Here is a 115,343-nt window from a genome sequence, read left to right on the forward strand (position 1 = left end):
TGAAGAAGGGAAACAAAAAATAACGCTGGGGGGAAAACCTTATTTACTGGAGCGCCCACTGAGGGCCGATCTGGCCCTCATCCAAGCCTACCAGGCCGATACGCTGGGCAACTTATGTTACCAACTGAGCGCGCGCAACTTTAATCCACTGATCGCCTTAGCTGCCGATATCACCCTTGCAGAACCCGACCATATAGTAACCGCTGGAGAATTAGATCCCGACCTTATCGTCACGCCCGGTGCCGTGATTGATTATATCCTGTCGCCAGAGGAGAAATAGAGATGAATGCAAAACAGCGCATTGCCTATCGCATCGCACAGGAGTTTAACGATGGCGATATTGTTAATCTGGGGATAGGCATTCCCATCCTCGTCGCCGACTATTTACCTCCGGGCGTAGATATTATTTTGCAATCCGAGAACGGCTTTCTTGGCCTTGGCCCACTGAACCAGGTTCAACGTAACCTGGTCAATGCCGGAGGACAACCCTGCGGCATGATACCCGGTGCCGCCATGTTTGACAGTGCGTTATCTTTTGCCCTCATCCGCGGGGGCCATTTGGACGTCTGTGTCTTGGGCGGGCTACAGGTCGATCAACTGGCCAATCTGGCCAATTGGGTTATTCCGGGGGAAATGGTGCCCGGCATGGGCGGCGCAATGGATCTGGTGACCGGCGCACGCAAAGTCATTATCGGAATGGAACACTGCACCAAAACGGGGGCGGCCAAAATTCTCCCCCGCTGTACCCTGCCGCTGACCGCGGTCAATGCCGTGCATATGCTGGTCACTGAACTGGCCGTGTTTCATTTTGAACACCGGCAAATGGTGCTCACTGAGCTGGCGCCGGGCATCGATCTCAACACTCTGCAGCGGAAAACAACGGCGCACTTCACGGTATCCCCTCGCCTCTCAACCATGCCCCAACCACAGGATGCCTGCGAATGAAAAACATTGTGATTGGCAGCGCCGTTCGCAGCGCTATTGGCAGCTTCGGCGGTGCGTTTGCTCACCTCGGCGCCGTCGCGCTGGGGGCCACCGTCATTGCAGAGGCGCTCAAGCGAGCCGCGCTGGAGCAGACGATGATCGACGAAGTCATTATGGGAAACGTGCTACAGGCCGGCCTCGGACAAAACCCGGCGCGGCAAGCGGCGTTAAAAAGCGGCCTGCCGGATAGCGTCACGGCGTATACGGTCAATAAAGTGTGCGGCTCCGGCCTGAAAAGTATTGCGCTGGCCGCACAGGCAATCCAGGCGGGCGATGCCTCGGTCATTGTCGCCGGGGGGATGGAAAACATGAGCCAGGCGCCCTATTTGCTGGCGCACACTGCGCGCTGGGGGTACCGGATGGGCCATAATTCACTGCTGGACGTCATCTTGCAAGATGGCCTGACCTGTGCCATTGAAGGCTACGCCATGGGGATCACGGCTGAGAATATCGCCAAACAGTATGGCATAGGCCGTGAAGCCCAAGACGCACTGGCTCTACACTCCCAGCAAAAAGCCAGCCAAGCCATTGCGCGCGGCGCATTTGCGGACGAAATCGTGTCGATCCCAGTCACCTCGCGTCGGGTCACACGGCAGATAGCGCAAGATGAGTTCCCCCGCGCCGATACCACGCAGGAAACGCTGGCCAAGCTCTCACCGGCCTTTGATAAACTCGGGACCGTCACGGCGGGCAATGCCTCGGGCATTAATGATGGCGCCGCCGCGCTGGTCATTATGGAGGAGCAGCGCGCCAGGGCGCTGGGCGTTCGCCCTTTAGCACGGATACGCAGCTATGCCAGCGGCGGCGTCGCACCGGCCCTGATGGGGATGGGGCCGGTACCAGCCTGCTGGCGTGCGCTGAAAAAAGCCGGACTGACGCTTACCGACATTGACCTGATTGAAGCAAACGAAGCCTTTGCCGCCCAGTTCCTGGCCGTGAGCAATCAAATGGCGTGGGATGGGGATAAAGTCAACGTTAACGGCGGCGCGATTGCCCTTGGCCACCCAATAGGCGCCAGCGGCGCTCGCATTATGGTCACGCTGTTACATGCGCTACGCGCCCGCGATAAATCGCTGGGGCTGGCTACGCTCTGTATCGGCGGCGGTCAGGGAATGGCCATGATTGTGGAAAGGCTCAGCTGAGCCTCGGTAAGCCTCCCCGTCATAGAGCCAGAATCGGCCCCGTGACGGAGACGATGTACAGCCCTGCACGGGCCGTTACGGGACTCGTCAAGACGGTTACTCGCCGCGCTCCGCCAGCAGCCAGCGGTACAGCAGGCCGCCCAGTACGCCGCCGACCAGCGGCATCACCCAGAAGAACCACAGCTGCTGCAGCGCCCAGGTGCCCTGGAACAGCGCCACCGCGGTGCTGCGCGCCGGGTTAACGGAGGTATTGGTCACCGGAATGCTGACCAGATGGATTAAGGTCAGCGCCAGACCGATCGCCAGCGGGGCAAATCCGGCCGGGGCTCGCTTATCCGTGCTGCCCTGGATCACCAGCAGGAAAAAGGCGCTAAGAATAATTTCGACCACCATCCCCGCCTGCATCGAGAAGCCGTCCGGCGAATGGGCACCGTATCCGTTGCTGGCGAACCCGCTGGCCGTGGCATCGAACCCGGCCTTACCGCTGGCGATAACATACAGCGCGGCGGCGGCGGCGATCCCACCGATCACCTGACTCAGCATGTAGGGCAGTACCGTGCGGCCAGAGAAACGACCGCCGGCCCACAGCCCCAGCGTTACCGCCGGGTTAAAGTGACCGCCGGAGATAGGGCCGACGGCGTAAGCCATGGTCAGCACGCTCAGGCCAAAGGCCAGGGCGACCCCCAGAAAGCCGATGCCCAGCTGGGGAAATGCCGCCGCCAGCACGGCGCTGCCGCAGCCGCCGAAGACCAGCCAGAAAGTACCCAAAAACTCTGCCGCCAATTTATTAAACATCAACCACCTCAACATAAATAATGAATTGTTCGCGCCATCGGGATACCCAGCGCACCGCGCGATGTGCTGGGCAGCATGCGGGTTACCACAAAAAAAAGAATGAGGCGCCTTGCCCGGAACAATGCAGGCAAAAACAAGTAAAACCGCTTGAAATAAACGCACCATCCAACGCTCATCACATGACGTAAGATGTCATCACTGCGTTTAATTGCGGGATATTATTCTGTATAAGTCGGGATAGGCACAAGAAAAAATATATGGGATTTTTCTAGCAAGGCGAAATGACTGCCTTAATAAAAATAGAATTAAGACATGTCCGATTACTTATTAGAAATAAAATATTTATTTAGGTATATGTGGAGGGGAAATATCAACCCGGCGGCAAAAGTCAGAAAACAGCGCCTGATGCTCACACACTTTATCTGCGCTGTACAGCACCGCATAGGCAAACAGCGCCCCGCCCAACAGGCTAGCCAGTAACATCCATCGTTTGATTTTCATTCGGTCCATTCCGTGTCACCTATCACTGATGGCATCAGTGTATGCTCACCAGGCTAAACTATGGCTCTACGGCTACCGATTACGCACCCGACGCACGCGGGAAAAGAGACAAAATGCCAACAGATGAAACGCCCCCGACACAGAAAAGACACGCGCTACATGGAGGTGCCGAACGCGTTTCTCTGTTAACACTCACACCTCAAGCCTAGCCAGCCTTAGGTAAAGATGCAAGCCACCGACGGCGACAACCCGCTGTTAATTAAGAGGGATCATCAATACGGCGCCGCTATGCGAACGGCGCTTTCTGCGCGGGAAAGGTAGGGAGTCGCCCTTGGAAAGCAGGCTGAAGAGGTGCGGGATGGCGCCTCACGCGACGCTGAGACGCGCGCAATACCGCCCACGGCGCAGAGAGGGGTCAGCCCTGCCGATAAGGCAGAGTGATACCCCACGTCGGTGAATAAGGCGCAGTCCCTTGCCGATAGGGCAGAGTGACACCCCGTACAGCGGCGGTCGGTCTAGATTTCAAACTCGGGTGCCATTATCTCCTCCAGATATTGGGCCAGGAACTGACGAGTACGCGGATGACGGGGCCGGCTGAACAGGATCTCGGCCGGGCCCTGCTCGACGATACGACCGCCGTCCATAAAGATCACCCGCTGCGCCACGTCGCGGGCAAAGCGCATTTCATGAGTGACGATCACCATGGTACGCTGCTCCTGCGCCAGGCCGCGCAGGGTGGCGAGCACCTCGCCCACCAGCTCCGGATCCAGCGCCGAGGTAGGCTCATCAAACAGCAGAACCTGCGGCTGCATGGCCAGCGCCCGGGCGATGGCCACCCGCTGCTGCTGACCGCCGGAGAGCCGTTTGGGATAGGCATCGGCCTTATCGGCCAGTCCGACCCGCGCCAGCAGCGCCCTCCCCTGACGTTCGGCCTCGGCGGGCGCAACCCCATTAACCACCCGCGGCCCTTCGGTCACGTTCTCCAGCGCCGTCAGGTGTGGAAACAGATTGAAGTTCTGAAAGACAAAGCCGACCTGGCGGCGTAGACGACGGATCTGCGCCTTCTGACGCGCCAGCGAGCGGTTGGCGTCCACGCGAATATCGCCGACACGCAGGCTCCCCGCGTCCGGCGTCTCCAGCAGGTTAATGCAGCGCAGCAGGGTACTCTTGCCCGAGCCGCTCGGCCCGATGATCGCGACCACCTCGCCCGGCTGAACGCACAGATCGACGCCGTGCAGTACCCGCTGATGGTGAAAGGACTTCACCAGCTGTGTCAGTTCGATGGCGCTCACGCTCTTCTCTCCCCCTCCGCGCCGCACGCCGACGCTCCGAGCCGTCACTGTAGCAAGGCGTGACGGCATGGAAAGGAATAAAAAGTAATATGCTAATAATTGCGGGAAATAACCGCCGACAGGCGTCAGGCCGCCTGCGCGAACTGAAGATACTGCTGATACTTGCGCAGCGCGATACGATAATTGTTTTGGCTGCACTGGGGCAGCGCCGCCAGCCAGCGATCGGACAGATCGCTCAGCGCCGTCGAGGGCGGCACATGGTGCGTCAGCAGCTCGTCCAAACGCCGCAGACGCACCACATACTCACGAATGCTGCTGTGCCGCATGTCGGTCTGCTCGCACAGATACTGTTTAAACCCCATGATGTCAAAACGACTGCACTGCGCATGGCAGTAGACATCGCTACAGAAGCGGCACAGCGCCAGCAGCCCCTGCTGCAGGGCCGCCCAGCCGGCGTCGTCGATCAGCCGCTCCATCTGCGCCTGGCGCGCACGATTCAGCAGAGTGCCGTCCAGCACCAGCGAGATGCGATCCAGCGGACGACCGCAGTGTGAGCAGTAGCACTGCGCATGTTTAAAGTCTTTCAGATAGCGGCTCAGCGGCCTGCGCCCGGCGGGGGATGAGGGAAAAGAGGTCAATGGCATCTCTGCACTCCATAGCTATGGCAGAAAGGCGACTTACCGCTGGCTGAGCAGACGGGTACGCAGGCGTTTTATCGCCTGGCTGTGCAGCTGACTGACGCGCGATTCGCCGACCTCGAGCACCGCGCCGATCTCCTTGAGGTTGAGCTCCTCCTGGTAGTACAGCGTCAGCACCAGCTTTTCACGCTCCGGCAACGCCTCGATGGCGGCGATCACCCGACCGCGCAGATCGCTCTCCAGCAGCTGACGCAGCGGGTTGGCCTCTTCGCTCTGCTCCAGAACCGGCTCAGCGCTATCGCCGTGATCCTCACGCCATTCGTCGTAGGAAAACAGCTGGCTGGTGTTGGTGTCCAGCAGGATTTGCTGGTACTCCTCCAGCGGGATCCCCATCTCCTGGGCTATCTCGCTGTCGCCCGGCGTTCGGCCCAGACGCTGCTCGGCGCGCTGCATGGCGGCAGATACCCCGCGAGCATTCCGCCGTACGCTGCGCGGCACCCAGTCTCGGCTGCGCAGTTCGTCCAGCATCGCGCCGCGGATACGCTGAATGGCATAGGTGGTAAACGCGGTCCCCTGCATGGCGTCATAGCGCTCGACCGCATGCAGTAGCCCGATGCCGCCCGCCTGCAGCAAATCATCCAGCTCTACGCTGGCCGGAAGGCGAACCTGCAGGCGCAGCGCCTCATGACGAACCAGTGGCGCATAGCGCTGCCATAACGTATTTTTGTCAATCACGCCTTCGGCGGTATACAAATCAGTCACGTCGACAGAACTCGGGTTGATGAATGCCCGCTTATTATCCCGTGTCTATGCCAATCCAATGCCGCGATAAGTCGGTAAAAAAGTGGCCTTTTAGCCGCTTTGTTCTGCGTAACGCGCAGGCATTGCGCGCAGTAAAGGTAAAAAAAACCCCGCCGCAGCGGGGTTTGGCCTGACTCTGGATGCGATTAACGCAGCAGGGACAGGACGTTCTGGGTAGACTGGTTAGCCTGAGCCAGTACGGAGGTACCGGCCTGCTGCAGGATCTGCGCACGGCTCATGTTGGACACTTCGGTCGCGTAGTCAGCGTCCTGAATACGTGAACGGGAAGCGGACAGGTTGTTCACGGTACTGTTCAGGTTGTTGATTACGGAATCGAAACGGTTCTGTACCGCACCCAGGCCGCTGCGCAGGTCATCAACCTGAGACAGGGCTTTATCCAGGGTTGCCAGCGGATCGGCAGTCTTGGCCGTGGTAGACAGGGCAGAGCCTTTAGTCACGGTGCCGTCTTCGGCAACGCTAGCCTTAAAGTATTTAGCGTCAGCGCCAGTGCCTTCTTTGATGACATAGGCAGAAGCGCCCTTTTCGGTACCGGTGTAAGCATAGACGTTAGCCGCGTCAGCCCCTTTCGGTGCAACTTTAGAGGTCACCTGGCTAACCGCGTTAGTCGTACCTGACGGCGTAGCTGATGCTGTATCGAATGCAGTAACCTTGCCATCATCGCCAATGGTGGCTTTAGCATACTTAGTTGTACCAGCATCATCATAAGCGCCGTATACGTCGCCCTTATCATCCTTAACATAACCAGTAATTGCCTTACCACCGGCATCTTTACCGTTCGTGTCAATATTCACCATCGGGCCATTGACTTTAGTCGCAGCGGCAGCGGCAACCTTAGTCGTGTCAACGCTGTCAGCCACGTTAAACTTATCCAGGCCCAGGCTCTGTGCGTTGATGTTTTTCAGATCGATATCGATGGTTTCACCGTCGTTGGCGCCAACCTGGATGGTCAGCTTCTGATCTTTGCTCAGCACCTTCACGCCGTTGAAGTCGGTCTGCTGGGAGATACGGTCGATCTCGGACAGACGCTGGGTGATTTCGTCCTGGATGGACTGCAGGTCGCTGGAGGAGTTAGAGCCGTTCTGTGCCTGTACGGTCAGACGACGGATGTTCTGCAGGTTGTCGTTGACTTCGTTCAGCGCGCCTTCGGTGGTCTGCGCCAGGGAGATACCGTCGTTGGCGTTGCGAGAGGCCTGGGTCAGGCCGTTGATATTGGCGGTGAAGCGGTTGGAGATCGCCTGACCGGCGGCGTCATCCTTGGCGCTGTTGATACGCAGACCGGAAGACAGACGCTCGATGGCGGTGCCCAGGGCAGACTGGGATTTGTTCAGGTTGTTCTGTGCCATCAGCGACAGGCTGTTGGTGTTGATTACTTGTGCCATGATAAATTTCCTTACTACATGATTGGTTATACAAATCTATTTATCGACCCCCTTCGGCAAAGCTTTAGCAGAGTTTTTATTTTTTTGTATAATTTGCCGGCAGTTAATCCTAATCGGCGACAATATGGCCACCGAGCTCAATCGCGCCCCTGCTTGCCCACCCTCCCCCCGCAGGGGTGATGCGCCAGTCCGCGTTTACGGACATAAAAAAACCCGCCGATGGGCGGGTTTTTACGCGCGGCAACGCGGGCCACGCACGCGGTAATGCGCGATTAACGCAGCAGAGACAGGACGTTCTGGGTAGACTGGTTAGCCTGGGCCAGTACAGAGGTACCGGCCTGCTGCAGGATCTGCGCACGGCTCATGTTGGACACTTCGGTCGCGTAGTCAGCGTCCTGAATACGTGAACGGGAGGCGGACAGGTTGTTCACGGTGCTGTTCAGGTTGTTGATAACGGAATCGAAACGGTTCTGTACCGCACCCAGGCCGCTGCGCAGGTCATCAACCTGAGACAGGGCTTTATCCAGGGTTGCCAGCGGATCGGCGGTCTTAACGGTGGTAGACAGGGCAGAGCCTTTGGTCACGGTGCCATCATCGGCAACGCTAGCCTTAAAGTATTTAGCGTCAGCACCGGTACCTTCCTGAATAACATAGGCGGAAGCGCCTTTTTCAATACCGCTATATGCACGAAGATTAGCTGCATCCGGACCGGTCGGGGCAACTTCTTTCTTGATAGAGGTTACGGCTGTAGTACCGCCACCGGTATATTCGGTAGTATCAACGCCAGTAACTTTACCTGTAGTGTTATCGATAGTAGTTACTTTAAACAGCTTACCATCGGTGTTTTTCGCATACAGGTCAGCACCCTTCTGCTCGTAACCAGTAATGTCTTTAGAGTCAGCTTTTAATGTCGCATCATTGTTAATAGCAACATCGATATTGGTTTTCACTTTAGCCGGAGCGGCAGCGGCAACCTTAGTCGTGTCAACGCTGTCAGCCACGTTAAACTTATCCAGGCCCAGGCTCTGTGCGTTGATGTTTTTCAGATCGATATCGATGGTTTCACCGTCGTTGGCGCCAACCTGGATGGTCAGCTTCTGATCTTTGCTCAGCACCTTCACGCCGTTGAAGTCGGTCTGCTGGGAGATACGGTCGATCTCGGACAGACGCTGGGTGATTTCGTCCTGGATGGACTGCAGGTCGCTGGAGGAGTTAGAGCCGTTCTGTGCCTGTACGGTCAGACGACGGATGTTCTGCAGGTTGTCGTTGACTTCGTTCAGCGCGCCTTCGGTGGTCTGCGCCAGGGAGATACCGTCGTTGGCGTTGCGAGAGGCCTGGGTCAGGCCGTTGATATTGGCGGTGAAGCGGTTGGAGATCGCCTGACCGGCGGCGTCATCCTTGGCGCTGTTGATGCGCAGACCGGAAGACAGACGCTCGATGGCGGTGCCCAGCGCTGACTGGGATTTGTTCAGGTTGTTCTGTGCCATCAGCGACAGGCTGTTGGTATTAATTACTTGTGCCATAGTGTGCTTTCCTTCGAATGTTGCGCCACTGCGCATCACGGTTAATCGTTCGGGCCTGATTGCCCTACGGCGTCATCAGCCACCGTCCCCTCAGGTATCGGCGCTCCCCTTGGCAACCTTTAGTAAATTTTTTAATTTTTTTTACCCTCGCGCCAATCGGTGAAAAAGCCCCCATTTTCCTGCTTCTATTGACCCATCGTTTTTTATTATTTTTCTGTAAACTTTTGCCCAACAGAGCCGATAACGCGTATAGCGCACTCGTCATTAAGAAAGGAAATATTCATGGCAACCATTTCATCACTGGGGATCGGCTCTGGGCTCGACCTCAACTCCCTGCTGACCAAGCTGACCGGGGTCGAGAAGCAACGTTTGACTCCCTACACCACCCAACAGAGCAGCTACAAGGCCAAGCTGACCGCCTATGGCACCCTGAAAGGGGCGCTGGAAAAGTTTGATGATGTGAGTAAGGATCTGGCCAAAACCGATGCCTTTACCATCACCAAGGCCAGCAGCCACGATCAGTTTAGCGTCACCACCAGCGCCAGCGCGGTACCGGGTAACTATGCCATCAATGTGACCCAGCTGGCTCAGGCGCAGAGCCTGACGGCCAAAACCCACGCCACCAGCCAGACCGACCAGCTGGGCAGCGCGGGCGCCAGCGGACGTGAGCTGACCATTACCGTCGGTGAACCGCCCAAAGAGACCAAGATCTCCCTCAGCGACGAGCAGACCTCGCTGACCGGACTGCGCGACGCCATCAACAAATCCAACGCCGGCGTCAAGGCCAGCGTGATCCAGATCTCCGACAAGGAGTACACCCTGTCGGTGACCGCCGCCGATACCGGCGCGAAGAGCAATATAAAGATGAACGTCAGCGGCGACAGCAAGCTGGCGGGGATGCTGAACTACGATGGTCATAAAGACAGCGCCGCCAACGGCATGGCGCAGACCGTAGAAGGGAGAGATGCCAAAATGACACTCAACGGCATCGATATCACCCGCAGCAGCAATAAGATCACCGATGCGCCGCAGGGCGTGACCCTGGAGCTGAAAGCGGTCACCAAAGATACCCAAAACCTGGTGATCAGCAGCGATAGCGAAGGCGTCAGCAAAAAGATCCACGACTGGGTCGACAGCTACAACTCGCTGATCGATACCTTTGCCTCCCTGACCAAATTTACCCCGGTCAAGAAGGGAGAAGCCGAAAACTTCACCAATGGCCCGCTGCTCGGCGACAATACCCTGCGCGCCATTCAGTCCGGCGTCAAAGGGGTCATGAGCTCGGCGCAGGACAACCCCAACCTCAAAGGACTGGGCAACCTGGGCATCAGCACCGACCCGCAGACCGGCAAGCTGAACATCGACGACAGCAAGCTGAAGAAAGCCATTGATGAGTACCCGGGGCAGGTGCAGAACTTCTTTGTCGGCAACGGCAAGGACACCGGCATGGCCAACATGGTGCACAGCGAAATCCAGAGCTATATCAAAAACGACGGCGTCATCGACTCCACCACCAAGAGCATCAATAACAGCCTGCAGCACCTGAGCGACCGCATCGATAGCGTCAACCAGAGCATCGATGAAACCATCAACCGCTACAAGGCGCAGTTTGTCCAGCTCGACAAGATGATGGCCAAGTTAAACGGCACCAGCTCTTACCTGACCCAACAGTTTAACGCCATGAGTAATAGTAAGTAAGGGTAACCGCCACTATGTATAACGCAATGGGCACGCAGGCCTATGCCAAAGTCGGACTGGAGAGCGGCGCGATGAGTGCCAGTCCGCATCAACTGATTGTCATGCTGTTTGACGGGGCGCATAGCGCCCTGGTTCGCGCGGCGCTGCATATCGATGCGGGACAAATCCCGCTGAAGGGGCAGGCTCTCAGCAAGGCCATCAACATTATCGACAACGGCCTCAAGGCCGGACTGGATCTGGACAAAGGCGGCGAGGTAGCGCAAAACCTTAGTGCGCTGTATGACTATATGGTGCAACGCCTGCTGCAGGCTAACCTGCATAACGACGCCGACGCCGTACGTCACGTCACGGAATTACTCGACAATATTGCAGATGCCTGGCGCCAGATAGGTCCACATTCTGCAACCACCCAGCAGGGGTAACAATATGTATGGACTACCGCCGCTACTCCAGGCCTACCACCAGGTTCTGGCCATAAGCGAGCGCATGCGCGATTTGGCACAGCGCGACGAGTGGGAGGCGCTGGTGGCGCTGGAAATGGAGTACCTGACGGCGGTGTCAAGCACAGCCAAACTGATGTCCCAGGCCAATCCTACGCCAACGCAGCAGGAGGATCTGCGCCAGGTGCTTAAGCAGATCCTGCTCAACGAAACCCACGTCAAACAGCGGCTCCAAGCACGAATGGATGAGCTACGCCAGCTGATCGGCAACGGCAGCCGTCAGCAGGCGTTAAGCCATGCCTATGGGCAGTTCACCGGCGAGATCCTGCTGCCCGGCGAGCACCTATAATCATACGCCGAACATCACTGCCTCTGGCTGACCCTCTTTATCTTTGCCCGCTGGCGTCCCACATTGTCATGGTATTCGACCACGACAATAGGTGGTGCGCCGGGCGTCACTCCCCTTTCCGCACCTTTTCTACCGGCCATAAAAAAACCCGCGCCCAAAAGCGCGGGGAGTGAAAGCAAAAATAAAGCAGACTGTTAAAAACAATGTGAGCGAGTGGCCGTGAGCAATCGGGATCAGCCATCGCTATATATATAACTATACAACGTTTAGCCGCAGATCACCAGCGTCAGCGCATACAGAGCATCTGATTACTTTTGCGTCGTCGCCTGCGCCCGCACCGGCTGATAAACACACAGGTAGGCCACCCGCGTTAGCCCCGTCGCGCTCGGTTTCAGCGTGCCGACCTCATCGGCACGATCAAAGCCGTGGCTGCGGCAGTAGGCCAATGCATCGGCCTGCATCGCGGCCCGATCGACCACCTCAGGATCGAAACGGTATACCAGCGAATGCGATACCGGATCCTCTTCACTGCGGACAAAATGCCCCGGCGCGCTGCTGCAGGCGCTCAATACGAACAGCGGCGCGAATAGGCCGAGCCAACGCATAATACTCTCCTTAAGGGATATCTCGGATCGCGCGGCGGCGTAGCGCCCCGCGCTCGGATGACGGAATAGTGCGACAGCGGCGCCGCGCGCGCCAGTCACCGCGTATAACGGCGCACTGCACCGTCTTACCGACATCAGTGTAACGCAGGGATTATCGAAAAGTGAACCACCGCCGTGACGCCAAGCGTACCGCGCCCGCGCTCGTGGCGGCGCGCCTGGCAAGCCCAAGGCACGGCAACGCCACGGTATTGGCGGCCTATTTCCACGAGCGACCTAGAGATAAAGAGCAAACGTGGGGGGAGCGCGCCAAGCATCAGCCCATCCGGACGGCTAAAATAAAACTTGTACTTACTGACCCACTATGCGTTAATAGCCACACGGTTTGCAGAACAGACCTTAATAAAGCAGTTTTAGTAAAGTAGCCTCAGTTCCAGTGTTATCTTCTGATTTCCCTTTATCGTGAGTCTCCTCCTTCAATGCCTTAGTAAGTTATTCTGTCAGAGCAGGCCTCTTTCGTCACGCTGAGTGACTCACAAAATTGAGAAGGTAATATTATGTCTAATAAAATGACTGGTTCTGTAAAATGGTTCAACGCCGATAAAGGCTTCGGCTTTATCTCCCCGGCTGATGGCAGCAAGGACGTTTTCGTTCATTTCTCTGCCATTCAAAGCAACGAATTCCGCACTCTGGATGAAGGCCAACAGGTTGAGTTCTCTGTAGAGAATGGTCCTAAAGGTCCTTCAGCTGTAAACGTAGTTGCTATCAACTAAGTTTTATAGGCTCGCTCTCCTGCGACAACGAAGATGGCTAAAGCCGGAGTAGACAGAATAGAGAGCCTATATGAGAAAACCGGAGCTAACGCAGCTCCGGTTTTTATATCCCTCTAGAATGCCCCAAAATAGACCCTTCTTATTATATTCACTCTCTCCGCATTACGAATTCTAATGATTACCGGGTAACACCATCAATGACGGTACTGCGCTCCGCGCATAAGCGCCCTGCCATATAACGGCCTAAGGTTAATAACGTTAACGTCGGCGGTATGCCCCAAGGTTCTGGAATGGCGGAGGCATCGCAAACATATAGCCCTGATAGGCGGGTCTGTAAATCGGTATCTAAATGGGTCCCCAAGGCGACCGTCCCACCGGGATGCGCGGCGAAAGGCCGAGTGCGGAACAGTTTATGCGCCCCGGCCGCTCGGAGAATTGATTCGGCTTGTTGGCATCCACTATTGAGCCTGACGAAATCATCATCGGTCATAACCTTCTCAGGGAGTCCTTTCGCATTGATGCACCCCGCCATATTATCTCTTGCTTTCACCATGATAGATAACGTTTTCGCGGGGTTCGCTATCTTGCCGACCAGCGAGGAGAAAAGATGCTGCAGCGCTGACGGCAATGCTAAATCAGACAGAGTATAGCCAGCGTCGTGGTTATAGTGGCCATAAACCATGGCGATTTCTTTTTTGCTGACTACCGGGGTATTAACAACGCCCATCACCGCAATCACCGGATCGATAAACAACCTATCACCGACCTCGTCTAATCCCGACTTACGTAAAATAACAGGCGTGCCAATACCACCGGCGGCGACGATTATTTTGGGTGCATAGGCGAAGGATTCAACACCCCGCTGCCGAAAGGCCACACCATACGCCTGATTATTTTTATGAAGAATATGCGACACAAACGCATCGGCTTTTAATTGTGCACCCTGCTCACATGCCAACGCCACCCATAATCCAGGGTGCCATTTAGCCTGATATGGGCATCCATATGTACAGAGATCACATCCACGTCGGCATGATGACTGAAAGATCATCTTATCTAATGGCTCAAAGGGAATGCCCAGCGAGGCGGCTGCATCATAAATTAAACCAGCCCTTGGTCCGATTAAGTCAGAGGAGAGCTTAGCGATAGGCAACTCACGCTGAACCGACGAGAAGGCGGAGGTAAGATCAATGCGATGACGCTGGAAAAGATCGAACGGCGGCGCCTTCGCCGTAGCGTAATTGATAAAACCGCTGCCCCCCAACGTCAGAGCACGCAGAATAACCAACCAATCATGAGTCAAAAACACATGTTTTCTCGGGATCGCGGCCTTAGCCATGAAGCTGAGTAACGAGCCGCTGGATTGATTGACTCCGCCACGCTCTAACACCAGTACCTTCATTCCCCTCCGGCTCAGCTCAAGAGACGCCGCGGCACCGCCAGGTCCCGTACCAATGACAATCGCATCAAAATATTCTTTTTTCATTCAGCTGAACCAGACAAAATACCCTCACTTGGTCAATAAAGTAACCTACCTGGCATTACCCGCGCCAGCGATATCAGCCCCTCGTGGCGTGGATGCCTGGCGAGGGTAATCTATCGCGTTTAGAGAATTGACAAGTTCGCGCTTTCTCGCTGTTTTAACGATTTTTTCGACAACGCCTTGCAGGAGCCGGTTTCCAGACTGAGATCGGCCCCCACTGTTTACGTCGTCAATTGTCGTCCTCAAGGTCTTTCACGCTTTGGAGAGCAGAGTCCTTCATCCCTCCGAATTTTGCTTTTCAATTGTAGTACGAGACTTCAGATATTCCGGCTGCGCGGAAGACTTACAGGTTAAAAGAGAGGTACTGAGGAATCAGGCTGAAATGCCCCGGTGAGGATCACCGTATCTCGTTGAGGTCAAACGGAGGGCGTTCGGGCGGAGGACACAGCATCCATGCACGTTCGTGTTCAATCCACGGATCGTTACGCCTCGTGGTCTGCGGCGCATCATGACGCCGTCGCGTCGATTCACCCGCCTTGGGAAACTTGCGATGCGGCGAACCGAGACACGCTACCGCAACGGCGCCCCATCGCTCCTACGCGCGGGTCTTTACGTGCGGGCGCCCCCCAACGTTACCGCCCCTCGGCTCGGTCATGCCGATGCGCAGAGGATGTATAAGGCTGAGGGGAAATGGATGTCAGATAAAAATGCGGCTCAGTTGGCCATCCTCAATCAGTGCCTGATCACGGAGGCCCACTGATGTCCCATGCATCGTTAACACACGGGAAATTTAATTATTTATCAAATAATTAAACTATCTATACCTGCATGTTCATAATATCTTGGTAGGCGGCGACCAGGCGGTTGCGCACCTGAATCCCCATCTGCAGCGACACGCTGGATTTCTGCATATCCAGCATCACGTCGTTCAGCGCCACACCGGGAACCCCCATCTCAAACTGCTGGGCCTGCAGGCGGGCATGGTTCTGATTGTCGCTGATACGGTCGATCGCCGACTTCAGCTCGGAAGAAAACGTCCCCTGTGCCACCCCATCCTGCGGGGTGCGGTTGGCGGCGGAAAGCGCGGTGGCCTGAAGCTGCTGTAAAACGTTCTCGATGCCGGTGACTGCCACGAAAGGCTCCTTAATGATTGAACACTACCGATTGCATGACAACCTACCATAAGGCGTGAAACCCAAAGCGGGTAAATAACGCTAAAAATGACCCTTTCTCCCGCCATCGATTTTGCCGCATGCGCCAATAATAAAGTGCCTGCTTTTGCAGGTTTTCCGCGATTCGCATTGCCGCGTCAGGGAGTCTGATTTGTTACACATCCATTCATACCGGCCTCAAGTCCGGACGCAACTGAACAATAAGGTAAGCCCATGAACGCTTCAGCCACCGGTACCGCTGGCACCGCAGCAAAAAGCGCTGAGAATAGTATTAAAGCCATACTGGAGCGCGTGCGAGCCAATCCCAAAATTCCCTTACTGTTGGCCAGCGCCGTCGCCATCGCCATCGTGGTTGTTTTGGCGCTTTGGGCGCGCGCGCCCGATTATCGGGTACTGTACAGCAACATTAGCGATCGCGACGGCGGCGCCATTGTCACACAGCTGACCCAGATGAATATCCCCTATCGCTTTGCCAATAACGGCGCCACGCTCATGGTGCCGGCGGACAAGGTGTATGACACGCGTCTGAAGCTGGCCCAGCAGGGGCTCCCCAAGGGGGGCGCCGTCGGTTTTGAGCTGCTCGATCAGGAGAAGTTCGGCATCAGCCAGTTCAGCGAGCAGATCAACTACCAGCGTGCGCTGGAGGGTGAGCTGGCGCGCACCATCGAGACCCTTGGCCCGGTGGTCAGCGCCCGCGTGCATCTGGCGATGCCTAAGCCGTCGCTGTTCGTCCGCGAGCAGAAGCAGCCTTCCGCCTCCGTCACGCTGACGCTGGAGCCGGGACGCGCGCTGGACGATGGCCAGATCAACGCCATCGTCTATATGGTCTCCAGCAGCGTCGCAGGCCTACCGCCGGGCAACGTCACCGTCGTCGATCAGTTCGGTCACCTGCTGACTCAGCCGGACGGCACCGGACGGGATCTGAACGCCGCCCAGCTGAAGTTCACCTCGGAGGTCGAAGGCCGCCTGCAGCGCCGGATCGAAACGATCCTGCAGCCGATGCTCGGCAGCGGTAACGTGCACGCCCAGGTCACGGCCCAGCTGGACTTTGCCAGCCGGGAGCAGACCGACGAGGAGTACAAGCCCAACCAGCTGCCTAACCAGGCCGCGATCCGCAGCCAGCAGATAAGCCAGAGCGATCAGTCCGGCGGACAGCTGAACGGCGGCGTGCCCGGCGCCCTCTCCAATGAACCCGCGCCGCCGGCCACCGGCAACATCGACAAGCCGCGCAGCGCGCAGGGGACCGCGGGCCGCAATACGCCGACCCCGAGCCGCAGCAGCGCCATCAGCAATAACGGTCGTCTGACCAGCCGCAATGAGAATATCCGGCGCGACGAAACCACCAACTACGAGGTGGACAGGACGATTCGCCATACCCAGGCCCGCGCCGGCAATATCGAGCGTCTGTCGGTCGCCGTGGTGGTTAACTACGCCACCGACACCAAGGGTAAAGAGATCGCCCTCAGCCAAGAGAAGATGGATCAGATCAACAATCTGGTGCGTGAAGCCATGGGCTTCTCCCAGAGCCGCGGCGATACCCTGAGCGTCGTCAACACGCCGTTTAACAGCGTGGAAGACAACGGCGGTGAACTGCCCTTCTGGCAGAAGCAGTCCTTTATCGATCTGCTGACCACGCTGGGACGCTATCTGCTGGTCGCCCTGGTCGCCTGGCTGCTGTGGCGCAAGCTGGTTAAACCGATGCTGACCAAACAGCAGCGGGCCGCCGCCGCCGCGCAGCAGCGCGTCGACGCCCCGCCGCTATCGGTGCAGCCGGCCAAACAGCCGAGCAATGAGGAGCTGCAGCAGCGTCGTAAGCTGCAGCAGCGCAGCACCGCCGAAGCGCAGACCGAGCGCGTACGCGAAATGGCCGAACAGGATCCGCGCGTCGTGGCGCTGGTGATCCGCCAATGGATGAGCACAGAACAACAATGAGCCTGACTGCAACCGAAAAAAGCGCGGTACTTTTGATGACCATCGGCGAAGACCGCGCCGCCGAAGTGTTTAAACACCTCTCTACCCGGGAGGTACAACAGCTCAGTACCACCATGGCCGGCATGCGTCAGGTCTCCCATCAGCAGCTGACCGAGGTATTGGGCGAGTTTCAGGATGAGGCGGAGCAGTTCGCCGCCCTGAGCGTCAACGCCAGCGACTACCTGCGTACGGTGCTGGTCAAGGCCCTGGGCGAGGAGCGCGCCGCCAGCCTGCTGGAGGATATTCTGGAGTCGCGCGATACCGCCAACGGTATCGAAACCCTCAACTTTATGGAGCCGCAGGCGGCCGCGGATATTATCCGCGAAGAGCACCCGCAGATCATCGCCACTATCCTGGTGCACCTGAAGCGTGCCCAGGCGGCCGATATTCTGGCGCAGTTCGACGAACGCCAGCGTAACGACGTCATGCTGCGTATCGCCACCTTCGGCGGCGTGCAGCCGACCGCCCTGCAGGAGCTGACCGAAGTGCTCAACAACCTGCTCGACGGTCAGAATCTCAAGCGCAGCAAGCTGGGCGGTATTCGCACCGCGGCCGAGATTATCAACCTGATGAAGAGCCAGCAGGAAGAGTCGGTCATCGATGCCATGCGCACCCACGACGGCGAGCTGGCGCAGAAGATCATCGACGAGATGTTCCTGTTCGAAAACCTGGTGGACGTCGACGATCGCAGTATCCAGCGGATTCTGCAGGAGGTCGAGAACGAGTCGCTGCTGATCGCCCTGAAGGGCGCGGACGAAGCGCTGCGCGAGAAGTTCATGCGCAATATGTCCCAGCGTGCGGCCGATATCCTGCGCGACGACCTGGCGACCCGCGGTCCGATACGTCTGTCGCTGGTCGAGGCGGAGCAGAAGTCTATCCTGCTCATCGTCCGCCGTCTGGCGGAGACCGGCGAGATCGTGATTGGCGGCGGCGAGGATACCTATGTCTAACTCTCCGTTCCGTAAACAGGTGCTGCCCAAGGGCAGCCCCGAAGCCAGCGATCCGCGCTGGAAGCGCTGGGAAATGCATGACTTTGCCGCGCCGCGCCGACCGCTGCGTCCGCGCATTGAGGCGGACGAGCAGAGCGACGGCGCCGCCAGCAGTGCCGCAGCCCAGGCTGCCGCCCAGGCCGAAGCGGAGCGTCTGCGTCACGACGCACAGCAGCAGGGGCTGCAGATCGGCCTACAGCAGGGTGAAAAACAGGGTTATGACGCGGGTTTTCAACAGGGACTGGCGGAGGGGCGCACCCAGGGCATGCAGCAGGCGATGGCCGAACAGCAGCCGATGCTGGACTCCTGGCGTACCCTGTCAGCCGAGTTTCAGCGCTCCCTCAACTCCCTTGATAGCGTCATTGCCGCCCGCCTGATGCAGCTGGCGCTGACCGCAGCGAAGCAGATCATCGGCCAGACCCCGCTGTGCGACGCCAGCGGGGTGCTGCAGCAAATCCAGCAGCTGATCCACCAGGAGCCGCTGTTCAGCGGCAGCCTGCAGCTGCGCGTCAACCCGCAGGATCTGCCGCTGGTACAGCAGCATCTGGGGGTGCAGCTTGAGCAGCAAGGCTGGAAGCTGCTGGCGGACACCCAGCTGCACCGCGGCGGCTGCAAGATCAGCGCCGAGGGCGGCGAGCTGGATGCCAGCATCGCGACCCGCTGGCAGGAGCTGTGTAAGCTGGCCGCGCCGGAGCTGCCGCTATGAGCAGTCGGCTTGACACCTGGCTCGGCGCGCTGGCCAACCTTGAGCGCCGTATCCCTACCCTACCGGAAGCGCGCCGCTACGGTAAGCTGACCCGCGCGACCGGCCTGGTGCTGGAAGCGACCGGCCTGCAGCTGCCGATCGGCGCCACCTGCCGCGTCGAACGCCACGACGGTCACCAGGTGCTGGACGTCGAGGCCGAAGTGGTCGGCTTTAACGGCCGACAGTTATTCCTGATGCCGCTGGAAGAGGTCGAGGGCATTGTGCCCGGCGCCCGCGTCTGGGCACCGGCCGCCGCCTTAAACAGCGGCAAGCAGCTTCCCCTGGGCCCCGCCCTGCTGGGCCGCGTACTCGACGGCAGCGCCCGCCCCCTCGACGGCCTGCAGCCGCCGGATGAAAGCGACCACGGCGGACTGAGCAGCCAACCCTTCAACCCGCTGCAGCGAACGCCGATCACCCAGGTGCTGGACGTCGGCGTACGCGCCATTAACGCTCTGCTGACGGTGGGGCGCGGCCAGCGCATGGGGCTGTTTGCCGGCTCCGGGGTCGGTAAGAGCGTGCTGCTCGGCATGATGGCGCGCTACACCCAGGCCGACGTGATCGTCGTCGGGCTGATCGGTGAGCGCGGCCGCGAGGTCAAAGACTTTATTGAGAATATCCTCGGCGAGGAGGGACGCCAGCGCTCGGTGGTGATCGCCGCCCCGGCGGATGTCTCGCCGCTGCTGCGTATGCAGGGCGCCGCCTACGCCACCCGTATCGCCGAAGACTTTCGCGATCGGGGCCAGCACGTGCTGCTGATCATGGACTCCCTGACCCGCTACGCCATGGCCCAGCGTGAAATCGCGCTGGCTATCGGCGAACCGCCGGCCACCAAAGGCTACCCACCGTCGGTCTTCGCCAAGCTGCCCGCGCTGGTGGAGCGCGCCGGCAACGGGATCAGCGGCGGTGGCTCCATCACCGCATTTTATACCGTCCTCACCGAGGGTGACGATCAGCAGGATCCCATCGCCGACTCGGCGCGCGCCATCCTTGATGGTCACGTGGTGCTGTCGCGTCGTCTGGCGGAGGCCGGCCACTACCCGGCTATCGATATCGAAGCCTCCATCAGCCGCGCCATGACCTCGCTGATCGATGAGGCGCACTATGCGCGGGTGCGCAGCTTCAAACAGCTGCTCTCCAGCTATCAGCGCAACCGGGATCTGATCAGCGTCGGCGCCTATGCGCGCGGCAGCGATCCGCTGCTGGATCAGGCCATCGCGCTCTATCCGCAGCTTGAGGCGTTTCTGCAGCAGGGCATTTTTGAGCGCAGCGACTATCAACAGGCCTGTACGGCGCTGCAGGCGCTGTTCAGCGCATAGCCATCGACGATGGCCTAAGGGGAGGTTGGCATGTCATCAGCATTAAACACCCTACGCGAACTGGCGCAGCAGGATGTCGATCAGGCGACCCGGGCGCTGGGGCATGCCCGTCAGGCCTGTCAACAGGCTCAGCAGCAGCTGGAGATGCTACTCAACTATCAAGATGAGTATCGCAAACGCCTGAATCAGGGGATGAGCGGCGGGATCGCCGCGGCCAGCTGGTACAACTACCAGCAGTTTATCCTGACGCTGGAGCAGGCCATCGAGCAGCACCGGGCGCATCTGACCCAGTGCCACTCCCGTCTGGAGCACGCGACCCACAGCTGGCAGCAGAAGCAGCAGCGCCTGAGCGCCTTCAGCGCCCTGCACGAGCGCGCCGAGGTGCAGCGCCAGATAGTACTGAATAAACAGGATCAAAAACGGATGGATGAGTACGCACAGCGTGCCAGCCAAAGGAGAGAAAAATCATGACAACGCCCGTTGCCATCACGCTTAACACCGCCTCCGCGTCGACGGACAGCCCGGCGGCGGATGCCGGCGATGGCTTCCCGTTTGCCGATATTCTGGCGCTGATCAGCCAGCCGGGCAGCAAGCAGGCGCTGATCCAGGCGCTGCAGCAGCCGGAAGGCCAGACGCCGACCGGGCCGCACAGCGCCCTGCTCAGCCGCCTGTCCCAAATGAGCGCCACGCAGCGTCAGGCGCTGTTGGCCAGCCTAGAGAATCAGCACGGCCAGCGGCTTGACCCGGCGGAGATCGCCGCGGCGGCGCGCCAGACCCCGGCGCTGACGACGTCGGATCACCCGCAGAAAATCGCGCCGGAAACCGCCGACGCAACGACCCAGCAGGCGATCGCTGCCCTGCTGGCGATGCTGCCGCCGCGCGCCGATGCCCCGTCCCAGACCTTTACGCCGGGCAGCGCACGCACCGGCGACGGCGACGACCTGATGCGTCTGCTCTCCCCGCGCCGAGGGGCGCAGGAGAGCCCGCTGGCCTCGCTGCTGGGCAACGCCAACGCGCGCCCTGACGCCCTGACGCAGCGCGCCGACATCGCCCCGCTGCTCAGCGCCAAGGCGTCCCCCACGACGCCGGGGATCAATACGCTGGATACCGCCAGTTCACTGGTCAGCCTGAATACCCCGGATCGCCGCAGTCTACCGCACGACCTCCAGCCGAGCCACAGCGCACAGGCCATTACGCCGACCGCCCTGCACGCCGCGCCGCTGCCGGCGACGCCTCAGCTCAGCGCGACGCCGCTGGCCTCTGCCGCCACCGCCAGCGCTCCGCTGCTCAACGCGCCCCTCGGCAGCGGTGAGTGGCAGCAGGCGCTGGGACAGCAGGTGCTGATGTTTGCCCGCAACGGCCAGCATCAGGCCGAGCTGCGCCTGCACCCGCAGGATCTCGGCGCCGTCCAGATCACTCTGCGCCTGGACGATAATCAGGCGCAGCTGCATATGGCCGCCGCGCACGGTCAGGTCCGCGCCGCGCTAGAGGCCGCCCTGCCGCATCTGCGCACGGCGCTGGCGGAGAGCGGTATTCAGCTGGGACAGAGCAGCATCGGCAGCGAGGCCCAATCGCAGTGGGGCAATGGCCAACAGCAGGGGCAGGCCCCGCAGCCGGACGCCACGCCGTTTATCGTGGCCGACAATGCGGTCTCGACGCCGCTGGACGCCGTTGCGCCAACCACGGTGCGTCGCCATCTGGGCGCAGTCGATATCAGCGTTTAGCGCGCCTGACAGAAACCGAACGGGGCAATCGCCCGATTAGCCCCGTTTTTTGACGTTATTCCCGCCATTGTTCCGGCCTGACGGCAGGGATAATAGCTTTAGCGAATTTCCATGCGCGTTGCGCACACAGCTACAGGAATCATCCCCCTTATGTCTGATATGTCACTCCCAAACCGCTCCGCTAAACGGCGCAAATGGGTATTGATCCTGTTGGTGCTCTTTGCCGCGCTGGCCGCCGGCGGCGGCTACTTCGGCTGGCACTATTATCAACAGACACAGCAGCACACCGTCAAGCAGGCGCCGATTCCTCTGCCGGTCTTTATGGCGCTGGATCCGTTTACGGTTAACCTGCTGAGTAACGGCGACGACAGCGACCGCGTCCTGTACGTCGGCATTACCCTGCGTCTGCCTGATGAGGGTACTCGTAAGCGTCTAAACGACTATCTGCCTGAGGTACGTAGCCGTCTGTTAATGCTGCTCTCTCGCCAGCAGGCTGCAACGCTGGCCTCCGAGCAGGGTAAAAAAGCGTTGATGGACGAAATTAAATCCACCCTGCGCGCGCCGGTCGTCAGCGGCCAGCCCGCACAGATGGTCAATGACGTTATGTTCACAGCGTTCATCCTGCGGTAACCGTTATGTCCGATAGCATTCTGTCTCAAGCCGAAATAGACGCGCTGCTCAATGGCGACAGCGATGCCGCGCCCAGCGAGCAGCATGCGTCACTGGAAAATCACGACGGCGACGTCCGTCCCTACGATCCCACCACCCAACGACGCGTCGTGCGCGAACGTCTGCAGGCCCTGGAGATCGTCAACGAGCGTTTCGCCCGTCAGTTCCGTATGGGACTGTTTAACCTGCTGCGTCGCAGTCCGGATATCACGGTAGGCGCGGTGCGTATTCAACCCTACCATGAGTTTGCCCGTAACCTGCCGGTGCCGACCAACCTTAACCTGGTGCACCTGAAGCCCCTGCGCGGTACCGCGCTGATGGTCTTCGAACCCAGCCTGGTGTTTATGGCGGTCGATAACCTGTTCGGCGGCGATGGCCGCTTCCCCACCAAGGTGGACGGCCGTGAGTTTACCCACACCGAACAGCGGGTGATCCAGCGCATGCTGCGACTGGCGCTGGACGCCTATCGCGATGCCTGGGGCGCCATCTTCAAGCTGGACGTCGAATATGTCCGCTCAGAGATCCAGGTAAAATTTACCAATATCACCACCTCCCCTAACGATATCGTGGTCACGACGCCCTTTACCGTTGAGGTCGGAGCCCTGAGCGGGGAGTTCAATATCTGTATCCCCTTCTCAATGATCGAACCGCTGCGCGAGCTGCTGGTCAACCCGCCGCTGGAGAACTCCAAACAGGAGGATCAGCACTGGCGCGATACCCTTAGCAAGCAGGTACAGCACTCCGAGCTGGAGCTGGTGGCCAATTTTGTCGACGTTCCGCTGCGTCTGTCTGACGTTCTTAAGCTGCAGATCGGCGATGTATTGCCCATCGACCGGCCCGACCGCCTGGTGGCCAACGTCGACGGTGTGCCGGTGTTAACCTGCCAGTATGGCTGCTATCACGGCCAGTATGCACTGCGCGTAGAAAAAATGATTAACCCTATTTTAGATGCGACTTCGCGAGGAAATTCCGATGAGTGACGCCAACAAGCCGTCAGCTGACGCTCAGGATGACGCCGCCGACCTGTGGGCGGAAGCAATGGGAGAACAACAGACCGCCGGTCAGAATAACGGCGATATTTTTCAGAATCTGGATGAGACGCCGACGCTCGGCGCCGGCAGCGGTCAGGATATCGATCTGATCCTGGACATCCCGGTCAAGCTGACCGTGGAGCTGGGCCGCACCAAGATGACCATCAAAGAGCTGCTGCGCCTGTCGCAGGGATCCGTGGTGGCGCTGGATGGCCTGGCCGGGGAGCCGCTGGATGTGCTGATCAACGGCTATCTGATAGCCCAGGGCGAGGTGGTGGTGGTCAACGATAAATTCGGCGTCCGCATTACCGATATCATCACCCCGTCAGAACGCATGCGTCGCCTGAGCCGCTGATATGTCCAGCGTCGTCGCGGCGATCCCCGCCGCCCCCGCACTGCCGACGGAAAGCGTACTGACCCAGGTGGGCGGTACGCTGGGCGGCATTCTACTGCTGATCCTGGCGCTGGCCTGGCTGGTCAAGCGTCTGGGATTCGCCGCCCGTCCACGCGGTGAGCGTCTGCTCAACGTCCGCGCCAGCTGTAGCCTAGGGCAGCGTGAGCGTCTGGTGGTGGTCGAGGTGGATAACCAATGTCTGGTGCTCGGCGTCACGGCTCAGAGCATCACCCATCTACATACCTTTGATGTGCCGGCGACGACGGAGCACGATGCGGCCGGACGACCGACCTCATTCCAGCACCTGCTGCGCCAGGCTGCACGTCACCGATTTGGCCGAAGTAAAGAGAACTCCTGATGCGGCGTATTCTGCGTTACACCCTGCTGTCGGGGCTGCTGCTGTGCGCGCCCGCGGCACTGGCCCAGCTACCCGGCATTATCAGTCAACCGCTGGCACACGGCGGGCAGAGCTGGTCCCTGCCGGTCCAAACGCTGGTCTTCCTGACCTCGCTCAGCTTCCTGCCGGCCGCGCTGCTGCTGATGACCAGCTTTACCCGGATCATCATCGTTCTCGGCCTGCTGCGCAACGCGCTGGGCACCCCCTCTGCGCCGCCGAATCAGGTGCTACTGGGGCTCGCGCTGTTTTTAACCTTTTTTATCATGTCGCCGGTGCTCGATAAGATCTACCAGGACGCCTATCAACCGTTCAGCGAGCAGAAAATCAGCATGGAGACCGCCCTAGATCGCGGCGCCAAACCGCTGCGGGCCTTTATGCTGCGTCAGACCCGTGAAACCGATCTGGCGCTGTTCTCCCGCCTGGCCAAACAGCCAGAGATGCAGGGACCTGAGGATGTGCCGATGCGGATTCTGCTGCCGGCCTACGTCACCAGCGAACTGAAAACGGCGTTCCAGATCGGCTTTACCGTCTTTATTCCGTTTTTGATCATCGACCTGGTCGTCGCCAGCGTATTGATGGCGCTGGGGATGATGATGGTGCCCCCGGCCACCATCTCGCTGCCGTTTAAGCTGATGCTGTTTGTCCTGGTGGACGGCTGGCAGCTGCTGCTCGGCTCGCTGGCGCAAAGCTTCTACACCTAACGCCCACCGCGTTAGGCTATTTATCCGCCGCCCTGCCCCGGCGAGCATACCGCGTACGCCGCATCGGCGGCGGTATCGCCGTCCGCGTCGGGGCCGCGCGGCTTTCACAATCACGCCTACTGGGATAGGCGATACGAGGAGGACGCCATGACGCCGGAATCGGTAATGGCCCTGGGATATCAGGCAATGAAAGTGGGGCTGGCGCTGGCCACTCCGCTGCTGCTGGCCGCGCTGATCAGCGGTCTGCTGATCAGCCTGCTGCAGGCGGCGACCCAAATCAACGAAATGACCCTGTCGTTTATTCCCAAAATTCTGGCCGTCTTCGCCACCCTGGTGGTCGCCGGCCCCTGGATGCTCAGCCTGCTGCTGGACTATATGCGCACCCTCTTCAGCAGTCTGCCAACCCTGATCGGCTAGCCATGATCACCTTCGACCCCGCCCAGCTCACGCTCTGGCTAGGGCAGTTTTTCTGGCCCTTTATCCGCCTGCTGGCCCTGTACAGCACCGCGCCGATGCTGGGCGAGAAAGCGGTACCGCGCAAGATCCGCATCGCCCTGGCCGCGCTGACGGCCTTTCTGCTGGCCCCCCAGCTGCCGCCGACGGATATTACGCTGGCCAGCGGCGGCGCCCTGTGGCTGGCTATCCAACAGATCCTGATCGGCTGCGCCATCGGCTTGACCATGCAGCTCGCCTTCGCCGCCGTGCGTCTGGCCGGTGAGGTGATCGGCATGCAGATGGGGCTGTCGTTTGCCACCTTCTTTGACCCCTCCGGCGGCCCCAATATGCCGGTCCTGGCGCGCCTGCTTAACCTGCTGGCCCTGCTGCTGTTCCTCAGCGTCAACGGCCACCTGTGGACCATCTCCCTGCTGGCCGACAGCTTCCGCACGCTGCCCCTGTCAACACACCCGCTGAACGGCAACGGGTTCTTGGCCCTGGCCCAGAGCGGCAATCTGATCTTCCTCAACGGCATGATGCTGGCCCTGCCGCTGATCGCCCTGCTGCTGACCCTCAACATGGCGCTGGGGCTGCTCAACCGCATGACGCCCCAGCTATCCATCTTCGTCGTCGGCTTTCCGCTGACCCTCACCATCGGCATGATGACCCTCAGCATGCTGATGCCGATGCTGGCGCCCTTTGTCGAACACCTGATGCAGACCCTGTTTGACCGTCTTACGATCATTCTGGGCGGTATGCAGATGATCTCGTGAGCCCGCGCGACCAAAGATCAAAAAAGACGCGCTAAGGCGTCTTTCCGTCGAGAGGGTAAAGCGGCGCCAAACGGCGCCGCTACCAGTTTTCCGGCTCATCGCGCACGTAAGGGTTGCTGCGTCGCTCTTCACCGATGGTCGACATGGGACCGTGACCGGGAATAAACGCCACGTCATCGCCCAGAGTAAACAGACGGGTCCAGATGCTGTTGAGCAGATCGCGGTGGTTGCCGCCGGCAAAATCGCTGCGCCCGATGCTGCCGCGAAACAGCACATCGCCCACCTGCGCCAGACGCGCCTTCTCGCAGAAGTAAACGACGTGGCCCGGCGTATGACCCGGACAGTGCAGCACCGTCAGCTGCTCCTCGCCCACCGCCAGGGTGTCGCCCTGCTGCAGCCAGCGGGTCGGCATAAACGGCTGACAGTCGGTAAAGCCAAACATATCGGCCTGCTGCGACAGCTGATCCAGCCAATACTGGTCCTCCTGCTGCGGGCCATAGATGGGCACCGACAGGGTCTGCGCCAGACGCGCCGCCGCGCCGACGTGGTCGATGTGGCCGTGGGTCAGCAGAATTTGCGTCACCTTCAGATCCCGGGCGCCGATCTCCCGCAGGATCTTGGCACTCTCGCCGCCGGGATCGACGATCGCCGCCTCCCGGGTCGCCTCACACCACAGCAGGGTGCAGTTTTGCTGAAAAGCGGTAACCGGAATGATGTGGTATTTCATGGTACTCTCCGCGCATAAAAACGCCGGCTCACGGCCGGCAGTCGCCCTTACCAGACTCCATCATACGCATCCGCGCGAGGATCACCAACTTCTCACCGGCCCGGTATCGATATGGACAAAATTACTGCGCGGATAATAGCCTACGCCACCGGCGCGCATACGCATCGCCGCCTTGCGCACGTTAGCCAGCGTCACGCCGTCGATGTGAAAATCCATCGCCTGCCCTTTGGTATGGAAGCTCTGCTTGGCGACGCCGCGGCTACGCTCGCGCAGCTCGCTGTTGGTATGGGGCGAGCGATAGCCGGACACCAGCTGAATCGGCTTCTTGCTGCCCAGCATCACCTGAAGCCGGAAGATCTGATCGAACAGACGCGGATCGATCCGCTTCACCTGATTGGCGCGATAGTCGCGGAAAAAGTGGTTTAGACGCGCCAGCTCCTCAGGAATATAGGCACGACCATCAAAAAACTCGGCGCGCAGGCGCTCGCCGGTATTTAAGTTATTGAGCACCAGCACCCGCGGGCGCGGTGTAGAAAGGGTCGCCTGGGCGACGCCCGGCAGCAGGGCAAATCCAAGTGCCGCACCACCGAGCGCCAGCCATTTACGGCGCTGAAAATCTATCGGTTCCATGAGCAAATATGACCCGGCCAAAAAGTGTCTGAATAACACGCCCAAAGCGTACAGATTGGGGCCTTTGCGGCCCCTGTTATCTCGCGTCCCGCCCAGCCGAACCGATCGTGGCTATCAACAGCACGAAAAGCGCTTGCGCGACGCCTCACTCAGCGCACCTTAACCGCCCCATCCGGCGGCGTCAACCCGCCCCGCGCGCCCCGGCGTGGGCCATCACAAAAATCACCCCGCCGCCGCGGCGGGATAACCGTCTGCTACAGATGGAAAAGCTGGCGCGCCTGCGCCACGCTGCGGCTACCGCTGCGGGCCAGCTGATCATAATTGTAAATATCTGTGCGGAACTGAGGCTCCCCGCCGTCGCTGACCCAGGCGGTCTGATAGTAGAGCCGCACCGGAATGCGCTGTCGGATAGGAACATACTGCGTATTGCCCGCCTGCAGCGCGGAGGCCACCCGCTCAGGGCTCCACCCGGCGTCGGCCAGCAGCATATCCGCCAGCGTCGAGGCCTTATTGATGCGAACGCAGCCGGAGCTGAGCGCACGGATATCCTGATTGAACAGCGCATGGTTCGGCGTATCGTGCAGGTAGATAGCGTCCTGGCTCGGCATGTTAAATTTAAAGCGGCCCAGCGAGTTGCTCGCCCCCGGCGCCTGGCGTACCCGGTAAGGGAAGTTGCGCGCCGACACGCTGTTCCAGTCGATCATGTAGGGGTTTATCACCTGAACATCGCCGCTCCAGCCGGAGAGCAGCGTATAGCCGTGGCGCTCAAAGTAGCCGGGATCGCGCATGGCCTTGGGGACGATATCCTCACGCACTAGCTTCGTCGGCACATTCCACGGCGGATTGACCACCACGTTGTTCAGCTCACTGTTCATCAGCGGCGTCTTACGCGCCGGGCGCCCGACGATCACCCGAGACGAGAGCACATCCTTACCATCGCGGTAGTAGGTCATGGAATAGTTGGGGATGTTGACCATGATCCCGGTATGCACCGAGGCGGGCAGCAGACGCAGACGCTGAATATTCAACGCCAGCAGCGCGGCTCGCATCGACGGCGTGACGTTCAGCCAGGCATAGGTGCGCGGACCGATCACCCCATCCGGCGTCAGCCCCTGACCGCTCTGGAAACGCTTCACCGCCGCCACCAGCGCCGGCGTATAGACATCGCCGTCGCCCGCCTCCGCCGTCGACAGTGCGCCGCTGCGCAGCAGGATCGCGCGCAGCGTGGCGATGGCCGGGCTGCTGTCGCCTGAACGCAGCGTCGGCCCGCTGGGCATCTGCGGCCAGGGCTGGGTATCGGCCAGCAGCGTCTCCAGCGCCGTGCGCATCGCCGGGTACTGCGGGTTCGAAGGCGCCAGCGAACGAATAAAGACCGTCAGCGTCCCCTGGCGCAGCGCCCGCTGCCAGTTATCGACCAGTCCGGCGGGCGGGGCCGCGAGCGTATAGCTCTTATTGCCGTACAGCCAGGCGTCACCGTTGGCCGCCACGCCGGCCACATACTGCAGGTAGCCCATCATGGCGTCAGACAGCAGGATATCCCGCGCCATACCGTGGATGCGGGGATCCGTCAGCGCATCGGCCCAGTGAGCAAACTGCGGCTGTACGCCGGACAGCGCCAGCTCCGCCAGCTGCTGCTGAAAGTCCCGCACCGCCTCGCTATCCTGCCACATCGGCTGCTCACGGTGGGCCGCGTACAGCGCCGCCAGCGCATCGCCATAGCGTAGCGTGACCCCCGACGGTAGCTGCGCCTGCAGCGCCGACGCGGCAGAGGCCGCCTCCGCGTGTGCGGGCGCCGTTTGTGCCAGCGCCGGTGTACCCCAAGGTGCCAGCGTTACCGCCAGCAGCGTGCCGGCCATACGCCGGCGAAAACCGAATTTAGCGCTCAGCATGACTTCCTTGCTCCCTCTTCGCCCACAGCGATACTGTCGGGCACCTAATGCAAATTATACAGAATAAACCGCCGTTTGGCGGTCTCGCTACGGCAGCAGGCTGCGCTGCCGCCCTGTGCGCCATCATCGATTCGATCCGGTCACGCCCACGCCACAGGCATAGGTAACATGACTATGTTGCTATTTTGCCAAAAAAAAGACGAGGGGAAAAAGCATCGCAGGCACAGATTTATGTCACTTTATGACATCATGCGCGCCGCCGATAGTCGAATACAAGCGCGCGGCCGCGCTTTCAGATATCCCTCATCCCGCGCGCATTCTGTGGTTAAAAAGACAACGGCCCGCGCAGGGCGGGCCGTCGAGGCGCCGTCAGACGACGACGCGGTGCGTCAACGCGCGCCCTCAGGCCGGGGTATCCTCCAGCGGCTGCGCCGAGCGCTCGCCCGCCTCCTCCGCCGCGGCGCTAAAGCCGCGCAGCCCCACCACGTGCACGTGTTCGGTATGGTTGAATACCTTACGCACCAGTTTGTAGGTGGTGCCTTTTTCCGGGCTGATATTCTCGGGGGCGGCGATGATCAGCTGCATCTCCAGCCGCTCACACAGCTCGAACAGCGTCGCGATGGACTTGGCGTCAAGACGCGCCGCCTCATCCAGGAACAGCAGCCGGCAGGGGGAGATATCCTTGCCGCGCAGGCGACGTGACTCCTCCTCCCAGCTCTGCACCACCATCACCAGGATCGACATCCCGGTACCGATCGCCTCGCCGGTCGACAGCGCGCCGCTTTCCGCGCGCAGCCAGCCGTCCGATCCACGGTTCACCTCCACCTCCATCTCCAGGTAGCTGCGGTAGTCCAGCAGCTCCTCACCGATGGTCTGCGGGGTACGCTGCCCCATATCGATCTGCGGGTTCAGGCGCTGATACAGCTTGGCCAGCGCCTCCGAGAAGGTCAGGCGGTTGCTGTTGAACAGATCCTGATGCTGCTCCTGCTGCTCGGAGAGCACGTTCAGCAGCATGGCGTGGCTGTCGCGCACGTTCACGTTCAGGCGCACGCTGTTGACCTGGCCAAAGGCCACCGACTGCAGCCCCTGGTTCAGCAGGCGGATACGGTTCTGCTCGCGCTGAATGGTCTTGCGAATGATGTTCGCCACGCTGCGGGCGCTGATGGCCAGCTTCTGCTCGCGCGCCGTCAGCTCCTCCGTCAGGCGGGCCAGCTCGATCTCCATCTGCTCAATGGCATCGATGGGATCGTCGCTGCGGATAATATCCTGACGGATACGCTCGCGCAGATGCTGATAGACCGCCACATAGAACTGGACCTTGCGCTCGGGACGCTTCGGATCCTCCGACAGACGCAGAACGTCGCGCAGATGCTCGTTATCCGCCACCGCCAGACGCAGGGCGCCCAGCGCCTTATCCGACATGGAGCGCAGCTCGTCTGCATCCATATAGGCCAGCTCACGCCGGTGCAGACGACGCTCGACGCCGTTATCTTTCACCAAACGCATCACCGCGCACCAGCCCGCCTTGGCCTGCGTCACCTGAGTTCGCATCAGATGATACTCACGCTCGGCCTTACGCAGCCGCTTGATCAGCGACTCCATCTCCGCCTCGCAGATGGTGATCTGCTTCTCCAACTGGTTGCGTCGGCTGCGGTTTTCGCTCAGGGCGGCGTGCAGCTCATCGCGGCGCGTACGGGCCCGCGCCTCGGCGCTCGCGTCCGCCGTTACGCCGATATCCTGCATCTCCTGCTGCAGCTCCTGCAGCATGTCGCGCTTGGCATCGAAGGCGCTCTTCAGCGACGCCAGCACCTGATTGTACTGGGCCAGCTGGGCCTGATGCTGACGCAGCTGCTCACGGCTGCGGCTGCGCTCGGTCTCTGCATGCTCCAAACGCTGACGCAGACGCTCGTTGAGGTCGGCGTTTTCGCTCAGCATCCCCACCGCATCGCTATAGCTGAAATGGGCGCGACGCTGCGCCACCTCGGTCAGGGCAAAGGCCTGCTGTTTGGTCAGGCGCTGACGCTGCAGCGCCTGCTGATAATCCTGCTGCAGCTGCTCATGCTGCTGCGGATCGCTCTGCAGCACGCCGATCACCGGCTCCAGCGCCGCCAGCGTGGCGCCGTGCTGCTGCAGATAGCGCGCCGCATCGCGCGCCTGCTCCAGTTCGTCACGCAGTTCGTCGACCCGATCGGGCAGCGTCTCGTCCGCCAGCAGCGCCGCCTGGGGTGCCAGGCGATTCAGCAGCCCGGCCAGCTCGCGCGCCTGCTGCAGCTGCTGACGCTGCTGCTGGGTCTGGGCATCCTGACCGGCAAACTCGCGCTCAATCTCCCCCCGACGCTGCTGCAGCTGACGCAGCGCCTGCTCCGGATCGTCGTCAAAGACCACCGCCAGATGGCTGCCGATAAAGCGGCTGAAGGCGTGGTGCAGACGCTGGATCTTCTGCACGTCGAACGACAGCGTGGCATAACGCTCCGCCAGCGCCTCGCGCTCGGCGTACAGCGTCTCCAGACGGCTCTCGCGCGCCGCGCGGCCAAACAGCGGCAGCGACGGGAAACGGGAGTAGCGCCACTGGCGATCGGCGATCTTCACCACCACCGCCTTCTCCAGCTCCTCAACGGCAAAAACGCTGTCGTCGAAGGACTGCGGATCCCCCTCGATCAGGTAGAGATCCTCCGGACACTCCTCCAGCCCCGCCAGCTGAGCGCGCACCGCGGCCAGATCTGGCACCACGATGGCGTGGCGCGACGGCCCATACAGCGCCGAGAAGTAGGGGGCATCGTCCAGCGTAACGTCGTCGTAGATCTCCGACAGCAGCACGCCGCCAAAGCGCTCTGCCAGCGCGATCAGCCGGGCATCCTCGGCGCCGCCGGGCTGGCTCAGGCGCTCGATCTCCCGCTCCAGTGCCCCCTTGCGGGCGGCGACCTCGTCGCGTTCGACGGTGTATTCGCGCTCGCGCTCCAGCAGCTGCTGCATCTGGTCAGTCACCGCGCGACTGTCCTCCAGCGTTTCGCCGCACTGCGACTCCAGGGCATTCAGCGCCTCTTGGGCGGCGAGCCACGCCGGCGCCCGCGCGCTCAGCGCACCGACCCGCTCGGTGATCTGCTCCAGCTCCTGACGCAGCGCCATGCTGCGTTCACCGGCGTCGGCCGCCTGCTGCGCCAGGGTTTCGATCTGCGCCTCCAGCTCGGCCTGCAGGGTATCCAGCTGCTGCACGTCACAGTCACGCCCGCTGCGCTTAATGCACTCCTGCAGCAGCCGCTCGGCATCCTGCTGGGCATTCAGCCGCTGCTCCAGCTCGGCCAGGCGAGCGCCGATGGGCGCAACGCGCTGGGCCTGATGCTGTAGCGCCGGCCACTCGCGCAGCAGCGCGCGCCCGGCCTGCCAGGCGTCGCTGCGGCTGACCTCGCCCACCACGCGGTTCACCAGGCGGTAGGCCTCTTCAAACTGGCTGTGCGCCGCGTTGGCTACGCTCAGCTTCTGCTCCAGCTGCAGCAGCAGCTCGGTCGCCTCCTCTTCACGAGCGCGAAAGTCCTCCAGCCAGGTTTCCACGTCGTCGGCGCTCAGCGTCGGCAGCGCGCACAGCGTCTGCGCCCGCGCCAGCGCCTGCAGCGCCTGCTGATACTGGATAGCCCGCGTCTGCTGTACGTCCAACGCCTGCTGGTAATCGGCCAGCTGGCTCTTCAGCTCATCGACCTCGGCCTCCGCCGCCTCGCTGCGCTCCTGCCAAGATTCATACTGCTCCTGCGCTTCGGCCGCGACCTCGCTCTGTTCGTCCAGACGGTAGCTCAGCTCCTCCAGATCGCCCTGATAGCGTTCGATCTTCTCTCGCTGTCGCAGCGCGGTCTGCACCAGATTCAGGTGGTCACTGGCCGCCTGATAATCGGTCTCCAGATCCGCTTCGGCGCCGTTCTGCTCCTCCAGCTCGCGCGCCATCTCCACGTGACGATACTGTTCACTCAGCAGCTGTCGCCGCCCGCCGAGCAGCTCGCGACGCAGCTGCAGCGCCTGATCCAGGTGGCTACGCCGCTCGTTGGCATGCCGCATATAGTCCGCCGACACGTAGGCGGTGGCCTCGCTGATCAGGTGCTTAAACAGATCGCGGTCGGATTGGGTTACCCGGATGGCCTCCAGCGTCATGCGGTTCTCACGCAGCGCCGCCTCCATGTCCTGGAACGCCTTACGCACCCCGCCGTTCTCCGGCAGCAGGTAGTCGCGCAGCGAGCGGGTGATCGCGCTGGAGATCCCGCCGTACAGCGAGGCCTCAATCAGCCGGTAGAATTTGCTGCGATCCGCCGCAGAGCGCAGGCGGCGCGGTACCACGCCCAGATCGAACATCAGCGCATGGTAGTCGGTAATCGAGTTGAACTGCTTGAACTGCACCCCTTCGATCGCCTCTACGCGCTCCTTCAGCTCCGGCAGCGCCAGCACTCGCGCCTGACGGCCTTCGACCGTCTCGGTCAGCAGCTGGGTCGGCTGGTATGCCGTCGGCAGCCCCTGAATGGCGAAGGGCTTGATATCCACCTTGCGATCGCGGCCGGCCACCTGCTGCAGGCGCACGCCAACCAGCACCCGCTGGTGACGGGAGTTCACCACGTCCAGCGCGGCATAGCACACCCCGGGGCGCAGCTTGCCGTGCAGGCCCTTATCGCGCGATCCGCTGGTGGCGCCAGCCTCGGTGGTGTTGCGGAAATGCAGCAGGGTCAGATCCGGGATCAGGGCGGTAACAAAGGCCGCCATGGTGGTGGACTTTCCCGCCCCGTTACCGCCGGAGAGGGTGGTCACCAGCTCGTCTAAATCGAAGGTTCGGGCAAAGAAGCCGTTCCAGTTAACCAGGGTCAGCGAGCGAAACTTACCGCGTTCAATCATTCCTGTTCATCCTCTGCATCCTCGGATTCTTGCTCCGCCTGTGCGTCATCCGCCACGCCGTCATTGAGCGCCAGCGATGGCTCCAGCGTAACCGCCTCGCCGTCGCGGATCAGGCGCATCTGGGCATCGCGCGCATCGTCGCCGGCGCGTACGTCGGCGCCGAAGCGGAATACCGCCTCGGTAATGCGGAACTTAGCGCTGTCGCTCCCGATAAAGAACACCATTCCCAGCCGGCGCAGGCGATTCAGCGAGGTACGCAGCTTCTCCTGCAGCTTTTGGCGATCCAGATCGGAGCCGGTCGAGCGCTGGTTAACCAGCCTGAGCAGCTTGCTCTCATCGGTCAGGGTCAGCAGCTCGTCATACAGCTCCTGCTGGCTGAAGATCCCCTCATGGGCCAGCCGCTCCGGGCTGAGGTAGAGATAACAGAGGATCTTGCCCACCAGCATGTCCAGCTCAGACAGCACCGAGCGGGGGATTAGGGTCGTGGAGCGGGGACGCAGATAGAAGAAGCCCTCCGGCGCGCGGATCAGCTCTACGTTATAGCGCCCGTAAAACAGCTCCAACTCCTCCTGGAAATCCATCAGGAAGGCGTGATTGTCCAGATCGTCAATGCCGATATGGCGCCCGGCGCGCAGCTGGCTGTCCAGCGCGGGAAACAGCGGATTAAACACCGCCTGCGCCAGCTTGGCCGGCATAGTATTTTCAGTATTTGTCGATGACATGGGCCTGCACCTTGGCTCCGTACTCATTGATCGCCTGCCACTGGGCCTGCAATCCGTTAAAATCTGCTTCGGCTACACCCAGGCGCACCGCCTGGTCAACCAAAATTCTTGCCACGTCGAAATGGCGCTGGCGCGGATAGCGCGCCAGGTATTCGCGCAGTACCCGCCCCAGATCCAGCGGCCGCTGCTCCTGGCGGTAGACCTGCAGCTCCTGCTCGATCAGCGCCGCCAGCCGCTCACGCAGCTCGGAATACTCCTCAAACTCCAAATCGGGCGGCAGTTCGCCGGTCACCTCGGCATTGAGCAGCATCAGCTCTTCGTCGCGCATATCCAGCAGCCGATCGGCGTTGGCGTAGGTCAGCGCCCAGGGCGCCTCCAGATACCCCTGCACCGACTGGCGCAGACGCTGGGCGAAGACCCGGTTCTTATCCATATCGATAGCGGTACGGATAAATTTATGTACGTGGCGGTCATAGCCGATCCACAGATCGATCGCCTGCTGCCCCCAGCTGATAATACGATCCAGCTTGGCCTGCAGGTCGAACACCAGCTTATCGACAAAGCCCAGCGCCGCCTGCCCCAGGGTCGCATCCTGGATGCGCAGCAGGTTGGCCTGCAGCTTATCTCCCGCCGCCTCCAGGGTGTCCTGCAGCTCGCGCAGGGTACCGGAGGTTTCCGACAGCAGCAGCTCACAGCTGGAGATCGCCGCCCGCCAGTCCTGAGTGAGCAGCCCGGCGATATCGCGCTTAACCCCCTGCTGCTGCTCATCCATCAGTCGCTGGGTCAGATCGATGCTGTCAAAGATCTCCGCCACCGAATATTTCAGCGGCGCAAACACGTTGCGGTGCCAGTGAAACTCATCGCCGCCCTCTTCTGCCGCGTCGCCTGCCGCCCGCAGCTCCTGAGCCACGATAGAGAGCTGCATCGACAGACGCAGGGTCGAGAACTCGCGCTGACGGATATAGTAATCGGAAATACTGATCCCCAGCGGGGTCAGACGGTAGATAGCGTTCCCCTCCGCCAACTCGCTGGTAAAGCGGTTAAGCAGACGCTGCTTAACCAGATCGTTAATCGCATTGTTGGCGCGCTGGGCGACGGTTTCGTGCGTCTGTTCAAATGTCTTGCTGACATGACGGAATACGTCGACCAGATCCCCCTCGCTCATTTCACCGTCCAAACGCTCGCCGTTAAGGGTAGCGATAGCCAGCAAAAAGGCCAGCCGCTCGGTCGGGAGCGTTAAGGCGAAATCATTTTTGCGCGCCCAGGCAACCAGCTCCGGTACCGTCTGGGAAAAATCGCTCATAATGGATCCTTCATGTCACCTTTTTTGTGCGCCATCACGTGAATATAGCGCCCCAAACTTACAAAGGGCTCCTGACGACAATAGCGCTGCTCCAGCGCCAGCAGATCGTCAAAGGCCCCGATTTGTTGTGTCTTATCCCGCAGGTAATCATGGAATACCCGCACCCCGGTCTTCCCGCTGATGGTCAGCCCCAGCTGCTCCAGCCAGCCATAGACCTGCACGGGATCCAGCGGATGGTCGGGCGAGAGCGAACGCCGCTTGCGCTTTGGCATGCCGAGCTTCACATATTCCATATTCCCCACCAGGGTATTCAGCATCAGCAACCCGTTGTAGTTATAGAACATCAGCGACAGCGCGCCGCCCGCCGCCAGGCATTTCTCCAGCGCCGCCAGCACCGCCTGCGGCTGTGCCACCCATTCCAAGACGGCATGAAACAATACCAGATCCACCGGCTCCGCCAAATGGCGATGCATCTCCTGCGCCGGACTTTGTACCAATTCCATGCGCGCGCTAACACCCTGCTCCTCGGCGTGCTGTGCCGCACGCTGCAGCATCTGCGCCGAAATATCGCACAGGATCACCCGGTGACCGCGCGCCGCCAGCTGGCAGGCGATCTGCCCCTGTCCGCCGCCGGCGTCCAGAATGCGCAGCGGACGCTGCGGTAAACCGGCCAGCAGGGTTTCCAAATCCTGCCACAGAACCGCCTGACGGATACGCCCCTTGGTGGTGCCATAAATATTACGCGCAAACTTCTCCGCGATATCGTCAAAATTACGATCCTGCATACTCCCCACTCCGCACGCCGGGTGACTTAGGCTGGCCAGCCCCCTTCGGGCCGCGCGGTGTTAGCCGCCGCGCGAGTTCCAAAGGAACAAAGGTACATTTTGACACAGGCTATCGTAGAATGAATATTATCAGCCTGATATTCGACGCGAATGACGTTTTTTCATCCAAAAGAGACGGTTGCCATGCTATTTGAGCTCAAAAAATTTGTCGGCATGCTGCTATTACCGCTGCCGCTGCTCCTGTCGCTCTGCGCGCTCGGCCTGGTGCTGCTCTGGTTCACTCGCCGTCAGCGAACAGGAAAAGTCCTCGTTTCGTTCGCTTGGCTGGGTATTCTCCTGCTGAGCATGCAACCGCTGGCCGATCGCCTGCTCGCTCCGCTGGAGGATCGCTACCCGACCCTGAACGGCCCGCACCAGGCCCGCTATGTGGTGGTGCTCGGCGGCGGCTATACCTATAACCCGCAGTGGGCGCCCAGCTCCAACCTGATCGGCAACAGCCTGCCGCGGGTGACCGAGGGCATTCGCCAGCTCGCCCTGAACCCGCAGGCGCGGCTTATCGTTACCGGCGCAGCGGCGCAGGGGAACCCGGTCAGCAGCGCCGAGGTCGCAGCGCGGGTGGCGCGTTCGCTGGGCGTCGATGAGCAGCGTATTATCGTTTTAGACAGTCCCCGGGATACCGGCCAAGAGGCGCAGGCCGTCGCCGACGTTGTCGGGAACGCGCCGCTGATTCTGGTGACCTCGGCCAACCATATGCCGCGGGCGCTGGGCTTTTTCCATCACCAGGGGCTCGATCCGATCCCGGCGCCGGCCAACCAACTGGCGATCGCCAGCCCGCTCAATCCCTGGGAGCGCTGGCTTCCCTCTCCGCTCTATCTGGGACACAGCGAACGCGCTTGGTATGAAACGCTGGGGCGTCTCTGGCAGGGACTCACGGGACAGGCTCAGGATCGGCGCCCGGCGGCGCCAACGGAGGAGAAATGACCCTACGGACCTTAACGCGGCGACGCGCTCGCCTCTACAGCCTGGCCGTCGCGCTGCTGATCTTTGAAGGGCAGGTGCTGCTATTCGACGCGCTCGCCAAGCCGCAGAACGCCGCGCTGAACGGCAATCCGCTGGAAACCGTCAGCATGCTGGGGTTCTTTTTTGCCTGGACCACCGGTCTGGGCTCCACGGCGGCGCTGCTGACCGGCGCCGCCTGCCTGCTGCTGCTGCCGGCGACGGCCTACCTGCTGTGCCGTCGCTGGCTGTGGCGCACCCGCTAGGCTACAGCGGCTCGGCGTGCAGCAGCAGCGTGCTCAGGCGGTTATGCTTCGCGATCACCTGCGGCAGATCGATCGTCTGCAGCTGACCGTCGCGGATCACCACCCGACCATTGATCACGCTGAGGGCCACGTTGCCCGGGTTGCAGAACACCAGCGCCGCCAGCGGATCGTGACGGGCGCCGGCGGTGCCCAGGCCGCGCAGATCAAAGGCGACAAAGTCCGCCGCCATATCCGGCGCCAGCGCGCCGATGTCATCGCGGTTCAGGATCTGCGCCCCACCCCGCGTCGCCAGCCACAGCGCCTCGCGCGCGCTCATGGCCTGTGGCCCGCTGGCGACGCGCTGTAGCAGCATCGCCTGACGCGCCTCGGCCAGCAGTGAGCTGCCGTCATTAGAGGCCGAGCCATCCACGCCGATACCGACCGGCACCCCGGCGTCCACCATCTGGCGGATCGGCGCGATCCCCGACGCCAGACGCATATTGGAGCATGGGCAGTGGGCGACCCCGGTCTGGGTGCGGGCAAACAGATCGATCCCCTGCGCATCCAGCTTCACGCAGTGCGCATGCCAAACGTCCGGGCCGGTCCAGCCCAGATCGTGCGCATACTCCGCCGGCGTCATGCCAAAGTGGCGCTGGCTGTAGCTGACGTCGTTATCATTCTCCGCCAGATGGGTATGCAGCGAAACACCGTGCTGACGCGCCAGCTGCGCACTCTTTTTCATCAGCTCTCGACTGACGGAAAAGGGCGAGCAAGGCGCCAACGCGATGCGCAGCATGCTGAAGCGCGCCGCATCATGGTAGGCCTGGATCAGCCGCAGCGAATCCTCCAGAATCGCCCCCTCACGCTCTACCAGCGCATCGGGCGGCAGGCCGCCGCGGCTGCGTCCCAGGCTCATGCTGCCGCGACAGGCGTGAAAACGCATGCCGATTTCGCGCGCCGCGTCGATGCTGTCATCCAGGCGACAGCCGTTGGGAAACAGGTACAGGTGGTCGCTGGAGGTCGTGCAGCCGGAGAGCATCAGCTCCGCCATCGCCGTCTGGGCCGAGATATAAATCATCTCCGGCGTCAGGCGCCCCCACACCGGGTACAGCGTCTCCAGCCAGGAGAACAGCTCGGCATCCTGAGCACCGGGCAGCGCTCGGGTCAGGGTTTGGAACATATGGTGATGGGTGTTCACCATTCCCGGGATCACTACGTGCCCGCGCAGATCCAACTCCTCGTCGGCGCCGGCGGCCAATAGCTCGCTGCCGCCGACCGCCACAATGCGGCATCCCTCCACCAGCATGCAGCCACCGCGGATCTCCCGGCGCCGATCGTCCATCGTGACCAGCAGATCGGCATTCTTAATCACCAGCGTCTTCTTCGTGTGCATCGCTTTCCCCTCTGCGGGCGAGCGCATCCGCTGCGCGCCGCTCCGCGGCTGATTTAACGGTGCCATAGCCCCAGCGGCGGCCTACGGCATCTGAGCGCCTACGGCGCCTAAGAGGCCTGTGATGAGTCGGCCTGGCGGGCCGCCCGCCGCTCGGCGCGCATTTTGACGACGCGCTCATCGCGCTGATAGCCGTTAAAGAACAGATTCAGAGCGACGGCGCTAACGCTGGCCAGCAGGATTCCGCTGTGCAGCAGCGGCTGCAGGACGGGTGGCAACTGGCTAAAGAAGTGACTCGATACCGTCGGGATCATCCCGACCCCCAGGCTAATGGCGACGATATACAGATTAAACCGGTTATGGCTGAAGTCCGTACGCGCCAGAATACGGATCCCGGTGGCCAGGACCATGCCAAACATCACGATCCCGGCGCCACCCAGCACAAACTGCGGCACCGAGGCCACGATCACCGACATCTTGGGGATCAGCCCGAACAGCAGCAGGATGACGCCGGACATCACGCAGACCCAGCGGCTGGCGACCCCGGTCACGCTCACCAGACCGACGTTCTGCGAAAAGGAGGTGTGCGGAAAGCTGTTAAACATGCCGCCGATAATGGTGCCGATGCCATCCACCCGCAGGCCGCGCACGATATCGTGCTGCTTGGCCGGGCGGCCAACGATGTCGCCCAGCGCCAGAAACATCCCCATCGATTCGATAAAGGTAATCAACATCACCACCGTCAGCGTCACGATGGAGACCGGCTCGAAGGTGGGCCAGCCAAAGGCAAAGGGGTGGATCGGCGCGAACCAGGCGGCGTCGCTCAGCCCGTCAAAGCTGACCTCCCCCAGCCACAGCGCCACCAGGAAACCGAAGACGATGCCCAGCAGCACCGAAATATTGCCGAGAAAGCCCTTGGCATAGCGGGTCACCAGCAGGATAAACACCAGCACCAGCAGCGAGGTCCCCAGATACAGCGGGCTGCCGTAGTCCGGATTCCCCTTGCCCCCCGCCGCCCAGTCGATCCCCACCTGCATAATGCTGATGCCGATGGAGGTGATCACGACCCCGGTCACCACGTTGGGAAACAGCGGCATCAGGCGCCCGACCAGCGGGACCATCAGGGTCGCCAGAATCCCCGAGGCGATGGTCGCGCCAAAGATCCCGGTCAGGCCGATGGTGGGATCCGCGCCAATCGCCAGCAGCGGCGTGACGGCGGCGAAGGTAACCGACATGATCACCGGCAGGCGGATACCGGCAAAGCGACCGATCCCCAGGCACTGCAGCAGGGTCACTACGCCGCAGCAGAACAGATCGGAGCTGATCAGAAAGGCGATTTGATCTTTGGGCAGGCCGAGGCTGCCGCCGATCACCAACGGCACCGCCACGGCGCCGGCATACATCACCAGCACATGCTGCAATCCTAGGGTAAACAGCTGCACGATAGGCAGCTTACGCTCAACTTCATCGACAGGCTGCGCAGCACTTTCCGCTGGCGGATTCTTCATGACGCTCATGGACTCATCACTCCTTACGGCGCGGCGGCGTCCGCCGTCGGCTACGATTCGAGAGGCATTCGCTTCCCCTAGCTCAGGCGCGCTCCATCACTGCGCACGGCGCCGCGCGCAGTGATGGAAGACACCTATATCATGGCATCTGCCGCATCCCGCTCTCGCCGGACGCTGGCGTTATCACCATGCACAGAGCATGCGCATTTGCCGTCTAAAACGGTATTCAGAGTAAAATGAAATGAGAATTGAGGAAGGCGTCACACTTATCGCCGACGGCGGCGACGCGGCATGACGAGATGGCGGTTAAACGTTTGCGTCGCACTATCAAAGTGGTAGGCGACGTATCATTTTCGATGCGAAAGAGCCTCAAAGTGATTGACGGCGTGGCGACCCTGCGCCGAGGAACCCAGAGAGCGCTATCCCAGCCACGGCAGCAGTTGCTGCGCCGCCCGGGCGAGCACCGCCTGCTCTTGAACCCCCGTGTGCAGATAGCGGTTGGCCGCCTCCCACAGCATATACAGCCAGCGGCGCGCCATAAACGCCTCGCTGACCGGCGCCTTGCGCAGGTAGCTGCCCAGCAGATCGGCCGACATATCGTCCTCGCACAGGCGAAACAGATCGTACTCCCGCGGAGCCCACAGGATCATGCCGGGATTCAGCATCGCCAGCAGCTGATCGCTACGGCTCTCTTTCAGCACGCTGCGCAGCGTCAGGTTGCCGTGCACCAGCACCGCGCCGTCATCAAAATCCGCGAACAGCGTCGTTAGCTGCGCCTGGCTGCGCACCAGCGCCCGTCGCACGGGCATCGCTAGCGGCCCCATATGCGCCGCGTCCAGCAGCGATCCGATCACCGTCACCCGCTGCTGATACCACTCGGCCCAGCCATTCTCCTGCACGCTATCGACGTTACCCACGCAGCCGTGGCTATCGATACGGTGCCAGCCCAGCAGCCCCTCAACGATCTGCTCTTTCAGGCTCTCCCAGCGCGCCGGGGTGCGGGCGGGCGCCTCGGCGGCCACCCCGGAGAGGCGCTCCATCAGCAGCACCTCCTGAAACGGGCTCTGCTGCGTCATCAGTACGCCGAATACGGCGGGCAGGCGGACGGTCCCCTGACGGGCCAGCATCGAGAGCTTATAGGCCTCCTGCTGCGCCACGCCGCCGCACAGATAGCTTTTCGCCACCAGCGGGATCGCCGTACCCTGGCGCGTATAGAGCGCATACAGGCGAGCATAGGGTTGCTCGCTGATTTGCACCATCCGCCCCACGGGTTCCCCCAGCGCGGCGCTTAACTCCGCTTTCAGTTGCTCCATCCGTCATACCCTTTTCGTCACCGGATACTTTATCATGGGCGAGAATGCGCGCCGCCACACGCGCTAAGATCAAAAAAGCGTGCAATCGCACGCTTTTACGTTAACTCGCATCACCGCCGGCGCAGTCACTCCTGCCCCTGCGATGCCAGGATCGCCCGAACGCAGGCCAGATCCTCAGGGGTGTCTACCCCGGTGCCCGGCGCCTGCAGCGCGACGTCTACGTGGATCTTCTCGCCGTACCACAGCACCCGCAGCTGCTCCAGCATCTCAATCTGCTCAAGCTGACTGGGCGCCCACGTCACATAGCGGCGAATAAAACCGGCGCGATAGGCATAAATGCCGATGTGGCGCAGAAACGTCTGCCCGATCTGACTCTGCGAGACGGCAAAGCGATCGCGATCCCAGGGAATCGTGGCGCGCGAGAAATAGAGCGCATAGCCTTGGCTGTCGCGCACCACCTTCACCGCGTTGGGGTTAAAGGCTTCAGCGGCGTCGTGGATCGGCACCGCCAGCGTCGCCATACCGGCGTCACAGCGCGCCAGATTCTCCGCCACCTGACGGATAATCTGCGGCGGGATCAGCGGCTCATCGCCCTGTACGTTGACGATGATGTCGTCATCGGCAAAGCCACAGCGTTCAACCACCTCGGCCAGGCGCTCGGTCCCCGAATGGTGGTCGGCGCGCGTCATACACACCTCGCCCCCCGCCTGCAGCACGGCGCGCTGCACATCCGGGTGATCGGTCGCCACAATGACCCGCTCAGCGCCAGAGGCCTGAGCCTGGGCCATCACATGTACCACCATAGGTTTACCGGCGATATCCGCCAGCGGCTTCCCCGGCAGGCGGGTCGATGCATATCGGGATGGGATAATAGCAATAAAACTCATCAATTCTCTTCCAGCGGCAGGGGTCGGGCCTCATTTTCCAGCATCACGGGGATGCCGTCGCGCAGCGGAAAGGCCAAACGGTCAATTTTACAGACGAGCTCCTGATGCTCTTGGTTAAAAGAGAGCTTTCCGTTACATACCGGGCAGGCAACTATCTCGAGTAAACGGTGATCCATGCGTAAAGGGTCCTACTGATTTTGCTATCCAAAAGTAGCGCTAGCATACCCCCTTCGGGGGAATTAATCATCCGCTGGCGCAGCCCAGGGGGCGCAGAATGCAGCCCTGTGAACGTCAGCGCGCTACGGCGTGATTCACTATGATGCAAATCAGGATGCTGCGCTATCGCAAAATCTGAAAACATGAAGTTGTTGACGAAAATCAGGTGAATCAATACGCGGGGGAGCGAGGGGGAAAGGCGCTATCAGCAGCCAGCGTGGAGACGTGTAGGGAAAACGCTGGCTGCACGGTACATCAGTAGGCGATCACATCTTCCGCCATCTGACTGCGGCGACCGCGCGGCGTCGAAAACTCGACCCGCTGCCCTTCGCGCAGCAGCTTATTACGCGCGCTGGCGATACCGGTCCGGTTGACGTACAGATCGTCACCGCCGTCCAGAGGAGAGATTACGCCCAGACCCGCACTCGGGTCATACCACTTCACGAAACCCATTTTTAATGTCATTTTACTTATCCTTCTTATCAGTACACCCGCGCGGACATACGCCCTTGGGGTGGTCATGCTCTGTCAAGTTATCGTTATCAACCTCATGAGCCTTGGTGAATTACAGATACAAAAAGCCCGCCGTAAGAGGCGGGCTTTCTCGAGAGACAATGCACGTCACGGGCGAACGCATCGCCGCGCTAACGATAAGTGCATTGTCACACGTTATGCGATGTAATTACAGCGCAACAACGTTGGCGGCAGCCGGCCCGCGCGGGCTGTCCTGAATGGTGTACTCTACACGCTGGCCTTCAGCCAACGTTTTGAAACCGTCACCGGTGATGGCAGAGAAATGTACGAATACATCTTTACCGCCGTCATGCTGCTCGATAAAGCCGAAGCCTTTGCTTTCGTTGAACCACTTTACCTGACCAGTCTTCTTAGACATTTGAATTACCTTAAATTTTAACTGAAATTGCCCCATCGGGGGGTTAGGCCGAATGCAGAAACTAACTTATGGGTGGCACTAAGAAGAGGGTTCTCGAACAAGCGGAATCACCAAGGATAACGTCTTAAAAGAGTAACAGCTTTATTCTCATGTCGTACATAAATCGGGTCTGTTTTACAGGCCGAGACCATTTACGCATAAACGCCGCGATTGAGCAAGTCGTTTTTTGCCTAAAAATTTCCCTTTTAAAATATTTACCGCCTAAATGACCGGCGCGACGGCGCCCTGCCGCCGCCGCGGACGGCCCTAACCGCGCGGCCGCGCCGCAATCAGCGCGGTGATACGCGCCAGCAGACGCTCGCCGGCCTCCGCGGGCAGCGTCGCGCTGACCGGCAGATACCACCAGTTGTCTTGGGCAAAGGCGCGACATTTCACCGCGTCTTTTTCGGTCATCAGCAGCGGCTGCGCCTGCGGCGTCAGCGCCGTCAGCGCCTGCGCCTGATACGCCTGGTGATCGGCAAAGGCATGGCTCGCCTGCAGCGGGATCCCCAGCTGTGTCAGGGTATGAAAAAAGCGCGGCGGATGGCCGATCCCGGCCATGGCGATAACCGGCGTCACAAACTGCGCCGCCGCACGCCGCTCCCCGCTGCGCAGATTGACCAGCGTATGGCCAGCCAACGACATCGGGATCTCGCCGGATCGGGGCGTGCCGCCGTTGACGATCACCGCATCGACGCTGCGCAGCCGAGCGGCCCGCTCGCGCATCGGCCCGGCCGGCAGCCACCAGCCGTTGCCAAAGCGGCGCTCCCCGTCGACCACCACCAGCTCCATATCGCGCGCCAGCGCGTAGTGCTGCAGGCCATCGTCGGTGATCACCACGTCCAGCGGCCCCTGGGCCAGCAGCGCCTGCACCGCCGCGCTGCGCTGCGGCGCCACCGCCACCCGGGCACCGGTGCGCTGGGCTATCAGCAGCGGCTCATCGCCGCACTCCGCACTGCGGGTATCCGGCCCCAGCACCAGCGGATAGTGCGCGGCCCGGCCACCGTAGCCGCGCGAGACCACCCCGACCCGGTAGCCACGCTGCTGCAGCTGCTCAACTAGCCAGATCACCAGCGGCGTCTTGCCATTGCCCCCGGCGGTTAGGTTCCCCACCACCACCAGCGGCAGCGGCGCCCGCCAGACCCGCAGCCAACCGCGGCGGTAGGCCTCACGGCGCAGCAGCGCCACCAGGCCATACAGCCAGGAGAGCGGCAGCAGCAGCAGATACAGCGGCGAACGCCCAGACCAGATCCGCGCGATCATTGGCCGAACTGCATCCGGTAGAGCTGGGCATAAACGCCGTCGCTGTCCAGCAGCGTGCGATGGTTGCCGCGCTCCACAATACAGCCGTCCTCCACCACCAGGATCTCGTCGGCGCTCTCGATGGTCGAGAGGCGATGGGCGATCACCAGCGAGGTCCGGTTTTTCTGCAGCTCATCCAGCGCCGCCTGAATCGCGCGCTCGGACTCAGTATCCAGCGCCGAGGTCGCCTCATCGAGGATCAGGATCGGGCAGTCGCGCAGCAGCGCTCGGGCAATCGCGATACGCTGGCGCTGACCGCCGGAGAGCATCACGCCGTTCTCCCCGATGATGGTATCCAACCCCTGCGGCATTTTATCGATAAAGTCCATCGCATAGGCCAAACGCGCCGCGTGCTCGATCTCCTCACGGGTGTAGGTATTATCACGCGCATAGGCGATGTTGTTGGCGATGGTATCGTTAAACAGGTGCACGCTCTGTGAAACCAGCGCCACCTGATCGCGCAGCGAGCTCAGGGTATATTCACGCAGATCGTGTCCATCGATCAGGATCGTCCCCTGCTGAATGTCATAGAAGCGCGTCAGCAAATGCGCGATGGTCGACTTCCCGGAGCCGGAGCGGCCCACCAGCGCCACCGTCTTGCTGGCCGGAATGGTCAGGCTGATGTCGCGCAGCGCCGGCACCTCTTTGCCCTGATAGGTAAAGGTCACCTGCTTGAAATGGATATCCCCTTTGGCGTGATCTGCCGTCAGCACGCGCTTGCCTTCGTCTTTCTCCTGCTCCAAATCCAGAATGGCGAACAGGGTCTGACAGGCCGCCATACCGCGCTGGAACTGCGAGTTGACGTTGGTCAGCGACTTCAGCGGACGCATCAGGGCGATCATGGAAGAGAACACCACGGTAATGGTCCCGGCGGTCAGCGTATCCATCACGCTCGGGAAACTGGCGGCGTAGAGGACGAAGGCCAGCGAAAACGAGGCGATAAGCTGGATGATCGGGTCAGAGATCGACGACGCCGTCACCATCTTCATGCTCTGCTGACGCATGTGATTGCTCACCTGGTTGAAGCGCTCGCTCTCGACCTTCTGCCCGCCGAAGATCAGCACCTCTTTGTGCCCCTTCAGCATCTGCTCCGCGCTGGCGGTCACCTGCCCCATGGAGCTCTGCATATTCTTACTGATGTTGCGAAAGCGCTTGGAGACATAGCGGATCGCGAACGACACGATCGGCGCCAAAACGATCAGGATCACCGACAGCTGCCAGCTGTAGTAAAACATCAGGCAGAACAGCGCGATAATCGAAGCCCCTTCGCGCACCACGGTGATCAGCGCGCCGGAGGAGGAGGAGGCCACCTGCTCGGAGTCATAAGTGATGCGCGACAGCAGCGTCCCGGTCGACTGTTGGTCGAAGAACGAGACCGGCATGCCCATCATGTGGGAAAACAGGCCGCGGCGCATATTCATCACCACCTTGCCGGACACCCAGGACACGCAGTACGAGGAGACAAAGCCGGACAGGCCGCGCAGCACCATCAGCCCGATAACGGCAAAAGGCATCCACTTAAGGATGTCGGACCCCGCCTTACCAAACCCGTCGTCCAGCAGCGGCTTAAGCAACGACAGCATGTAGGCATCGCTGGCCGCGTTGATCACCAACGCCACCGACGCCACGATGAGCCCCGCTTTAAAGGGAGCGATCATCGGCCACAGCCGACGAAACGTCTGCCAGGTCGAGAGATCTTTATCATTCAGCATTTAATGAACCAGTTAGGAATGAAACAGCGGATTATTTTACCCGTTATGGCCGTCAACGCCAAACCAAGCATGATACCAATGCGGATCTATTTGCTGCCGCTGGGCGCTGACCCGCCAGCCGGCGGCAGAAAAATCCACCCGAATCATCCCCTCGTGAGCGGTATCCCGCCAGGCGATCCCCCGCTGGTCGTAGCGCTGGCGCACCGACGGTGCGGGAAAGCGCCAGGGAGAGTAACGGGCGGCCGACGCCAGCGCCAAGGCCGGCTGCACCGCCTGCAGCAGCTCCTCGCTGGAGGAGCTGCTGCTGCCGTGATGGGGAACCTGCATCACCGCGGCGCGCAGGTCCGTCCCCGTCGCCAACAGCGCCCGCTCGCTGTCGGCCTCAATGTCCCCCGTCAGCAGCAGCGCGCCCCCCGGCCCGCTGATACGCACGACGCACGAGTCGTTGTTACGCGGGCGAGCCACCGCCCGCGGCGGCCAGAGAAAGTCGATCCGTAGCCCCTGCCAATAGGTATGCAGACCGCGCCGGCACGGGAGATCGTTCGGCGCCGGCGAGGCGAGCCAGGCCAGAGGATAGGCCTGGGTCAGCGTTCGCCGCCCTCCCGCATGATCGCTGTCGGCATGGCTGATGATGATCCCGCTCAGCCGGAGCCCCTGCCAACGAAGGTATGGCAGCACGATCTGCTGCGCCGCGTCGCCGCCCGGCCAGCGTCCCCCGCTGTCATACAGCAGCGCCTGTCCGCGCCGGCTGATCGCGATGGCCTGCCCGTGGCCGACATCCATCATCTCGACCCGCCACCCCTCGCTACCGCTGCGTCCGCGCAGCGCCCCTCCGGCGGCCAGCAGCCCGCACAGCAGGCACAGCCACAGATCGCGCCCCCCTTGGCGAATCGACCACAGCAGAGCCAGCGCTAGCGCCAGCGCGCTATAAACCAAGGCGAGCGAGCTCGGCGTCAACCAGCCATCGGGCAAGCGGCGCAGCAGCGCCAGCAGCGCCTCCAGTAGCCACAGCGCCACGCCCCACGCCCCCTCTCCCGCCCACGGTAAACCGACCAGCGTCAGTAACAGCCCCGCCAGCGCCAAGGGCATGACGCCCAGCGAGACCAGCGGTACCGCCGCCAGATTGGCCAGCGGCGCGGTCCAGCTGATGCCGTGGAACAGCGCCAGCTGCAGCGGTGACAGCAGCAGCAGTAGCCCCAGCTGCAGGTGCAGTAATCGCAGCGGCGCGCAGCCGGGGCGACGCAGTCGATCGCTCAACGGCTGCCAGGCGGACCAGAACAGCAGCGACGCCACCGCGCTCACCGACAGCCAAAAGCCCGACGACAGCAGCAGCAGCGGCTCAGTTAGCAGCCCCAGCGACAGGGTCAGCGTGAGCACATCGCGCAGCGTAGACTGGCGTCCGCGCCAGCGCCACAGGGCATACAGCGTCACCATCAGCGCGGCGCGCAGCGTCGGCGGCGGTACTCCCGCCAGCCAGGCATAGCCCCAGGCGGCCAGCACCGCCAGCGCCAAAGGCTGGCGCGGCGTCTGCCAATGCAGCGGCAACAGCAGTGCTACCCCGCGCCAGAGCCCGTGAGCCAGCGCGGCGGCCAGGGCAATATGCAGCCCGGAGATCGCCAGCAGGTGCAGCGTCCCGCTCTGGCGCAGCAGCGTGCGTGATTCTGCCGTTATCCCTCCCCGCTCGCCGAACAGCAGCGCCAGCAGCAGCGGTTGGGCTGAATGGTCGGCTAGGCGCCGGACGGCAAGATCGATGATGCGCTGGCGCAGCGTGCGCCGGGGATCCAGCAGACGATAGCCACGCGGCGTCGCGCTCAGCACCACGTCCTGAGACAGATAATGACGCTGGAGATCGAAGCCCGCCGGGTTCAGGGTACCGTGCAGCGCCCGCGGCATCGCATCCACCTGCCAGCGCTGCCCGGCCGCGAAGGGAAAGCGGAGGCTGTCCCAGTGCAACAGCAGACGGAACGGCGCAACCGCCCGCCCCGCCAGACGGGTTACCCGCAGAATAACCGGCTGACGCGGCGCGGCGCTCGCCAGCGACGCCGACACCACCTGCCCTTCAAGGGTCACCGCACGATCGGCGTAGGCGAGCGGCCGCAGCGCCTGATGGCCCCGCTCGCTGCCCCACAGCAGCCCCAGGCACAGCAGCCCGATCCGCAGGCTCACCCCGCCGCGCCGCCGCAGACACAGCAGCGCTACGCCCAGCAGCAGCGCCGATGCGCCCCCCGACGGCAGCGTCGGCAGCCACAGCAGCGGCAGCATACCGCACGCCAGATAAAATAACGCCGTCGGCAGCCCCATCCATCCTCCACCGCAGGTTAAAACGGGGAGTGTGCACGCAAAGGCAGACGGGGTAATCCGGCAAGATACACGCCTGCGCAGCGGCGCGCAAAAAGCGTCATCGCCAATGAAAATCTACGCCGCTCACGGACTGGGGGGTAAAGATATGGAGAGCGCGCGCGGGCGCGCTGGAGGCCCCATGAACGATCGCCGCCGCCATCGGAGGGGGTCTACGATTGATAAGAAAAATGGCGCCATTCGGCGCCATTTTAATCAATTCAATCCGCAATCAAGCGTAGATGTTTGCCCGATCGCGTAACTCTTTACCCGGTTTAAAGTGGGGAACGTATTTACCTTCCAGCTCCACTTTTTCGCCGGTTTTCGGGTTACGGCCGACGCGGGGAGCACGGTAGTGAAGTGAAAAACTGCCAAAACCACGGATCTCGATGCGTTCACCGTCGGCGAGCGTAGCTGCCATATGTTCCAGCATCTCTTTTACCGCATCCTCAACGGCCTTAGCAGGCAGATGGGGCTGCTGACTGGCAAGTCTTTCAATGAGTTCTGACTTGGTCATATATCCTCCAAGCTGTGTCTCCCATGACGGGAGAGCGCACGATGCAGCTTAACTACCGTTACAGGGCGGCTTACGCCGCCCTCATCATTATTCGCCTTTAGCAGCCTTGAATGCTTCAGCCATAGCGTTGTTGGAGAAGTTTGCATCGTCCTGGCTGTTTACGGCAGCCATGGCATCTTTCTCTTCCGCTTCGTCTTTAGCACGTACAGACAGGCTTACAACGCGGTTTTTGCGATCAACGCCGGTGAACTTAGCTTCGACTTCGTCGCCTACGTTCAGAACCAGAGTCGCATCTTCAACGCGGTCGCGAGAGGCTTCAGAAGCACGCAGATAGCCTTCTACGCCATCAGCTAATTCAACTGTAGCACCTTTCGCGTCAACAGCGGTGACTTTACCAGTAACAATTGCACCTTTCTTGTTCAGAGAGATGTAGTTGTTGAACGGATCTTCCGCCAGCTGTTTAACGCCCAGGGAGATACGCTCACGCTCTGCGTCAACCTGCAGAACGACGGCTGCGATTTCGTCGCCTTTCTTGTATTCGCGGACGGCTTCTTCGCCGGCAACGTTCCAAGAGATGTCAGACAGGTGCACCAGACCGTCGATGCCGCCTTCCAGGCCGATGAAGATACCGAAGTCAGTGATTGACTTGATCTTACCTTCAACGCGATCGCCCTTGTTGTGGGTTTCAGCGAACTGCTGCCACGGGTTGGCTTTGCACTGCTTCAGGCCCAGGGAGATACGGCGACGCTCTTCGTCGATATCCAGAACCATAACTTCCACAACGTCACCAACGTTAACAACTTTGGACGGGTGGATGTTCTTGTTGGTCCAATCCATTTCGGATACGTGAACCAGGCCTTCAACGCCTTCTTCGATTTCAACGAAGCAGCCGTAGTCGGTCAGGTTGGTCACGCGACCGGTCAGTTTGGTACCTTCCGGATAACGCTTGGCGATAGCGACCCACGGATCTTCGCCCAGCTGCTTCAGACCCAGGGATACACGGGTACGCTCGCGGTCGAACTTCAGCACCTTAACGGTGATTTCATCGCCAACGTTGACGATTTCGCTCGGATGCTTAACGCGTTTCCAAGCCATGTCAGTGATGTGCAGCAGGCCGTCAACGCCGCCCAGATCAACGAATGCACCGTAGTCAGTGAGGTTCTTAACGATACCTTTAACTTCCATGCCTTCCTGCAGGTTTTCCAGCAGCTGATCGCGTTCTGCGCTGTTTTCAGACTCGATGACAGCACGACGAGAAACTACAACGTTGTTGCGCTTCTGGTCCAGCTTGATAACTTTAAACTCAAGCTCTTTGCCTTCCAGGTGCAGAGTGTCACGCACCGGACGTACGTCTACCAGGGAGCCCGGCAGGAACGCGCGGATACCGTTCAGCTCTACGGTGAAGCCACCCTTCACTTTACCGTTGATAACACCGGTAACAGTTGCAGCGTCTTCGTAAGCTTTTTCCAGCATCAGCCAAGCTTCGTGACGCTTAGCTTTTTCGCGGGACAGCTGGGTTTCACCGAAGCCGTCTTCTACTGCATCCAGAGCCACATCAACTTCGTCGCCTACCGCGATTTCCAGTTCGCCCTGAGCGTTTTTGAACTGCTCGGCCGGAATGGCAGACTCAGACTTCAGACCGGCGTCAACCAGGACTACGTCTTTGTCGATAGCAACAACAACGCCACGAACGATGGAACCCGGGCGGGTTTCGATTTCTTTCAGTGATTCTTCAAAGAGTTGAGCAAAAGATTCAGTCATGTTGATAATCTTCAGGATTCTTTAATTGAACGTCCATCCGGCATCCGGCCAGACGGGGTTGTTTAACATACCTCGGCTGCATTCCATCGCGGCGAGGGGTACTAATTATACAACGTTTTTCACGGCTAAACGAACTAATTTATCAATAACAACAATAGACAGCGCGTAAAAATAACGACGCACCGCCCCGTTGACTGCGGCCATGCCGCACCGCCGTGAATGCCCGCTTACGCCAGCGTCTGGCGCGCATGGGCCAAGGCCTGCGCGATAACCTGCTCGATAGACAGGGTCGTCGAGTCGAGCAGCAGCGCTCCCGCCGCCGGGACCAACGGTGCCACGGCCCGGTTACGATCGCGGAAATCGCGCTCTTTAATTTCGGCTAAAAGACTTTCAAAGTTAACATCAAAGCCCTTTTCCTGCAACTGCAACATCCGGCGGCGCGCGCGCTCTTGCGCGCTGGCGTCCAGAAATATTTTCACCGGCGCATCGGGGAAGACCACCGTTCCCATATCGCGACCGTCGGCGATCAGCCCCGGCGCCTCGCGGAACGCGCGCTGACGACGCAGCAGCGCCTCACGCACCCGGGGAAAGGCCGCCGCGCGCGACGCGGTGTTGCCGACGGTCTCCGTGCGGATCGCCGTGCTGACATCCTCCCCCTCTAGGATCACCCGCAGATCGCCTTCGGCGGCGTCAAAGCGTACGTCCAGGTGCGCCGCCAGCGGAACCAGCGCCTCTTCTGAATCGATATTAACCTGGTGGTGCAGCGCCGCCAGCGCCAGCACGCGGTAAATCGCACCGGAGTCGAGTAAATGCCAACCAAGGGCCTGTGCCAGCGCCTTGCACAGCGTTCCTTTACCTGCGCCGCTGGGCCCATCTACGGTAATGACCGGGACTATCGCCGTCATTCTTGTCTCCTCTCAATTGGAACCTCCGATCCCGCGGATCGGCGAAAACATGTTGGGGAATGGCGACGTCGCCGCACTCGCGCCATTCCCCAACACGCTCAGCGATGGGCATGAAATACGTCGGCATTATACGCTGCCACCGGGCGAACTGTTACCCTTGAGGAGACGGTTGCTGGAAAAACGGGCGCCGGAAGACGCCGCGCGGGCGCCCCCCAAACGATTGCCTGTGCCGCTGCGCAGGCGATCAGAGAGCAAAAAGCCGGCGTACGCCTACGCCGGCTTTTCAGATTACCCCCTAACGCAAACGCGGCTTAGCGCGGATGGCACAGGGCGGAAAACTGGCTAAAGTAGTCGGGAAAGGTTTTCGCGGTGCAGCCGGGATCGCAGATGGTCACCGGCGTGTCCGAAAGCGCCACCAGCGAAAAGCACATGGCCATGCGGTGGTCGTTATAGGTGGCGATCTGCGCCGCCCGCAGCTGCGCCGGCGGCTCGATGCGCAGAAAGTCCGGCCCCTCTTCGACCACGGCCCCCACCTTCTGCAGCTCACAGGCCATCGCCGCCAGGCGATCGGTCTCCTTAACGCGCCAGTTGTAAATATTGCGCAGGGTCGTCGGCCCTGTGGCGAACAGCGCGGTAGTGGCGAGGGTCATCGCCGCATCGGGGATCGCGTTCATATCCATATCGATACCGTGCAGGCTATCCCGGGTGCAGGCGATATAGTCATCGCCCCATTCAATATGGGCCCCCATTTTCTCCAGCGCGTCGGCAAAGTGAATGTCCCCCTGCATGCTGTGGCGGCCGATCCCGGTCACCCGGACAGTGCCGCCGGCGATCGCCGCACCGGCCAAGAAGTATGACGCCGAGGAGGCATCCCCTTCGACCAGGTAGTCGCCCGGGGCCTGATAGGTCTGGCCCCCGCGCACCACGAAATGGCGATACGCGTGATGCTCCACCTCCACGCCGAACGTCCGCATCATCGCCAGCGTGATAGCGATATAGGGCTTGGAAACCAGCTCCCCCAGAATGGTGATACGGGTCTCCTCTGCCGCCATCGGCGCCGCCATCAGCAGCGCAGTCAGAAACTGGCTGGAGACCGAACCGTCAACGCTGATGTCGCCGCCGTTAAAGCCGCCGCGCAGGCGCACGGGCGGATAGCCATCGCTCTCCAGATAGTCAACGTGCGCGCCGCCCTGACGCAGGGCCGTCACCAGATGCGCGATCGGGCGCTCCTTCATGCGCGGCTCCCCGGTCAGGATCATATCGCGCTGCCCCAGGCTGAGCGCCGCCGCCAGCGGGCGCATCGCCGTGCCGGCGTTGCCCAGAAATAGCGTCAGCGCGCCGTGGGCGCTCAGCGTCCCCCCGAGCCCCTGCACCTCGCAGCGGGTGCGGCAGTCCGACAGCTGATAGCGCACGCCCAGCGCTTTAAGGGCATCGAGCATGTAGCGCACATCGTCGCTGTCGAGCAGGTTGTGCAGCCGCGTCACGCCGCGGGCCTGCGCCGCCAGGAGCAGGGCGCGGTTGGAGACGCTTTTCGAACCAGGCAGATTAATCTCGCCGCTAAAGCGGCGCACGGGGTGTAACGTCAGGGCGGACGACATGCTAAATCACTCCTGCTGGGCAAACGGCGCCGCCGTCATGGCCGCGCTTCCTATGAAGGGTTAAGGGTATTTTTGTACCGTTTTTATTGAGCGCTGTCACTATACGGCGCGCCATCGGCGTCTGCTCGGCGGCGATGCCAATAAAAAAAGCCCCGCGGATACGGGGCTTAGGTCGCGCGCTGAAAATCAGCCGTGGCGACGGGCGAAGTCTGCCATAAACGCCACCAGCGCCTGCACGCCGGCCAGCGGCATGGCGTTATAGATGGAGGCGCGCATGCCGCCGGCGACCTTATGCCCCTTCAGCGCATGCAGCCCGGCCTTTTGCGCCTCGTCCCAAAACAGCGGATCCAGCGCGCTGTCCACCATCTGGAACGGAACGTTCATCCGCGAACGGTTGGCGGGCGCCACATCGTTGCGGTAAAACTCGCAGCCGTCGATCGCGTGATACAGCAGATCGGCCTTAGCCTGATTGCGGCGCGCCATTTCGCTCAGCCCCCCCTGCTCTTTAAGCCACTTGAAGACCATTCCCGACAGATACCAGGCAAAGGTCGGCGGCGTGTTGAACATGGAGTCATTTTCCGCCAGCACCTGGTAGTCGAGGATCGACGGGATCTCCCGACGCGCGCGCCCCAACAGATCCTCCCGAACGATCACCAGCGTGATCCCCGCAGGACCGACGTTCTTCTGAGCGCCGGCATAGATAAGCCCATAGCGACTCACGTCGATAGGGCGTGAAAGAATGGTCGAGGACATATCGGCCACCACCACCCGATCGCCGAAGTCCGGCTCCTCATCGATCGTGACGCCGTCGATAGTTTCATTCGGGCAATAGTGCAGATAGGCACTATCGTCCAGCAGATCCCACTGCGCCATGGGCTTCATCGCCAGCTTACCGTCCACGCGGTGGGCGATATCGATCGCATGGGGATCGCAGTACCGCTGCGCCTCTTTTGCCGCGCTCTGCGCCCAGTAGCCGCCAACGGCATAGTCGGCCCGCGCCGTCCGCTCAGACCCCAGTAGGTTGAGCGGGACCGCGGCAAACTGACCGCGGGCGCCGCCGTGACAGAACAGGATACGGTAATCTGCCGGTACCTTGAGTAAATCGCGCAGATCCTGCTCGGCCTCGGCGGCCACCTGCATAAACGCCTCACCTCGGTGGCTGATCTCCATTACCGAGGTCCCCAGCCCGTGCCAGTTACACAGCTCCTGTTCGGCCCGGCGCAGTACCTCTACCGGCAGCATCGCTGGCCCGGCGCAGAAATTATAAACCTGAGTCATGTCACTCACCGCTCTCGCTAAATTTCACCCGTAGGTGTTTGGTTGACAGGTCTTTGGTTGTATCACCGCTGGACAGACGCCGCAACGGTTATCACCCGCCGTGCCCATGCCGCCGTCGCCCATGGCCCCAAGAGGACGCAGCGCCCCTGTCATAAGCGTAGCCAAAATGGAAGAACCGGCGCAGAAAGATGCAGTATGGCGCCCATAGGGCGCCATCGGGTAATCGGCGGGAAACGGGGGACGTCTGCCCCCGTCCGCTATCAGTAGGTGTTGAAGATTTTCTGAATCTGCTGCGGATTTTTGGTCTCCGTCAGCGCCAGCTGCAGCAGGATACGGGCCTTCTGCGGATTCAGCGTACCGGATGCGATAAAGCCGTACTTGGCGTCGTCCACTTCGGCGTCCTGCGTGGTTGAGCCCGTCGGCACGCGGGAGGAGCGAACCACCGCGACGCCGTCGTGCGCGGCATTGGCCAGCGCGTCGAATACCGTCTTATACATGTTGCCATTGCCGACGCCGGCGCTCACGATCCCCTGGTAACCGTCTTTCACCAGCGCCTCAACCGGCAGCGCGCTGGCGTTGGCATAGTTATAGACGATGCCGACTTTCGGCAGCGAGGTCAGCTTGCTGACGTCAAACGGCGTTTGAGTCGTATGCTTACGCGCCGGCGTACGCTGGTAGTCGATCTTGCCGTTGTGAATATAGCCCAGCGGGCCATAGTTCACGGACTTAAAGGTTTCCACCCCGGTAGTGTTTGTCTTGGTTACGTCGCGACCATCCAGCACCGTATCATTCATGGCGACCAGCACACCGCGGTTGGCGGAGGCCGGATCGGCGGCGGTAACGACCGCGTTATACAGATTGAACGGGCCGTCTGCGCTCATCGCCGTGGACGGGCGCATCGCGCCGACCAGCACCACCGGCTTATCGCACTTCACGGTCAGATCCAGGAAATAGGCCGTCTCTTCCATCGTGTCGGTGCCGTGGGTGATCACGAACCCGTCGGTCTTGCTGCACTCGGCGTTGATTTTCTTCGCCAGCTTCAGCCAAACCTGATCGTTCATGTCCTGGGAACCGATGTTCACCAGCTGCTCACCCTTGATGTTGGCAATGTTTTTCAGCTGCGGCACCGCGTCCACCAGCGCCTCTACCCCGACCTTCCCGGCGGTGTAGTTGGACTTGGTGGCGGAATCGCCGCCGCCGGCAATGGTACCGCCCGTCGCCAGTACGGTGATGCTCGGCAGCGCCAGCGCCGCGCCGCTAAAGCCGGAAACCAATAGTGCCAACAGGCTAACCTTGACTAACTTCATCCCAATTCTCCTTATGTTAACTGCATGAATTATCTATTTTATCCATACAAAAAATGTGACCTCAGACAGACATAGCGAATACGTGGAGGAATAGGCTAAAAAAACGTATCATGCGCTTTTGACCTCCGCATAAAGTGACACAAATGACACAGACCTTTATCCCCGGCAAAGATGCCGCGCTGGAAGATTCGATCGATCGTTTTCAGCAACAGCTGCAGGCGCTGGGCTTTAATATAGAAGAGGCCAGCTGGCTGAACCCGGTTCCGCACGTCTGGTCGGTACATATCCGCGATCGCGACTGCCCGCAGTGCTTCACCAACGGCAAAGGCGCTAGCAAAAAGGCGGCGCTGGCCTCCGCGCTGGGCGAATACTTTGAGCGCCTGTCCACCAACTACTTCTTTGCCGACTTCTATTTGGGCCGCGCTATCGCCAACGGCGACTTTGTGCACTATCCGGATGAAAAATGGTTCCCGCTGCCGGAGGATGACCGTCTGCCCGCCGGGCTGCTGGACGATGGCCTGCGCGCCTTCTACGATCCCGACGGCGATCTGACCGCCGGCGATCTGATCGATCTGCAGTCCGGCAACGCCGAACGCGGGATCTGCGCGCTGCCCTTTATCCGCCAGTCCGACGCGGCCACGGTCTATATTCCGGTCAATATCATCGGCAATCTGTATGTCTCCAACGGGATGGCCGCAGGCAATACCCCCAGCGAAGCGCGGGTGCAGGGGATGTCCGAGATCTTCGAGCGCTATGTCAAGAACCGCATCATCGCCGAGGCCATCAGCCTGCCGACGATCCCGCCGGAGACGCTGGCGCGCTATCCCCAGGTCGTCGAGGCCATCGCCTCCTTGGAGCGCGAGGGCTTCCCAATTCTGGCCTATGATGCCTCGCTGGGCGGACGCTATCCGGTGATCTGCGTCGTGCTGTTCAACCCGGCCAACGGCACCTGCTTCGCCTCTTTCGGCGCCCACCCGGACTTTGGCGTCGCGCTGGAGCGTACCGTCACCGAGCTGCTGCAGGGCCGCAGCCTGAAGGATCTGGACGTCTTCGCCGCGCCGACCTTCGATGATGAAGAGGTCGCCGATCACACCAACCTGGAGACCCACTTCATCGACTCCAGCGGCGCGATCTCCTGGGATCTGTTCAAGTCAGATGCCGACTACCCGTTTGTCGACTGGAACTTCAGCGGCAGCAGCGAGCAGGAGTTCGCTACCCTGATGGCGCTGTTCGCCCGCGATGGTCAAGAGGTCTATATCGCCGACTACCGGCATCTGGGCGTCGACGCCTGCCGCATCCTGGCGCCGGGCATGTCCGACATCTATCCGGCGGAGGATCTGCTGCTGGCCAACAACAGCATGGGCGCCGGTCTGCGCGCCACCCTGCTGCAGCTGCCGGACAGCGAATGGGAAGAGGAAGAGTACCTGCAGCTACTGGCGCGCCTGGATGACGAGGGGATGGATGACTTTACCCGGGTACGAGAGCTGCTGGGCATCGTCTGCGACAGCGGCAGCGCCTGGCATACCCTGCGCATCGGCGAACTGAAGGCGCTACTGGCGCTGGCCGGCGGCGATCTGGAGCAGGCGCTGACCTGGACAGAGTGGACCCAAGAGTTCAACGCCTCCGTCTTCAGCGCCGAGCGCGCCGCATTTTACCGCTGCCTGCACACCCTGCTGCTGCTGGCGATGGAGGAGCAGCGCGATCCCGACCAATATATGGACGCCTTTGAGCGCATGTACGGCGCAAACACCCTTGAGACAGCGCTGGCTAGCCTGAACGGCGATCTGCGCTTCCATGGGCTGACGGCGGTCGACGACGCGTTCAGCGCGCTGCCGGCCCACCGAGCCATGCTGGCGGCCTATGAAAAGCTACAGCAGGCCAAGCGTCGTTTCTGGCAAGCCTGATATACAGCGGCCGGCGACCGCTGCGGTGGACGCCGGTTTACAGCGCGCGCCGTGCGCCTTATGCTGTTCACCGCTCGGCAACGGGCGGGGCGGTGGCGGCATTACCGTCGCACTACAACAATAAATTTACCTTGGCAACACAAATAAAACAAAAAAAGCAATAAATACACGAGAGCATTACCTCTATAACGATATTCCCGCTTTTTTTTCGACTGTCCCAACGGATTTTTTCAACTCAGAGCGTAAAATTTAAAAATTTTTTTTCCTTTCTATTTCAATGAGTTTTGCTATTAACCCTCTGTTTTTGGGGTGTTTTTGCCTGCCTCACCGCCGCTCGACATGATCCATGTCAATTTTTGCCGTATACTGCTTTGCTAGTATCTCGGCGCTGATTAATCTTAAGAGAGAGTTAGTGTGAAAGCTGACAACCCCTTTGACCTACTTTTACCCGCAGCAATGGCCAAAGTGGCCGAAGATGCCGGTGTTTACAAAGCCACTAAGCACCCGCTAAAAACCTTTTATTTAGCGATCACCGCTGGTGTCTTCATTTCTATCGCCTTCACCTTTTACATCACCGTTACGACAGGGACTGCTACCGTTCCGTTTGGCCTGGCCAAGCTGGTAGGCGGTATCTGCTTCTCGCTCGGTTTGATGCTGGTCGTCGTCTGCGGCGCCGATCTGTTTACCTCTACCGTATTGATCGTGGTCGCCAAAGCCAGCGGCCGCGTCACCTGGAAACAACTGGGTTTAAACTGGCTGAATGTCTACGTCGGTAACCTGATCGGCGCGCTGTTCTTCGTGGCGCTGATGTGGTTTGCCGGCGAATATATGGCGGCGAACGGCGGCTGGGGACTTAACGTGCTCAAAACGGCCGATCACAAGATGCACCACACCTTTGTGGAAGCCGTCTGCCTGGGCATTCTGGCTAACCTAATGGTCTGTCTGGCCGTGTGGATGAGTTACTCCGGACGCAGCCTGATGGACAAAATGTTTGCCATGGTCCTACCGGTGGCCATGTTTGTTGCCAGTGGCTTTGAGCACAGCATCGCAAACATGTTTATGATCCCCTTTGGTATCGTAATCAAAAATTTTGCAACGCCGGAATTCTGGCAGGCAGTAGGCGCTGCACCGGAACAGTTCTCAAACCTGACAGTAAGTCACTTTATTACGGCCAACCTGATCCCGGTCACTCTCGGGAATATCATCGGCGGCGGCCTGCTGGTAGGTCTGACATACTGGGTAATTTATCTGCGCGGCGGCGATAAGCATTAATGTCATGTTTATCCCGCGCAGGGACGGGTTTACAAAGAAATCCACACTAGAAGGTAGGTGTTAAATGACCGAACTTAATGAAAAACAAGCAGCTGCATGGGAAGGTTTCACCGGCGGCGACTGGCAGAACGAAGTCAACATTCGTGACTTCATCCAGAAAAACTACACCCCGTATGAAGGTGACGAGTCCTTCCTGGCCGGTGCTACCCCTGCGACCACTGCCCTGTGGGACAAAGTCATGGAAGGCATCAAAATCGAAAACCGCACCCATGCGCCGGTCGATTTTGATACCAACATCGCCTCTACCATTACCGCGCACGACGCCGGTTACATCACTAAAGATCTGGAGCAGATCGTCGGTCTGCAGACCGATGCTCCGCTGAAGCGCGCCATCATCCCGTTTGGCGGCATCAAGATGGTCGAAAGTTCCTGCAAAGCGTACAACCGCGAGCTGGACCCGATGATCAAGAAGATCTTCACCGAATACCGTAAGACCCATAACCAGGGCGTATTCGACGTTTACACCCCGGACATCCTGCGCTGCCGTAAATCCGGCGTGCTGACCGGTCTGCCGGATGCCTACGGCCGTGGCCGTATCATCGGTGACTACCGTCGTATCGCCGTATACGGTATCGACTACCTGATGAAAGACAAGTTTGCCCAGTTCACCTCGCTGCAGGAAAAACTGGAAAACGGCGTCGATCTGGAAGCGACCATCCGTCTGCGTGAAGAGATCTCTGAACAGCACCGTGCGCTGGGTCAGATCAAAGAGATGGCCGCTAAATACGGCTGCGATATCTCCGGTCCGGCAACCAACGCTCGCGAAGCCGTACAGTGGACCTACTTCGGCTACCTGGCCGCCGTTAAGTCTCAGAACGGTGCCGCCATGTCCTTCGGCCGCGTATCCAGCTTCCTGGATATCTACATCGAACGCGACCTGAAAGCCGGCAAACTGACCGAAGAAGAAGCGCAGGAAATGATCGACCACCTGGTCATGAAACTGCGTATGGTACGCTTCCTGCGTACTCCGGAGTACGATGAGCTGTTCTCCGGCGACCCGATCTGGGCAACTGAATCCCTGGCCGGTATGGGCCTGGACGGTCGTACCCTGGTTACCCGCACCAGCTTCCGTTTCCTGAACACCCTGTACACCATGGGGCCGTCTCCGGAACCGAACATGACCATCCTGTGGTCTGAAAAACTGCCGCTGGCGTTCAAAAAATACGCAGCCAAGGTCTCCATCGACACCTCATCCGTACAGTATGAGAACGATGACCTGATGCGTCCGGACTTCAACAACGACGACTACGCTATCGCCTGCTGCGTAAGCCCGATGGTTGTCGGCAAGCAGATGCAGTTCTTCGGCGCCCGCGCTAACCTGGCGAAAACCATGCTGTACGCAATCAACGGCGGCGTGGACGAAAAACTGAAGATGCAGGTTGGCCCGAAATCCGAGCCGATCAAAGGCGACGTTCTGAACTTCGACGAAGTGATGGAGCGCATGGATCACTTCATGGACTGGCTGGCTAAGCAGTATGTCACCGCCCTGAACATCATCCACTACATGCACGACAAGTACAGCTACGAAGCCTCTCTGATGGCGCTGCACGATCGTGACGTGTTCCGTACCATGGCCTGCGGTATCGCCGGTCTGTCCGTTGCCGCCGACTCCCTGTCCGCCATCAAGTACGCCAAAGTTAAGCCGATCCGTGACGAAAACGGCCTGGCTATCGACTTTGACATCGAAGGCGAATACCCGCAGTTCGGTAACAACGATCCGCGCGTTGACGACATGGCCTGCGACCTGGTTGAACGTTTCATGAAGAAAATTCAGAAACTGAACACCTACCGTGGCGCTACCCCGACCCAGTCTGTACTGACCATCACCTCTAACGTGGTTTATGGTAAGAAGACCGGTAACACCCCGGACGGCCGTCGCGCCGGCGCACCGTTTGGCCCGGGTGCTAACCCGATGCACGGCCGCGATCAGAAAGGCGCCGTTGCCTCTCTGACCTCCGTCGCCAAACTGCCGTTCGCCTACGCGAAGGATGGTATCTCTTATACCTTCTCTATCGTGCCGAACGCGCTGGGTAAAGATGACGAAGTGCGTAAAGCTAACCTGGCAGGCCTGATGGATGGTTACTTCCACCACGAAGCCTCCATCGAAGGCGGCCAGCACCTGAACGTCAACGTCATGAACCGTGAGATGCTGCTGGATGCGATGGAAAACCCGGAGAAATATCCGCAGCTGACCATCCGTGTATCCGGCTATGCCGTCCGCTTCAACTCGCTGACCAAAGAGCAGCAGCAGGACGTTATTACCCGTACCTTCACGCAGTCCATCTAATTCCCTGACCGCGTAAAATGGCATAAAATAAAGGCTCCACCCCGGTGGGGCCTTTTTATCATCAGGAGTCTGCCACAGACTAAACCATCCAAAAAAACAACAGGATTGACTGTTTTGCCGGGGCGCTCTCTGGCACGCTGGTGCCAAGGGATACCGGGCAAAACAGTTACTACCCTCGGGACAGGGCGGTATCCGCATATCGACCTGCCCCATGTGGTTTTATGACTGCTATTGATCAGTCAATTTTGGAGATAACCCCGCAATGTCAGTAACAGGTCGCATCCACTCGTTCGAATCCTGCGGTACCGTTGACGGCCCAGGCATCCGCTTTATCACCTTCTTCCAGGGCTGCCTAATGCGCTGCCTGTATTGCCATAACCGCGACACCTGGGATACCCACGGCGGCAAAGAGGTCACCGTAGAAGAGCTGATGAAAGACACCGTCACCTACCGCCACTTTATGAATGCCTCCGGCGGCGGCGTGACGGCCTCCGGCGGCGAGGCCATGCTGCAGGCCGAGTTTGTGCGCGACTGGTTCCGCGCCTGTCAGGCTGAGGGCATCCACACCTGTCTGGACACCAACGGCTTCGTACGCCGCTACGATCCGGTCATTGACGAACTGCTGGATGTCACCGATCTGGTGATGCTCGACCTCAAGCAGATGAACGACGATATCCATAAGAATCTGGTCGGCGTCTCCAATCATCGCACCCTGGAGTTTTGCCGCTACCTGGCCAAGCGCAACCAGAAAACCTGGATCCGCTACGTGGTGGTCCCGGGCTGGTCAGACGATGAGGCCTCGGCGCGCCTGCTGGGGGAATTCACCAAGGATATGAAGAATATCGAGAAGATAGAGCTGCTGCCCTACCATGAGCTTGGCAAGCACAAGTGGGAAGCGATGGGGGAAACCTATCAGCTGGGCGACGTGAAGCCCCCCTCCCGCGAGATCATGGAGAGAGTCAAAGGCATTCTGACCGAGTATGGCCACAAGGTTATCTATTAAGCGCCTCCGCTCCCGAGGCGGTGCCCGACGGCGCCGCCTCGCGTTGACGCCATCGCCCGCTTAGCGCGTCAGCATCTGCACAAACTGGCGGCTAATGTGCAGCAGCATATCGCGATCGCTCCCCGCCTTCGCCTGCATGGCCAGCCCCTTTTCGAAGGCCAAGATCAGCGTCGCCGTCTCCTGCGGCGTGCCCGCCCCGTGGATCTCACCGCGCTCGATCCCCTGCGCCACCATCGCGCAGAATTCGTTGAAAAAGGCGAGCCCGGCGCTATTCAGCCCGGCAAAGACCGTCGGTGGCTTCTTGTGATAGGTAAACAGCTCGAACAGCAGCATGCAGCCGCGCGGATAGCCAGGCTGGGTGATCACCTCGACAAAGCGGGTTAAAAACAGCGCGAGTCGGGCCGGCACCGACAGCCCCGGCGTTTTGATGCTGGCGATCACCGGGCTCAGGTACTGCGAGACATAGCGCTCCATCACCAGCGCAAACACCTGCTCCTTACTGCCGAATGACGCATACAGCGTCGGCGGGTTAATCCCCGCGCACTTCACGATCTCGGCGATAGAGGTTCCCTCATACCCCTGCATCCAGAACAGCTGCAGCAGCTTATCCAATACCTGTTCTCGCTCAAACTTCTGTGGCCGCCCTGCCTTTTTATTGTTGTGCTCTTTCATTTTTCACCCTGCGTATCGATTTTTGTATCGATAGATACAAAAATGCTTGACTCAACTTGCCAATACCATAATAGTATATTGTATCGAACATTACAAAAAGGTGGGATTATGAATTCATGCAAATACAGCGGACGACGCGGCTATCTGATCGGCCTGTGGGCAACGGCGCTGATCCTGATTTGGCTCGGCATCTTCAAATTTACGCCGACGGAGGCCGCCGCGATTAAGCCGCTGGTCGAGCACCATATCCTGATGGGGTGGCTGTACGGCGTATTCAGCGTCCAGATGGTCTCTAACCTGATCGGCGTGAGTGAAGTCGTGGTGGGCGCAGCGCTGCTGATCGGCATCACCCGACCGCATATCGGCTTCTATGCCGGGCTGGCCGCCAGCGTGATTTTCCTGGTGACCCTGAGCTTCATGTTTACCACCCCGGGCGTATTCAAAGTGGTCGACGGGGTGCCGGTAACCGAGTTTTTCCTGTTTAAGGATCTGGCCTTTTTGGGCATCAGCCTGAGTATTGCCGAGCGCAGCCGTGCGGCGATGCAGGCCTCTACCGCGGAGAAAGCATCATGAAAACCCTGAGCACTTTACTGTTTATTCCCGCCCTGCTGCTGTCGGCGGCCGTACAGGCCGCTAGCGTAGAGCCCTATAGCGACGCCGCCTTTACCCAGGCGCAGGCCAGCGGCGCACCGGTGCTGGTTGACGTCTACGCCGACTGGTGCCCGGTGTGCAAACGGCAGGAGCGTGAACTCACGCCGCTGTTTGCCCAGCCGGCCCAGCGCGATCTGCGCGTCTTTAAGGTCAACTTCGATACCCAAAAGGCGGCGCTGCAGCAGTTTCGCGTCAGCCAGCAAAGCACCCTGATCCTCTATCGTAACGGTCAGGAGGTCCGCCGCAGCATCGGTGAAACGTCGCCAAGCGCGCTCTCTGACTTTCTGACCCGCTAAGGACGCCCCATGGAGATAAGCCTGCTGACACTGGGATTCAGCCTGCTGGCCGGCATGCTGACGACCCTCTCCCCCTGCGTCCTGCCGATCCTGCCTATCGTGGCCTCATCGGCGATGGATCGCAGCCGCTGGGGGCTGTTATTCCTGGCCGCCGGTATGGCCGTGGCGTTTACCCTGACCGGCGTGCTCGTCGCCTCGCTGGGCTTCAGCCTGGGATTTGACGGCCGTACGCTGCGCTACGGTGCCGCGGTGCTGATGCTGCTGGTCGCCCTGTGGCTATTGAACCGCCGGATACAGGCCTGGATGAGCCTGAAGACCAGCGCGCTGACCGGACACGGGCAGACCTGGCTCAGCACCTTCCAGCCGCGATCCGCCGCCGGCCAGCTGATCGTCGGCCTGCTGCTGGGGCTGGTTTGGACCCCCTGTATCGGTCCGACCCTGGGCGCCGCCATCGCCCTGGCCAGCCGCGGCGAAAGCCTGCTCAGCGTCAGCGTCGTCATGCTGGTGTTTAGCCTCGGCGCGCTGGTGCCGCTGATGGCGATCGGCATGCTATCGCGCCAGTTTTTCCTGCAGCGCCGCGCCAAGCTGGCGCAGCTGGGGGAGTCCGGTCGCAAGATCATGGGCTGGAGCCTGGTCGCCGTCGCGCTGCTGGTGCTGAGTGGCCTGGATAAAACCCTGGAGAAGTGGCTCATCGCGCTGTCTCCTGAGTGGCTCATTAACCTGACCACCGCGCTGTAATCACGTATTGACTGATTAAGACAATGCTATTGACCTGCAAAAACAAGAAGGATAATTCTATGAAAACCTATACCATCGCAACCACCCTGGCCCTGCTGCTCAGCGCCACCTCCGCCTTCGCCGCCAGCCAGATCGATGCCCGTCAGGCCATGGATCAGCAGCGTATCGGCGCCGTACGGATCCAGATCCCCAACGGCACGCTGGATCAGACCGTCGATGCCCTGGCGCAGAAAACCGCGCAGCAGGGGGGCGACTACTTCCATATCACCTCGATAGGTTCGACCGGCATGGGTAGCAGCATCACCGCAACCGCTGAAATCTATAAATAGCGCTCTCTGCGACAGGCCTCCCTCCCGGAGGCCGCTCTCCCCCGCCCCCCATCGCCGTTCGGCATACCATTCATCACGCAATTCCCGTTATTTTCAGTATATTCATCGCACATAATGCCTTTTTGCTGAATTATTACGCTAATATCGCGGCGATGATTTAAGTAATGTAATGAGACGATCGCGATTATTAGAAATTCTTCTAGTCAGTGACTTCTGTGACCTGAGTCGATACACTGTTTTTACACCGCAAGAGATTAGATGTTATTAATCAATCTTTTACGTGTGATGTATCGTTATTTTAATGCTGAACTTGTACCCGCGTCTTATCGTCACTGCGACCGTAGACGGCTCAATGAAATTATCACTAGGGACAGCACAGATAATTATTTCAGGTACAAGGTTACCGGAGGATTTTATGTCTATTGATGCAACTCTCGACCAACGCTGGCAGTATTGCCACCAGCCGCTGAGCTGGCGCCATGCCATCCATCTTGCCTGTCAACCGCTGATCAGCGATAAGAAGGTTAGCGCCCATTATCCGCTGCACATCATCGACGCACTGAAACGGGGCAAGCAGGATTTCATGGTACGCGAAGGTGTGATGCTGGTATTCGCCCAACCGCAGCATGGGGTACTCAGTGAACAGGGAGAGGCATCCGTACTCAAGTGTGATAAACCGGTCGTGATGCCGGATGGCGCTGAGGTAAACCTGATTATCACCCTTTCCGCCGGAACCCAGCAGGCGCTGTATGATCTGCACAGCCGAATCGAAAACTGGCTGGAGATCAACAACGGCTTCGAGCTGTTCACCCAGGCAACCAGCCAGAACATGCTGGGGGCTCGAATTCAGGCCGCGCTGCTGCACTGACGGCGGCGTCCCGCCCCACCGCGGGCGGGCATATGCTGCACCATCGCGACACCCTGCGCTCTGCGCGGGGTGTCTTGCTTTAGGCCGCCGGCAGCGCGGAGTGTCCTTCGGGGCGTCGCCACAGCATCAGCCCATAGCACAGCGCAATCGCGGCGATCGTCACAAACATCCAGCGATCGGAGAAATGCTGCATCAGCAGCGCCACCAGGGTGGGGCCGGCCAGGCTGCCCAGGGTATAGCTCATCAGCAGCGCCTGATTCATCGCCACCAGCTCATGACGATCGGCTCGCTCACACGCCCACGACATGGCGACGGGGTAGAGCGTAAATCCGGCGCCGCCCAGAATCACCAGCGCCGCCAGCGCCCCCTGCGGCGTCGATAGCATCACCAGACTACCGAGGATCAGCAGCGTGACCTGTACCCGCAGCACCCGCAGGCGGCCATAGCGATCGGCCAGACGCCCCACCGGCCACTGGCCGAGGATCCCCGCGCTGACCAGCAGCGCCATCCAGTAACCGACGCGGGCATCGCTAATCCCCTGATGGCTCAGGTACAGCGGCAGCAGCCCATACAGGGTGCCCAGTATCGCCCCAGAAATAACGCAGCCGTTGACCCCCAGCCGGGCGCTGCGACGGCGCAGCAGCGGCCAGATCGCCAGCGCCGCGCGCCGCGGCTGAGGCCGTTCGATACGGGCGAAACACAGCGGCAGCATCGCCACCACCATCAGCGCCGTCGTCCAGGGGATCACCCTCAGCAGCGCCGTCGAGATCACCCCCAGCGCGAGCTGTCCCAGCACGGTGCCCAAGTAGTAGATGGTCATATAGGCCGCCAGCAGCTGGCCCCGGTTGGCGTTGCTGCCGCTGCGCAGCAGGGCGCTCTCGACGATCACCCAGATCATGGCACAGCCGATCCCGGCCAGAAAACGCCACAGTAGCCAGCCCCAGAACTCACTGGCGATCCCCAGCGCCGCCGTCGAGGCGGCAAACAGCAGGCAGGCGTAGTAGTAGCTCTGATTGAAGCCGCGCCGCAGAATCACTCGCCCGGTGACCAGCGTCCCGACCAGATTACCAAGAAAATAGGCCGATCCCACCAGCCCGACCTGCCACGTCGCTAGGTGCTGCTGATCCAGCCACAGCGGCACCAGCGTATTGAGTAAGGCCATGGCGACCGTCAGCAGTAATAGCCCGCAGAGCAGCAGCAGCACCGGGCGAGAAAGCGAGAGCATGGAAGAGTGACCGCACAGACAGAAAAAGTGAGCGCATCATGCCACCGGTGACAAAAATGTCAATGGCTCGTTAACTGCTCAACCGCGGGCCGGCAAGGGGACAGGACAGCGCGTTACCCTCTCCCGCGCGCAACGGCGGCAACCAGCTGCAGATGACCATCGTGACAGGCGATTTTACACTGACCACAGCCGTCGCAGGCGCTCTCCTCAAGCTGCGGCTGTCCCGCGTCGTCGAAGCGCAGCGCCTGCTGGGGACAGGCCCGCTGACACAAACGACACGCCGCGTAGCGACCCAGGCAGTGCGGGCCAACCTGCGGACGCCAGGCGGTATCCGCGGGGAGCCACGGCTGCAGCGCCCCCGTAGGACAGGCGTCGACGCAGGCCCGACAGCGCTGCGTGTCGCAGGCGCAAAAGGCGATATCCAGCCAGGCGTGCCCTTCGTGCAGAGCGATAAGCCCATAGGGGCAGGCGTCGACGCACTCCCCGCAGCCATCGCAGCAGGCCAAGAAGGCCGCCTCCGCCAGCGCATAGGGCGGTCTCCCCGCGGCCCGGCATTCGGAGATCAGCGCCGCCTGCCGCTGCGCCTGGCGACCTCCCCCCAGCAGACCGCGCAGCAGACCACGCCGGCTGACGTGGCGGTGCGTCATCCAGGCACGATAGTAGCGTTCGTCGCGGCGATCGCGCATCAGCGATAGAGCCGTACGTCGCCGTCGACGATGGCGAACTGGCGCTGCCACGCCTGCAGCGTCAACGCCGCCAGCGACGCCAGTCCCTGATAAAACGGGTGATCCGCGCCCTGCTGCAGCAGCGTCAGATAGCGTCCGCCCCACGGCAACAGATGCTGCTGCAGCAGCGCCGGCAGCTGCTGCGGCTGCCCCTCGGCCAGCCAGGCGGTCAGCAGCAGCAAAATACCGATATGATCCTCCGGCTCGCGGGCATCGGACTGCCAGCTGATCCCCTGCGCATGCATCCAGTGGCGCAGCGCCAGGGTGGATTCGCCGAACAGCACGCTTTCCCGATCCAGATAGACCGATCCCCAAGGCGGTGCCGCCAGCGCGTGGGGGCCGATAAACAGCCGCTGATAAGCCGAGGCCAGCGACTCCTGCGCAGGCGCGCACAGCAGCGCGGCGCAGTGTTCACGCTGCGCCGATGAGCCATAGGGCCAGCGCTGCGTCTCCTGCGGCTGACGCAGCAGCGTCACCAGCGGCGCCGCCTGTTCACTGTCCGGCGGCCAGTATAACAAGGCCCCCAGCGCCCGCGCCGTCAGCGCCATATCCTGCAGTTGTTCAGGTTGTAACATAACCAACGCATTCCTTACGCGATGGGCGGCGCCTCAGCGCCGCCCCACTCTGTCATTAGCCGGCAACCGCCACGCCGACGGTCATATGCAGACCATAGAACACCCCGCGTCCCACCAGCTCACCCGCCAGCACCAGGATCAGGGCAAGCGTCAGCGTCGTCAGCGATGGCGCCTTACCGCGCAGCAACGGACACAGCCAGCAGCCCAGTCCCAGCGCCAGCAGCACGCTGCGCAGCGCCAGCAGACCGGCAAAATCCGGAACCAGGGCATAGGCCTGCTGCACCGCGCTGTGGATGGTGGCCAGGCCACTCCCCTGCATGCCAGCGGCCACCACGCCGACCAACGCGGCGAAGCAGCTCAGCAGCGGCAGCAGGCGCAGCGAGGCGCAGTCCATCTCCACCGACCGCAGCAGCAGATAGCCCAGCAGCGGCCCGCCGATCAGCATGGTGACAAAGAAGCTCAGCGTGGTATACCCGCTATACCAGGTCGGCACCGTATTGATCTGGTACACCTGGCTCATCGCCCAGACAAACAGCAGCGCCAGCGCCATCGTCAGCATCAGCCACAGGCGTCCCAGGGCGACCGGCATCTTGCCCAGCACCGCCAGCAGCCAGTACAGGCCCCCGGCGGCAAAGAACAGCGAACCGCACAGGATCTCGTTGCTCAGCCCAGAGACCCCGATCCGGTTCAGCGAGTTCAAGGCGCGCAGCGGCGAGCCGAGATGCAGCACCGACGCCACAAAGGCGATCCCCAGCAGCAGCCACAGGAAGAACATCCGCCCCTGGATCCGCAGGGCGCGATCGGCCTCCAGACGCCCGCGCAGCAGTACCGCCGCCATCACGATAAAGGCACCGGCTACGCTCTGTCCCAGCACCGTGAAGATCATCAACGGCCATTCATGCCATCCCATTCCCATCTCAGACCTCCTTTGGATTCGCCAGGTAGCCGCAGGTATCACCGACCGGACGGCTGTTGGCATTCGGCTTCAGCACCAGGTTCGGCCGGGTATAGTGCGCCGCCGGCAGCGGCGCTACCGCGGCCAGATCGCCGTAGCGAGCGCGCAGCTCCTCAATCGGCCCCATATCGAGCGCACGCAGCGGGCAAGACTCGACGCAGATCGGCTTCTGCCCCTGCGCCACTCGCTCATAGCAGCCGTCGCACTTGGTCATATGTCCCTTCTGCGCATTGTACTGCGGCGCGCCGTAGGGACAGGCCATATGGCAATAGCGGCAGCCGATGCACACCGATTCGTCTACCACCACGAAGCCATCCTCTCGCTTGTGCATCGCACCGCTCGGACACACCTTCACGCAGGCGGGGTCGTCGCAGTGGTTGCAGGAGATCGAGAGGTAGTAGGCAAACACGTCGTGATGCCAGCCGTCGCCCTCGCGCTGCCACTCGCCGCCGGCGTACTCATAGATGCGACGGAAGCTGACGTCCGGCGTCAGATCCTTGTAATCCTTACAGGCCAGCTCGCAGGTCTTACACCCGGTGCAGCGGCTGGAGTCAATATAAAAACCGTATTGCGTTGTCATCAGCTACTCCTTAGGCCTTGGCAACCTGTACCAGATTGGTGTGTGACGGATTACCCTTGGCCAGCGGCGACGGACGCTGAGTCGTCAGGACGTTAATACAGCCGCCGTAGTCGACCCGCTCACCGTCCGGGCTATACCAGGCCCCTTCGCTCAGCGCCACGACGCCGGGCAGCACGCGCGGCGTCACCTTGGCGCTGATGCGCACCTCACCGCGATCGTTGTAGATCCGTACCAGATCGCCCTGGGCGATACCGCGCGGAGCGGCATCCAGCGGATTGATCCACATCTCCTGGGGACAGGCCGCCTTCAGCACGTCCACGTTGCCATAGGTGGAGTGGGTACGCGCCTTATAGTGAAAACCGCTCAGCTGCAGTGGGAACTTAGCGATCAGCGGATCCTGATAGCTTTCAAACCCGGGGCTGTAGATCGGCAGCGGATCGATAACGTCGTCCGGCCCCAGCTGCCAGGTGGCGGCGATCTCGGCCAGCGCGGCGGAGTAGATCTCGATTTTGCCCGACGGCGTGGTCAGGGGGTGCGCCTGGGGATCGGCGCGGAAGTCGCGATAGGCCACGTGGTGCCCCTGCGGATCTCGCTGCTTGTAGATCCCCTGTTCGCGGAACGCCTCAAACGACGGCAGCCCTGGGATCGCCTGCTGTGACTGGGCATACAGATGGCGCAGCCACTCCTCCTGCGTACGCCCCTCGGTAAACTGCTGGCCGACGCCCATACGCTTGGCGATCTCGCTGGTCATGTCATAGATAGTGCGGCACTCGAAGCGCGGCGCAATGACCTGGTCGGCAAAGATCACATAGCTCATGTTGCCGCTGGAGGCATCCAGGCAGAAGTCCATCTGCTCGGAGGCGGTGCAGTCCGGCAGCAGGATATCGGCATACTTGGCCGAGGCGGTCATATGGTTATCGATCACCACAATCATCTCGCACTTACTGTCATCCTGCAGGATTTCGTGGGTGCGATTCACCTCTGAATGCTGATTAATTAAGCAGTTTCCGGCGTAGTTCCAGATCATCTTGATCGGGACATCTAGCTTATCCTTGCCGCGCACCCCGTCGCGCGTGGCCGTCATCTCCGGCCCCCGCACGATGGCATCGGTCCACAGGAACATCGAAATGCTGGTCTTCACCGGGTTCTCCAGCGTCGGCATCCGCACAAACGGCAGGCTGTAGGAGCCTTCGCGGGCGCCGCTGTTGCCGCCGTTGATCCCCACGTTGCCGGTCAGGATCGGCAGCATGGCGATGGCGCGCGACGTCAGCTCACCGTTGGCGTGACGCTGCGGTCCCCAGCCCTGGCAGATATAGGCCGGCTTGGCGCCGCCGATCTCCCGCGCCAGCTTGATGATCTTATCCTGCGGGATCCCGGTAATCGCCGCTGCCCAGGCCGGCGTCTTGGCGGTTTTATCCGGCCCCTGACCCAGAATATAGGCCTTATAGTGGCCGTTGGCCGGTGCGCCCGCGGGCAGGGTCCGCTCGTCATAGCCGACGCAGTAGCGATCCAGAAACGGCTGATCGACCATCGCTTCGGTGATCAGCACATAGGCTAGCCCCGCCGCCAGCGCCGCATCGGTGCCGGGACGGATCGGGATCCACTCATCCTCGCGCCCGGCGCCGGTGTCGGTGTAGCGCGGGTCGATAATGATCATTTTCGCGTTGGACTTGGCGCGCGCCTGCTCCACATAGTAGGTCACACCGCCGCCGCTCATCCGGGTTTCGCCCGGGTTATTGCCGAACATCACCACCAGCTGACTGTTTTCAATGTCCGACGGGCTGTTGCCGTCGGCCCAGCCGCCGTAGGTGTAGTTCAGTCCGGCGGCGATTTGCGCGGTGCTGTAGTCGCCATAGTGGTTGAGATAGCCGCCGCAGCAGTTCATCAGTCGGGCGATCAGCGTCGCGCCCGGCGGCCACGAGCGGGTCAGAGTGCCGCCCAGCGTCCCGGTGCCATAGTTCAGGTAGATCGCTTCGTTACCGTAGGTCTTGATAATTCCCTTCATGCTGACGGCGATAGTGTCGAACGCCTCTTCCCAGGTGATGCGCTTAAATTTACCTTCGCCGCGCTTGCCGACCCGCTTCATCGGGTATTTTAAGCGATCGGCGTTGTAGACTCGGCGGCGCATCGAACGGCCGCGCAGGCAGGCGCGCACCTGATGCAGTCCCTCGTAGCGATCGTCGCCGGTATTATCGGTTTCGACATAGGCGATTTCACCATCGACCACGTGCATCCGCAGCGGGCAACGGCTGCCGCAGTTAACGGTACAGGCGCTCCAGATCACCTGCTCATCCTGCGCCGCCGGCTTATTCTGCGCGGGCGTAGCCTGAGCCTGGCGGACAAAGGGCAATGACAGCGCGCCGCTGGCCGCCGCCAGCCCACCAATCGCCCCGCCCTTCACCACGGTTCGCCGACTCAGCGACGCATCCAGTAACGCCGTCCGACTGTTTTTTTTCATAGCATGCTCACTTTTATTTTGCTTTCTACTGGTTAATACAGCAAAGACCACTTTCCCTATTGGAAAAGCGGCACACTCAAAGAAAACAGAAAAGAGGTGACAGGCGCCCAGGCGACCCGACAGTAGCGCTGCCGAGTGCTCAGGCTGACGCTAAGGATATAATAATCATTAAAATAATCACCTAGCTATGTAACGCCACGGCCTAGCTCACGCTCTCTTAAAAGAGAATACGGTTTTCACTACCGCCCTATTTGTTTCACATCAAGAAATAAGACGTTGCATTTCACATAATGAAAAAACACGTTTAAAGCCTTTCAATCGAAATTAATAAATTACGGGTGATAACCACAATCATTTATTTTTACAACGGCGGGCGCGGCGGCAGCGGGAGAATATACGATGGGCGGACGACAATAAAAAAAACCCCGCGATGCGGGGTTTTAACGCTGGAGAATAACGGATTAACCGATATATTCCAGACCGTTCATATACGGGCGCAGCACTTCCGGCACCTGAATACGGCCATCGGCCTGCTGATAGTTTTCCATCACGGCGACCAGGGTACGCCCCACCGCCAGGCCAGAGCCGTTCAGCGTGTGCACCAGACGCGGCTTCTTGTCGTCCTTGCTGCGGTAGCGGGCCTGCATACGGCGCGCCTGGAAGTCCCACATGTTGGAGCAGGAGGAGATTTCGCGGTAGGTGTTCTGCGCCGGAACCCAGACCTCCAGATCGTAGGTCTTGCTGGAGCCAAAGCCCATATCGCCGGTGCACAGCAGCACCTTACGGTACGGCAGATTCAGCAGCTGCAGCACTTTCTCCGCGTGCGCGGTCAGCTCTTCCAGCGCCGCCATCGAGTCCTCCGGACGGACGATCTGTACCAGCTCAACTTTGTCGAACTGGTGCATACGGATCAGACCGCGGGTATCGCGACCATAGGAGCCGGCTTCAGAGCGGAAGCACGGGGTATGGGCGGTCATCTTCAGCGGCAGCGCGCTCTCTTCCAGGATCTCGCCACGCACCAGGTTGGTTACCGGCACTTCGGCGGTCGGGATCAGCGCATAGGTGCTGCTGTCGGCCTCTTCTTCCAGCGGACGGGTGTGGAACAGATCCGCGCCGAACTTCGGCAGCTGGCCGGTACCGTACAGGGTATCGTGGTTGACCAGGTACGGCACGTAGGTTTCCAGGTAGCCATGCTGCTCCGTGTGCAGATCCAGCATAAACTGGGCCAGGGCACGATGCATGCGGGCGATCTGACCTTTCATTACCACAAAGCGGGCGCCGGTCAGCTTCACCGCGGCGGCGAAATCCAGGCCATCGGCCATTTCACCCAGGGTGACGTGGTCGCGAACGTCAAAATCGTAGCGGCGCGGCTCACCCCAGCGGCAGATCTCCTGGTTATCGTTCTCATCACGACCGACCGGCACGGAGTCATCCGGCAGGTTGGGGATCGAGAGCGCCAGATCGCGAATTTCCTGCTGCAGTTGATCCAGCTCGGCCTTGGCGGCATCCAGCTTTTCACCCAATTCATTGACTTCACGGCGCAGCGGTTCGATATCCTCACCACGCGCTTTCGCCGCACCGATGGATTTGGATCGCGAGTTACGCTCAGCCTGCAGGGATTCCGTTTCGACCTGCAGCACTTTACGGCGTTCTTCCTGTTGACGCAGTGTGTCAACATCCAGTTTATAGCCTCGGCGAGCCAGTTTTTCGGCGACTGCGTCTAGCTCATTACGCAGCAAATTGGGATCTAGCATGCTAATCCTGTGAATTATTGAGGGGTTTTTAATAAACAATACATCGAGGCGACAGCCGCATCCGCGGCAGTGCGCTCAATGCAAAGCGGATTTCTTCATAACCTTACCGCAATGAATGGGTTAGCGGTAGCGTTTTGTCGGGCTATTTTGATCCTGCTCAGCGAGCCAGGCCAGCTTATCGCCGATCTTGCCCTCAAGGCCGCGCGCCGTCGGCTGATAATAGCGCGTCTGCGCCATTTCCGGCGGGAAGTAGACCTCGCCGGCGGCATAGGCATTCGGCTCATCGTGGGCATAGCGGTACTCCTGCCCCAGCCCCATCGACTTCATCAGCGACGTCGGCGCATTGCGCAGGTGGGGCGGCACATCGTAGTCCGGACGCTCCTTGGCATCGCGTATCGCCGCCTTGAAGGCGGTATAGACGGCGTTGCTCTTCGGCGCACAGGCCAGGTAGACGATCGCCTGGGCAATGGCGCGCTCTCCCTCGGCGGGGCCGACGCGGGTAAAGCAGTCCCAGGCGGCGATCGCCACCTGCATCGCGCGGGGATCGGCATTGCCCACATCCTCCGACGCAATGGCCAGCAGACGGCGCGCCACGTACAGTGGATCGCCGCCCGCCGTAATAATGCGTGCATACCAGTACAGCGCGGCATCCGGCGCCGACCCGCGCACGGACTTATGCAGCGCGGAGATCAGATCGTAATAGCGATCGCCGTGGTTATCGAAGCGCGCGCTGCGCTCGCCGGACACCGACCGCAGCAGATCCAGGGTTAGCACCCGCTGCCCCTGAGCGTCCGCTTCGACCATATCCGCCATCATTTCCAGCGTATTCAGCGCCCGGCGCGCATCGCCACTGACCAGCTCCGCCAGCGCATCGCGGGTCTCCGTCGGCAGCGTCAGATCCTGCGCGCCATAGCCGCGCTCGCGATCCGTCATCGCCTGCTGCACCACCTGGGCAATATCCTGCGCGTCCAGCGCCTTGAGCAGGTATACCCGCGCCCGCGACAGCAGCGCCGAGTTCAGCTCAAACGACGGGTTTTCCGTGGTGGCCCCGATAAAGGTGATGGTGCCATCCTCGATATGGGGTAAAAAGGCGTCCTGCTGGCTCTTGTTAAAGCGGTGCACCTCATCAACAAACAGGATCGTGCGTCGCCCCGCGTCGCGATTGTGGCGCGCGCGCTCAATGGCCTCACGGATCTCCTTGATCCCCGAAGTCACCGCCGAAATCCGCTCAACCTCGGCGTGACCGTAGCGGGCGATCAGCTCCGCCAGCGTCGTCTTGCCGGTCCCCGGAGGCCCCCACAGGATCATCGAGTGCAGGTGCCCCGCCAAAATGGCGCGCGGCAGCGGTTTGCCCGCCGCCAGCAGGTGACGCTGTCCGATGTACTGCTCCAGCGCCGTCGGCCGCATCCGTGCGGCCAACGGCTGAAATGCATTCTGGGAGAAATCGAGGGAAAGGTTGCTCACGTCGCGGTTCCGCCCCTTATTTTTGGCGCTGATCGTCCAGCGTCACGCCCGCCGGCGGCGTAAAGCGGAACTTGGCCGCATCCACCGCGCCATTCTGCTGACGCTTCAGCGTATAGACGCTGCGCTGACCGTCCTGTTCAACGGCGCTAAAGCCGTTGATGGTGCCGTCAGGCATCACGCTGATGGTGAACTTTTTCAGGTTATTCTTGGCGCTCTTCGGCATCAGGTCGAAGGTATCGCCCTTCTGGGTCACGTTATACTGCGCCCAGTCGCTGGCGTCGTTGCGGGTGATCAGCATAAACGGCGTATTGCCGGTGGCGCGGTTAAGCCAGGTGGCGGTCACCTGCTCGACGAAGGGGTTATAAAACCACAGCGTCTTGCCATCGGACACCAGCACGCTCTCATCCGGCGAAATCATATGCCAGTTAAACAGATTGGGGCGTTTTACCCACAGCTCCCCTTCGCCCTGCTGCACCGGCGTGCCGTCCGCCGCGCTGACCGTCTGGGTAAAGCTGGCGTGGAAACTGTTTACCTTGTTCAAGCGGCCCTGCAGATCGCTGCTCGGCGACGCCAGAGCGGAGGCCGACATCATGCCGCTAACGACGCAGCACGCAACTAACAGCTTTTTCATCGGTATGATTACCTTAAGCAAGAATAAATTGGGCCTGACCGCCGCGATGCCGCGATCAGGTGTCACAATACCCGTTGATTATACGTCAGGCCGCGCGGCGCCACGCGAGAAAAACGCCGCGCCGCACCGCCCGTCAGTCATAGTCGCCGGACGGCGGCGCCAGCACCTCACGGTTACCGTTGTGCCCCTGCGGGCTAACGATCCCCTGCACCTCCATCTGCTCCACGATGCGCGCCGCCCGGTTATAGCCGATACGGAACTGGCGCTGCACCCCGGAAATCGACGCCCGACGCTTGTCGATCACGAACGCGACGGCCTGATCGAACAGCGGATCCAACTCATCGTCGCTGTCCAGCCCCGCGCCGCCGCCTTCGCTGTCATCGCAGGCGGTAATGCTGTCAATATACTGTGGACGCCCGCGCGCCTTCCAGTCCTGCACCACCGCGTGAACCTCTTCGTCGCGCACAAAGGCGCCATGCACGCGCACCGGCGTCGAGGTATTGGGCGGAATATACAGCATGTCGCCCATCCCCAGCAGGGATTCGGCGCCGCCCTGATCCAGGATGGTGCGCGAGTCGATCTTGCTGGAGACGGTAAAGGCGATACGGGTCGGAATGTTGGCCTTGATCAGGCCCGTGATCACGTCGACCGACGGACGCTGGGTCGCCAGCACCAGGTGAATACCCGCCGCGCGCGCCTTCTGCGCCAGGCGGGCGATCAGCTCTTCGACCTTCTTGCCCACCGCCATCATCAGGTCGGCGAACTCGTCCACCATCACCACGATATAGGGCAGCTTTTCCAGCGCCGGCGGCAATGCGTCCATACTGTCGCCCGGCCGCCACAGCGGATCGGGGATCGGACGGCCCATCGCCTCGGCCTGGCGCACCTTATCGTTATACCCGGCCAGGTTACGAACCCCGAGCGCGGACATCAGGCGGTAGCGCCGCTCCATCTCGCCGACGCACCAGCGCAGCGCGTTGGCCGCGTCCTTCATATCCGTGACCACCTCGGTCAGCAGGTGCGGGATGCCTTCGTAGACCGACAGCTCCAGCATCTTCGGGTCGATCATGATAAAGCGCACTTCGTCCGGCGTGGATTTGAACAGCATGCTCAGGATCATCGCGTTCACCCCCACCGACTTACCGGAGCCGGTCGTACCGGCCACCAGCAGGTGAGGCATGCGGGCCAGATCGGCGATCACCGGCTGACCAGCGATATCCTTACCCAGCACCACCGTCAGCGGTGAAGGGCTCTCGCGGAACTGCGGGCAGTCGAGCACCTCGCGCAGGTAGACGGTCTGGCGATGCTTGTTTGGCAGCTCCAGACCCACGTAGGGTTTACCTGGGATCACCTCCACCACGCGAACCGCCACGGCCGACAGGGAGCGCGCCAGATCGCGCGATAGGTTGGAGATACGCGCCGCTTTCACGCCCGGCGCCAGATCCAGCTCGAAACGGGTGATCACCGGCCCCGGCGAAATACCGACCACCGCGGCCTTAACCCGATAGTCCGCCAGGCGCGCCTCTACCAGCTGCCCCTGCTGCTCCAAGGCAAACATATCGACCGGCTCGGCGTTAGCCGGCGGCGACGTCAACAGATCCAGGGTCGGCAGCGGCGTCGTCGGCTTATGCAGCGGTCGCTCGTCGCGCATCAGGAAGGGATGAACCAGCCCGGCCATCGGTGCCTGCGCGGCGGCGGGCGGCTCTGGGGGCGCGACGGCGGGCGGCGCGCTCTCCGGCGGCGGCGTAAACAGCGGCTCCTGCGGCCCATCGTCCACGGCGCTAAAATCGGCAAAGTCGAAGGCGGGCGCCGGCTGTTCGGCCTGCGCCAGCGCCTCGTGGGCGGAGAACGACATCAGCCCGCCCTGCGGCGGCACGGCGACCGTCTGGGGCGCCGGGATCGCCTGCGCTGCCGGCGTGCCGCGATCCCGACCTTCGTCGGCATCGCCATAGCGCTGCTGCTGCGCGGCCAAAAACTCGCGCTGCAGGCGACTTTGCTCCAGCGCGCGCTCATCGTCGTCCTCGTGCAGGTAATCCTGCCCATAGCGGGCCCGCTGCTGGCTGACAAAGGCCTCGCGCAGCGCGGCCTGCTCTCGCAGCGCCGCACGCTCGGCCTCATCCTCTGCCGCTGCGGCAACCGGATGCGCCTGCGGCGCTGAGTAGGCGGAGAACGACGGCAGCGATGCCGTCTCAGGCGCGGCGCCACCGGCCCCGGTGGCCAGCGCCGAGGCCTGGGCAAAGATGGACTGACCGGCCGCGGCGGTGCTCTCCTGCCCCAGCGGCGTCACCTGCAGCGGCGGCGTCTGCTCCAGCTCGGCCTGCGCCTCCTGTGCGCGGCGCTCCTGGGCCTCACGGCGGGCGCGATCCTCCGCTATCCGCTGTGACGGCAGCTTGATCCCCAGCGATGCCAGCTCGCGGCGGGTCGGAATACGAACCGGGTTCGGGCGCGGCAGCTCGGGACCGATGCCCTGCTTCACCTGCACTCCGCCGTCCAGCGCATCGATAGCCGGGGTGAAGGCCGCCGCGGAGGCCACCGCGGCCAAGGTGGCCGACTCATCGTGACGGCTGGCGGCCCCAAACACCGGCAGATCCGGCGACAGCCCCGGATTGAGATAGGGAAGATCTGCCGCGCCAGGCGCAGCGTTCGTCTCATCGACGCTCGGCGTAGACCACTGACCGAGCGGCGGCTCGGCGTCGCGCGACGGGTGGAGACGCCCGGACGTTGCCGGACGCGGCGCGGCCGGAGACGGCGTATGGGGACGATCCTCCGGCAGGGTAAACGAGTACATCGGGGCGATCGGCTCACTGCTTTCGGGCTCGCTGGCGCTGAAGGTGAACGGCGCCGTATCGACGCCCGCCGCAGCGGCGGCGTACGGCGCTGTCGGCGACGCGACAAACTGCGGATCGCTCGACGCGTGCGGTGCCGTCGGCGACGCGGCAAACTGCGGATCGCTCGACGCGTGCGGCGCTGCTGGCGACGCGGCAAACAGCGGATCGCTCGACGCATGCGGTGCCGCCGGCGACGCGGCAAACAGCGGATCGCTCGACGCGTGCGGCGCTGCCGACGACGCGGCAAACCGCGGATCGCTCGACGCGTGCGGCGCTGCCGACGACGCGGCAAACTGCGGATCGCTCGACGCATGCGGCGCTGCCGATGACGCGGCAAACCGCGGATCGCTCGACGCGTGCGGCGCTGCCGATGACGCGGCAAACAGCGGATCGCTCGACGCGTACGGCGCCGCCGGCGACGCGGCAAACTGCGGATCGCTCGACGGCACGGCGGCGGAAACCGCGGCAGGCGTCGCCGCGATACCCGGAGCGCTAAGCACCGCGGCGGCAGCGGCCGTCGCCAAGGCCGTATCAGGGTCATCCTGCGCCTGCGGCGGCGCGTCATCCACCTGCGCCAGCGGACGCAGGCCCTTCATTTCCGGCGCGGCGTCGGACGCATCATCTGACGCCCGCAGACCGGACAGCAGCGGATCGTCCGCCTCGCCCAACAGCGGATCGACGACGCGGTGAGCCTCCGCCGTCGGCGTATCGATATCGGCGACGCGACGCTCATCCGCGTCGTAGGCATCCGCGTCGTATACCTCGGTGTCGTCGTCATCGTCCGCCCGCACATCGCGGCGCGAGCGGTTGCTCATCAAGGTCAGACCACCGAGCAGCAGAGCGCCGAGCTTCTCCGCGATGGTCAACCATGACCAGCCGGTGAACAGCGACAGCCCCACGGCCCAGGCGCCCAGCATCGCCAGCGTAGCCCCAATGCTGCCCAGCAGCGGCAGCACCACGCTACTGATCAGACTGCCGATCACGCCGCCGGAGGCGAAGTAGTACAGATCATCGACGTTCAGCGCCGCCAGCCCACAGGAGGCGATCACCAGCGCCAGCATGCCGATCAGGCGCAGGGCGATGGCAAAGTAATCCACATGGCCACTGTCGTCGCGCTTACGGTAGGCTACCCAGCAGAGGATCACCATGATCGGAGGAATGGCATAGGCCAGTACGCCAAAGACGAAGAACAGTGTATCGGCCATCCAGGCGCCGGCACCGCCGCCGATATTGTGGATCGGCTCATGCCAAGCAGTCTGCGACCAGCTGGGATCGGAGGGATCGAACGTCACCAGCGATGCCATCATATACACGGCAAACAGCGCTACCAAAATCAGCAGCACCTCATACACTCGCCGTCCGCCGCTCACGTGCTTCAGGGTAACTTCTTTTTCTTCTGTATATTCCTGGCTCAAGAAAGGCTCTCCAGGGTCCTGTTTTCTGCCATTGCATGCAGCCTAGGCTGCATGCCCGCCATAAGAACAGCGCCGAGGCGTCGCCCGGCGCTGAAACTGTATACATACACAGGAGTGTACCCAAATTATTGCGGCTTTGCACCTGTCCGCGCGTCAGCGCGTCTTGATCACCAGGCGGTTGCTCTGCTTCACCTCTTCCATCACCACATAGGTGCGGGTGTCGTTCACCCCCGGCAGACGCAGCAGGGTCTCCCCCAGCAGCTTACGGTAGGCGGACATGTCCGGTACGCGGGTCTTCAACAGATAGTCGAAGTCACCGGAAACCAGGTGACACTCCTGGATCTCCTCCAGCTTCTGCACCGCGGTATTGAACTGTTCAAACACATCCGGCGCTCCGCGATTCAGCGTGATCTCGACGAACACCAGCAGGGATGCATCCAGATAGTGCGGATTCAGCAGCGCGGTATAGCCCTGAATGAAGCCCTGCCGCTCCAGTCGGCGCACGCGCTCCAGGCACGGCGTCGGCGACAGCCCCACGCGCTTGGAAAGCTCGACGTTGGAGATACGGCCATCTTTCTGTAACTCATTCAGGATATTACGGTCAATACGATCCAGATCCTTACCAGGGCGTTTCTTATTGTCTGCCATCTTGTTATCTCTCTTATATTCTTCCCTGTTGCCATCCCTGCGACAAGGTCACATTGCCAAGGAATAGTCCCAAAAGAAGACGTTGTGCCTGCCCGTCAACTGGCAATTTCCATTGCCATCTCCTGCGACCGCCGGATGGGACCGGGGTGCCTATTTTCTGCTGGGGTCTCCCCCTATTTTACGTGCCTGCTCGCGCGCTGCCGCCGCAGCGGTGAGCGCAGAACGACCGTCCGTGTGGCCCCGACCATCATGCCACTCACGCACCGGGTCACGTCCCACGAGGCGGCAACCCGGCCTTATGTCACGGGTCACATTTTCATCAGATAAGAGCAAACCCGCCAATCCAGGCAACGTTTCCCCTCCTCTCCTCCATGTTTTCGCAAATGAACAGCCGATTGTCAAAGCAAAAGAAATAAAACTAGAAGAACCTGCCAAATGGTACCTTAAGGCAACGTTTCCCTAGGTTAAAAGCACCACCGTATCCTGGCTCATTTCGCTACTTTTCCGCGCCACTCACCGCCATGGTCTAGCGATAATGACTGGATATTGTCGTATTATCAGTGCATCTTACTAATATTGACTAACCTTATTGATAGTCATTACCTATTACACAGATTGATAACACCGTTGCTGCACGCTTTTTTTACACCGTAAGTTTTTTTAAAATCGAGTCCAAGACGTACCACATTGGAAAAGAGGATTTCATGAGCTCCGTAAAACATTGCAAGCTTCTCATTCTGGGCTCAGGCCCGGCGGGATACACCGCGGCCGTCTATGCGGCGCGTGCCAACCTCAACCCGGTGCTGATCACCGGCATGGAAAAAGGCGGTCAGCTCACCACCACCAGCGAGCTGGAAAACTGGCCGGGCGATCCGGAAGGGCTGACCGGGCCTCTGCTGATGGAGCGCATGAATCAGCATGCGGCCAAATTCAATACCGAGATCATCCTTGACCATATCCAGCGCGTGGATCTCAGCCAGCGCCCGTTTCGTCTGTTTGGCGACAGCCAGGAGTACAGCTGCGACGCGCTGATCGTCGCCACCGGCGCCTCTGCCCGCTATCTGGGCCTGCCGTCGGAAGAGGCCTTTAAAGGCCGCGGCGTCTCCGCCTGCGCCACCTGCGATGGCTTTTTCTACCGCCAGCAAGAGATCGCCGTGATCGGCGGCGGTAACACCGCCGTAGAAGAGGCGCTGTACCTGGCCAACATCGCCGCCAAGGTGCATCTGATCCACCGCCGCGACAGCTTCCGCGCCGAGAAAATCCTTATCGACCGCCTGATGGACAAAGTGCGCAGCGGTAATATCGTCCTGCACACCAACCGGACTCTGGACGAGGTACTCGGCGATGATATGGGCGTTAACGCCCTGCGTCTGAAAGATACCCAGAGCGGTGCCTGCGAAGAGCTGGCCGTCAGCGGCCTGTTTGTCGCGATCGGCCACAGCCCGAACACCGCTATCTTCGATGGCCAGCTGACGCTGAATAACGGCTACATTCAGGTACAGTCCGGTCTGAACGGCAACGCGACCCAGACCAGCGTCCCGGGCGTATTCGCCGCCGGCGACGTCATGGACCATATCTATCGTCAGGCGATCACCTCTGCCGGGACCGGCTGCATGGCGGCGCTGGACGCCGAGCGCTATCTCGATAGCCTGGCCGATGCCGCTCGCCACGCCTAATCTTGACCTATCGGGGCCGCCGTCGGCGGCCCGCATTTTACGCACGCTTCTCCTTTGGCAGCAGAATTTACGGCGGCTTGGTTTCAACTCCTTGAGCAGCGTTGTAATATCGGGTGCGGCGTCGACCCGTGAGTAGTCCGACGCTACCGTTCAGCCTGCCGTACGCCTGTGCTCCGGGCCTGATCTCTACTTCACCTGCATCAGACTAGACACCATCGCTTAATGAATAAACAACGACAACGCGAACTCACGCAGTGGCTGAAACAGCGCAGTCGCCCGGCCCAGCGCTGGCTCCGGCTCTCCATGCTGCTCGGCCTGCTCTCCGGGCTCCTGATCATCGCCCAATCCTGGCTACTGGCAACCCTGCTGCAGCGGCTGATCATTGACCATACGCCGCGCGGCGACCTCGTGCAGGACTTCGCCCTGCTGATCGTCGCCATCGCGCTGCGCGCGCTGCTGGGCTGGCTGCGCGAGCGCGTCGGCTTTCGCTGCGGACAGGTGGTCCGCCGCGAGATCCGCGCGCTGGTGCTCAACCGCCTGGCGCAGCTGGGGCCAGCCTGGATCCAGGAGCAGCCCGCCGGACACTGGGCGACGCTGATCCTGGAGCAGATCGAAGAGATGCAGGATTTCTACGCCCGCTATCTGCCGCAGATGGCGCTGGCCGTCACCATACCACTGCTGATCCTCGCCGCCGTCTTCCCCATCAACTGGGCCGCCGGGCTGATTCTGTTCGCCACCGCGCCGCTGATCCCGCTGTTTATGGCGCTGGTCGGGATGGGCGCCGCCGATGCCAACCGGCGCAACTTTCTGGCGCTGAGCCGCCTGAGCGCCAACTTCTTAGATCGCCTGCGCGGTATGGAGACCCTGCGCCTGTTTCACCGCGCCCGCGCCGAGACTCAGCATATCGCCCAGGCCTCTGAGGATTTTCGCAAACGCACCATGGAGGTGCTGCGCCTGGCGTTCCTCTCCTCTGCGGTGCTGGAATTCTTTGCCTCCGTCTCCATCGCCGTGGTGGCGGTCTACTTCGGTTTCTCCTACCTCGGTGAGCTGAACTTTGGCCACTACGACCGCGGCGTAACCCTGTTCGCCGGCTTTCTGGTCTTGATCCTGGCGCCGGAGTTCTTCCAGCCCCTGCGCGATCTGGGGACGTTTTACCACGCCAAGGCACAGGCCATCGGCGCCGCCGAGGCGCTGGTGACCTTCCTCGACGCCAGCGATGAGGCGCAGCCGGCGCCGGACAGCGCGGCGACGGCAGACAGCGCAACGGTCAGCTCAACGGTCAACGACCGCCCCCTGACGCTGGAGGCGCACAACCTGGAGATCCTCTCGCCGCAGGGCAAGGTCTTGGCCGGTCCCCTTAACTTTCGCATCAGCGCCGGTGAGCGCATCGCGCTGGTCGGCTATAGCGGCGCGGGCAAAAGCTCGCTGATCAACCTGCTGCTCGGCTTTCTACCCTACCGCGGTGAGCTGCTGATCGATGGACAACCGCTGAGCGATCTGCCGCTCGCCAGCTGGCGCCGCCAGCTGGCCTGGGTCGGCCAGAACCCGACGCTGCCGCTGCCGACGCTGCGGGCCAATATCCTGCTGGGCGCCCCGCAGGCCGACGATGCGCAGCTGCAAAGCGCCGTCGAGCGGGCCTACGTCGACGAGTTTCTTCCCCTGCTGCCGCAGGGGCTCGATACCCCAATAGGCGAGGATGCCGCCCGCCTCTCCGTCGGCCAGGCCCAGCGCGTCGCCGTCGCCCGGGCGCTGATCCGCCCCTGTCGACTGCTGCTGCTGGATGAGCCGACCGCCAGCCTGGACGCCAACAGCGAGCGTCTGGTGATGCGCGCGCTGCAGGCCGCCGCCCGCCATCAAACCACCCTGATGGTGACCCATCAGCTTGATGAACTGGCACAGTTTGATCGTATTTGGGTTATGGAACAGGGGCAGCTGGTGCAGCAGGGCGACTTCAACGCGCTCTCCCAGCAGCGCGGCAGCCCGTTTGCCACCCTTCTCGCCACCCGCCGTCAGGAGATTTAACCATGCGCGTCCTGCTGCCGTTTTTGGCCCTGTATCGCCGCCACTGGATCCGCATGTCCCTTGGCATGCTGCTGGCAATCGTCACTCTGCTGGCCAGCATCGGCCTGTTGACCCTATCAGGCTGGTTCCTCGCCGCCTCGGCGCTGGCCGGGCTCGCCGGTCTGGTCACCTTTAACTACATGCTGCCCGCCGCCGGCGTCCGCGGCGCCGCCATCATCCGTACCGCCGGCCGCTACGCCGAACGACTGGTCAGCCACGACGCCACGTTTCGGGTGCTCTCCCATCTGCGGGTGTTTACCTTCAGCCGCCTGATACCGCTGTCGCCCGGCGGGCTGGCCCGCTTCCGTCAGGCCGAACTGCTCAACCGTCTGGTGGCCGACGTCGATACGCTGGATCACCTCTATCTGCGGGTGATCTCGCCGCTGCTCAGCGCCGTGGTGATCATTGCGGTCGTGGTTTGCGGCCTCGGCTGGCTGGATCTCCGGCTGGCGCTGACGCTGGGGAGCATCATGCTCGCGCTGCTGCTGGGACTGCCGACGCTGTTTTACCTGGCCGGAAAGCCGGTCGGCGCCGCGCTAACCGCCCTGCGCGCAGACTACCGCACCCAGTTGGTCGGCTGGATCCGTGCCAACGCCGAGCTGACGGTATACGGCGCCCTGGAGAGCTTTCGCCAGCGCCTGGACCACACAGAGCGGCAGTGGCAGCGTCAGCAGCAGCGCCAGGCGGCACTCGGCGCGCTGTCTCAGGGGATCATGATCCTGGCCTCCGGCCTGACCTTTACCCTGATCCTGTGGCTGGCGGCGGCCGGCATCGCCGGCGATCCGCGTCCCGGCGCGCTGATCGCCCTGTTCGTATTTGCCGCGCTGGCCGCCTTTGAGGCGCTGGCGCCGGTCGCCGGCGCCTTCCAGCATCTGGGGCAGGTGATCGCCTCCGCCGAGCGAGTCGGACAGCTGATCGACCAAACGCCGCAGGTGCGCTTCCCCGAGCCGGGGAAGACACTGGACGACGATGCCCCCCTGACCCTGACGCTGGACGACCTGCACTTTACCTACCCGGGACAGACGCGCCCGGTGCTCAACGGCGTCAGTCTGGATCTGCGCGCCGGGGAGCATATCGCGCTGCTGGGACGCACCGGCTGCGGTAAGTCCACCCTGCTGCAGCTGCTGACCCGCGCCTGGGACTGCGACAGCGGCGAGATCTGCCTCAACGGCCAGCCGCTTAACGCGCTGGATGAGGGGACCCTGCGCAGCGCCTGCGCCGTCGTCAGCCAGCGGGTACACATTTTCAGCGCCACGCTGCGCGATAACCTACTGCTCGCCGATCCGCAGGCCAGCGACGCGCAGCTGTGCGACGCACTGCGGGCGGTCGGGCTGGAGACGCTGCTGGAAGATCGCGCGCTGGACGCCTGGCTGGGCGACGGCGGCCGGCCGCTCTCCGGTGGTGAACAGCGACGCCTGGGCATCGCACGCGCGCTGCTGCACCGCGCACCGCTGCTGCTGCTGGATGAGCCCACCGAAGGGCTGGATGCGGAAACCGAGCGCCAGATTCTGGCGCTGCTGCGCCAGCACTGCTGCCACAAAACCCTGTTGCTGATCACCCATCGCCTGCAGGGGCTGGCGCAGATGGATCGCATCTGCGTCATGGATGAGGGGCGGATCGTCGAGCAGGGGCGCCATGAGCAGCTGCTGCAGGCCCGCGGACGCTACTATCAACTGTGTCAGCGCCTTTAGCTTACTATCACCGCGCGAGGAAATGGGATATGCGCATCATGCAACTGGACAGACACTCGCTGGGGTTCCCGTCGCCGGAGCAGGCGCTGCACGATCCCAACGGACTGCTGGCCATCGGCGGCGATCTGCAGCCGGCGCGCCTGCTGCAGGCCTACCAGCGCGGTATTTTTCCCTGGTTCTCTCCGGGAGAGCTGATCCTGTGGTGGTCGCCGGATCCGCGGGCGGTGCTGGCGCCGCAGGCGCTGCACGTCAGCCACAGCCTACGCAAGGCGCTGCGCCGAACCGCCCTGCGGATCACCCTAAACCAGGACTTCGCCGCGGTGATCGCCGGGTGCGCGGAGCAGCGCGCCGAGGGGACCTGGATCGGGCCATCGATACAGCAGGCCTACTGCCAGCTGCACCAACTGGGTCACGCCCATTCGGTGGAGGTTTGGCAGGAAGATCGTCTGGTGGGCGGGCTGTACGGCGTCGCCCAGGGCAGCCTGTTCTGCGGAGAGTCGATGTTCAGCCGGGTCAGCAATGCCTCTAAAATGGCTCTGTGGAGCTTCTGTAGCCACTTTCAGCGCATGGGCGGCCAACTCATCGACTGCCAGGTGCTCAACGCCCACACCGCGTCGCTGGGCGCCCACGACATTCCGCGCCGCCGCTATCTGCAGCATCTGCTCGACTGCCGTCGCCAGACGCTCGACCCCCGCTGCTGGCAGCCGCAGCGTCTCGCCCTGCCCCTTCCGGCGACGACGACAAAAACAGAGAATAGCGCCTGCGGGGGCTAAACGGGGCTGTCCCCCACCGCGCGCCGCGTCAAACGGCGGCTCAGCGCCGTCGTCGACTGACGCCAAACCCCGTGCGGGGCACAGCAGAAAGATAACTTACCTTTACATAACCGAGGTTTTTCGGCATTATCTTGCCGGTTAAAAACTGTGGTATTCATACCTAGAGGATTCGATGGCCAAAGAAGACAATATTGAAATGCAGGGTACCGTTCTGGATACGTTGCCCAACACGATGTTCCGCGTAGAACTGGAAAACGGACACGTCGTTACCGCTCACATCTCCGGTAAAATGCGTAAAAACTACATCCGCATCCTGACGGGCGACAAAGTCACTGTAGAGCTGACCCCGTACGACCTGAGCAAAGGCCGCATTGTCTTCCGTAGCCGCTGATAGGCTTCCTTCCCGCGCCGCAGGCAGCGTTAGGCCCGGTAGTGCGATCGATACCGACAGCGGCAAGACGGGTAATTCTGCTGGTTCGTTTTCCCGGCGGTAAAAAAAGAGCGCCTTACGGCGCTCTTTCTTTATCTGTATCGATCTCCTCGACCTCAGTGCATCGCATCCTCGGCCTTGCGCTGCTGCGCGCTGCGAAAACGGTAGCTGAGGCTCGCGCTGCCCTCGGCCACGTCAACGCTGACCGAGCCACCGTTGACCAGCTCACCGAACAGCAGCTCATTGGCTAACGGCTTTTTCAGGTTATCCTGGATCACCCGCGCCATCGGCCTGGCCCCCATCGCACGATCGTAGCCGCGCTCCGCCAGCCAGTTGCGCGCGGCGTCGCTGACCTCCAGCGAGACGCCTTTGCCATCCAGCTGCGCCTGCAGTTCGACGATAAACTTATCGACCACCTGATGGATGATCTCCGTCGACAGATGGTTAAACCAGATGATGTTATCCAGTCGGTTACGGAACTCCGGCGTAAAGATCCGCCGGATCTCCTCCATCGCGTCGCTGCTATTGTCCTGCAGGTTAAAGCCGATTGACTTACGCTGCGTCTCCTGCACCCCGGCGTTGGTGGTCATCACCAGGATCACGTTGCGGAAATCCGCCTTACGCCCATTATTATCGGTCAGGGTGCCGTTATCCATCACCTGCAGCAGCAGGTTGAATACGTCCGGGTGAGCCTTCTCTATCTCATCGAGCAGCAGCACCGCGTGAGGGCTCTTGATCACCGCGTCCGTCAGCAGCCCACCCTGATCAAAGCCGACGTACCCCGGCGGGGCGCCGATCAGACGGCTCACCGTGTGCCGCTCCATATACTCGGACATATCAAAGCGCAGCAGCGGAATGTCCAGCGCCCGGGCCAGCTGCACCGTGACCTCGGTCTTGCCGACGCCGGTCGGCCCGGCGAACAGGAACGACCCCACCGGACGGTGATCCTGATTCAGCCCCGCGCGGCTCATCTTAATCGCCTCGGTGAGCGCGCTGATGGCCTTATCCTGGCCAAACACCAGCATCCGCAGGCGATCGCCCAGGCTCTTCAGCACGTCGCGGTCGCTGGCGGAGACGGTTTTCTCCGGAATACGCGCGATACGGGCCACCACCGCCTCGATATCCGCCACATTGATGGTCTTCTTACGCCGGCTCGCCGGCATCAGACGGCTACGGGCGCCGGCCTCGTCGATCACATCGATGGCCTTATCCGGCAGATGGCGATCGTTGATGTACTTCACCGACAGATCGACCGCCGCGCGCAGTGCCTTGGCGGTGTAGCGTACGTCGTGGTGCGCCTCATACTTCGCCTTCAGTCCGTTGAGGATCTGCACCGTATCGTCGGCGCTCGGTTCGTTGATGTCGATCTTCTGGAACCGGCGCGCCAGAGCGCGATCCTTTTCAAAGATATTGCTGAACTCCTGATAGGTGGTCGAGCCCATCACCCGGATGCGCCCCCCTGACAGCAGCGGCTTGATCAGATTGGCGGCATCCACCTGACCGCCGGACGCCGCCCCGGCGCCGATGATGGTGTGGATCTCATCGATAAACAGGATGCTGTCGCTGTCCTGCTCCAGCTGCTTCAGCAGCGCCTTAAAGCGCTTCTCAAAGTCGCCGCGGTACTTAGTTCCGGCCAGCAGAGAGCCGATGTCCAGCGAATAGAGGGTGCAGTTGGCCATCACCTCCGGCACCTCGCCCTGCACGATGCGCCAGGCCAGCCCCTCCGCAATGGCGGTTTTCCCCACCCCGGACTCCCCCACCAGCAGCGGGTTGTTCTTACGCCGGCGGCACAGCACCTGTATGGCGCGCTCCAGCTCACGATCGCGACCGATCAGCGGATCGATGCCGCCGACCCGCGCCAGCTGGTTCAGGTTGGTGGTGAAATTCTCCATCCGCTCTTCGCCGCCGGGGGCCGCCGCGGCGTCATCCCCGCCGGGAGCATCGTTCGGCCCGCCGCCCGCCGCCGGGCCGGACTCGTTCTTATGGGTGCCGTGAGAGATAAAATTGACGATGTCCAGACGGCTCACGTCATGCTTGCGCAGCAGGTAGGCCGCCTGGGACTCCTGCTCACTGAAGATGGCCACCAGCACATTGGCGCCGCTGACCTCGCTGCGCCCGGAGGACTGCACGTGAAACACCGCCCGCTGCAGCACCCGCTGAAAACTCAGGGTCGGCTGAGTATCACGCTCGCTGTCCCCCTGGGGAAGCAGCGGCGTGGTCTGCTCGATAAAGGTCTCCAGCTCCTGGCGCAGCGCCGCCAGATCCACCGCACAGGCCTCCAGCGCCTCCCGCGCCGCGGGGTTCGTCAACAGCGCCAGCAGCAGGTGCTCGACGGTCATAAACTCGTGTCGATGCTCGCGCGCTCTGGCGAACGCCATGTTGAGACTGAGTTCCAGTTCTTGGTTGAGCATGGGCACCTCCCTTCAGTTACCCGGTCAGGCTTTTTCCAGCGTGCACAGCAGCGGATGTTCATTGTCACGCGCGTAGCGATTGATCAATGCCACCTTGGTCTCCGCAACCTCTGCCGTGAACACGCCGCATACCGCCTTGCCTTTATAATGCACAGTCAGCATCAGCTGCGTTGCACGTTCAATGTCATAGGCGAAGAACTTCTGCAGCACCTCGATGACAAACTCCATCGGCGTATAGTCATCGTTATTCAGTATGACACTATACAGTGACGGCGGCTTCACCGCCCTGCGAGTCCGATCCTCTACCAGCGGCTCAAGATTCAGCCAATCGTTCACGTTCGCCATTTCAATCTGTTACCTGTTCTCTTCTCCCGGCGGGGCCGGTCGATCATCTATCACTGAGCGATATCATAACTACCACCAAGATTACCAGCCAACCCTGCATTTCCGCCCGTCGATCGGACAAAAAAAGCGCACTGCCGCACAATTGCGTTAACTGCCTCAAACTTTGGTGAAAAGTTAGGGTGCTAAAAATAACCAGCCCTTGACGACAACGGAGGCATCAATAGAGTGTAGACAAGCGGGGGTCGGTGGTAATTTGACCAGACCGTCCCGCCCGGTGATATGCCTGCAGCGCGAGGCTACCGCCGCCCGTAGGGTGCATTCCTAAGCCGTGGCGCAGCGATATCCGCCACGGCTTAGGAACCCATCCTGAATCAGTCTTATCTCATTAACCGTGATCGCCGCCCTTCCGCCGCGATCTGTCACCGTAACGAGGGATGTATAAGCATGGAGACGGGTACTGTAAAGTGGTTTAACAACGCCAAAGGCTTTGGCTTTATCTGCCCGGCCAGCGGCGGCGACGATATCTTCGCCCATTACACCGCCATTCAGATGGAGGGATACCGCACGCTGAAGGCGGGTCAACAGGTTCAGTTTGACCTTCATATCGGCCCCAAGGGTAATCACGCCAACACCATAATCCCCATTCTCAGCGAGCCGGCTCCCTAAGCGGCCTCACCGGCCGGATCTCCGGCCGGTCTCTTCTCGTCGCGTCGCCCCACGTCAACCTCGCCTCAACCATCCGCCGATTCCATCCCCAATGAGGTAGCATATTGTGCTGCTGTTTAGGCAAGCTCCCGGAAAATTCTGTCATCGTTAACCCGCAATGACAGGTGGCATCATGTCGTCAATCGAAATCGGCCACGCCCGGCCCGTCTCACGCCCCGCTTTACCGCTGTTTTCCCGCCTGGCGACGGGCCGTTACCGCCCGACCCGTCTCTGGAATAAAGCCGCATTTCGCGCCAAGTTTGCCCTGCGATCGCTGCTGGCGCCCGGCGATACCTACCGCCTGCTGCAGATGCTGGCCGAGCTGCCGCAGCGCGATGCCATTCTACGCTGCCAGCCTCGCCTGCCGTGCCGTCTGCACCATCCCTACCTGAGCGTACGCCTCTCCCGTCCGCAGATCGTTGACGCGCTAACGGATCACTATCGCCTGCTGAACCAGCTGCTGCCGATCTCCCAGTTTCCGACGCTGTACGCTGGGCAGGCGCTGACCCTGGCGACCCTCTGCGGAAAAAATGACCAGACATACTCTCTGCGGCTGGCCATGCTGGAGAAGCTGGGTAAAGAGGGGGATCTGTCTATAGCGCTGTGCGACCAGCAGAATATACTACTAGCTGTGTGCACATTTAGTTTTATCGACTATCAGGGCGCCCGCACCCTCTTTATCGGCGGGCTGCAGGGGTCGTCGCCGTCGCTGCCGCACAGTCATACCCAAACGGCCACCAAAGCCTGCCACGGCCTGTTTCCCAAGCGCCTGCTGGCCGACGCCCTGTGCGAACTGGCGCGCATTGCCCGCTGCACGCAGATCCTGGCCGTCGGTAACGGCAGCCATATCTACAGCCACTGGCGCTACCGCCGCAAAAAACAGACGCAGATGCTGGCCGACTACGACGGTTTCTGGCTTTCGCTGAGCGCCACACCCACCGACGACGGCCACTTTCGCCTGCCCCTGCCCCCGCAGCGCAAGCCGCTGGAAAGTATTCCGAGCAAAAAGCGCGCCGAGTACCGTCGCCGCTATCAGCTGCTGGATGAGATGCAGCGGGCGGTATGCGCCAGCCTGGGCGCGACAGCGTAGCATCGCCGCGCTAGACGCCGGCCAGACGCGGTAGCACCTGCCACAGCCCGGCCACCAGCAGCGCGGGCCCAAACGGCGCCGGCGCCGCCAGACTCATCCCCCGCCAACGGTGCCGCAGGGCAATGCCGACCAGCGTCAATAGGGATGCCAGCAGCAGCAGCGCGGGCAGATCGGCCCAGCCGCACCAGGCACCGAGCGCGGCCAGCAGCTTAACATCCCCGCCGCCGAGCCCCTGCTCCCCGCGCCAGCGCCAGAATCCCCAGGCGATCAGCCACAGCGCCAGATATCCCGCCGCCGCGCCGAGCACCGCCTGCGGCAGATACGTCGGCTGATACAGCGCGTTCCATATCAGCCCCAGCCACAGCAGCGGCTGAGTCAGTGCGTCGGGCAGCAGCAGGCTAGCCCGATCGATCAGCGCCAGGGCGAGACTCAGCGTACAGAAGCCCAGCCCGCAGAGCCAGACGATGCCGGGCGGCAGGCCCCAGGCCAGCGACAGCGAGATCGCCGCCAGCGCGGCGCTCAGCGCCGCACGGCAGGGAAAAGGAGAGAAATGGCGATCGTGCCAGAGCAGCGGGGCGCAGAGCGGACGCATGATCTGCAGCATCGCGCGCTGGAGGGGGGCGCCGAGCGCCAGGCCGCACAGGGCGGCCAGCGTCAGCCACAGATCCATGGCCACCGCCCGACGGGCGCTAGTCGGCCTTGCCGCGCGCCAGCCACAGCACCCGCGAAAACATATTCTTTAGCAGCAAGGGCACCTGACTCACGCCGACCTCCTCCGCCCGCGCGGCAACCATGATCGCCAGATCGGGCTTGGAGGCGCGGTGGATAGCCTTGGTGATCACCTTGCGCGCCGACATCGGCGCCGACGCCGGGATCCCGGCCACGTGGTGATACACATCGGCAAAGCCCTCATGATACATAAAGTGCTCCATATCCGGCGCCGGCAGCATCGTCAAACGATCGCGCTCGCTCTCCTGCATCCCCTCCAGCAGCCCGCGCACCGTCGCGGCATATTTACGCCCGGCCTCATCGCCATCCACCAGGACATGCCAAGCGATCCCCATTCGGCGGGCGAACTTAATCAGCGGGCGCAGGCCGCACTGGGCAAATTCGATCACCTTGATGCCTTCGGTATCGAAATGGTAACCGCACTGACGCGCCAGCTCGCTCAGCAGCCACACCTCCGTCTCCCCCTCGACCAGCAGCCAACAGCGGGCGAACAGCGACGAGGCACGGTTAAAGCGAATGTGAAAGGCGATGCGCCGGCTGTCTTCCGGCGTCATGCCGCGAGGCCCGATGCGGTACGCCGCCACCCGCCCAGACTGACGAACCAGGCGGCACACCCGCTCTACCGGCATCAGCGCCAGCAGATCGCCGGAGTTGGTGGTCGTCACCTTTTGCAGCGGCAGCTGGTTTAACAGCCCCCAGGCGACCGACAGCATGATCGGATGCAGACGGGTCTCCGGATCTTCAATCACCAGCAGCGGGCGCGCGTGGCGATCGAGGATCACCGCCCCCTTGGCCTGCAGCAGCGTCGAAAATAGCCCCAGCAGGATCAGGCGCATATTGCGGCTGCCCGAGGCGGCGATCATCTGATTGATATTCTCCAGCGAACGCCACGCCTGGCGACCGTGAATAATCTCATTACGGTGGCGCCGTCGGGCGCCGACCGCCGTCTCGTCACCGTTGGTGGCAAAGTAGTGCTCCAGCAGCTGCTGCATGGCGCTCAAGCCGGCGCGCAGCTCGCCGTTGCTCAGCTTCTGCGGGTTACACACCAGCTCACGGGTGAACTCGTCCAGCTGCTGCGCCACCTGTGCCTGATCGGGCAGATGGCGGGCGGCCAGCACGCTGGGGTGCAGGCGGCGGATAAAGCGGGCATCCCGCAGGCGCAGCACCGGATGCAGACGGATCAGCTCGCGCGCCAGCAGATCGACGTGGTGCAGGGCCAGCGCCTCCCCCTGCTCGTTGAGAAAAGAGCGCCAGGTGCAGACCGTATCGTCGTCGCTCAGCTCGCCCTCTTGGCGAAAATAGATGCGCTGCAGGCGATCGTCGCTCTCCTGCCACAGGGGCGACAGCCGATGGTAGCGGCGGGCCCGGGCGTGGCCCCGCTCGGTCTCGCAAAAGGTAAACACGATCTGCAGGTGGTGCTCTCTGGCCGTCTCATCGCCGGGGGGAAAGTAGAAATCATGGGGCTCAAAGCGGTACAGATCGCGCTCCGGCGACAGGCACAGGGTCAAGGCGTCCAGCAGGCTCGACTTACCCCAGGCGTTTTCACCGATCAAAACGGTATTGTCATCCAGCGACAGCGAGATACGATTGATCCCGCGAAACCCGACGACCTCAATGCGTTCCAGGTACATGCCATCCCTCTCTCGTCGCCTCACTGTTATGAGGATGCGGGCAAAGCCTTATCGGGTCAAGAAATGCCCCCGCCCCGCTCGCCATTTTGTGCTGCTTTTCTAAAAAGCCAGGGGCAAAAAGAGGTAAAGATCCCTTTTTGCTCCCCCCGCGGACGCTGCGCCTTTACTCAAATCCCCCTTTTGAGTACGGTATTAGCTTTAAATTTAACACGTTAGGCTCTTATGTACTCTGGACTCTTGATCATTCTGGTGCCACTCCTGCTGGGCTACCTGCTGCACCTGCGTCATAAGACGCTGATCCGTTTAATTAACCGTATGCTGAGCTGGATGGTATACGTCATCCTCTTTTTTATGGGGATCAGCCTGGCGTTTCTCGATAACCTCGGCGCAAACCTGTGGCTGATCGGCAAATACGCCTCGGTCTTTTTCGTGCTGATTATCGCGGCCAACCTGCTGGCGCTATGGCTATTGGAAAAGCGCGCCCCTTGGCATGTCACCCACCGGCAGGAGGCGCTGCCATCGCGCCTCCATATGGCGCTGGAGTCCCTGAAGCTGTGCGGCGTCGTGGTGGGCGGCTTCCTGCTGGGCCTCACCCAGTGGCCATGGCTGAGCCACGCCACCCACGCCAGCGAATATGCCCTGATCCTGCTGCTGTTTCTGGTCGGCCTTCAGCTGCGCAACAGCGGTATGTCGCCGGCGCAGATCCTGCTGAACCGCCGCGGTATGATGATAGGCTGCGTCGTCTGCGTCAGCGCCCTGGCCGGGGGGGCTCTGGCCGCCTGGCTGCTGGGCCTGCCCCTGAAGACCGGTCTGGCTATCGCCTCGGCCTATGGCTGGTACTCCCTGTCCGGCATCATGCTGACCGAGGCCTTTGGCCCGGTGATCGGCAGCACCGCCTTCTTTAACGATCTGGCGCGCGAGCTGTTCGCCATAATGATGATCCCGACGCTGATCCAGCGCCACCGCAGCAGCGCACTGGGCCTGTGCGGCGCCACCTCCATGGACTTTACCCTGCCGGTACTGCAGCGCAGCGGCGGCATAGAGCTGGTGCCGGCGGCGATTGTCCACGGCTTTCTGCTCAGCCTGCTGGCGCCGGTGCTGATGGCGCTGTTCTCCTCCTAACCCCGCCGGGCGGCGCTCCCGTGCCGCCCTTCACCCTTCGCCCTTCGCCCTTCGCCCTTCGCCCTTCGCCCTTCGCCCAGAGATTAAAGAATAAATCTCATTCGCAATATAAATTGCGTTATATCAAACAAAGTAAAAGTTGCATTAGAAATTCCTTTTTTGAACGCGCAGCCGGGCTTACCCTTTAAACAAGCATAATAAATGCAACTTTAAAAGAGGGTTTTCCATGTACTGCGTTCAATGCGAGCAAACCATCCGTACCCCGGCCGGCAATGGCTGTTCCTACGCTCAGGGGATGTGCGGCAAGAGTGCCGAAACCTCCGACCTGCAAGACCTGCTGGTCGCCGCACTGCAAAGCCTCTCCGCCTGGGCGCTGCTGGCCCGCGAGCTGGATATCCGCGATCGCACCATCGACAGCTTTGCGCCGCGCGCCTTCTTCGCCACCCTGACCAACGTCAACTTCGACTCTGCGCGCATCATCGGTTACGCCCGCGAGGCGCTGGCCATGCGCGACAGCCTGCGCGCGGCCTGCCTCGCCAAGGCGCCACTGGCAACGACCGCACACCCGCTGGCCGATCTGCGCCTGCAGGGAGAGGATGTAGAGACCCTGCGCCGCCAGGCGGCGGCGTTCGCTCTGGACAGCGATCGGGCCGAAATCGGCGACGATATCCACGGCCTGCGCATGCTCAACCTGTACGGCCTGAAGGGCGCGGCGGCCTATATGGAGCACGCCCATGTGCTAGGCCAGCACAGCGAGGCGATCTACGCCCAGTATCACCACTATATGGCCTGGCTCGGCACCCAGCCGCGCGATATGGATACCCTGCTGGACAATGCCATGGGCATCGGCAAGATGAACTTCACCATCATGGCACAGCTGGATAAGGGGGAGACCGACGCCTACGGCGATCCCACCCCGACCACCGTCAACGTGCGCCCGGTCGCCGGCAAATGTATCCTGATCTCCGGTCACGATCTGAAGGATCTGCAGATGCTGCTGGAGCAGACCGACGGCCTCGGCATCAACGTCTATACCCACGGTGAAATGCTGCCGGCCCACGGCTATCCCGCGCTGCGTAAATACCGCCACCTGGTCGGCAACTACGGCAGCGGCTGGCAGAATCAGCAGCAGGAGTTTGCCCGCTTCCCCGGCCCGATCCTGATGACCTCCAACTGCATCATCGATCCCAACGTCGGCAACTACGGCGATCGCATCTGGACCCGCAGCATCGTCGGCTGGCCGGGCGTACGCCACCTGGAAGGCGATGATTTCAGCCAGGTGATCGCCCAGGCGCAGGTCTGCGATGGCTTCCCCTACAGCGAGATCGAACATCTGATCACCGTCGGCTTTGGCCGCGCCACCCTGCTCAACGCGGCGGACAGCGTGATCGATCTGGTCGCCCAGAAAAAGCTGCGCCATGTCTTCCTGCTCGGCGGCTGCGACGGCAGCCGCGATGAGCGCAGCTACTACACCGACTTTGCCCGCGCCATCCCGCAGGATTGCCTGATCATGACCCTGGCCTGCGGCAAGTACCGCTTTAACAAGCTGGACTTCGGCACGCTGGAGGGGCTACCGCGCCTGCTGGACGTCGGCCAGTGCAACGACGCCTACGGCGCCATCATGCTGGCGGTCAATTTGGCAGAAAAGCTCGGCTGCGGCGTCAACGATCTGCCGCTCAGTCTGATCCTCTCCTGGTTCGAGCAGAAGGCCATCGTCATCCTGCTGACCCTGCTGGCGCTGGGCGTCAAAAATATCTACACCGGGCCGACCGCGCCGGGCTTCCTGACGGATAATCTTCTGGCGATCCTCAACCAGCGCTTCGGCATGCGCGGCATCAGCACGGTCGACGCCGATCTGAACGGTATACTCGGCCACGCCTAATCCGGCGACCTTAAGCGCCCCCCGCCGCCTGGCGCGGGGCGAGATCCTGACAGCGAGACCTCATCACCATGACCATGCCAACCCCCCATTGCCCCCACCGGATGCAGGTTCACTCCCTGCGCCAGGAAACCCCCGATGTCTGGACGCTAAACCTGATCTGTCCCGACTTTTATCCCTACCGTCCCGGCCAGTATGCGCTGGTCAGCATCGACGGCAGCGACGAGACCCTGCGTGCCTACACGCTCTCCTCGACCCCGGGACTCAGCCCCTTTATTACCCTGACGGTACGCCGCCTGGACAACGGCGTCGGCTCCGGCTGGCTGACCCGACAAGTACGCCCGGGCGACGAGCTGTGGCTTTCTCCGGCGCAGGGCAGCTTCACCTGTCCGCAGGCGGATGCCACCCGCTACCTGATGCTGGCGGCCGGCTGCGGCGTCACCCCGATCATCGCCATGACCCGCTGGCTGCTGGCGCATAGCCCGAGCACGGAGGTCGCGGTGATCTACGCGGTTCGCACCCCGCACGACCTGATCTTCGCCGACGAATGGCGCCAGCTGGCCGAGACTCACCCGCAGCTGCAGCTGATCCTGCTGGCCGAGGCGGAGGCAACGGGCGCGATCCTGCCGGGGCGCCTCAGCCGCGAGCTGCTACAGAGCCAGATCCACGCCTTGGCGGAACGCACGGTGATGATCTGCGGCCCGGCCCCCTATATGCGGCAGGCGCAGACGCTGGTCGAGGCGCTGGGCGTCAGCCCGCAGCGGGTACATCAGGAGATCTTTCGCCCACAGCAGGGGGACGGCAGCGGCGGCGATCTGCGCATTACCTCCTGCAGCCGCCCCGGCGAATACCGCGCCGCCGTCGGCGTTACCCTGCTGCACGCCATGGAGCAAAATCAGCTGCCGGTGCAGGCCGCCTGCCGCGCCGGCGTCTGCGGCTGCTGTAAAACCCGTATCCTGCACGGTGACTATCAGGTCAGCAGCACCATGACCCTCACCCCGCAGGAGATAGCCCAAGGCTACGTGCTGGCCTGCAGCTGTCAGCTCAACGGCGACGTCACGCTGGCCTGATCCCGACCGACGACGCCCTTCCCCTACCGGCGGCCGCGCGCCGCCGTCATCCCCTGCGGCCTCGCATTTTCAGAAAAATAGTTATTTATATTTAATATGCGACTTCGATATTAACTCCTCTATTTAATATATCTGAGCCGCGAACGCCCCACGCCACCCGCCGTGATAACGCCGCGCCTCAGAAAGCGAGCCCGCGCGGTGAGCGCGCCGCACACGCGCTTGGCGGCACCTACGCCCCGCTGACGCGCGGCGCAGGTGAAAAGTCTCTCCGGTAGAAAGTTTTATTTTCCCCCGATGCGTTAGGATTTAATTGGCGAACTTTAATTTTATATTTCGCGGCACGCCGAGATTACTCTCGGAGATCGTTTATAACGCACTGTCACATATTAATATGAAATGGAATTTAAAATAACCACACTGATAAATATATTTCCACATTCTATCTTTATAGCCCGGTGGAATAAATTTATAACAATACCGATCATCAAGGAGAAAACTATGCGTCATTCTATACTGGCGGCGGTGGTGATAGCCCCCCTGCTGCCCGGCGCCGCGCTAGCCGCATCAGGCGATCTGATCAAAAACGGGACGGGGACCATTACGGTCAACGGGGTCATCGCCGAATCGACCTGCGAGGTCAGCGTTTCCAAGACCAGCCTGGACTTCTCCCTCAGCCTTGCGGAGCTTCAGGTGACCTCGCCGCAGAAGCTCACCACCCTTCCCGTTCCGGTGACCTTTCAGGGCTGCGGCAATAATACCGGCCTGATCATGACGCTCAATTCGACCCATGGCGAGATAGGCGGGGGCGGCTACGCCAAATTTAAGAACACCTCGACGAATAATACAAACACAGACTATATATTCCTTTCACTGCAGATCACCGCCAGCGAACTCCAAAATATCGATATTTACGATCCTAAGGGCAGGCTCTATCCCGTCCCCAGCACCTGGGGTATTCATATTAATGGTGATCAATTCTACGTTCACGTTAAAAACAATCAAAGCGCCTCGTTTAACTTCGACTTTAATATCATTGCCCGCGGCACCACGCAGAATGCCACCTACATCCCCCCGGCGAGCGTCAACGCGGGCATCACCTACGCCTTTAAGTACCTCTAATCCCACGCTCGCCGGCCGGGGCCTCGGCCCCGGCGTTTTTACCCGGCGCGATCACCCTATCAGGATAGAACAACCATGCTGCTAAAACCCTTTTCAGCCGCGCTGCTGCTCTTCTCCGCCTATTTGGCCGCCGCCGACGAGCGCGGGATCTACCTAGACAAAACCCGGGTGGTACTGCTTAGCGATAAATCCGCCGCCCCCATCGGGGTGATCAACCGCTCCACCAGCCGCGCCTGGCTTATCCGCGGCTGGGTCGATGCCTACTCAGGCACCGGGGACGACACCTTTCTGGTCACCCCCACCCTGTTTCGTCTGGGGCCCGACAGCCAGATCCGCCTGCGCGTCAACGCCATCCGCGCCGACCGCCTGCCCCAGGATCGCGAAAGCGTCTTTCGCCTCAACGTGCTCAGCATCCCCGCCCGCGACGCACAGACCCCGGAGGGCGACACGCAGGTGAGCGGCAGCCTGAGCACCGCCCTGAATAACCAGATCAAGCTGTTTTACCGCCCGCTCTCACTCCATCGTCCCGCCGAGATCGACGCGGCCTACCGCCGCCTGCGCTTCGAGAAAAACCCCCAGGGCGTCCGGGTGGTCAACCCCACCCCCTACTACGTCACCCTGGCCGATGTCACGATCAACGACCGCCGCCTGAACGGCGTTCAGGAGACCATGGTCGCCCCCCTCGGCGAGCTTATCCTGCCCTTTATCCCGGCGGCCAGCGCCCAGCGGATCCGCTATTCGGCCATCAACGACTACGGCGGCCGCGCCGATGTGCTGCAGCGGGATCTATAGCATGCGGCGCCCGCTGACGTTCCCGCTCGCCCTGCTGTGCCTCTATGCCCTGTCACCCACCGCCGGCCTAGCGCGCAGCGAGTTCGACGCCGACTTTTTAACCCTGCACCGCGGGGGCGGCGATGTCGATCTCGCCTACTTTAGCCGCGACGGCGCCGCCGCCCCCGGCACCTATGGACTGGCGCTCTACGTCAACGGCGATTACCAGACGCGCGAGCGCGTCGAGCTCATCGTGAACCCGGCCGATAACGCCAACCTGCTGCCCCTGCTCGACGCCGCGCATCTGCAGCAGCTGGGCATCGACGCCGAGCGGCTGGCCCAGCTGCCCGCGCCGGCCAACCCAACGCTGGCCGATCCGGCGCAGCGTGCGGCGACCCTGCTCAGTCGCCTGCCCGATGCCGACGTGCGCCTGGATTTCAACCGGGAGCGTCTGGAGATCACCCTGCCGCAGAAGTACCTGCTGAAAGAGGGCGACTTCAAGACCCCGCCGCCCCTGTGGGATCACGGCGTGCCCGCTCTGCTGGTCAACTACAGCTATAGCGGTCAGCGTCTGGAGTCGGGCGGCGAGGGCACCTATTACAACGCCCTCGCCCTCAGCAGCAGCCTCAACTACGGCGCCTGGCGCCTGCGCAACGAGTCCCTGTGGCTGGGCGGCGGCAACGGCAGCCCACGAGGCTTTCAGTCCAACAATACCTATGTCGAGCGCATCTACACCGCCCTTAACGGCGGCCTGTTCACCGCCGGCCAGACCCATCTGGCCAGCGACTTCGCCGTCAACTTCCCCTTCACCGGGGTGCGTCTGGCCTCCGACGACGACATGCTCAAAAGCGTCTACCGTCAGTACGCCCCGCTGATCCGCGGCGTCGCCACCGGCCAGTCGCGGGTCACCCTGCGTCAGGCCGGGCAAATCATCTACCAACGCAGCGTGCCCGCCGGCGAGTTCGAGTTCGATGACGTCAGCAACATCAGCAGCGGCGATATCGAGGTGGAGATCGAGGGCGCCGACGGCACGGTGCGTCGCTATACCCAGGCCAGCGCGGCCCTGCCGCTGATGCAGCGCGAGGGGCGCTACAGCTACCGTCTGAGCGCCGGCAAATACCGCGGTCTGGAGAGCGCCACCCGCGTTGAGCCGTGGTTTCTCTACGCCGATCTGGCGCGCGGCGTCGGCAACCAGACCACCCTGTACGGCAATCTGCTCTATGCCAGCCACTACGTCTCGCTGCTGCTGGGCGCCAGCCGCGATTTTGCCGCCCTGGGGGCGCTGGCGCTGGACATTACCCACGCCAGCGCCGAACTCCGCCGCGACGGTGCGGCCGATCCGCGTCACGGTCAGGCCTTCCGGGTGCTCTACACCAACGCCTTCGCCGCCACCGGCACTACGGTTAACCTTACCGGCTACCGCTACAGCACCCGCGACTACTACGACTTCAACGAGGCGGTCGACCGCCTCAACCAACGGGAACACGCCCTGCACCTGCGCACCAACCTGCAGGTCAGCCTCCAGCAGTCCCTGCAGGCGTGGGGGCAGCTGTCGCTGAGCCTCAGCCGCAACCGTTACTGGAACCGCACTACTCCCGGGGTCACCCTGACGTCGGGCTATATTTACACCTTTCCCGCCGCCGCGATCTCCCTGACCTACAACCACACCCGGGCGCGCGACAGCGGGCAGCGCGACGATCTGCTGTTCGCCAACCTCTCGGTGCCCCTCGACCGGCTGTTCGGCCCCTATATCAGCAGCGTGCGCAGCGACGTGCGCGCCCTCAACGGGCGGGTCACCAGCGCGCTGGGGCTGAGCGGCGGTCTACCCGGCGGCGCGCTGAGCTACGGACTGAGCAAGGATCTCCAGCGCGGCGATCAGCTAGACGTGAACACCAGCTACACCGGCCGCTACGCCGAGGCCAACGCCGCCTATGCGCGCGACGGTCGGCGCGACAACCTGACCTATGGCCTGCGCGGCGCCGTCGCCGTGCACCCCTACGGGGTGACCGCCAGCCGCCCGCTCTCCCATACCCAGGGCAATGCGCTGGTCGTCACCGACGGGGCCGGCGGGGTGCCGATCAGCGGCAGCAGCGCAGTGCAGACCGATTACTTTGGCCGCGGGATCGTCACCAACCTGAGCAGCTACGGCCCCAACGCCCTGGATATCGACGTGGCGCGCCTGGCGGACGACGTCGAGGCCGACGAGGGCACCCACCGCCGGGTGATCCCCACCCGCGGCGCCCTGGTGGTCAGTCGATTTCACGTCAATCGGGGTCAGCGGGTGCTGTTTACGCTGCAGCGCCGGGGCAAGGCGCTGCCCCTGGGCAGCAGCGTGACCCTGACGCCGGGCGCGGGGCCAGTGCGCCGCAGCTTTGTCGGCGAGGCGGGGCAGATCTACTTCAGCGGTCTGCCCGCGCGCGGCGAGCTGACGGTGCAGGCCACTCTCGACGGCGCCCGCGTCAGCTGCGACGCCCGCTACGCGCTGCCCGCGGCGGCGCAGACGATCCACCTGGTGACGCTGGAGTGTGAATAAACCATGGCCAACCGACGCTATCCCGCCGCCCTGCTGCTGTTACTCCCCGCGCTGACGGCGGCCCAGACCGATACCCGGGTCGACTTTGGCCACCTGTCCAACGGCGGCGCCGTGGCGGTGGGCGAGACGCTGGCGCGCCAGCGGCTGCGGCTGACCCTGCCCTGCACCGGCCCCTGTGACCCGGACGGCATCAGCCTGCTGCCGCGCGGCGAGGTGCTGAGCCAAGACGCGCCGCGGCGACGCTACCGCCTGGGCAGCCCGATCGCGGGGCTGGCGATCGATATTGCGCTGGAGACGGCGCCGCTGGGCGCCGACGCCCTGCAGCTGGAGGCGGAGATCGCCCTGATCAAGCGCGGCGGCCGCACCGAGGGGGGCGAGATCTCGCTGCACACGCCGCTGGTCAGCCTGATGGAAACGCGCGATGGCCGGCGACAGAAGGCCGGGGATATCTACGTCAGCGGGACGCTGGAGCTGGCCGCCTGCGAAGTGGTGAGTAACGCGCTCACCTTTCATCTGCCGTCGCTGCCATACGTCGCGCTGAGGAGCAGTCCGCTGGCACGCCCCGTCGAGGAGGGCAAAAGCCAGCGCACGCTGCTGCTGCGCTGCGACGGCGGGGTCAGCACCGAGCTGACGATGACCTTCAGCGCCCTCAATGCCGCGACGCCGCCGTGGCTGCTGCCGGCGCAGGAGGATGCGGCGGTGGGATTTATGGTCAAGGAGGGGCTCAGCGACAGCTGGGTGCAGTGGAACAGCGAGCGCTACAGCCTGGCGTTGACGGTGCCGGAGAGCGGCACGCTGGAGGTGCCGTTTACCGCGTACTACGTCCGGCTGGGCGAGCGCCCGCACAGCGGCAGCGTCAGCGCCAAGGGGCAGTACACGGTGGTCTATCGGTAAACGCGTCTGCACCCGCTTTTTCTTTGGCAGCCCGACGGCGGCATGGTACAACTGGGGCTTTCCCATGGATTTTGCCGACCAAGGAGTGCCCCATGTTAGATCTGCGCAGCGATACCGTTACCCGCCCGAGCGAGGCCATGCGTCTGGCCATGTCACGCGCCGAGGTCGGCGATGATGTCTACGGCGACGATCCCAGCATCAACCGCCTGGAGCAGGAGGCCGCAGCGCTGAGCGGCAAAGCGGCGGCGCTGTTTCTCCCCAGCGGAACCCAGGCCAACCTGGTGGCACTGCTGAGCCACTGTCAGCGCGGCGAGGAGTATATCGTCGGCCAAAAGGCGCATAACTACCTGTATGAGGCCGGCGGCGCGGCGGTGCTCGGCAGTATCCAGCCCCAGCCCATCGACGCCTTGCCCGACGGCACCCTGCCGCTGGCGCGGGTTGCCGACGTGATCAAGCCGGACGACATTCACTTTGCCCGCAGCCGCCTGCTCAGCCTGGAGAATACCCATAACGGCAAGGTGCTACCGCTCGACTATCTGGCGCAGGCCTGGGCATTTAGCCGCGAAAAGGGGCTGAGCCTGCATATCGACGGCGCCCGTATCATGAACGCCGCGGTGGCCCTTGAGGTGCCGCTGACGACCCTGACCCAATACTGCGATACCCTCACCCTCTGCCTCTCCAAGGGGCTGGGGGCGCCGGTCGGCTCGCTGCTGTGCGCCGACGCCGACTTTATTCAGCGCGCGCGCCGCTGGCGTAAAATGACCGGTGGCGCCATGCGTCAGGCCGGTATTCTGGCCGAGGCAGGGCGTTACGCGCTGCGTCATAACGTCGAGCGTCTGCGCGACGATCACGCTAACGCCGCCTGGCTGGCCGACGCGCTCTCCTCCCTGGGAGTCCGGGTGCTGGCGCCGGGTGCCCAGACAAATATGCTATTTTTACAGTTGGAGGCCGATGAGGCCGCCGCGCTGGGCCCCTGGATGCGCCAGCGCGGGATCCTGATCAGCGCGGGCACAACCACGCGGCTGGTGACCCATCTGGACGTCACCCGCGCCGACCTGCAGCGGCTGGTCGAACTGTGGCAAACCTTCCGCCAGACCTACCGTCCGGCGAACGGTGCGCCGCACGCCCACGCCACCTACGGCTAACCTCTCAGCGCGGAGATCTCACCATGGGCGAACAGCGTATTCTGGTCTTGGGTGCCAGCGGCTATATCGGGCAGCATCTGATTCCACAGCTATGTGCCCGTGGACACCGGGTGCGCGCCGCCGCCCGCCGCATTGGCTGGCTACAGGCGCGCGGTTGGCCCGGCGTCAGCTGCCAGTATGTCGATCTGTACCAGCCGCAGACGCTGCCGGCGGCGCTGGACGATATCGACGTGGTCTACTATCTGGTGCATGCCATGGGCGACGGTGACGACTTCGTCCGCGCCGAGCTGCAGGCCGCGCAAAACATTAGCCGGGCGCTGAGCGTTTCCCGGGTACGTCAGGTTATCTTTCTGGGCGCGCTGCAGCCGCGGGAGGCGCAGCCCTCGTCGCGTCACCTTGCCGCCCGACGCGAAACCGGGGAGATTCTGCGCACCAGCGGCGTCCCCGTTACCGAGGTCCGCGCCGGGCTCATCATCGGCCCAGGCTCCGCGGCTTTTGAGGTGATGCGCGACATGGTCTATAACCTGGCCATTCTGACGCCGCCGCTCTGGGTGCGCTCCAAAAGTTCGCCCATCGCGCTGGAGAATCTGCTGACCTATCTCAGCGCGCTGGCGGAGCTGCCTGACGACGAGAACCGGACGTTCGACGTCGCCGGGCCGGAGTACATGAGCTATCAGACCATGTTTGAACGCTTTATCCGCGTCAGCGGCAAGCGGCGCTGGATGATCCCCCTGCCGATCCCGACCCGCCTGATCTCGGTCTACTTCCTACACCTGATCACCTCGGTTCCTACCAGCACCGCCCGCGCGCTGATCGAAGGGCTGAAGCACGATCTGCCCGCCGACGATGCGGCCATCGCCCGCCTGATCCCACAGACGCTGATCGGCTTTGATCGCGCGCTGAGCGAGACCCTTGCCCGTGAGCGCGAGGTGATCGACTCCGCCGACTGGGGCTACGATCCGCAGGCCCGCGCCCGCTGGCGACCGGGCTACGGCTTCTACCCGAAGCAGGCAGGGTGCCAAATCGACACCACCGCCTCGCGCCGCGCGCTGTGGCAGGTGATACAGCAGATCGGCGGCGACAACGGCTACTTCTTTGCCAATCTGCTGTGGCAGATCCGCGCCCGTCTTGACGATCTCACCGGTAACCGGGTCGTCTATAGCCGCCCGGCGCGCCCAACCTTGCAGATAGGCGATCTTATCGACGGTTGGAAAGTGATCGCTCTGCAGCCCGAGCATCAGCTGACCCTGCTGTTTGGAATGAAGGCGCCGGGGCTGGGGCGCCTTAGCTTTACCCTGGGCGAACACAACGGTCTGCGCACGCTGGACGTGCGCGCCTGGTGGCATCCCGCCGGTTTTTCCGGCCTGCTGTATTGGTTTACCATGATGCCGGCTCACCTGTTTATCTTTCGCGGCATGGCGCAGCGCATCGCCGAACTGGCCGAGGCCTGGGACGAGGCGCATCCGCCGCAGGCCGGGAGCGCATCCGGCAAACCGCCGTCCCCGGCGTCCTAACCCCCGGCGCGCCGGGGTAAATCCGACGGCGCCGGGCTGTTCACCGCAGGGGCAACCAGCGCCGATATTACAATTCTGCTAAGTAATCCGATTGCATGTCGCGCCGATTCACGGAAAAATGGCACCCTTATTGCGCAGCCGGAGCGATCGGCGCTCCCGCAGCAGTCAGATGGCCACGTACAAGCGGCCGCAACGAACGGCCCGATGGGTGGCCCACGGTGGATAGGCAAGTATGAAAGTTTTGGTGACCGGTGCAACCAGCGGTCTCGGGCGTAATGCCGTTGAATATTTACGTCAGCGGGGGATCAGCGTCCGCGCAGCGGGGGATAATCTGGCCATGGGGCAGGTGCTGCAAAAAATGGGAGCGGATTTTATCCACGCCGATCTGGGTAATCTGGTTTCGGCGCAGGCGAAAGCGATGCTGAACGACGTCGATACTCTGTGGCACTGCTCTGGATTTACCTCGCCATGGGGATCCCAGGCGCTGTTTGAAACCGCCAACGTACGGGCCACCCGCCGCCTGGGCGAATGGGCCGCCGCCTATGGCGTGGGTCAGTTTATCCATATCTCCTCCCCCGCCGTCTACTTTGACTATCGCCACCACCACGACATTAAAGAAGAGTTTACGCCGACGCGCTACGCCAACTACTATGCGCGCAGCAAGGCCGCGGGCGAGGAGGTGATCCGTACGCTGGCCCTGGCCAACCCGCAGACCCACTTTACCATTCTACGTCCGCAGGGGCTGTTTGGTCCCCACGATAAGGTGCTGCTGCCCCGTCTGATGGGCACGATGAAAAAGCATGGCTACCTACTGCTGCCGCACGGCGGCTCCACCCTGCTGGATATGACCTACGAAGAGAACGCGGTGCACGCCATGTGGCTGGCCAGTCAGCGCCCGGACACCGCCTCGGGACGGGTATATAACATCACCAACCACCAGCCGCAGACGCTGCGCCTGATGCTGCAGCAGCTGATCGATGAGCTGGGGATCGCCTGCCGTCTGCGCACGATCCCCTATCCGCTGCTGGATATCATCGCCCGCGGAATGGAAAAGCTGAGCACGCGCAGCGCCAAAGAGCCGGCGCTGACCCACTACGGCGCGGCCAAGCTGAACTTTGATATGACGCTGGACACCGCCCGGGCGCAGAGTGAGCTCGGCTATCAGCCTATCGTGACGCTGGAGGACGGGATCGTGCGCACCGCCCGCTGGCTGCGTGACCATGGCCGCCTGCAGCACCGCTGAGCAGCTTAATCGACGGCGCCGTACTGCGCGATCAGCGCATCGACGATAGCGGTGGTTTCGGCGTCCGGCTCTCCGCGGAAATCCGTCGGGCGGAAGTGCATCTGAAACGCCGCAATGACCCGCCGGGAGGCCGCGTCATTAATTCCGCTGGGCTCAATCTGATATCCCCACTGCGCCAGCCGCCGCTGTAGATAAGCGACGTCCGGCGGACGCTGCCGATAGCGCTGCAGAGAGTCCCTGACCCGCGCCGCCTCCGGCCAGGCGCCGATACCCTGCTGCGCCAGCATCTGCCAGGGGAACAGCGGTCCGGGATCCACCTTGCGCTGCGGCGCAATATCCATATGCCCGACCACATTCTGCGGCGCAATGGCGTAACGCCGGACAATATCCTGCGCTAGCGCGCGAACGGCGGTGATCTGCTGCGGAGTGAAGGGATACCAGACAATTCCGTGCGACGTACGCCGGTAGCCTGGGTTTTCAATTTCAATGCCGATCGAATTATCGTTGAGATGGGTCTGCCCGCGCCAATAGCTGACCCCGGCATGCCAGGCGCTGCGCGACTCTGGCACCAGCTGCCACACCACCGGCCGGCCGCCCCGCTGCGGCGGCGCGGCCGGGACCAGATAGTGCGCGCTGACCCGTTTCCCCGTCAGCACCCGCAGGGACGACGGAAAATCCTCCGCGGTATAGTGCAGCACCAGATAGCGTATCCGGGGCTCGGCGCGCAGCGCGCGCTGGCTATCATCCACCCAATAGCCGCCGCGATCGCGCAGCGTAGGTGACTGCTGGCAGCCGACCAGCAGTAAGAGTGCCAATAGGGTGGCCGTTTTTCCCCTCATCGCGTCGCCTCTCCGGGTTGTCTTCTCCAGCGCAGATATTACCCGCCGTGGTTGACGACGTCAGCTTCGCTGTCCATATTCCGCTATCCGCACAGGTGCATATCGGCCCATTTCACCGCCTGGATCCGGTTCTTCACCGCTATTTTCTTAAATATATTATAGATATGTGTTCTGACCGTATTTTCGCTGATATACAAAATACGCGAGATATCCAGATTGCTGGCCCCCTGTTGCATCGCCTTTAGCACCTCCAGCTCGCGCAGGGTTAATCGCGTCAGGCGCGGCACGGGGATCGCCTCGCCCGGCTCGTCCTCCTGCGCGGCCACCAGCAGGGTGCGCAGCCGACGGATCAGCGCCTGCTGATGCGTCTTGGCCGGAAAGGCGGCGATGATATTCCCATGCTGATGCCACGCCAGCCCCTCATCATGCGTATTCACGTTGATCAAAATAATTCGCCGACCAACGCGCTGGTTAAATATAGCCTCAAGCCAAGACGAACGCTGCGCCGGATCACCGTCGAGCAGCATTGCATCAAATATAATCAAGGCACAGTCGTCCAATAAATAAGTTGAATTCCTGGGCGCGTCACACAGATAAATGGGTACGCTAAGATAATTATTAAGCACATCGACTAAAAGCATCGACTGTAGCGTGGGTTGGGTAATTAATGACAGCCCGTTTTTTTCCTTAAATACGTCATGGCTTATCGCCATCATGAAATCCTCTTCATGGAAACGCAGACACTAATTTTTAACGATAAGGCGAAGCGCTGACTAATAACTAATTGAGATATCACCCCACGATATAATCAGAGAAAAGTAATAAACGATGCCTCGACGTCCATAGACGCCCCACGCAGCCGGCATAAACCGCCGACTATTACTGGTATTACAATATATTACCTATGTATACCGCGACGATAGCCGCAGGCACAAAGGTATGAACTGAATAGGCTGCCTAAGCATATTCGGTAATTATTCAGCTGTCAAAACATCCTATCTGAATGATGGTGCAATAAAAGCTATTGACTCCGCTAGGGAGCTAATCAGTGTCATGCTTATTATTTTTTCTTTAAATTAGATAGCAACAGCAGCAAATTAAAATACTCTTTTTTGCCGAGATAAATACGAACTTCATATTAGTTACAAACTAAAAGAGTCAGACAAAAATAAAGTGCTAGAAAAAAGCAATAGCCTGTCAATCGTGATTTTATTTTTTAAAGGTGAGATTTTTCCGTTCTGTGATGCATCCCATCACGCGGCGGAATGATGTCCATCCAAAAACAAGGAGTTGTCATGAATAACGGTATTATTTCCATAGCGATGTTAAGCGGCCTTTTTATTTCATCAGCAGTATTTGCCGCCTCCAGCCCCTCGGGTCAGCTGCGGATTCAGGGCGAAATCGTGGGCGCCTCCTGCACGATGCAAAACTCAGATCAGCTGCTCCAGCTGCCGCTGGTCGGCGCCGATCAGTTTATTGACGTCAATCCGGGTGAGATTTATACCGGCGCCTCCGCGCAGGCCGATATCAACATCGTCTGCAGCGGCTATGAGGGGGATACCCTGACGCTCAGCTTCGCCAATAGCAACATGACAGACAAAGGCGTGATCACCCCGACCAACGGCGCCGAAACCGGCGTCGGCTTTCAGCTGAAGGTCAATGATACGCTGATCAATGGCTATAACACCCAACACACGCTAACCGGTACGGACGGCAGCTATGTCCTGCCCATCACCGCCTACTACCACAAAGTCGGCGGCATGGTGAAAAAAGGCCCGGTGAGCTCCGCCGTCACCTACACCATCACCCACGATTAACCTTAACCTCCGGGACTCCGCAGGGAGTCCCTATTCCCTTTGGTGACCCTATGAAGAAAGCTCTGCTCGCCCTGCTGTGCGCCATCGCCGCCTGGCCAGCCTGCGCCACCATCGTGATTTACGGCACGCGGATTGTCTACCCGGCCCAGCGCCAGGAGATCACCGTTCAGCTGGCCAACCGCGGTGATAAAAGCGCCCTGATCCAATCCTGGATCGATGAGGGAGACCCCAACGTCCCCCCCGAAGAAGTTAAGGCCCCCTTCCTGCTGACGCCGCCAATCGCCACCGTCACGGCCGGTAACGGCCAGCAGCTGCGGATTCGGGCCCTGCCCAACGCCCTGCCGCAGGATCGGGAGTCGCTGTTTTACCTCAACGTGATCGATATTCCGCCGGATAACCCGGCGCGCAGCGGCAACCTGCTCAAGCTGGCGATGCAAAACCGCATCAAGCTGTTCTACCGTCCCCAGGGGATCACCGCGCTTGACGAAAAAGCCATCGCTCAGCTCTCCGCCCGCCGCGATGCGCAGGGGGTGACGCTGGATAACCGTTCGCCTAACCACATCACGATTACCGCGCTCGGCGCCGGTGAACGGGCGCCGCTGCTAAAGACAACCCTGATGCTGGCCCCCTTTTCCCAACGGCACATCGCCAGCGCCGGCCTGCCGGGCGGGGTCTCCACGCTGACCCTCTCTTATCTGAATGACTATGGCGTAAAGCGTCAGCAGGCCATTCCCCTTAACTAACTTGCACGAGTGAGGCACGGATGCTCAGGTTAAACGCCATTACCCTCTCCCTGGCCCTACTGTTTCCCGCGGCCTACGCCGTGGCCAGCGCGACAGATACCTTCGATACCCACTTTCTTAAGGGCACGGCGAAAGACCACCAGCTGAGTCAGATGACGCTGGACCCCAATGCGCCCTACCCCGGCGACTATCCGTTGGACATCATGGTCAACGGCGAATGGCGCGGCGTGTATACACTGACCGTCAGCCAACGGCCCGACAACACCTGTCTGAGCGAGTCGCAGCTGCGCGGGCTGGGTATTAAGCTCCCCGCGTCGCCGAGGGATACGCGCTGTATTCCGCTGCGCCAGGCGCTGCACGGCGGCAGCTACCGCTTTAACACCGGCCTCCTGCAGCTGGATCTGACCGTGCCACAGGCCTTCGTGATCGGCAGAGAAAAGGGCTATATCGCCCCAGAAAGCTGGGATCGCGGCATCAACGCCTTCTTCACCAGCTATAACGCCAGCTACTACTATAGCGACTACCGCGGCAGCGGCCACAGCAGCAATACCTATCTCAACCTTAACAGCGGTCTGAACCTGTTCGGTTGGCAGCTGCGCGCCGCCACCAGCTATAATCAGCGCGATACCCAGCGCGGTGACTGGAGCAGCAACAGCGCCTATCTGCAGCGCAGCTTTGCCCCGATCAACGGGGTGCTGCGCGTCGGCGACATGTACAGCGCCTCCGATCTGTTTACCGGCGTGCGCTTTCACGGCGTCCGTCTGTATAGCGATCTGCGCATGCTGCCCAGCTCCAAGCAGAACTTCACCCCGCTGGTGCGCGGCGTAGCCCAGAGCAACGCGCTGGTCACCGTCGAGCAAAACGATATCATCGTCTATCGCAAAGAGGTGCCGGCGGGGCCGTTCTCTATCGAAGATCTGCAGCTGGTCGGCGGCGGCGGCGATCTCAACGTCAGCGTGCAGGAGGCGGACGGACGCATCAATCGCTTTATTGTTCCCTACTCCTCCCTGCCTAACATGCTGCAGCCGGGGGTTGGCAAGTACGATCTGGCGGTGGGGAAAACCTACCTCAATGACATCAACGATCAGCGCGGCTTTTTTCAGGGCAGCTACCAACACGGTCTCAACAGCCTGCTGACCCTCTACGGCGGCGCCCAGGCCAGCCAGGATTACTATGCGCTACTGCTGGGCAACGGCCTTAACACGGCCATCGGCGCCTTCTCGCTGGATATCACCCACTCCGCCAGCCGCCTGACGGATCGCGGCGAACAGCGCGGGCAAAGTTACCAGATAGCCTACAACAAATACCTGACCGCCACGGCGACCCAGTTTTCTCTGGCCGCCTACCGCTACTCGTCACGCCACTACCGCACCCTGAGCGATCATCTCTATCTTAATGACAACCGCGGCAGCCCGACCCGCGACTGGGACTATTACCGCTACGATCCGGGCCGTAAGAATAACTATGCCATCAACCTGAGCCAGACGCTGCCGCAGGGCTGGGGCTCCGTGTTCTTCTCCGGCACCTGGCGCGACTACTGGGGCGACGGCGCCCGTCGCCAGGATTATCAGGTGAGCTACAGCAACAGCTGGCAGCAGCTCAGCTATACCCTGGCCGCCAGCCAGACCTACGATCAGGGGCTGAACAGCGACCGCCGTTTCTATCTCTACTTCACCCTGCCGCTGAGCGTTGGCGAACCGCGACGCACCCTGTATCTCTCGAACGCCACCACCTTCGATCGCGATGGCTACCAGTCCAACAACGCCTCTCTGAGCGGCTACGCCGGCGAGTGGCAGCAGTTTAACTACAGCGTCAGCCTCAATAACCAACGTCAGGATCGCCTCACCGCGCTGGGCACCAACCTCAGCTATCGGGCCCGCTCGGCGACCCTGAGCGCCAGCTACAGCCAGT

The 115,343-nt window shown here is 61.6% G+C and carries 102 protein-coding genes (2 of these 102 running past the window's edge); 51 read left to right on the plus strand and 51 right to left on the minus strand.

Features of this window, described 5'->3' with window-relative positions; genetic code table 11:
• The 3 genes in view from atoD to L1P05_RS10160 are tightly spaced (at most 2 nt apart) and all read left to right on the plus strand, a layout consistent with a single transcriptional unit that may run on beyond the window.
• On the plus strand, window positions 1-280 hold the end of the coding sequence (atoD, locus tag L1P05_RS10150; RefSeq protein WP_012848952.1) for an acetate CoA-transferase subunit alpha. It extends 380 nt beyond the left edge of the window; 280 of the gene's 660 nt are visible here — the last part of the coding sequence; its start codon lies off the left edge, out of view; it ends in the stop codon at window positions 278-280.
• 2 nt (window positions 281-282) lie between these two features.
• Window positions 283-945 (plus strand): 3-oxoacid CoA-transferase subunit B, encoded by a 663-nt coding sequence (locus L1P05_RS10155; RefSeq protein ID WP_012848953.1) that lies wholly within the window; start codon window positions 283-285, stop codon window positions 943-945.
• Window positions 942-2,126, plus strand: coding sequence for an acetyl-CoA C-acetyltransferase (locus L1P05_RS10160; RefSeq protein ID WP_012848954.1), 1,185 nt, complete (start codon window positions 942-944; stop codon window positions 2,124-2,126). The genes L1P05_RS10155 and L1P05_RS10160 overlap by 4 nt, the downstream gene beginning before the upstream one ends.
• A 96-nt stretch (window positions 2,127-2,222) precedes the next feature.
• Here L1P05_RS10160 and aqpZ read toward each other — a convergent pair whose 3' ends face one another.
• The 7 genes from aqpZ to L1P05_RS10195 all read right to left on the minus strand — a co-directional run bounded on the left by aqpZ (window position 2,223) and on the right by L1P05_RS10195 (window position 9,076).
• Complete coding sequence (gene aqpZ / locus L1P05_RS10165) at window positions 2,223-2,921, minus strand: aquaporin Z (protein ID WP_012848955.1); 699 nt, start codon at window positions 2,919-2,921, stop codon at window positions 2,223-2,225.
• Window positions 2,922-3,263: 342 nt separating this feature from the next.
• Window positions 3,264-3,422: a hypothetical protein gene (locus L1P05_RS10170; RefSeq protein WP_012848956.1), complete on the minus strand. Its 159-nt coding sequence runs from the start codon at window positions 3,420-3,422 to the stop codon at window positions 3,264-3,266.
• A gap of 515 nt (window positions 3,423-3,937) precedes the next feature.
• On the minus strand, window positions 3,938-4,714 hold the full coding sequence (gene tcyN / locus L1P05_RS10175) for an L-cystine ABC transporter ATP-binding protein TcyN (RefSeq protein WP_012848957.1): 777 nt from the start codon (window positions 4,712-4,714) through the stop codon (window positions 3,938-3,940).
• A 125-nt stretch (window positions 4,715-4,839) separates the two neighbouring features.
• Window positions 4,840-5,358, minus strand: a complete 519-nt coding sequence (gene fliZ, locus L1P05_RS10180; protein ID WP_012848958.1) for a flagella biosynthesis regulatory protein FliZ — start codon at window positions 5,356-5,358, stop codon at window positions 4,840-4,842.
• A gap of 33 nt (window positions 5,359-5,391) precedes the next feature.
• Complete coding sequence (locus L1P05_RS10185; protein ID WP_012848959.1) at window positions 5,392-6,114, minus strand: RNA polymerase sigma factor FliA; 723 nt, start codon at window positions 6,112-6,114, stop codon at window positions 5,392-5,394.
• A gap of 185 nt (window positions 6,115-6,299) precedes the next feature.
• Window positions 6,300-7,553 carry a flagellin FliC gene (locus tag L1P05_RS10190; RefSeq protein ID WP_012848961.1) on the minus strand — a complete coding sequence of 418 codons (1,254 nt, stop codon included), beginning with the start codon at window positions 7,551-7,553 and terminating at the stop codon, window positions 6,300-6,302.
• 272 nt (window positions 7,554-7,825) lie between these two features.
• Entirely contained in the window at window positions 7,826-9,076 is a 1,251-nt protein-coding gene (locus L1P05_RS10195; RefSeq protein ID WP_012848963.1) for a flagellin FliC, read from the minus strand.
• A gap of 282 nt (window positions 9,077-9,358) precedes the next feature.
• On the opposite strand from L1P05_RS10195, the gene fliD reads away from it, so the two are divergent.
• The 3 genes from fliD to fliT are packed head-to-tail and all read left to right on the plus strand — an operon-like array spanning window position 9,359 to window position 11,563.
• Window positions 9,359-10,774: a flagellar filament capping protein FliD gene (gene fliD, locus L1P05_RS10200; RefSeq protein WP_012848965.1), complete on the plus strand. Its 1,416-nt coding sequence runs from the start codon at window positions 9,359-9,361 to the stop codon at window positions 10,772-10,774.
• Window positions 10,775-10,788: 14 nt separating this feature from the next.
• Entirely contained in the window at window positions 10,789-11,196 is a 408-nt protein-coding gene (fliS, locus tag L1P05_RS10205; protein ID WP_012848966.1) for a flagellar export chaperone FliS, read from the plus strand.
• A 4-nt stretch (window positions 11,197-11,200) separates the two neighbouring features.
• Window positions 11,201-11,563, plus strand: a complete 363-nt coding sequence (gene fliT, locus L1P05_RS10210; protein ID WP_034168048.1) for a flagellar protein FliT — start codon at window positions 11,201-11,203, stop codon at window positions 11,561-11,563.
• Between the two features lie 308 nt (window positions 11,564-11,871).
• On the opposite strand, the gene L1P05_RS10215 is transcribed toward fliT, so the two are convergent.
• Window positions 11,872-12,168: a hypothetical protein gene (locus tag L1P05_RS10215; RefSeq protein ID WP_012848968.1), complete on the minus strand. Its 297-nt coding sequence runs from the start codon at window positions 12,166-12,168 to the stop codon at window positions 11,872-11,874.
• Window positions 12,169-12,722: 554 nt separating this feature from the next.
• Between L1P05_RS10215 and cspE (L1P05_RS10220) the strand changes: the two genes are divergently transcribed.
• The gene (gene cspE, locus L1P05_RS10220) at window positions 12,723-12,938 is read left to right on the plus strand and encodes a transcription antiterminator/RNA stability regulator CspE (RefSeq protein WP_012848969.1); all 216 of its coding nucleotides are present in this window, start codon (window positions 12,723-12,725) and stop codon (window positions 12,936-12,938) included.
• Window positions 12,939-13,116: 178 nt separating this feature from the next.
• Here the strand turns inward: cspE (L1P05_RS10220) and L1P05_RS10225 are convergent, their stop codons facing one another.
• Together L1P05_RS10225 and fliE are read right to left on the minus strand one after the other, a co-directional pair.
• Window positions 13,117-14,424, minus strand: coding sequence for a GMC family oxidoreductase N-terminal domain-containing protein (locus tag L1P05_RS10225; RefSeq protein ID WP_015683403.1), 1,308 nt, complete (start codon window positions 14,422-14,424; stop codon window positions 13,117-13,119).
• An 815-nt stretch (window positions 14,425-15,239) separates the two neighbouring features.
• The gene (gene fliE, locus L1P05_RS10230; RefSeq protein WP_012848973.1) at window positions 15,240-15,554 is read right to left on the minus strand and encodes a flagellar hook-basal body complex protein FliE; all 315 of its coding nucleotides are present in this window, start codon (window positions 15,552-15,554) and stop codon (window positions 15,240-15,242) included.
• A gap of 252 nt (window positions 15,555-15,806) precedes the next feature.
• Here fliE and fliF point away from each other — a divergent pair, with 252 nt between their 5' ends.
• The 13 genes from fliF (at window position 15,807) to fliR (ending at window position 26,738) form a co-directional block, all read left to right on the plus strand.
• Complete coding sequence (gene fliF, locus L1P05_RS10235; RefSeq protein ID WP_012848975.1) at window positions 15,807-17,525, plus strand: flagellar basal-body MS-ring/collar protein FliF; 1,719 nt, start codon at window positions 15,807-15,809, stop codon at window positions 17,523-17,525.
• On the plus strand, window positions 17,522-18,514 hold the full coding sequence (gene fliG, locus L1P05_RS10240) for a flagellar motor switch protein FliG (RefSeq protein ID WP_012848976.1): 993 nt from the start codon (window positions 17,522-17,524) through the stop codon (window positions 18,512-18,514). Before fliF ends, fliG begins: the two co-directional genes overlap by 4 nt.
• Entirely contained in the window at window positions 18,507-19,259 is a 753-nt protein-coding gene (gene fliH, locus L1P05_RS10245; RefSeq protein WP_012848977.1) for a flagellar assembly protein FliH, read from the plus strand. Before fliG ends, fliH begins: the two co-directional genes overlap by 8 nt.
• On the plus strand, window positions 19,256-20,614 hold the full coding sequence (gene fliI / locus L1P05_RS10250) for a flagellar protein export ATPase FliI (protein ID WP_012848978.1): 1,359 nt from the start codon (window positions 19,256-19,258) through the stop codon (window positions 20,612-20,614). The genes fliH and fliI overlap by 4 nt, the downstream gene beginning before the upstream one ends.
• 30 nt (window positions 20,615-20,644) lie before the next feature.
• Window positions 20,645-21,085: a flagellar export protein FliJ gene (fliJ, locus tag L1P05_RS10255; protein ID WP_012848979.1), complete on the plus strand. Its 441-nt coding sequence runs from the start codon at window positions 20,645-20,647 to the stop codon at window positions 21,083-21,085.
• On the plus strand, window positions 21,082-22,338 hold the full coding sequence (locus L1P05_RS10260; RefSeq protein ID WP_012848980.1) for a flagellar hook-length control protein FliK: 1,257 nt from the start codon (window positions 21,082-21,084) through the stop codon (window positions 22,336-22,338). Before fliJ ends, L1P05_RS10260 begins: the two co-directional genes overlap by 4 nt.
• Window positions 22,339-22,488: 150 nt before the next feature.
• Window positions 22,489-22,968 (plus strand): flagellar basal body-associated protein FliL, encoded by a 480-nt coding sequence (gene fliL / locus L1P05_RS10265; RefSeq protein ID WP_012848981.1) that lies wholly within the window; start codon window positions 22,489-22,491, stop codon window positions 22,966-22,968.
• Between the two features lie 5 nt (window positions 22,969-22,973).
• On the plus strand, window positions 22,974-23,987 hold the full coding sequence (gene fliM, locus L1P05_RS10270) for a flagellar motor switch protein FliM (RefSeq protein ID WP_012848982.1): 1,014 nt from the start codon (window positions 22,974-22,976) through the stop codon (window positions 23,985-23,987).
• Window positions 23,980-24,393, plus strand: a complete 414-nt coding sequence (fliN, locus tag L1P05_RS10275) for a flagellar motor switch protein FliN (protein WP_012848983.1) — start codon at window positions 23,980-23,982, stop codon at window positions 24,391-24,393. The genes fliM and fliN overlap by 8 nt, the downstream gene beginning before the upstream one ends.
• A 1-nt stretch (window position 24,394) precedes the next feature.
• Window positions 24,395-24,790 carry a flagellar biosynthetic protein FliO gene (gene fliO / locus L1P05_RS10280; RefSeq protein ID WP_012848984.1) on the plus strand — a complete coding sequence of 132 codons (396 nt, stop codon included), beginning with the start codon at window positions 24,395-24,397 and terminating at the stop codon, window positions 24,788-24,790.
• The gene (fliP, locus tag L1P05_RS10285; protein ID WP_012848985.1) at window positions 24,790-25,530 is read left to right on the plus strand and encodes a flagellar type III secretion system pore protein FliP; all 741 of its coding nucleotides are present in this window, start codon (window positions 24,790-24,792) and stop codon (window positions 25,528-25,530) included. Before fliO ends, fliP begins: the two co-directional genes overlap by 1 nt.
• Before the next feature lie 147 nt (window positions 25,531-25,677).
• The gene (fliQ, locus tag L1P05_RS10290; protein ID WP_012848986.1) at window positions 25,678-25,947 is read left to right on the plus strand and encodes a flagellar biosynthesis protein FliQ; all 270 of its coding nucleotides are present in this window, start codon (window positions 25,678-25,680) and stop codon (window positions 25,945-25,947) included.
• A 2-nt stretch (window positions 25,948-25,949) separates the two neighbouring features.
• Window positions 25,950-26,738 carry a flagellar biosynthetic protein FliR gene (gene fliR / locus L1P05_RS10295; protein ID WP_012848987.1) on the plus strand — a complete coding sequence of 263 codons (789 nt, stop codon included), beginning with the start codon at window positions 25,950-25,952 and terminating at the stop codon, window positions 26,736-26,738.
• Window positions 26,739-26,817: 79 nt separating this feature from the next.
• Here the strand turns inward: fliR and L1P05_RS10300 are convergent, their stop codons facing one another.
• The 7 genes from L1P05_RS10300 to cmoM all read right to left on the minus strand — a co-directional run bounded on the left by L1P05_RS10300 (window position 26,818) and on the right by cmoM (window position 37,660).
• Window positions 26,818-27,465: an MBL fold metallo-hydrolase gene (locus L1P05_RS10300; protein ID WP_012848988.1), complete on the minus strand. Its 648-nt coding sequence runs from the start codon at window positions 27,463-27,465 to the stop codon at window positions 26,818-26,820.
• Window positions 27,466-27,546: 81 nt separating this feature from the next.
• Window positions 27,547-28,095: a peptidoglycan L,D-endopeptidase MepK gene (mepK, locus tag L1P05_RS10305; RefSeq protein ID WP_012848989.1), complete on the minus strand. Its 549-nt coding sequence runs from the start codon at window positions 28,093-28,095 to the stop codon at window positions 27,547-27,549.
• Window positions 28,096-28,349: 254 nt separating this feature from the next.
• Window positions 28,350-29,984: a L,D-transpeptidase gene (gene ldtD / locus L1P05_RS10310; RefSeq protein WP_012848990.1), complete on the minus strand. Its 1,635-nt coding sequence runs from the start codon at window positions 29,982-29,984 to the stop codon at window positions 28,350-28,352.
• Between the two features lie 402 nt (window positions 29,985-30,386).
• The gene (gene mukB / locus L1P05_RS10315; RefSeq protein WP_012848991.1) at window positions 30,387-34,850 is read right to left on the minus strand and encodes a chromosome partition protein MukB; all 4,464 of its coding nucleotides are present in this window, start codon (window positions 34,848-34,850) and stop codon (window positions 30,387-30,389) included.
• Window positions 34,847-35,572: a chromosome partition protein MukE gene (gene mukE / locus L1P05_RS10320; RefSeq protein WP_012848992.1), complete on the minus strand. Its 726-nt coding sequence runs from the start codon at window positions 35,570-35,572 to the stop codon at window positions 34,847-34,849. The genes mukB and mukE overlap by 4 nt, the downstream gene beginning before the upstream one ends.
• The gene (gene mukF / locus L1P05_RS10325) at window positions 35,553-36,875 is read right to left on the minus strand and encodes a chromosome partition protein MukF (RefSeq protein ID WP_012848993.1); all 1,323 of its coding nucleotides are present in this window, start codon (window positions 36,873-36,875) and stop codon (window positions 35,553-35,555) included. The genes mukE and mukF overlap by 20 nt, the downstream gene beginning before the upstream one ends.
• Window positions 36,872-37,660, minus strand: a complete 789-nt coding sequence (cmoM, locus tag L1P05_RS10330; RefSeq protein ID WP_012848994.1) for a tRNA uridine 5-oxyacetic acid(34) methyltransferase CmoM — start codon at window positions 37,658-37,660, stop codon at window positions 36,872-36,874. The genes mukF and cmoM overlap by 4 nt, the downstream gene beginning before the upstream one ends.
• A 183-nt stretch (window positions 37,661-37,843) precedes the next feature.
• Here cmoM and elyC point away from each other — a divergent pair, with 183 nt between their 5' ends.
• The gene (gene elyC, locus L1P05_RS10335) at window positions 37,844-38,641 is read left to right on the plus strand and encodes an envelope biogenesis factor ElyC (protein WP_012848995.1); all 798 of its coding nucleotides are present in this window, start codon (window positions 37,844-37,846) and stop codon (window positions 38,639-38,641) included.
• The gene (locus L1P05_RS10340; protein ID WP_012848996.1) at window positions 38,638-38,922 is read left to right on the plus strand and encodes a hypothetical protein; all 285 of its coding nucleotides are present in this window, start codon (window positions 38,638-38,640) and stop codon (window positions 38,920-38,922) included. The genes elyC and L1P05_RS10340 overlap by 4 nt, the downstream gene beginning before the upstream one ends.
• Window position 38,923: 1 nt before the next feature.
• Here the strand turns inward: L1P05_RS10340 and L1P05_RS10345 are convergent, their stop codons facing one another.
• From L1P05_RS10345 to ansB, 16 genes are all read right to left on the minus strand, one after another.
• Window positions 38,924-40,294: an 8-oxoguanine deaminase gene (locus L1P05_RS10345; protein WP_012848997.1), complete on the minus strand. Its 1,371-nt coding sequence runs from the start codon at window positions 40,292-40,294 to the stop codon at window positions 38,924-38,926.
• 107 nt (window positions 40,295-40,401) lie between these two features.
• Entirely contained in the window at window positions 40,402-41,808 is a 1,407-nt protein-coding gene (locus L1P05_RS10350) for a nucleobase:cation symporter-2 family protein (protein ID WP_012848998.1), read from the minus strand.
• 410 nt (window positions 41,809-42,218) lie between these two features.
• Complete coding sequence (locus tag L1P05_RS10355) at window positions 42,219-43,112, minus strand: YcbJ family phosphotransferase (protein ID WP_012848999.1); 894 nt, start codon at window positions 43,110-43,112, stop codon at window positions 42,219-42,221.
• A 125-nt stretch (window positions 43,113-43,237) separates the two neighbouring features.
• Window positions 43,238-43,999: a 3-deoxy-manno-octulosonate cytidylyltransferase gene (gene kdsB, locus L1P05_RS10360; RefSeq protein ID WP_012849000.1), complete on the minus strand. Its 762-nt coding sequence runs from the start codon at window positions 43,997-43,999 to the stop codon at window positions 43,238-43,240.
• Window positions 43,999-44,175: a Trm112 family protein gene (locus L1P05_RS10365; RefSeq protein ID WP_012849001.1), complete on the minus strand. Its 177-nt coding sequence runs from the start codon at window positions 44,173-44,175 to the stop codon at window positions 43,999-44,001. Before L1P05_RS10365 ends, kdsB begins: the two co-directional genes overlap by 1 nt.
• Window positions 44,176-44,470: 295 nt before the next feature.
• Window positions 44,471-44,680, minus strand: coding sequence for a cold-shock protein (locus tag L1P05_RS10370; protein ID WP_012849002.1), 210 nt, complete (start codon window positions 44,678-44,680; stop codon window positions 44,471-44,473).
• Between the two features lie 217 nt (window positions 44,681-44,897).
• The gene (gene cspE, locus L1P05_RS10375) at window positions 44,898-45,107 is read right to left on the minus strand and encodes a transcription antiterminator/RNA stability regulator CspE (RefSeq protein ID WP_005296986.1); all 210 of its coding nucleotides are present in this window, start codon (window positions 45,105-45,107) and stop codon (window positions 44,898-44,900) included.
• A 306-nt stretch (window positions 45,108-45,413) separates the two neighbouring features.
• Entirely contained in the window at window positions 45,414-46,409 is a 996-nt protein-coding gene (gene lpxK / locus L1P05_RS10380; RefSeq protein ID WP_012849003.1) for a tetraacyldisaccharide 4'-kinase, read from the minus strand.
• Complete coding sequence (gene msbA, locus L1P05_RS10385) at window positions 46,406-48,160, minus strand: lipid A ABC transporter ATP-binding protein/permease MsbA (RefSeq protein ID WP_012849004.1); 1,755 nt, start codon at window positions 48,158-48,160, stop codon at window positions 46,406-46,408. The genes lpxK and msbA overlap by 4 nt, the downstream gene beginning before the upstream one ends.
• Window positions 48,161-48,196: 36 nt before the next feature.
• Window positions 48,197-50,461 (minus strand): DNA internalization-related competence protein ComEC/Rec2, encoded by a 2,265-nt coding sequence (locus L1P05_RS10390; protein ID WP_012849005.1) that lies wholly within the window; start codon window positions 50,459-50,461, stop codon window positions 48,197-48,199.
• Window positions 50,462-50,729: 268 nt separating this feature from the next.
• A complete protein-coding gene (gene ihfB, locus L1P05_RS10395) occupies window positions 50,730-51,014 on the minus strand; it encodes an integration host factor subunit beta (protein ID WP_012849006.1) in 285 nt (94 codons plus the stop codon).
• An 87-nt stretch (window positions 51,015-51,101) separates the two neighbouring features.
• Window positions 51,102-52,775, minus strand: a complete 1,674-nt coding sequence (gene rpsA / locus L1P05_RS10400; RefSeq protein WP_012849007.1) for a 30S ribosomal protein S1 — start codon at window positions 52,773-52,775, stop codon at window positions 51,102-51,104.
• Window positions 52,776-53,002: 227 nt separating this feature from the next.
• Window positions 53,003-53,680 carry a (d)CMP kinase gene (gene cmk, locus L1P05_RS10405; protein ID WP_012849008.1) on the minus strand — a complete coding sequence of 226 codons (678 nt, stop codon included), beginning with the start codon at window positions 53,678-53,680 and terminating at the stop codon, window positions 53,003-53,005.
• Between the two features lie 311 nt (window positions 53,681-53,991).
• Window positions 53,992-55,278: a 3-phosphoshikimate 1-carboxyvinyltransferase gene (gene aroA, locus L1P05_RS10410; RefSeq protein WP_012849009.1), complete on the minus strand. Its 1,287-nt coding sequence runs from the start codon at window positions 55,276-55,278 to the stop codon at window positions 53,992-53,994.
• Window positions 55,279-55,464: 186 nt separating this feature from the next.
• Window positions 55,465-56,556, minus strand: a complete 1,092-nt coding sequence (serC, locus tag L1P05_RS10415; protein WP_012849010.1) for a 3-phosphoserine/phosphohydroxythreonine transaminase — start codon at window positions 56,554-56,556, stop codon at window positions 55,465-55,467.
• A 260-nt stretch (window positions 56,557-56,816) separates the two neighbouring features.
• Entirely contained in the window at window positions 56,817-57,863 is a 1,047-nt protein-coding gene (ansB, locus tag L1P05_RS10420; RefSeq protein WP_012849011.1) for an L-asparaginase 2, read from the minus strand.
• A 143-nt stretch (window positions 57,864-58,006) separates the two neighbouring features.
• Here ansB and ycaO point away from each other — a divergent pair, with 143 nt between their 5' ends.
• The 4 genes from ycaO (at window position 58,007) to pflA (ending at window position 64,389) form a co-directional block, all read left to right on the plus strand.
• Window positions 58,007-59,767, plus strand: a complete 1,761-nt coding sequence (gene ycaO, locus L1P05_RS10425) for a 30S ribosomal protein S12 methylthiotransferase accessory factor YcaO (RefSeq protein WP_012849012.1) — start codon at window positions 58,007-58,009, stop codon at window positions 59,765-59,767.
• A 414-nt stretch (window positions 59,768-60,181) separates the two neighbouring features.
• Entirely contained in the window at window positions 60,182-61,039 is an 858-nt protein-coding gene (focA, locus tag L1P05_RS10430) for a formate transporter FocA (RefSeq protein WP_015461817.1), read from the plus strand.
• A 64-nt stretch (window positions 61,040-61,103) separates the two neighbouring features.
• The gene (gene pflB / locus L1P05_RS10435) at window positions 61,104-63,386 is read left to right on the plus strand and encodes a formate C-acetyltransferase (RefSeq protein ID WP_012849014.1); all 2,283 of its coding nucleotides are present in this window, start codon (window positions 61,104-61,106) and stop codon (window positions 63,384-63,386) included.
• A 262-nt stretch (window positions 63,387-63,648) separates the two neighbouring features.
• The gene (gene pflA, locus L1P05_RS10440; protein WP_012849015.1) at window positions 63,649-64,389 is read left to right on the plus strand and encodes a pyruvate formate lyase 1-activating protein; all 741 of its coding nucleotides are present in this window, start codon (window positions 63,649-63,651) and stop codon (window positions 64,387-64,389) included.
• 60 nt (window positions 64,390-64,449) lie between these two features.
• Here pflA and L1P05_RS10445 read toward each other — a convergent pair whose 3' ends face one another.
• Complete coding sequence (locus tag L1P05_RS10445; protein ID WP_012849016.1) at window positions 64,450-65,061, minus strand: TetR/AcrR family transcriptional regulator; 612 nt, start codon at window positions 65,059-65,061, stop codon at window positions 64,450-64,452.
• A 108-nt stretch (window positions 65,062-65,169) separates the two neighbouring features.
• On the opposite strand from L1P05_RS10445, the gene L1P05_RS10450 reads away from it, so the two are divergent.
• The 5 genes from L1P05_RS10450 to L1P05_RS10470 all read left to right on the plus strand — a co-directional run bounded on the left by L1P05_RS10450 (window position 65,170) and on the right by L1P05_RS10470 (window position 67,943).
• Entirely contained in the window at window positions 65,170-65,634 is a 465-nt protein-coding gene (locus L1P05_RS10450) for a DUF417 family protein (RefSeq protein WP_012849017.1), read from the plus strand.
• Entirely contained in the window at window positions 65,631-66,008 is a 378-nt protein-coding gene (locus L1P05_RS10455) for a thioredoxin family protein (RefSeq protein WP_012849018.1), read from the plus strand. Before L1P05_RS10450 ends, L1P05_RS10455 begins: the two co-directional genes overlap by 4 nt.
• A gap of 9 nt (window positions 66,009-66,017) precedes the next feature.
• On the plus strand, window positions 66,018-66,746 hold the full coding sequence (locus L1P05_RS10460) for a cytochrome c biogenesis CcdA family protein (RefSeq protein ID WP_012849019.1): 729 nt from the start codon (window positions 66,018-66,020) through the stop codon (window positions 66,744-66,746).
• A gap of 59 nt (window positions 66,747-66,805) precedes the next feature.
• Window positions 66,806-67,075 carry a YdgH/BhsA/McbA-like domain containing protein gene (locus L1P05_RS10465; RefSeq protein WP_012849020.1) on the plus strand — a complete coding sequence of 90 codons (270 nt, stop codon included), beginning with the start codon at window positions 66,806-66,808 and terminating at the stop codon, window positions 67,073-67,075.
• Between the two features lie 415 nt (window positions 67,076-67,490).
• Complete coding sequence (locus L1P05_RS10470; protein ID WP_015461821.1) at window positions 67,491-67,943, plus strand: PTS sugar transporter subunit IIA; 453 nt, start codon at window positions 67,491-67,493, stop codon at window positions 67,941-67,943.
• A gap of 79 nt (window positions 67,944-68,022) precedes the next feature.
• Here L1P05_RS10470 and L1P05_RS10475 read toward each other — a convergent pair whose 3' ends face one another.
• The 11 genes from L1P05_RS10475 to lrp form a co-directional block, all read right to left on the minus strand.
• Entirely contained in the window at window positions 68,023-69,168 is a 1,146-nt protein-coding gene (locus L1P05_RS10475; protein ID WP_015461822.1) for an MFS transporter, read from the minus strand.
• Between the two features lie 113 nt (window positions 69,169-69,281).
• On the minus strand, window positions 69,282-69,854 hold the full coding sequence (locus tag L1P05_RS10480; RefSeq protein WP_012849022.1) for a 4Fe-4S dicluster domain-containing protein: 573 nt from the start codon (window positions 69,852-69,854) through the stop codon (window positions 69,282-69,284).
• The gene (gene dmsD / locus L1P05_RS10485; RefSeq protein ID WP_012849023.1) at window positions 69,854-70,468 is read right to left on the minus strand and encodes a Tat proofreading chaperone DmsD; all 615 of its coding nucleotides are present in this window, start codon (window positions 70,466-70,468) and stop codon (window positions 69,854-69,856) included. Before dmsD ends, L1P05_RS10480 begins: the two co-directional genes overlap by 1 nt.
• A gap of 55 nt (window positions 70,469-70,523) precedes the next feature.
• Window positions 70,524-71,384 (minus strand): DmsC/YnfH family molybdoenzyme membrane anchor subunit, encoded by an 861-nt coding sequence (locus L1P05_RS10490; RefSeq protein ID WP_012849024.1) that lies wholly within the window; start codon window positions 71,382-71,384, stop codon window positions 70,524-70,526.
• A 1-nt stretch (window position 71,385) separates the two neighbouring features.
• Window positions 71,386-72,003, minus strand: coding sequence for a DMSO/selenate family reductase complex B subunit (locus L1P05_RS10495; protein WP_012849025.1), 618 nt, complete (start codon window positions 72,001-72,003; stop codon window positions 71,386-71,388).
• A 10-nt stretch (window positions 72,004-72,013) separates the two neighbouring features.
• Window positions 72,014-74,461 carry a dimethylsulfoxide reductase subunit A gene (gene dmsA / locus L1P05_RS10500; RefSeq protein WP_015461824.1) on the minus strand — a complete coding sequence of 816 codons (2,448 nt, stop codon included), beginning with the start codon at window positions 74,459-74,461 and terminating at the stop codon, window positions 72,014-72,016.
• Between the two features lie 461 nt (window positions 74,462-74,922).
• Window positions 74,923-76,215 carry a serine--tRNA ligase gene (gene serS / locus L1P05_RS10505; protein ID WP_012849028.1) on the minus strand — a complete coding sequence of 431 codons (1,293 nt, stop codon included), beginning with the start codon at window positions 76,213-76,215 and terminating at the stop codon, window positions 74,923-74,925.
• 120 nt (window positions 76,216-76,335) lie between these two features.
• Window positions 76,336-77,679, minus strand: a complete 1,344-nt coding sequence (locus tag L1P05_RS10510; protein ID WP_012849029.1) for a replication-associated recombination protein A — start codon at window positions 77,677-77,679, stop codon at window positions 76,336-76,338.
• Window positions 77,680-77,695: 16 nt separating this feature from the next.
• Entirely contained in the window at window positions 77,696-78,310 is a 615-nt protein-coding gene (gene lolA, locus L1P05_RS10515; protein WP_012849030.1) for an outer membrane lipoprotein periplasmic chaperone LolA, read from the minus strand.
• Between the two features lie 133 nt (window positions 78,311-78,443).
• Complete coding sequence (locus L1P05_RS10520; protein ID WP_080783674.1) at window positions 78,444-82,553, minus strand: DNA translocase FtsK 4TM domain-containing protein; 4,110 nt, start codon at window positions 82,551-82,553, stop codon at window positions 78,444-78,446.
• Window positions 82,554-82,706: 153 nt separating this feature from the next.
• On the minus strand, window positions 82,707-83,201 hold the full coding sequence (lrp, locus tag L1P05_RS10525) for a leucine-responsive transcriptional regulator Lrp (RefSeq protein ID WP_008812989.1): 495 nt from the start codon (window positions 83,199-83,201) through the stop codon (window positions 82,707-82,709).
• A gap of 704 nt (window positions 83,202-83,905) precedes the next feature.
• Between lrp and trxB the strand changes: the two genes are divergently transcribed.
• From trxB to infA, 5 genes are all read left to right on the plus strand, one after another.
• The gene (gene trxB / locus L1P05_RS10530) at window positions 83,906-84,877 is read left to right on the plus strand and encodes a thioredoxin-disulfide reductase (protein WP_012849033.1); all 972 of its coding nucleotides are present in this window, start codon (window positions 83,906-83,908) and stop codon (window positions 84,875-84,877) included.
• Between the two features lie 222 nt (window positions 84,878-85,099).
• Window positions 85,100-86,899: a heme ABC transporter permease/ATP-binding protein CydD gene (gene cydD, locus L1P05_RS10535; protein ID WP_012849034.1), complete on the plus strand. Its 1,800-nt coding sequence runs from the start codon at window positions 85,100-85,102 to the stop codon at window positions 86,897-86,899.
• A 2-nt stretch (window positions 86,900-86,901) separates the two neighbouring features.
• Window positions 86,902-88,629: a heme ABC transporter ATP-binding protein/permease CydC gene (gene cydC / locus L1P05_RS10540; RefSeq protein WP_012849035.1), complete on the plus strand. Its 1,728-nt coding sequence runs from the start codon at window positions 86,902-86,904 to the stop codon at window positions 88,627-88,629.
• Window positions 88,630-88,658: 29 nt separating this feature from the next.
• Window positions 88,659-89,402 carry a leucyl/phenylalanyl-tRNA--protein transferase gene (gene aat, locus L1P05_RS10545; protein WP_012849036.1) on the plus strand — a complete coding sequence of 248 codons (744 nt, stop codon included), beginning with the start codon at window positions 88,659-88,661 and terminating at the stop codon, window positions 89,400-89,402.
• Window positions 89,403-89,574: 172 nt separating this feature from the next.
• Window positions 89,575-89,793, plus strand: a complete 219-nt coding sequence (infA, locus tag L1P05_RS10550; protein ID WP_002211347.1) for a translation initiation factor IF-1 — start codon at window positions 89,575-89,577, stop codon at window positions 89,791-89,793.
• Between the two features lie 155 nt (window positions 89,794-89,948).
• Here the strand turns inward: infA and clpA are convergent, their stop codons facing one another.
• Window positions 89,949-92,243, minus strand: a complete 2,295-nt coding sequence (gene clpA, locus L1P05_RS10555; protein ID WP_012849037.1) for an ATP-dependent Clp protease ATP-binding subunit ClpA — start codon at window positions 92,241-92,243, stop codon at window positions 89,949-89,951.
• Window positions 92,244-92,267: 24 nt separating this feature from the next.
• Complete coding sequence (gene clpS, locus L1P05_RS10560) at window positions 92,268-92,588, minus strand: ATP-dependent Clp protease adapter ClpS (RefSeq protein WP_012849038.1); 321 nt, start codon at window positions 92,586-92,588, stop codon at window positions 92,268-92,270.
• A gap of 444 nt (window positions 92,589-93,032) precedes the next feature.
• On the opposite strand from clpS, the gene cspD reads away from it, so the two are divergent.
• Both cspD and L1P05_RS10570 read left to right on the plus strand, forming a co-directional pair.
• The gene (cspD, locus tag L1P05_RS10565; RefSeq protein WP_012849039.1) at window positions 93,033-93,254 is read left to right on the plus strand and encodes a cold shock domain-containing protein CspD; all 222 of its coding nucleotides are present in this window, start codon (window positions 93,033-93,035) and stop codon (window positions 93,252-93,254) included.
• A 172-nt stretch (window positions 93,255-93,426) separates the two neighbouring features.
• Window positions 93,427-94,383, plus strand: coding sequence for a VirK/YbjX family protein (locus tag L1P05_RS10570; RefSeq protein ID WP_012849040.1), 957 nt, complete (start codon window positions 93,427-93,429; stop codon window positions 94,381-94,383).
• Window positions 94,384-94,393: 10 nt separating this feature from the next.
• Here L1P05_RS10570 and L1P05_RS10575 read toward each other — a convergent pair whose 3' ends face one another.
• A complete protein-coding gene (locus tag L1P05_RS10575) occupies window positions 94,394-95,053 on the minus strand; it encodes a prepilin peptidase (RefSeq protein ID WP_012849041.1) in 660 nt (219 codons plus the stop codon).
• A gap of 19 nt (window positions 95,054-95,072) precedes the next feature.
• On the minus strand, window positions 95,073-96,743 hold the full coding sequence (locus L1P05_RS10580) for an ATP-dependent endonuclease (RefSeq protein WP_012849042.1): 1,671 nt from the start codon (window positions 96,741-96,743) through the stop codon (window positions 95,073-95,075).
• 222 nt (window positions 96,744-96,965) lie between these two features.
• On the opposite strand from L1P05_RS10580, the gene L1P05_RS10585 reads away from it, so the two are divergent.
• The 10 genes from L1P05_RS10585 (at window position 96,966) to L1P05_RS10630 (ending at window position 110,033) form a co-directional block, all read left to right on the plus strand.
• Window positions 96,966-97,865 carry a LysO family transporter gene (locus L1P05_RS10585; protein WP_012849044.1) on the plus strand — a complete coding sequence of 300 codons (900 nt, stop codon included), beginning with the start codon at window positions 96,966-96,968 and terminating at the stop codon, window positions 97,863-97,865.
• Between the two features lie 226 nt (window positions 97,866-98,091).
• Window positions 98,092-99,747, plus strand: a complete 1,656-nt coding sequence (gene hcp, locus L1P05_RS10590) for a hydroxylamine reductase (protein ID WP_012849045.1) — start codon at window positions 98,092-98,094, stop codon at window positions 99,745-99,747.
• Between the two features lie 68 nt (window positions 99,748-99,815).
• Window positions 99,816-100,814 carry an NADH oxidoreductase gene (hcr, locus tag L1P05_RS10595; RefSeq protein ID WP_034168455.1) on the plus strand — a complete coding sequence of 333 codons (999 nt, stop codon included), beginning with the start codon at window positions 99,816-99,818 and terminating at the stop codon, window positions 100,812-100,814.
• Window positions 100,815-101,312: 498 nt separating this feature from the next.
• The gene (locus L1P05_RS10600; RefSeq protein WP_015683404.1) at window positions 101,313-101,933 is read left to right on the plus strand and encodes a fimbrial protein; all 621 of its coding nucleotides are present in this window, start codon (window positions 101,313-101,315) and stop codon (window positions 101,931-101,933) included.
• Window positions 101,934-102,008: 75 nt separating this feature from the next.
• A complete protein-coding gene (locus tag L1P05_RS10605) occupies window positions 102,009-102,725 on the plus strand; it encodes a fimbrial biogenesis chaperone (protein WP_012849048.1) in 717 nt (238 codons plus the stop codon).
• A 1-nt stretch (window position 102,726) separates the two neighbouring features.
• The gene (locus tag L1P05_RS10610; protein ID WP_012849049.1) at window positions 102,727-105,237 is read left to right on the plus strand and encodes a fimbria/pilus outer membrane usher protein; all 2,511 of its coding nucleotides are present in this window, start codon (window positions 102,727-102,729) and stop codon (window positions 105,235-105,237) included.
• Between the two features lie 3 nt (window positions 105,238-105,240).
• A complete protein-coding gene (locus L1P05_RS10615; protein WP_012849050.1) occupies window positions 105,241-106,131 on the plus strand; it encodes a fimbrial protein in 891 nt (296 codons plus the stop codon).
• A gap of 92 nt (window positions 106,132-106,223) precedes the next feature.
• A complete protein-coding gene (gene ltaE, locus L1P05_RS10620) occupies window positions 106,224-107,276 on the plus strand; it encodes a low-specificity L-threonine aldolase (RefSeq protein ID WP_012849051.1) in 1,053 nt (350 codons plus the stop codon).
• 23 nt (window positions 107,277-107,299) lie between these two features.
• Window positions 107,300-108,790: a DUF2867 domain-containing protein gene (locus L1P05_RS10625; RefSeq protein WP_012849052.1), complete on the plus strand. Its 1,491-nt coding sequence runs from the start codon at window positions 107,300-107,302 to the stop codon at window positions 108,788-108,790.
• A gap of 232 nt (window positions 108,791-109,022) precedes the next feature.
• Window positions 109,023-110,033, plus strand: a complete 1,011-nt coding sequence (locus tag L1P05_RS10630; RefSeq protein WP_012849053.1) for an NAD-dependent epimerase/dehydratase family protein — start codon at window positions 109,023-109,025, stop codon at window positions 110,031-110,033.
• Between the two features lie 5 nt (window positions 110,034-110,038).
• Here L1P05_RS10630 and L1P05_RS10635 read toward each other — a convergent pair whose 3' ends face one another.
• Window positions 110,039-110,872, minus strand: a complete 834-nt coding sequence (locus tag L1P05_RS10635; protein WP_012849054.1) for an N-acetylmuramoyl-L-alanine amidase — start codon at window positions 110,870-110,872, stop codon at window positions 110,039-110,041.
• Window positions 110,873-110,955: 83 nt separating this feature from the next.
• Window positions 110,956-111,588 carry a LuxR C-terminal-related transcriptional regulator gene (locus L1P05_RS10640; RefSeq protein WP_012849055.1) on the minus strand — a complete coding sequence of 211 codons (633 nt, stop codon included), beginning with the start codon at window positions 111,586-111,588 and terminating at the stop codon, window positions 110,956-110,958.
• Window positions 111,589-112,167: 579 nt separating this feature from the next.
• On the opposite strand from L1P05_RS10640, the gene L1P05_RS10645 reads away from it, so the two are divergent.
• The 3 genes in view from L1P05_RS10645 to L1P05_RS10655 are tightly spaced (at most 50 nt apart) and all read left to right on the plus strand, a layout consistent with a single transcriptional unit that may run on beyond the window.
• Window positions 112,168-112,689, plus strand: a complete 522-nt coding sequence (locus L1P05_RS10645; protein WP_012849056.1) for a fimbrial protein — start codon at window positions 112,168-112,170, stop codon at window positions 112,687-112,689.
• Between the two features lie 50 nt (window positions 112,690-112,739).
• A complete protein-coding gene (locus L1P05_RS10650) occupies window positions 112,740-113,432 on the plus strand; it encodes a fimbria/pilus periplasmic chaperone (protein WP_012849057.1) in 693 nt (230 codons plus the stop codon).
• Between the two features lie 20 nt (window positions 113,433-113,452).
• Window positions 113,453-115,343 carry the 5' portion of a fimbrial biogenesis outer membrane usher protein gene (locus tag L1P05_RS10655; protein ID WP_012849058.1) on the plus strand. It continues 563 nt past the right edge of the window, so 1,891 of the gene's 2,454 nt are visible here — the first part of the coding sequence; it begins with the start codon at window positions 113,453-113,455; the stop codon falls past the right edge of the window.

The sequence above is a fragment of the Edwardsiella piscicida genome (assembly GCF_021733145.1).
In the GTDB taxonomy this organism is placed as follows: domain Bacteria; phylum Pseudomonadota; class Gammaproteobacteria; order Enterobacterales; family Enterobacteriaceae; genus Edwardsiella; species Edwardsiella piscicida.

Bases quoted from the DNA above. Each gene is read 5' to 3' on its own strand.
- hcp (WP_012849045.1), top strand. From the start codon at position 98,092: ATGTACTGCGTTCAATGCGAGCAAACCATCCGTACCCCGGCCGGCAAT.
- serC (WP_012849010.1), bottom strand. From the start codon at position 56,556: ATGACTCAGGTTTATAATTTCTGCGCCGGGCCAGCGATGCTGCCGGTA.
- cspD (WP_012849039.1), top strand. From the start codon at position 93,033: ATGGAGACGGGTACTGTAAAGTGGTTTAACAACGCCAAAGGCTTTGGC.
- L1P05_RS10625 (WP_012849052.1), top strand. From the start codon at position 107,300: ATGGGCGAACAGCGTATTCTGGTCTTGGGTGCCAGCGGCTATATCGGG.
- infA (WP_002211347.1), top strand. From the start codon at position 89,575: ATGGCCAAAGAAGACAATATTGAAATGCAGGGTACCGTTCTGGATACG.
- L1P05_RS10390 (WP_012849005.1), bottom strand. From the start codon at position 50,461: ATGGGGCTGCCGACGGCGTTATTTTATCTGGCGTGCGGTATGCTGCCG.
- L1P05_RS10600 (WP_015683404.1), top strand. From the start codon at position 101,313: ATGCGTCATTCTATACTGGCGGCGGTGGTGATAGCCCCCCTGCTGCCC.
- L1P05_RS10605 (WP_012849048.1), top strand. From the start codon at position 102,009: ATGCTGCTAAAACCCTTTTCAGCCGCGCTGCTGCTCTTCTCCGCCTAT.
- clpA (WP_012849037.1), bottom strand. From the start codon at position 92,243: ATGCTCAACCAAGAACTGGAACTCAGTCTCAACATGGCGTTCGCCAGA.
- fliO (WP_012848984.1), top strand. From the start codon at position 24,395: ATGTCCAGCGTCGTCGCGGCGATCCCCGCCGCCCCCGCACTGCCGACG.
- kdsB (WP_012849000.1), bottom strand. From the start codon at position 43,999: ATGAGTTTTATTGCTATTATCCCATCCCGATATGCATCGACCCGCCTG.
- L1P05_RS10225 (WP_015683403.1), bottom strand. From the start codon at position 14,424: ATGAAAAAAGAATATTTTGATGCGATTGTCATTGGTACGGGACCTGGC.
- serS (WP_012849028.1), bottom strand. From the start codon at position 76,215: ATGCTAGATCCCAATTTGCTGCGTAATGAGCTAGACGCAGTCGCCGAA.
- cspE (WP_012848969.1), top strand. From the start codon at position 12,723: ATGTCTAATAAAATGACTGGTTCTGTAAAATGGTTCAACGCCGATAAA.
- fliT (WP_034168048.1), top strand. From the start codon at position 11,201: ATGTATGGACTACCGCCGCTACTCCAGGCCTACCACCAGGTTCTGGCC.
- cspE (WP_005296986.1), bottom strand. From the start codon at position 45,107: ATGTCTAAGAAGACTGGTCAGGTAAAGTGGTTCAACGAAAGCAAAGGC.
- L1P05_RS10450 (WP_012849017.1), top strand. From the start codon at position 65,170: ATGAATTCATGCAAATACAGCGGACGACGCGGCTATCTGATCGGCCTG.
- aqpZ (WP_012848955.1), bottom strand. From the start codon at position 2,921: ATGTTTAATAAATTGGCGGCAGAGTTTTTGGGTACTTTCTGGCTGGTC.
- fliQ (WP_012848986.1), top strand. From the start codon at position 25,678: ATGACGCCGGAATCGGTAATGGCCCTGGGATATCAGGCAATGAAAGTG.
- L1P05_RS10610 (WP_012849049.1), top strand. From the start codon at position 102,727: ATGCGGCGCCCGCTGACGTTCCCGCTCGCCCTGCTGTGCCTCTATGCC.
- fliG (WP_012848976.1), top strand. From the start codon at position 17,522: ATGAGCCTGACTGCAACCGAAAAAAGCGCGGTACTTTTGATGACCATC.
- mukB (WP_012848991.1), bottom strand. From the start codon at position 34,850: ATGATTGAACGCGGTAAGTTTCGCTCGCTGACCCTGGTTAACTGGAAC.
- L1P05_RS10645 (WP_012849056.1), top strand. From the start codon at position 112,168: ATGAATAACGGTATTATTTCCATAGCGATGTTAAGCGGCCTTTTTATT.
- fliR (WP_012848987.1), top strand. From the start codon at position 25,950: ATGATCACCTTCGACCCCGCCCAGCTCACGCTCTGGCTAGGGCAGTTT.
- aroA (WP_012849009.1), bottom strand. From the start codon at position 55,278: ATGTCGTCCGCCCTGACGTTACACCCCGTGCGCCGCTTTAGCGGCGAG.
- L1P05_RS10160 (WP_012848954.1), top strand. From the start codon at position 942: ATGAAAAACATTGTGATTGGCAGCGCCGTTCGCAGCGCTATTGGCAGC.
- L1P05_RS10615 (WP_012849050.1), top strand. From the start codon at position 105,241: ATGGCCAACCGACGCTATCCCGCCGCCCTGCTGCTGTTACTCCCCGCG.
- lpxK (WP_012849003.1), bottom strand. From the start codon at position 46,409: ATGATCGCGCGGATCTGGTCTGGGCGTTCGCCGCTGTATCTGCTGCTG.
- mukE (WP_012848992.1), bottom strand. From the start codon at position 35,572: ATGTCATCGACAAATACTGAAAATACTATGCCGGCCAAGCTGGCGCAG.
- L1P05_RS10480 (WP_012849022.1), bottom strand. From the start codon at position 69,854: ATGCGCGATCGCCGCGACGAACGCTACTATCGTGCCTGGATGACGCAC.
- L1P05_RS10445 (WP_012849016.1), bottom strand. From the start codon at position 65,061: ATGAAAGAGCACAACAATAAAAAGGCAGGGCGGCCACAGAAGTTTGAG.
- fliF (WP_012848975.1), top strand. From the start codon at position 15,807: ATGAACGCTTCAGCCACCGGTACCGCTGGCACCGCAGCAAAAAGCGCT.
- L1P05_RS10650 (WP_012849057.1), top strand. From the start codon at position 112,740: ATGAAGAAAGCTCTGCTCGCCCTGCTGTGCGCCATCGCCGCCTGGCCA.
- L1P05_RS10570 (WP_012849040.1), top strand. From the start codon at position 93,427: ATGTCGTCAATCGAAATCGGCCACGCCCGGCCCGTCTCACGCCCCGCT.
- L1P05_RS10575 (WP_012849041.1), bottom strand. From the start codon at position 95,053: ATGGATCTGTGGCTGACGCTGGCCGCCCTGTGCGGCCTGGCGCTCGGC.
- L1P05_RS10640 (WP_012849055.1), bottom strand. From the start codon at position 111,588: ATGATGGCGATAAGCCATGACGTATTTAAGGAAAAAAACGGGCTGTCA.
- cmk (WP_012849008.1), bottom strand. From the start codon at position 53,680: ATGACGGCGATAGTCCCGGTCATTACCGTAGATGGGCCCAGCGGCGCA.
- ldtD (WP_012848990.1), bottom strand. From the start codon at position 29,984: ATGCTGAGCGCTAAATTCGGTTTTCGCCGGCGTATGGCCGGCACGCTG.
- ycaO (WP_012849012.1), top strand. From the start codon at position 58,007: ATGACACAGACCTTTATCCCCGGCAAAGATGCCGCGCTGGAAGATTCG.
- dmsA (WP_015461824.1), bottom strand. From the start codon at position 74,461: ATGAAAAAAAACAGTCGGACGGCGTTACTGGATGCGTCGCTGAGTCGG.
- msbA (WP_012849004.1), bottom strand. From the start codon at position 48,160: ATGCTGAATGATAAAGATCTCTCGACCTGGCAGACGTTTCGTCGGCTG.
- mukF (WP_012848993.1), bottom strand. From the start codon at position 36,875: ATGAGCGATTTTTCCCAGACGGTACCGGAGCTGGTTGCCTGGGCGCGC.
- elyC (WP_012848995.1), top strand. From the start codon at position 37,844: ATGCTATTTGAGCTCAAAAAATTTGTCGGCATGCTGCTATTACCGCTG.
- L1P05_RS10365 (WP_012849001.1), bottom strand. From the start codon at position 44,175: ATGGATCACCGTTTACTCGAGATAGTTGCCTGCCCGGTATGTAACGGA.
- L1P05_RS10345 (WP_012848997.1), bottom strand. From the start codon at position 40,294: ATGCACACGAAGAAGACGCTGGTGATTAAGAATGCCGATCTGCTGGTC.
- L1P05_RS10155 (WP_012848953.1), top strand. From the start codon at position 283: ATGAATGCAAAACAGCGCATTGCCTATCGCATCGCACAGGAGTTTAAC.
- L1P05_RS10460 (WP_012849019.1), top strand. From the start codon at position 66,018: ATGGAGATAAGCCTGCTGACACTGGGATTCAGCCTGCTGGCCGGCATG.
- fliD (WP_012848965.1), top strand. From the start codon at position 9,359: ATGGCAACCATTTCATCACTGGGGATCGGCTCTGGGCTCGACCTCAAC.
- L1P05_RS10215 (WP_012848968.1), bottom strand. From the start codon at position 12,168: ATGCGTTGGCTCGGCCTATTCGCGCCGCTGTTCGTATTGAGCGCCTGC.
- L1P05_RS10340 (WP_012848996.1), top strand. From the start codon at position 38,638: ATGACCCTACGGACCTTAACGCGGCGACGCGCTCGCCTCTACAGCCTG.
- fliJ (WP_012848979.1), top strand. From the start codon at position 20,645: ATGTCATCAGCATTAAACACCCTACGCGAACTGGCGCAGCAGGATGTC.
- L1P05_RS10475 (WP_015461822.1), bottom strand. From the start codon at position 69,168: ATGCTCTCGCTTTCTCGCCCGGTGCTGCTGCTGCTCTGCGGGCTATTA.
- dmsD (WP_012849023.1), bottom strand. From the start codon at position 70,468: ATGTTACAACCTGAACAACTGCAGGATATGGCGCTGACGGCGCGGGCG.
- mepK (WP_012848989.1), bottom strand. From the start codon at position 28,095: ATGGAACCGATAGATTTTCAGCGCCGTAAATGGCTGGCGCTCGGTGGT.
- cydC (WP_012849035.1), top strand. From the start codon at position 86,902: ATGCGCGTCCTGCTGCCGTTTTTGGCCCTGTATCGCCGCCACTGGATC.
- cmoM (WP_012848994.1), bottom strand. From the start codon at position 37,660: ATGCAGGATCGTAATTTTGACGATATCGCGGAGAAGTTTGCGCGTAAT.
- L1P05_RS10635 (WP_012849054.1), bottom strand. From the start codon at position 110,872: ATGAGGGGAAAAACGGCCACCCTATTGGCACTCTTACTGCTGGTCGGC.
- fliH (WP_012848977.1), top strand. From the start codon at position 18,507: ATGTCTAACTCTCCGTTCCGTAAACAGGTGCTGCCCAAGGGCAGCCCC.
- L1P05_RS10260 (WP_012848980.1), top strand. From the start codon at position 21,082: ATGACAACGCCCGTTGCCATCACGCTTAACACCGCCTCCGCGTCGACG.
- L1P05_RS10585 (WP_012849044.1), top strand. From the start codon at position 96,966: ATGTACTCTGGACTCTTGATCATTCTGGTGCCACTCCTGCTGGGCTAC.
- rpsA (WP_012849007.1), bottom strand. From the start codon at position 52,775: ATGACTGAATCTTTTGCTCAACTCTTTGAAGAATCACTGAAAGAAATC.
- L1P05_RS10170 (WP_012848956.1), bottom strand. From the start codon at position 3,422: ATGAAAATCAAACGATGGATGTTACTGGCTAGCCTGTTGGGCGGGGCG.
- L1P05_RS10350 (WP_012848998.1), bottom strand. From the start codon at position 41,808: ATGAGCGTCATGAAGAATCCGCCAGCGGAAAGTGCTGCGCAGCCTGTC.
- L1P05_RS10495 (WP_012849025.1), bottom strand. From the start codon at position 72,003: ATGACAACGCAATACGGTTTTTATATTGACTCCAGCCGCTGCACCGGG.
- trxB (WP_012849033.1), top strand. From the start codon at position 83,906: ATGAGCTCCGTAAAACATTGCAAGCTTCTCATTCTGGGCTCAGGCCCG.
- fliM (WP_012848982.1), top strand. From the start codon at position 22,974: ATGTCCGATAGCATTCTGTCTCAAGCCGAAATAGACGCGCTGCTCAAT.
- L1P05_RS10370 (WP_012849002.1), bottom strand. From the start codon at position 44,680: ATGACATTAAAAATGGGTTTCGTGAAGTGGTATGACCCGAGTGCGGGT.
- L1P05_RS10455 (WP_012849018.1), top strand. From the start codon at position 65,631: ATGAAAACCCTGAGCACTTTACTGTTTATTCCCGCCCTGCTGCTGTCG.
- lolA (WP_012849030.1), bottom strand. From the start codon at position 78,310: ATGAAAAAGCTGTTAGTTGCGTGCTGCGTCGTTAGCGGCATGATGTCG.
- ihfB (WP_012849006.1), bottom strand. From the start codon at position 51,014: ATGACCAAGTCAGAACTCATTGAAAGACTTGCCAGTCAGCAGCCCCAT.
- L1P05_RS10630 (WP_012849053.1), top strand. From the start codon at position 109,023: ATGAAAGTTTTGGTGACCGGTGCAACCAGCGGTCTCGGGCGTAATGCC.
- L1P05_RS10300 (WP_012848988.1), bottom strand. From the start codon at position 27,465: ATGAAATACCACATCATTCCGGTTACCGCTTTTCAGCAAAACTGCACC.
- fliP (WP_012848985.1), top strand. From the start codon at position 24,790: ATGCGGCGTATTCTGCGTTACACCCTGCTGTCGGGGCTGCTGCTGTGC.
- ansB (WP_012849011.1), bottom strand. From the start codon at position 57,863: ATGAAGTTAGTCAAGGTTAGCCTGTTGGCACTATTGGTTTCCGGCTTT.
- ltaE (WP_012849051.1), top strand. From the start codon at position 106,224: ATGTTAGATCTGCGCAGCGATACCGTTACCCGCCCGAGCGAGGCCATG.
- L1P05_RS10470 (WP_015461821.1), top strand. From the start codon at position 67,491: ATGTCTATTGATGCAACTCTCGACCAACGCTGGCAGTATTGCCACCAG.
- L1P05_RS10490 (WP_012849024.1), bottom strand. From the start codon at position 71,384: ATGGGAATGGGATGGCATGAATGGCCGTTGATGATCTTCACGGTGCTG.
- L1P05_RS10465 (WP_012849020.1), top strand. From the start codon at position 66,806: ATGAAAACCTATACCATCGCAACCACCCTGGCCCTGCTGCTCAGCGCC.
- L1P05_RS10580 (WP_012849042.1), bottom strand. From the start codon at position 96,743: ATGTACCTGGAACGCATTGAGGTCGTCGGGTTTCGCGGGATCAATCGT.
- cydD (WP_012849034.1), top strand. From the start codon at position 85,100: ATGAATAAACAACGACAACGCGAACTCACGCAGTGGCTGAAACAGCGC.
- fliZ (WP_012848958.1), bottom strand. From the start codon at position 5,358: ATGCCATTGACCTCTTTTCCCTCATCCCCCGCCGGGCGCAGGCCGCTG.
- pflA (WP_012849015.1), top strand. From the start codon at position 63,649: ATGTCAGTAACAGGTCGCATCCACTCGTTCGAATCCTGCGGTACCGTT.
- L1P05_RS10195 (WP_012848963.1), bottom strand. From the start codon at position 9,076: ATGGCACAAGTAATTAATACCAACAGCCTGTCGCTGATGGCACAGAAC.
- fliN (WP_012848983.1), top strand. From the start codon at position 23,980: ATGAGTGACGCCAACAAGCCGTCAGCTGACGCTCAGGATGACGCCGCC.
- fliL (WP_012848981.1), top strand. From the start codon at position 22,489: ATGTCTGATATGTCACTCCCAAACCGCTCCGCTAAACGGCGCAAATGG.
- lrp (WP_008812989.1), bottom strand. From the start codon at position 83,201: ATGGCAGACAATAAGAAACGCCCTGGTAAGGATCTGGATCGTATTGAC.
- hcr (WP_034168455.1), top strand. From the start codon at position 99,816: ATGACCATGCCAACCCCCCATTGCCCCCACCGGATGCAGGTTCACTCC.
- fliI (WP_012848978.1), top strand. From the start codon at position 19,256: ATGAGCAGTCGGCTTGACACCTGGCTCGGCGCGCTGGCCAACCTTGAG.
- L1P05_RS10190 (WP_012848961.1), bottom strand. From the start codon at position 7,553: ATGGCACAAGTAATCAACACCAACAGCCTGTCGCTGATGGCACAGAAC.
- pflB (WP_012849014.1), top strand. From the start codon at position 61,104: ATGACCGAACTTAATGAAAAACAAGCAGCTGCATGGGAAGGTTTCACC.
- clpS (WP_012849038.1), bottom strand. From the start codon at position 92,588: ATGGCGAACGTGAACGATTGGCTGAATCTTGAGCCGCTGGTAGAGGAT.
- L1P05_RS10355 (WP_012848999.1), bottom strand. From the start codon at position 43,112: ATGGAGCAACTGAAAGCGGAGTTAAGCGCCGCGCTGGGGGAACCCGTG.
- aat (WP_012849036.1), top strand. From the start codon at position 88,659: ATGCGCATCATGCAACTGGACAGACACTCGCTGGGGTTCCCGTCGCCG.
- fliS (WP_012848966.1), top strand. From the start codon at position 10,789: ATGTATAACGCAATGGGCACGCAGGCCTATGCCAAAGTCGGACTGGAG.